112 protein-coding genes, 1 tRNA gene and 1 pseudogene (1 of these 114 running past the window's edge) are annotated in these 114,272 nt (G+C 55.5%); 50 read left to right on the forward strand and 64 right to left on the reverse strand.

Annotated elements, in window-relative coordinates; genetic code table 11:
- From ENH71_RS13060 to gabT, 7 genes and pseudogenes are all read left to right on the forward strand, one after another.
- Positions 1-138, forward strand: a pseudogene (locus ENH71_RS13060) (IS3 family transposase); the annotation flags it as partial.
- A gap of 1,147 nt (positions 139-1,285) precedes the next feature.
- Positions 1,286-1,753, forward strand: coding sequence for an STAS domain-containing protein (locus ENH71_RS13065; RefSeq protein ID WP_294137869.1), 468 nt, complete (start codon positions 1,286-1,288; stop codon positions 1,751-1,753).
- 104 nt (positions 1,754-1,857) lie between these two features.
- Positions 1,858-2,223 (forward strand): STAS domain-containing protein, encoded by a 366-nt coding sequence (locus ENH71_RS16175; RefSeq protein ID WP_414704922.1) that lies wholly within the window; start codon positions 1,858-1,860, stop codon positions 2,221-2,223.
- Between the two features lie 3 nt (positions 2,224-2,226).
- Positions 2,227-2,616, forward strand: a complete 390-nt coding sequence (locus ENH71_RS13070; protein ID WP_294137872.1) for an ATP-binding protein — start codon at positions 2,227-2,229, stop codon at positions 2,614-2,616.
- Positions 2,613-3,212: a SpoIIE family protein phosphatase gene (locus tag ENH71_RS13075; protein ID WP_294137875.1), complete on the forward strand. Its 600-nt coding sequence runs from the start codon at positions 2,613-2,615 to the stop codon at positions 3,210-3,212. Before ENH71_RS13070 ends, ENH71_RS13075 begins: the two co-directional genes overlap by 4 nt.
- Complete coding sequence (locus tag ENH71_RS13080) at positions 3,209-4,312, forward strand: GGDEF domain-containing protein (protein ID WP_294137878.1); 1,104 nt, start codon at positions 3,209-3,211, stop codon at positions 4,310-4,312. The genes ENH71_RS13075 and ENH71_RS13080 overlap by 4 nt, the downstream gene beginning before the upstream one ends.
- Positions 4,313-4,924: 612 nt before the next feature.
- Positions 4,925-6,202, forward strand: coding sequence for a 4-aminobutyrate--2-oxoglutarate transaminase (gene gabT / locus ENH71_RS13090; RefSeq protein WP_294137881.1), 1,278 nt, complete (start codon positions 4,925-4,927; stop codon positions 6,200-6,202).
- Between the two features lie 337 nt (positions 6,203-6,539).
- Here the strand turns inward: gabT and ENH71_RS13095 are convergent, their stop codons facing one another.
- From ENH71_RS13095 to ENH71_RS13120, 5 genes are all read right to left on the reverse strand, one after another.
- Positions 6,540-8,321, reverse strand: coding sequence for an adenylate/guanylate cyclase domain-containing protein (locus tag ENH71_RS13095; RefSeq protein WP_294137884.1), 1,782 nt, complete (start codon positions 8,319-8,321; stop codon positions 6,540-6,542).
- 89 nt (positions 8,322-8,410) lie between these two features.
- Positions 8,411-9,097 (reverse strand): tetratricopeptide repeat protein, encoded by a 687-nt coding sequence (locus tag ENH71_RS13100; protein WP_294137885.1) that lies wholly within the window; start codon positions 9,095-9,097, stop codon positions 8,411-8,413.
- Positions 9,098-9,191: 94 nt separating this feature from the next.
- Positions 9,192-10,475, reverse strand: a complete 1,284-nt coding sequence (gene traF, locus ENH71_RS13105; RefSeq protein ID WP_294137886.1) for a conjugal transfer protein TraF — start codon at positions 10,473-10,475, stop codon at positions 9,192-9,194.
- An 865-nt stretch (positions 10,476-11,340) separates the two neighbouring features.
- On the reverse strand, positions 11,341-12,012 hold the full coding sequence (locus ENH71_RS13110) for an OmpW/AlkL family protein (protein WP_294137888.1): 672 nt from the start codon (positions 12,010-12,012) through the stop codon (positions 11,341-11,343).
- 922 nt (positions 12,013-12,934) lie between these two features.
- On the reverse strand, positions 12,935-13,735 hold the full coding sequence (locus ENH71_RS13120) for a LuxR C-terminal-related transcriptional regulator (protein ID WP_294137890.1): 801 nt from the start codon (positions 13,733-13,735) through the stop codon (positions 12,935-12,937).
- A gap of 466 nt (positions 13,736-14,201) precedes the next feature.
- Between ENH71_RS13120 and ENH71_RS13125 the strand changes: the two genes are divergently transcribed.
- Positions 14,202-16,061, forward strand: a complete 1,860-nt coding sequence (locus ENH71_RS13125; protein ID WP_294137893.1) for a toxin-antitoxin system YwqK family antitoxin — start codon at positions 14,202-14,204, stop codon at positions 16,059-16,061.
- A gap of 399 nt (positions 16,062-16,460) precedes the next feature.
- Complete coding sequence (locus ENH71_RS13130; RefSeq protein ID WP_294135462.1) at positions 16,461-18,659, forward strand: LamG domain-containing protein; 2,199 nt, start codon at positions 16,461-16,463, stop codon at positions 18,657-18,659.
- Positions 18,660-19,283: 624 nt separating this feature from the next.
- Here the strand turns inward: ENH71_RS13130 and ENH71_RS13135 are convergent.
- Positions 19,284-19,360, reverse strand: a tRNA-Ile gene (locus ENH71_RS13135).
- 160 nt (positions 19,361-19,520) lie between these two features.
- Here ENH71_RS13135 and ENH71_RS13140 point away from each other — a divergent pair.
- The gene (locus ENH71_RS13140) at positions 19,521-19,955 is read left to right on the forward strand and encodes a c-type cytochrome (protein ID WP_294135464.1); all 435 of its coding nucleotides are present in this window, start codon (positions 19,521-19,523) and stop codon (positions 19,953-19,955) included.
- Between the two features lie 3 nt (positions 19,956-19,958).
- Here ENH71_RS13140 and ENH71_RS13145 read toward each other — a convergent pair whose 3' ends face one another.
- Together ENH71_RS13145 and ENH71_RS13150 are read right to left on the reverse strand one after the other, a co-directional pair.
- Complete coding sequence (locus ENH71_RS13145; RefSeq protein WP_294135467.1) at positions 19,959-21,428, reverse strand: CehA/McbA family metallohydrolase domain-containing protein; 1,470 nt, start codon at positions 21,426-21,428, stop codon at positions 19,959-19,961.
- Positions 21,429-21,493: 65 nt separating this feature from the next.
- Positions 21,494-23,047 (reverse strand): alanine/glycine:cation symporter family protein, encoded by a 1,554-nt coding sequence (locus ENH71_RS13150; protein ID WP_294135469.1) that lies wholly within the window; start codon positions 23,045-23,047, stop codon positions 21,494-21,496.
- 373 nt (positions 23,048-23,420) lie between these two features.
- Between ENH71_RS13150 and ENH71_RS13155 the strand changes: the two genes are divergently transcribed.
- On the forward strand, positions 23,421-26,384 hold the full coding sequence (locus tag ENH71_RS13155; RefSeq protein ID WP_294135471.1) for a TonB-dependent receptor domain-containing protein: 2,964 nt from the start codon (positions 23,421-23,423) through the stop codon (positions 26,382-26,384).
- An 85-nt stretch (positions 26,385-26,469) separates the two neighbouring features.
- On the opposite strand, the gene rpoD is transcribed toward ENH71_RS13155, so the two are convergent.
- From rpoD to rpsU, 4 genes are all read right to left on the reverse strand, one after another.
- Positions 26,470-28,329 carry an RNA polymerase sigma factor RpoD gene (gene rpoD, locus ENH71_RS13160; protein ID WP_294135473.1) on the reverse strand — a complete coding sequence of 620 codons (1,860 nt, stop codon included), beginning with the start codon at positions 28,327-28,329 and terminating at the stop codon, positions 26,470-26,472.
- 89 nt (positions 28,330-28,418) lie between these two features.
- Positions 28,419-30,287, reverse strand: coding sequence for a DNA primase (gene dnaG, locus ENH71_RS13165; protein ID WP_294135475.1), 1,869 nt, complete (start codon positions 30,285-30,287; stop codon positions 28,419-28,421).
- A gap of 110 nt (positions 30,288-30,397) precedes the next feature.
- Positions 30,398-30,856, reverse strand: coding sequence for a GatB/YqeY domain-containing protein (locus tag ENH71_RS13170; RefSeq protein WP_294135477.1), 459 nt, complete (start codon positions 30,854-30,856; stop codon positions 30,398-30,400).
- Between the two features lie 67 nt (positions 30,857-30,923).
- Positions 30,924-31,139: a 30S ribosomal protein S21 gene (gene rpsU / locus ENH71_RS13175; RefSeq protein ID WP_070117807.1), complete on the reverse strand. Its 216-nt coding sequence runs from the start codon at positions 31,137-31,139 to the stop codon at positions 30,924-30,926.
- Positions 31,140-31,366: 227 nt separating this feature from the next.
- Here rpsU and tsaD point away from each other — a divergent pair, with 227 nt between their 5' ends.
- From tsaD to folK, 3 genes are read left to right on the forward strand one after another with little or no spacing between them, the layout of a single operon-like run.
- The gene (gene tsaD / locus ENH71_RS13180) at positions 31,367-32,413 is read left to right on the forward strand and encodes a tRNA (adenosine(37)-N6)-threonylcarbamoyltransferase complex transferase subunit TsaD (protein ID WP_294135480.1); all 1,047 of its coding nucleotides are present in this window, start codon (positions 31,367-31,369) and stop codon (positions 32,411-32,413) included.
- Positions 32,414-32,415: 2 nt separating this feature from the next.
- Positions 32,416-32,790 (forward strand): dihydroneopterin aldolase, encoded by a 375-nt coding sequence (gene folB / locus ENH71_RS13185; RefSeq protein ID WP_294135483.1) that lies wholly within the window; start codon positions 32,416-32,418, stop codon positions 32,788-32,790.
- Positions 32,791-32,828: 38 nt separating this feature from the next.
- Positions 32,829-33,350, forward strand: a complete 522-nt coding sequence (gene folK, locus ENH71_RS13190; RefSeq protein ID WP_294135485.1) for a 2-amino-4-hydroxy-6-hydroxymethyldihydropteridine diphosphokinase — start codon at positions 32,829-32,831, stop codon at positions 33,348-33,350.
- 62 nt (positions 33,351-33,412) lie between these two features.
- Here folK and ENH71_RS13195 read toward each other — a convergent pair whose 3' ends face one another.
- The 9 genes from ENH71_RS13195 to lptD all read right to left on the reverse strand — a co-directional run bounded on the left by ENH71_RS13195 (position 33,413) and on the right by lptD (position 44,028).
- Positions 33,413-34,834 (reverse strand): xanthine permease, encoded by a 1,422-nt coding sequence (locus ENH71_RS13195; RefSeq protein WP_294135487.1) that lies wholly within the window; start codon positions 34,832-34,834, stop codon positions 33,413-33,415.
- Between the two features lie 160 nt (positions 34,835-34,994).
- The gene (locus tag ENH71_RS13200) at positions 34,995-35,762 is read right to left on the reverse strand and encodes a pteridine reductase (protein ID WP_294135489.1); all 768 of its coding nucleotides are present in this window, start codon (positions 35,760-35,762) and stop codon (positions 34,995-34,997) included.
- On the reverse strand, positions 35,759-37,072 hold the full coding sequence (locus ENH71_RS13205) for a multifunctional CCA addition/repair protein (RefSeq protein WP_294135490.1): 1,314 nt from the start codon (positions 37,070-37,072) through the stop codon (positions 35,759-35,761). The genes ENH71_RS13200 and ENH71_RS13205 overlap by 4 nt, the downstream gene beginning before the upstream one ends.
- A gap of 13 nt (positions 37,073-37,085) precedes the next feature.
- Positions 37,086-37,910: a symmetrical bis(5'-nucleosyl)-tetraphosphatase gene (locus tag ENH71_RS13210; RefSeq protein ID WP_294135492.1), complete on the reverse strand. Its 825-nt coding sequence runs from the start codon at positions 37,908-37,910 to the stop codon at positions 37,086-37,088.
- A complete protein-coding gene (apaG, locus tag ENH71_RS13215; RefSeq protein ID WP_294135495.1) occupies positions 37,910-38,308 on the reverse strand; it encodes a Co2+/Mg2+ efflux facilitator ApaG/CorD in 399 nt (132 codons plus the stop codon). Before apaG ends, ENH71_RS13210 begins: the two co-directional genes overlap by 1 nt.
- 3 nt (positions 38,309-38,311) lie before the next feature.
- A complete protein-coding gene (rsmA, locus tag ENH71_RS13220) occupies positions 38,312-39,142 on the reverse strand; it encodes a 16S rRNA (adenine(1518)-N(6)/adenine(1519)-N(6))-dimethyltransferase RsmA (protein WP_294135497.1) in 831 nt (276 codons plus the stop codon).
- 38 nt (positions 39,143-39,180) lie between these two features.
- Entirely contained in the window at positions 39,181-40,188 is a 1,008-nt protein-coding gene (gene pdxA / locus ENH71_RS13225; RefSeq protein ID WP_294135499.1) for a 4-hydroxythreonine-4-phosphate dehydrogenase PdxA, read from the reverse strand.
- 41 nt (positions 40,189-40,229) lie between these two features.
- Positions 40,230-41,564 carry a peptidylprolyl isomerase gene (locus ENH71_RS13230; protein ID WP_294135501.1) on the reverse strand — a complete coding sequence of 445 codons (1,335 nt, stop codon included), beginning with the start codon at positions 41,562-41,564 and terminating at the stop codon, positions 40,230-40,232.
- Positions 41,557-44,028: an LPS-assembly protein LptD gene (gene lptD / locus ENH71_RS13235; RefSeq protein WP_294135503.1), complete on the reverse strand. Its 2,472-nt coding sequence runs from the start codon at positions 44,026-44,028 to the stop codon at positions 41,557-41,559. Before lptD ends, ENH71_RS13230 begins: the two co-directional genes overlap by 8 nt.
- A gap of 258 nt (positions 44,029-44,286) precedes the next feature.
- On the opposite strand from lptD, the gene ENH71_RS13240 reads away from it, so the two are divergent.
- From ENH71_RS13240 to trpE, 4 genes are all read left to right on the forward strand, one after another.
- The gene (locus ENH71_RS13240) at positions 44,287-45,393 is read left to right on the forward strand and encodes an aminoglycoside phosphotransferase family protein (protein ID WP_294135505.1); all 1,107 of its coding nucleotides are present in this window, start codon (positions 44,287-44,289) and stop codon (positions 45,391-45,393) included.
- On the forward strand, positions 45,390-46,061 hold the full coding sequence (murU, locus tag ENH71_RS13245) for an N-acetylmuramate alpha-1-phosphate uridylyltransferase MurU (RefSeq protein ID WP_294135507.1): 672 nt from the start codon (positions 45,390-45,392) through the stop codon (positions 46,059-46,061). Before ENH71_RS13240 ends, murU begins: the two co-directional genes overlap by 4 nt.
- A 153-nt stretch (positions 46,062-46,214) precedes the next feature.
- Positions 46,215-46,886 carry a ribulose-phosphate 3-epimerase gene (rpe, locus tag ENH71_RS13250; protein ID WP_294135510.1) on the forward strand — a complete coding sequence of 224 codons (672 nt, stop codon included), beginning with the start codon at positions 46,215-46,217 and terminating at the stop codon, positions 46,884-46,886.
- Positions 46,887-46,910: 24 nt separating this feature from the next.
- Positions 46,911-48,398: an anthranilate synthase component I gene (gene trpE, locus ENH71_RS13255; RefSeq protein ID WP_294135514.1), complete on the forward strand. Its 1,488-nt coding sequence runs from the start codon at positions 46,911-46,913 to the stop codon at positions 48,396-48,398.
- Between the two features lie 245 nt (positions 48,399-48,643).
- Here the strand turns inward: trpE and ENH71_RS13260 are convergent, their stop codons facing one another.
- A complete protein-coding gene (locus ENH71_RS13260) occupies positions 48,644-49,810 on the reverse strand; it encodes an acyl-CoA dehydrogenase family protein (RefSeq protein WP_294135512.1) in 1,167 nt (388 codons plus the stop codon).
- A 95-nt stretch (positions 49,811-49,905) separates the two neighbouring features.
- Here ENH71_RS13260 and ENH71_RS13265 point away from each other — a divergent pair, with 95 nt between their 5' ends.
- Positions 49,906-50,775 (forward strand): DMT family transporter, encoded by an 870-nt coding sequence (locus ENH71_RS13265; protein WP_294137896.1) that lies wholly within the window; start codon positions 49,906-49,908, stop codon positions 50,773-50,775.
- Positions 50,776-50,936: 161 nt separating this feature from the next.
- Here ENH71_RS13265 and ENH71_RS13270 read toward each other — a convergent pair whose 3' ends face one another.
- The 24 genes from ENH71_RS13270 to ENH71_RS13385 all read right to left on the reverse strand — a co-directional run bounded on the left by ENH71_RS13270 (position 50,937) and on the right by ENH71_RS13385 (position 75,868).
- Complete coding sequence (locus ENH71_RS13270) at positions 50,937-51,527, reverse strand: hypothetical protein (protein WP_294134035.1); 591 nt, start codon at positions 51,525-51,527, stop codon at positions 50,937-50,939.
- Complete coding sequence (locus ENH71_RS13275) at positions 51,524-54,529, reverse strand: LamG-like jellyroll fold domain-containing protein (RefSeq protein ID WP_294134040.1); 3,006 nt, start codon at positions 54,527-54,529, stop codon at positions 51,524-51,526. The genes ENH71_RS13270 and ENH71_RS13275 overlap by 4 nt, the downstream gene beginning before the upstream one ends.
- 1 nt (position 54,530) lies before the next feature.
- Positions 54,531-55,388, reverse strand: a complete 858-nt coding sequence (locus ENH71_RS13280) for a hypothetical protein (RefSeq protein ID WP_294134043.1) — start codon at positions 55,386-55,388, stop codon at positions 54,531-54,533.
- On the reverse strand, positions 55,379-56,836 hold the full coding sequence (locus ENH71_RS13285) for a hypothetical protein (protein WP_294134045.1): 1,458 nt from the start codon (positions 56,834-56,836) through the stop codon (positions 55,379-55,381). Before ENH71_RS13285 ends, ENH71_RS13280 begins: the two co-directional genes overlap by 10 nt.
- Positions 56,833-62,025: a tape measure protein gene (locus tag ENH71_RS13290; protein WP_294134047.1), complete on the reverse strand. Its 5,193-nt coding sequence runs from the start codon at positions 62,023-62,025 to the stop codon at positions 56,833-56,835. Before ENH71_RS13290 ends, ENH71_RS13285 begins: the two co-directional genes overlap by 4 nt.
- The gene (locus ENH71_RS13295; protein ID WP_294134049.1) at positions 62,022-62,303 is read right to left on the reverse strand and encodes a DUF1799 domain-containing protein; all 282 of its coding nucleotides are present in this window, start codon (positions 62,301-62,303) and stop codon (positions 62,022-62,024) included. The genes ENH71_RS13290 and ENH71_RS13295 overlap by 4 nt, the downstream gene beginning before the upstream one ends.
- A 61-nt stretch (positions 62,304-62,364) precedes the next feature.
- Complete coding sequence (locus ENH71_RS13300) at positions 62,365-62,709, reverse strand: hypothetical protein (RefSeq protein ID WP_294134052.1); 345 nt, start codon at positions 62,707-62,709, stop codon at positions 62,365-62,367.
- A gap of 115 nt (positions 62,710-62,824) precedes the next feature.
- Complete coding sequence (locus ENH71_RS13305) at positions 62,825-63,772, reverse strand: phage tail tube protein (protein ID WP_294134054.1); 948 nt, start codon at positions 63,770-63,772, stop codon at positions 62,825-62,827.
- A 6-nt stretch (positions 63,773-63,778) separates the two neighbouring features.
- Positions 63,779-64,183: a hypothetical protein gene (locus tag ENH71_RS13310; RefSeq protein ID WP_294134056.1), complete on the reverse strand. Its 405-nt coding sequence runs from the start codon at positions 64,181-64,183 to the stop codon at positions 63,779-63,781.
- A gap of 24 nt (positions 64,184-64,207) precedes the next feature.
- On the reverse strand, positions 64,208-64,672 hold the full coding sequence (locus ENH71_RS13315; RefSeq protein ID WP_294134057.1) for a hypothetical protein: 465 nt from the start codon (positions 64,670-64,672) through the stop codon (positions 64,208-64,210).
- Positions 64,665-65,174, reverse strand: coding sequence for a hypothetical protein (locus tag ENH71_RS13320; RefSeq protein ID WP_294134060.1), 510 nt, complete (start codon positions 65,172-65,174; stop codon positions 64,665-64,667). Before ENH71_RS13320 ends, ENH71_RS13315 begins: the two co-directional genes overlap by 8 nt.
- Positions 65,171-65,821, reverse strand: a complete 651-nt coding sequence (locus ENH71_RS13325; protein ID WP_294134063.1) for a hypothetical protein — start codon at positions 65,819-65,821, stop codon at positions 65,171-65,173. Before ENH71_RS13325 ends, ENH71_RS13320 begins: the two co-directional genes overlap by 4 nt.
- A 14-nt stretch (positions 65,822-65,835) precedes the next feature.
- Positions 65,836-68,079: a phage major capsid protein gene (locus ENH71_RS13330; protein ID WP_294134068.1), complete on the reverse strand. Its 2,244-nt coding sequence runs from the start codon at positions 68,077-68,079 to the stop codon at positions 65,836-65,838.
- Positions 68,079-68,558 carry a hypothetical protein gene (locus ENH71_RS13335; RefSeq protein WP_294134072.1) on the reverse strand — a complete coding sequence of 160 codons (480 nt, stop codon included), beginning with the start codon at positions 68,556-68,558 and terminating at the stop codon, positions 68,079-68,081. The genes ENH71_RS13330 and ENH71_RS13335 overlap by 1 nt, the downstream gene beginning before the upstream one ends.
- An 89-nt stretch (positions 68,559-68,647) precedes the next feature.
- Complete coding sequence (locus ENH71_RS13340) at positions 68,648-69,487, reverse strand: putative phage head morphogenesis protein (protein WP_294134074.1); 840 nt, start codon at positions 69,485-69,487, stop codon at positions 68,648-68,650.
- A complete protein-coding gene (locus tag ENH71_RS13345) occupies positions 69,484-70,890 on the reverse strand; it encodes a hypothetical protein (RefSeq protein ID WP_294134077.1) in 1,407 nt (468 codons plus the stop codon). The genes ENH71_RS13340 and ENH71_RS13345 overlap by 4 nt, the downstream gene beginning before the upstream one ends.
- 122 nt (positions 70,891-71,012) lie before the next feature.
- Positions 71,013-72,596, reverse strand: a complete 1,584-nt coding sequence (locus ENH71_RS13350) for a terminase large subunit domain-containing protein (RefSeq protein WP_294134079.1) — start codon at positions 72,594-72,596, stop codon at positions 71,013-71,015.
- Complete coding sequence (locus ENH71_RS13355; RefSeq protein WP_294134082.1) at positions 72,589-73,152, reverse strand: phage protein Gp27 family protein; 564 nt, start codon at positions 73,150-73,152, stop codon at positions 72,589-72,591. Before ENH71_RS13355 ends, ENH71_RS13350 begins: the two co-directional genes overlap by 8 nt.
- Positions 73,152-73,463, reverse strand: a complete 312-nt coding sequence (locus tag ENH71_RS13360; protein ID WP_294134085.1) for a hypothetical protein — start codon at positions 73,461-73,463, stop codon at positions 73,152-73,154. The genes ENH71_RS13355 and ENH71_RS13360 overlap by 1 nt, the downstream gene beginning before the upstream one ends.
- A complete protein-coding gene (locus ENH71_RS13365; RefSeq protein ID WP_294134087.1) occupies positions 73,450-73,890 on the reverse strand; it encodes a hypothetical protein in 441 nt (146 codons plus the stop codon). Before ENH71_RS13365 ends, ENH71_RS13360 begins: the two co-directional genes overlap by 14 nt.
- Positions 73,890-74,300, reverse strand: a complete 411-nt coding sequence (locus tag ENH71_RS13370; RefSeq protein ID WP_294134091.1) for a 3TM-type holin — start codon at positions 74,298-74,300, stop codon at positions 73,890-73,892. Before ENH71_RS13370 ends, ENH71_RS13365 begins: the two co-directional genes overlap by 1 nt.
- Positions 74,297-74,839: a glycoside hydrolase family 108 protein gene (locus tag ENH71_RS13375; RefSeq protein WP_294134093.1), complete on the reverse strand. Its 543-nt coding sequence runs from the start codon at positions 74,837-74,839 to the stop codon at positions 74,297-74,299. Before ENH71_RS13375 ends, ENH71_RS13370 begins: the two co-directional genes overlap by 4 nt.
- Before the next feature lie 92 nt (positions 74,840-74,931).
- The gene (locus ENH71_RS13380) at positions 74,932-75,279 is read right to left on the reverse strand and encodes a hypothetical protein (protein WP_294134096.1); all 348 of its coding nucleotides are present in this window, start codon (positions 75,277-75,279) and stop codon (positions 74,932-74,934) included.
- Positions 75,280-75,346: 67 nt separating this feature from the next.
- Positions 75,347-75,868 (reverse strand): helix-turn-helix domain-containing protein, encoded by a 522-nt coding sequence (locus ENH71_RS13385; RefSeq protein ID WP_294134100.1) that lies wholly within the window; start codon positions 75,866-75,868, stop codon positions 75,347-75,349.
- A 104-nt stretch (positions 75,869-75,972) separates the two neighbouring features.
- Here ENH71_RS13385 and ENH71_RS13390 point away from each other — a divergent pair, with 104 nt between their 5' ends.
- The 15 genes from ENH71_RS13390 (at position 75,973) to ENH71_RS13460 (ending at position 85,183) form a co-directional block, all read left to right on the forward strand.
- The gene (locus tag ENH71_RS13390) at positions 75,973-76,257 is read left to right on the forward strand and encodes an XRE family transcriptional regulator (protein WP_294134103.1); all 285 of its coding nucleotides are present in this window, start codon (positions 75,973-75,975) and stop codon (positions 76,255-76,257) included.
- 358 nt (positions 76,258-76,615) lie between these two features.
- On the forward strand, positions 76,616-77,101 hold the full coding sequence (locus ENH71_RS13395) for a hypothetical protein (RefSeq protein WP_294134105.1): 486 nt from the start codon (positions 76,616-76,618) through the stop codon (positions 77,099-77,101).
- Positions 77,102-77,176: 75 nt separating this feature from the next.
- Positions 77,177-77,545: an HTH domain-containing protein gene (locus tag ENH71_RS13400; RefSeq protein WP_294134113.1), complete on the forward strand. Its 369-nt coding sequence runs from the start codon at positions 77,177-77,179 to the stop codon at positions 77,543-77,545.
- Positions 77,546-77,555: 10 nt separating this feature from the next.
- Positions 77,556-78,515 (forward strand): DUF3102 domain-containing protein, encoded by a 960-nt coding sequence (locus ENH71_RS13405; RefSeq protein ID WP_294134116.1) that lies wholly within the window; start codon positions 77,556-77,558, stop codon positions 78,513-78,515.
- Between the two features lie 4 nt (positions 78,516-78,519).
- Entirely contained in the window at positions 78,520-80,292 is a 1,773-nt protein-coding gene (locus ENH71_RS13410) for an integrase (protein WP_294134118.1), read from the forward strand.
- Positions 80,293-80,322: 30 nt separating this feature from the next.
- Positions 80,323-81,546 carry an ExeA family protein gene (locus tag ENH71_RS13415; RefSeq protein ID WP_294134120.1) on the forward strand — a complete coding sequence of 408 codons (1,224 nt, stop codon included), beginning with the start codon at positions 80,323-80,325 and terminating at the stop codon, positions 81,544-81,546.
- Between the two features lie 2 nt (positions 81,547-81,548).
- Positions 81,549-82,082, forward strand: coding sequence for a hypothetical protein (locus tag ENH71_RS13420; RefSeq protein ID WP_294134122.1), 534 nt, complete (start codon positions 81,549-81,551; stop codon positions 82,080-82,082).
- 27 nt (positions 82,083-82,109) lie between these two features.
- Positions 82,110-82,724 (forward strand): DUF3164 family protein, encoded by a 615-nt coding sequence (locus ENH71_RS13425; RefSeq protein ID WP_317622389.1) that lies wholly within the window; start codon positions 82,110-82,112, stop codon positions 82,722-82,724.
- 20 nt (positions 82,725-82,744) lie between these two features.
- On the forward strand, positions 82,745-83,362 hold the full coding sequence (locus tag ENH71_RS13430) for a helix-turn-helix domain-containing protein (RefSeq protein ID WP_349768637.1): 618 nt from the start codon (positions 82,745-82,747) through the stop codon (positions 83,360-83,362).
- A 19-nt stretch (positions 83,363-83,381) separates the two neighbouring features.
- The gene (locus ENH71_RS13435) at positions 83,382-83,597 is read left to right on the forward strand and encodes a hypothetical protein (RefSeq protein ID WP_294134139.1); all 216 of its coding nucleotides are present in this window, start codon (positions 83,382-83,384) and stop codon (positions 83,595-83,597) included.
- The gene (locus ENH71_RS13440) at positions 83,590-83,736 is read left to right on the forward strand and encodes a hypothetical protein (protein ID WP_294134144.1); all 147 of its coding nucleotides are present in this window, start codon (positions 83,590-83,592) and stop codon (positions 83,734-83,736) included. The genes ENH71_RS13435 and ENH71_RS13440 overlap by 8 nt, the downstream gene beginning before the upstream one ends.
- Positions 83,733-84,062: a hypothetical protein gene (locus tag ENH71_RS13445; protein ID WP_294134147.1), complete on the forward strand. Its 330-nt coding sequence runs from the start codon at positions 83,733-83,735 to the stop codon at positions 84,060-84,062. The genes ENH71_RS13440 and ENH71_RS13445 overlap by 4 nt, the downstream gene beginning before the upstream one ends.
- Positions 84,059-84,337: a hypothetical protein gene (locus tag ENH71_RS13450; RefSeq protein WP_294134149.1), complete on the forward strand. Its 279-nt coding sequence runs from the start codon at positions 84,059-84,061 to the stop codon at positions 84,335-84,337. The genes ENH71_RS13445 and ENH71_RS13450 overlap by 4 nt, the downstream gene beginning before the upstream one ends.
- Positions 84,321-84,818, forward strand: coding sequence for a regulatory protein GemA (locus tag ENH71_RS13455; RefSeq protein ID WP_294134151.1), 498 nt, complete (start codon positions 84,321-84,323; stop codon positions 84,816-84,818). The genes ENH71_RS13450 and ENH71_RS13455 overlap by 17 nt, the downstream gene beginning before the upstream one ends.
- A gap of 14 nt (positions 84,819-84,832) precedes the next feature.
- Positions 84,833-85,183, forward strand: coding sequence for a Mor transcription activator family protein (locus ENH71_RS13460; RefSeq protein WP_294134153.1), 351 nt, complete (start codon positions 84,833-84,835; stop codon positions 85,181-85,183).
- A gap of 13 nt (positions 85,184-85,196) precedes the next feature.
- Here the strand turns inward: ENH71_RS13460 and ENH71_RS13465 are convergent, their stop codons facing one another.
- Positions 85,197-86,126, reverse strand: coding sequence for a hypothetical protein (locus tag ENH71_RS13465; RefSeq protein WP_294134155.1), 930 nt, complete (start codon positions 86,124-86,126; stop codon positions 85,197-85,199).
- A 261-nt stretch (positions 86,127-86,387) separates the two neighbouring features.
- On the opposite strand from ENH71_RS13465, the gene ENH71_RS13470 reads away from it, so the two are divergent.
- The 3 genes from ENH71_RS13470 to lipA all read left to right on the forward strand — a co-directional run bounded on the left by ENH71_RS13470 (position 86,388) and on the right by lipA (position 89,939).
- The gene (locus tag ENH71_RS13470) at positions 86,388-86,882 is read left to right on the forward strand and encodes a hypothetical protein (protein WP_294134159.1); all 495 of its coding nucleotides are present in this window, start codon (positions 86,388-86,390) and stop codon (positions 86,880-86,882) included.
- Positions 86,883-87,172: 290 nt separating this feature from the next.
- Entirely contained in the window at positions 87,173-88,126 is a 954-nt protein-coding gene (locus tag ENH71_RS13475; RefSeq protein ID WP_294134162.1) for a RexA family antiphage protein, read from the forward strand.
- A 760-nt stretch (positions 88,127-88,886) separates the two neighbouring features.
- The gene (gene lipA, locus ENH71_RS13480) at positions 88,887-89,939 is read left to right on the forward strand and encodes a lipoyl synthase (RefSeq protein WP_294134165.1); all 1,053 of its coding nucleotides are present in this window, start codon (positions 88,887-88,889) and stop codon (positions 89,937-89,939) included.
- 85 nt (positions 89,940-90,024) lie between these two features.
- Here the strand turns inward: lipA and ENH71_RS13485 are convergent, their stop codons facing one another.
- The gene (locus ENH71_RS13485; RefSeq protein WP_294134169.1) at positions 90,025-91,128 is read right to left on the reverse strand and encodes a GGDEF domain-containing protein; all 1,104 of its coding nucleotides are present in this window, start codon (positions 91,126-91,128) and stop codon (positions 90,025-90,027) included.
- Between the two features lie 184 nt (positions 91,129-91,312).
- On the opposite strand from ENH71_RS13485, the gene ENH71_RS13490 reads away from it, so the two are divergent.
- The gene (locus ENH71_RS13490; protein WP_294134172.1) at positions 91,313-92,206 is read left to right on the forward strand and encodes an alpha/beta hydrolase; all 894 of its coding nucleotides are present in this window, start codon (positions 91,313-91,315) and stop codon (positions 92,204-92,206) included.
- 21 nt (positions 92,207-92,227) lie between these two features.
- Positions 92,228-93,475: a kynureninase gene (gene kynU / locus ENH71_RS13495; RefSeq protein WP_294134176.1), complete on the forward strand. Its 1,248-nt coding sequence runs from the start codon at positions 92,228-92,230 to the stop codon at positions 93,473-93,475.
- A gap of 2 nt (positions 93,476-93,477) precedes the next feature.
- Here the strand turns inward: kynU and ENH71_RS13500 are convergent, their stop codons facing one another.
- Positions 93,478-94,239 carry a hypothetical protein gene (locus ENH71_RS13500; protein WP_294134180.1) on the reverse strand — a complete coding sequence of 254 codons (762 nt, stop codon included), beginning with the start codon at positions 94,237-94,239 and terminating at the stop codon, positions 93,478-93,480.
- 242 nt (positions 94,240-94,481) lie between these two features.
- Here ENH71_RS13500 and ENH71_RS13505 point away from each other — a divergent pair, with 242 nt between their 5' ends.
- Positions 94,482-95,126 carry a response regulator transcription factor gene (locus tag ENH71_RS13505; RefSeq protein ID WP_294134182.1) on the forward strand — a complete coding sequence of 215 codons (645 nt, stop codon included), beginning with the start codon at positions 94,482-94,484 and terminating at the stop codon, positions 95,124-95,126.
- Between the two features lie 21 nt (positions 95,127-95,147).
- Here the strand turns inward: ENH71_RS13505 and ENH71_RS13510 are convergent, their stop codons facing one another.
- Positions 95,148-96,668 carry a cryptochrome/photolyase family protein gene (locus tag ENH71_RS13510; RefSeq protein WP_294134183.1) on the reverse strand — a complete coding sequence of 507 codons (1,521 nt, stop codon included), beginning with the start codon at positions 96,666-96,668 and terminating at the stop codon, positions 95,148-95,150.
- A gap of 148 nt (positions 96,669-96,816) precedes the next feature.
- Between ENH71_RS13510 and ENH71_RS13515 the strand changes: the two genes are divergently transcribed.
- From ENH71_RS13515 to ENH71_RS13525, 3 genes are read left to right on the forward strand one after another with little or no spacing between them, the layout of a single operon-like run.
- A complete protein-coding gene (locus tag ENH71_RS13515; protein ID WP_294134185.1) occupies positions 96,817-97,239 on the forward strand; it encodes an MAPEG family protein in 423 nt (140 codons plus the stop codon).
- Positions 97,240-97,273: 34 nt separating this feature from the next.
- Positions 97,274-98,110 carry an ion transporter gene (locus ENH71_RS13520; protein WP_294134188.1) on the forward strand — a complete coding sequence of 279 codons (837 nt, stop codon included), beginning with the start codon at positions 97,274-97,276 and terminating at the stop codon, positions 98,108-98,110.
- On the forward strand, positions 98,103-99,080 hold the full coding sequence (locus tag ENH71_RS13525; RefSeq protein WP_294134190.1) for a radical SAM protein: 978 nt from the start codon (positions 98,103-98,105) through the stop codon (positions 99,078-99,080). The genes ENH71_RS13520 and ENH71_RS13525 overlap by 8 nt, the downstream gene beginning before the upstream one ends.
- Before the next feature lie 134 nt (positions 99,081-99,214).
- Here the strand turns inward: ENH71_RS13525 and ENH71_RS13530 are convergent, their stop codons facing one another.
- Entirely contained in the window at positions 99,215-100,000 is a 786-nt protein-coding gene (locus ENH71_RS13530; RefSeq protein WP_294134192.1) for a helix-turn-helix domain-containing protein, read from the reverse strand.
- Positions 100,001-100,164: 164 nt separating this feature from the next.
- On the opposite strand from ENH71_RS13530, the gene ENH71_RS13535 reads away from it, so the two are divergent.
- Complete coding sequence (locus ENH71_RS13535) at positions 100,165-100,575, forward strand: hypothetical protein (protein WP_294134194.1); 411 nt, start codon at positions 100,165-100,167, stop codon at positions 100,573-100,575.
- An 11-nt stretch (positions 100,576-100,586) separates the two neighbouring features.
- On the opposite strand, the gene ENH71_RS13540 is transcribed toward ENH71_RS13535, so the two are convergent.
- From ENH71_RS13540 to ENH71_RS13555, 4 genes are read right to left on the reverse strand one after another with little or no spacing between them, the layout of a single operon-like run.
- A complete protein-coding gene (locus tag ENH71_RS13540; RefSeq protein ID WP_294134197.1) occupies positions 100,587-101,099 on the reverse strand; it encodes an RNA methyltransferase in 513 nt (170 codons plus the stop codon).
- A 33-nt stretch (positions 101,100-101,132) separates the two neighbouring features.
- A complete protein-coding gene (locus ENH71_RS13545) occupies positions 101,133-101,954 on the reverse strand; it encodes a crotonase/enoyl-CoA hydratase family protein (RefSeq protein WP_294134199.1) in 822 nt (273 codons plus the stop codon).
- 18 nt (positions 101,955-101,972) lie between these two features.
- Positions 101,973-102,602 carry a class I SAM-dependent DNA methyltransferase gene (locus tag ENH71_RS13550; RefSeq protein WP_294134203.1) on the reverse strand — a complete coding sequence of 210 codons (630 nt, stop codon included), beginning with the start codon at positions 102,600-102,602 and terminating at the stop codon, positions 101,973-101,975.
- A 48-nt stretch (positions 102,603-102,650) separates the two neighbouring features.
- Complete coding sequence (locus ENH71_RS13555; protein ID WP_294134205.1) at positions 102,651-103,232, reverse strand: ferritin-like domain-containing protein; 582 nt, start codon at positions 103,230-103,232, stop codon at positions 102,651-102,653.
- A 183-nt stretch (positions 103,233-103,415) separates the two neighbouring features.
- Between ENH71_RS13555 and ENH71_RS13560 the strand changes: the two genes are divergently transcribed.
- Positions 103,416-104,192 (forward strand): SDR family NAD(P)-dependent oxidoreductase, encoded by a 777-nt coding sequence (locus ENH71_RS13560; RefSeq protein WP_294134208.1) that lies wholly within the window; start codon positions 103,416-103,418, stop codon positions 104,190-104,192.
- Positions 104,193-104,212: 20 nt separating this feature from the next.
- On the opposite strand, the gene ENH71_RS13565 is transcribed toward ENH71_RS13560, so the two are convergent.
- Positions 104,213-104,698 carry a hypothetical protein gene (locus ENH71_RS13565; protein ID WP_294134210.1) on the reverse strand — a complete coding sequence of 162 codons (486 nt, stop codon included), beginning with the start codon at positions 104,696-104,698 and terminating at the stop codon, positions 104,213-104,215.
- A gap of 201 nt (positions 104,699-104,899) precedes the next feature.
- On the opposite strand from ENH71_RS13565, the gene ENH71_RS13570 reads away from it, so the two are divergent.
- The 4 genes from ENH71_RS13570 to ENH71_RS13585 all read left to right on the forward strand — a co-directional run bounded on the left by ENH71_RS13570 (position 104,900) and on the right by ENH71_RS13585 (position 108,180).
- On the forward strand, positions 104,900-105,478 hold the full coding sequence (locus ENH71_RS13570; protein WP_294134213.1) for an anthranilate synthase component II: 579 nt from the start codon (positions 104,900-104,902) through the stop codon (positions 105,476-105,478).
- Positions 105,479-105,505: 27 nt separating this feature from the next.
- Positions 105,506-106,537 (forward strand): anthranilate phosphoribosyltransferase, encoded by a 1,032-nt coding sequence (gene trpD, locus ENH71_RS13575; RefSeq protein ID WP_294134216.1) that lies wholly within the window; start codon positions 105,506-105,508, stop codon positions 106,535-106,537.
- Positions 106,538-106,586: 49 nt separating this feature from the next.
- The gene (gene trpC, locus ENH71_RS13580) at positions 106,587-107,384 is read left to right on the forward strand and encodes an indole-3-glycerol phosphate synthase TrpC (RefSeq protein ID WP_294134219.1); all 798 of its coding nucleotides are present in this window, start codon (positions 106,587-106,589) and stop codon (positions 107,382-107,384) included.
- Positions 107,385-107,463: 79 nt separating this feature from the next.
- The gene (locus tag ENH71_RS13585) at positions 107,464-108,180 is read left to right on the forward strand and encodes a hypothetical protein (RefSeq protein ID WP_294134222.1); all 717 of its coding nucleotides are present in this window, start codon (positions 107,464-107,466) and stop codon (positions 108,178-108,180) included.
- On the opposite strand, the gene crp is transcribed toward ENH71_RS13585, so the two are convergent.
- A complete protein-coding gene (crp, locus tag ENH71_RS13590) occupies positions 108,177-108,812 on the reverse strand; it encodes a cAMP-activated global transcriptional regulator CRP (RefSeq protein ID WP_294134224.1) in 636 nt (211 codons plus the stop codon). The genes ENH71_RS13585 and crp overlap by 4 nt on opposite strands.
- Positions 108,813-108,947: 135 nt before the next feature.
- On the opposite strand from crp, the gene ENH71_RS13595 reads away from it, so the two are divergent.
- Positions 108,948-109,367 carry an OsmC family protein gene (locus tag ENH71_RS13595; RefSeq protein ID WP_294134228.1) on the forward strand — a complete coding sequence of 140 codons (420 nt, stop codon included), beginning with the start codon at positions 108,948-108,950 and terminating at the stop codon, positions 109,365-109,367.
- Here the strand turns inward: ENH71_RS13595 and ENH71_RS13600 are convergent, their stop codons facing one another.
- From ENH71_RS13600 to hslU, 7 genes are all read right to left on the reverse strand, one after another.
- Complete coding sequence (locus ENH71_RS13600) at positions 109,368-110,210, reverse strand: HvfC/BufC family peptide modification chaperone (protein WP_294134230.1); 843 nt, start codon at positions 110,208-110,210, stop codon at positions 109,368-109,370.
- Positions 110,207-111,058 carry an MNIO family bufferin maturase gene (gene bufB, locus ENH71_RS13605; protein WP_294134233.1) on the reverse strand — a complete coding sequence of 284 codons (852 nt, stop codon included), beginning with the start codon at positions 111,056-111,058 and terminating at the stop codon, positions 110,207-110,209. Before bufB ends, ENH71_RS13600 begins: the two co-directional genes overlap by 4 nt.
- Positions 111,059-111,084: 26 nt before the next feature.
- Entirely contained in the window at positions 111,085-111,606 is a 522-nt protein-coding gene (locus ENH71_RS13610; protein WP_294134236.1) for a hypothetical protein, read from the reverse strand.
- Between the two features lie 186 nt (positions 111,607-111,792).
- Positions 111,793-112,422 (reverse strand): ubiquinone biosynthesis accessory factor UbiJ, encoded by a 630-nt coding sequence (locus ENH71_RS13615; protein ID WP_294134239.1) that lies wholly within the window; start codon positions 112,420-112,422, stop codon positions 111,793-111,795.
- A gap of 14 nt (positions 112,423-112,436) precedes the next feature.
- A complete protein-coding gene (gene ubiE / locus ENH71_RS13620) occupies positions 112,437-113,207 on the reverse strand; it encodes a bifunctional demethylmenaquinone methyltransferase/2-methoxy-6-polyprenyl-1,4-benzoquinol methylase UbiE (RefSeq protein ID WP_294134242.1) in 771 nt (256 codons plus the stop codon).
- Between the two features lie 5 nt (positions 113,208-113,212).
- The gene (locus tag ENH71_RS13625; RefSeq protein ID WP_317622390.1) at positions 113,213-113,665 is read right to left on the reverse strand and encodes a gamma-butyrobetaine hydroxylase family protein; all 453 of its coding nucleotides are present in this window, start codon (positions 113,663-113,665) and stop codon (positions 113,213-113,215) included.
- Positions 113,662-114,272: the 3' portion of an ATP-dependent protease ATPase subunit HslU gene (hslU, locus tag ENH71_RS13630; RefSeq protein WP_294134245.1), read on the reverse strand. Its footprint extends 733 nt past the window's final position; only the last 611 of its 1,344 coding nucleotides appear in the window; the start codon falls outside the window, past its right edge; it ends in the stop codon at positions 113,662-113,664. Before hslU ends, ENH71_RS13625 begins: the two co-directional genes overlap by 4 nt.

A 114,272-nucleotide genomic window follows, 5' to 3' on the forward strand; every position in this document is an offset into this window, starting at 1 on the left:
TACCGTACATTAGATATAGCCAAAGCAGATATATTTAATTACATTGAGCGCTTTCACAATCCTCGGATGCGGCGAAGACTAGCGAAGAGTGATTTGGAGTTCTCAGCCTTTTTAGAACCGTCCGTGGAAACGGGGTAGAACCCTATACGTTGAAGCGACAACTATCATCCCGATCCTGATTTACAACGAATGTTATACCGCCAGCCTCCCCTGTTGTGAGCTTGATATGTCTGACCAGTTTGCTCGTAACTGTCTCAAGGTCTGACTCAGGGACAGCAATATATCCTTCGAAAACTACCTTACTCAATGTTCAATCCGTGCTGAAGCGCGACACTTGTATCGTGCGTCAGCACGATTATTCGGCTTTCCTGCACGACATCTCATTAGAATTATTCATCAAATGCCATCGGTGACTAACTGAAATACAACGACGCCTAACGCTTCAGGCACGCTCTGGCGCTGATCAGCGCGTGCACGCCTGGCTATATATTCGAGCAAGCACACATAGTAGGGTGTACATTTATAACAGCAATTTAGCAAAAGCAATGGCCTGCACGGTCCAGTGCGTGTGTCAGGATGGCTGATTCGGGAGATGCTGTCAGCGACAATGCCGGGTAACGGATACATAGTTCGTTGCGTATGCCGGGCAAAGATCCTCAGCTCGGATGTTGGTTCAATGAAAAATAAGGCATTTAGTACGGAAGGGAATTTGGTGCGGCCACCTGGGCTCAAACCTGGGGAAAACGGGTGATGAGAAAGAGCAGATCGGCGTAGATCGGTACATTAAGCTGGAAAAAGTAAAAAGTGATTGAATATCGAACCAAATGATTTTACCGAAACCGACCGTATACCGAGCCTTGATTCCCCGAGCCCGCCAAGTTGAAGAACGGACATGGAGTTGCGGTCTCGTTATCGTCTCTCAAGTCTATACGCGCCGTGATTGGCTATAAGACGTAGGATACTTGCCGGAGACCGTTAATCAGGCTAGTGTCTAAAGGTTAGCTTTATAAACCAGACGGGCATGATTTTCATGCATGTAAGATACGGATTATAAAGTAAATATTTTTCAATGGCGTCGATTTGGCCCAGAGTAAGTCAATTAAGCCACTGGACCGGTAGCGCTCAACCCGGAAAGCTGCAGCGAGTTGAATGCAATAAACTGCCTGCTTGAACACGGTCATTTGGACAGCAGGGTTGAGAATTGCTGATGATAAAAATACCATCGGCATTTTGGCAGGCATTACAAGCGAGGCGATGAAAGCGATCGTTCGAACAGATTGAGTCAATGGGAAAAATAATGAATATGTCCGCGAAGGGGGCAATGATGACAGAAAGCTATACTATGTCAGAGGAAGAAAATGCAGCCCGCATACCAGTGTCCGAGCTCTGGGAGGGTGTTCTCCTGCTTTCACTCAACGGTATTGTCGATTCGGCACAGTCCCAGCATGTGATGGACGTTGTGCTCAATAAAATCGCTGAAACCCGGGCCCGGATCTTCATTCTGGATATTCGTGCCGTGGTTGCGATGGACACAGCTGTGGCCAATCACTTAATCAAGATTACCCAGGCGGCATCATTACTTGGGTGCGAGTGCGTCATATCCGGAATTTCCCCCGCGGTAGCTCAATCGCTGGTGCAGTTGGGTATTTCGCTGGACGATGTCGTTACCCGGGTTACCATCAGCGATGCGCTAAGCTATGCCTTTGATCGACTTGCGTTGCAGGTTGTTTCGCGCGGCAATAACATACCCTGATGGCGACTAAGCTTTCGACAGACGAGGAATTAACCGCGGGCGTACCTAGTAGCGGGGCGTCGCAGCCAGAATTACAGCATGTCAGAACTCTCAGCCGTTATGCCATGCATATCACGAATGACTGTCTTGTTGTGACATTGCCCACCGATCTGGATTCGGAGGTGACCAGAGAACTTAGCGCGCTTCTGAATCTTGTCGATCGCCATAGGCATCGTGGACTCGTTATAGATCTGTCGCTTATGGACATCTTGCCGTCAAAGCTGGCGAGCCTGCTGGAGCAGTTGTCGCGGGCGTCCAGTCTGTTAAACGCGCCGACCGTCATCTGCGGCATAAAGCCGGGCCTTGCTTCAGCGTTGGCTCTGCTTGGTATCAGGTTTGACGGTGTGCGAAAAGCCAGAAATATGGATCACGCCCTCGCCGAGCTCACTCAATTACGGTCGGCAAATGTTGCTGTACGTAGCGGATATTAGCGTATGGTCGAATTTGTGGTAACTGATGGCCGCGATGTTAAGAACGTCGTGGAGGGTGCGCAAGCTATGCTTCGAGAAGTGCCGTTTGGTCGAGCCGAGCGCTTTCTGGTCGCTACCGCCGTCAGCGAACTCGCCCGTAACCTCGTTGTTCACGCGGGCGGCGGGGTTGTGCGCCTGAGTGTGCTTGAGGAGCAGGACCGCCGTGGCTTTGAGGTTGTCACCGAGGATGAGGGGCCCGGTATTGCCGACTGGCCCCTTGCACTGACCGAAGGGTATAGCACGGCGAACTCGCTGGGGCTCGGTCTACCGGGGGTGCAACGCATCATGGACGAACTGGATTTTGACGAAAATCGCTTAGTGGGAACGCGGATTGTCGCGAGGAAGTGGGTATGAGCCGGTTACGCCTCGATACTGGCATCGCCACTCGACCGATCCCGAGCGAGTTGAGCCAGGCATGCGGCGATATCGGACTTGTTCGGCTGACCGGCAGTGGTTTGTTTGCCGCCATGATTGACGGACTTGGCCATGGCCCGCTGGCGCAGGCCGTGGCAAGTGAGGCCCGCGACTACCTGATTCAATGCGATCCGGACAGTACCCTGGACTCAATCATGTCGTCGCTTCGACAGCAATTGCGTGGCGGCAGAGGTTGCGTAGCAGCCCTTTGCCGCGTCGATGCACTGGAAGGTTGTTTCGAGTTTTGTGGACTTGGCAACATTACCACGCGTATCGTCGGCACATCATTTAAAACATTTGTTCCTCAGGATGGCATCATCGGTCAGGTCGCGCCTGCGCCAATTGTCCAGCGCCAGTTACTGGCAGCTGATAGCGTTGTCGTGATGCATAGTGATGGCATCTCCTCACATATCGGCAATGTTGGTCTCGAGCGACTTTTGCAGGGTGATCCGCAGTTAGCAGCAGAACGACTGGTAGAGACCTTCGGACGCGACTCCGACGACGCTGGCTGTGTTGTGATCAGGATTAAAGCATGAATGAACTTCTGGAGCTTCCGTTAGAAACGGATGAGGATTGTGTCGCCGTCGGCAAACGGATTCACAGGCTGGCACTGGATATCGGCTTCTCCGATGCTGCGGCTATCCGCGCAGGGCTTTCGACCTGTGAAATTGCCACGAGGCTCAGTGCGGACGCCCGCCGCGCCCGTATCCATGTTGGATTTCAGCCCTCTGAAACTGGTTTCTACCTCGCCATTTTTCTCCCCGGTGAGCTGAAGCCATCGGAGCGGGAGCTTGCGAATGTGATGTTCGACCGTGTCGTTGACCTGACGTCTGCAGAGTCAATCAGCGGCAGCATGATACTTCAGGAAGTGCCAGACAAGGGATTCATGCCTACTGAATCTTTTATGGAGAGGCAGCGTGCGCGAAGCTCGGAGCTGTCGCGCTCCGAGCTTTTATCCGAGTTGAGTGATCGTAATGCGGAACTCAGGTCGCTGTTGGTCGAGCTGCGCACCCGTGCAGAGGATGACCGCCGACGTGAACAGGCTGCGTCTGCACGGGAATACCGAAAGAATCTGGAGCTGAGCAGCGCCTACGCGGAGTTGAATGAACTGCGCGAGAAGGATCGTCAGCTCGCTAATTTCGATATTCTTACAGGGTTACCCTCGCGTGTATTGTTCAACGACCGCCTTGCCCAGGCCCTCGCTCATGCTGGTCGCGACAAGACCAGAGTCGCACTATGCTTTATGGATCTGGACCGATTTAAGGCGGTGAATGATAACGGTGGGCATAGTGCCGGTGATCGCGTATTGGCAATGGTTGCCGATAGGTTGAGTGAGGGTCGCCGGAGCTCCGACACGATTGCACGAATCGGCGGCGATGAGTTCACTCTGATCCTCCCCGATATTTCAGATATTGAAGCCGCAAAAAATATCGCCCGGTCCATAATAGATTCTATCGCGCAGCCATTTATGGTCGAAGGTAGCTGTTACGGAATTGGTATCAGCATTGGCGTCGCGTTTTTTCCGGACGACGCTGTCGAGATAGAGGCATTAATCCGATGTGCTGACACGGCCTTGTATTCCGTGAAGGCAGCAGGACGTAACGATGTACGCTGCTATGCGGAAATAAGCGATTAAACCATAATTGAACTAGTATGCGAGATCAAGTGCAGGCACTGGTAAGTTAACTCCTTATCTGCAAGAATCCGTCATATGACTCAATAAAAATTCTACAATCGCCACCGTATCCCGCCTGAAATCATGCAATATGCTGTCTGGCTCTACCATCGATTCAGCCTTAGCCATCGAAATATTGAAGATCTAATCGCTCACGTGGTTTTGAGGTCAGGGCCAGTCAGTCACTGGCTAAGAAGGGTTCTACGCCGACTGTACAAACACAACAGGGAAGAGGGCCCGGGGCCCATAGCAATGATATTGGGTTTGAACGCGCGCGTCATGCGCACCCAGGCAACGGATGCATAGTCCGTTACTCAGGCCGGTCATGTTTCCGCCAATAGGATGAAAAGGCATTGAAAAAAAAGGAAATATTGAGAAAATTGCCTGGAACAGTGCTGAGGCAACCTGGGCTCGAGCCAAGGGCAAACGGACTATGACTCTTCTCTGAAGCGTTCGCAAAATCGAAGTAGAACCAGACAATTCTGAAAGTTCTGTTGAATCGATTTGTTTAACGGTACTTTGGTGCATAGAATCCATTATGAGTCTTTTAATTTATCCAATGGAGTATGAAAAGTGAGCAATCAAGAATTACAGGCGCTAAAAGAACGTTACGTTGCAGCTGGTGCGGCAAGTCCAAATGAACAATTCGCCGACCATGCACTTAATGCAGAGATTTGGGACGCTGATGGCAAGCGCATGATCGACTTTGCCGGTGGTATTGGTGTTCTAAACATCGGTCATTGCCATCCAAAAGTCGTTGCTGCCGTTAAAGCGCAGCTAGATAAGGTAATGCACACTTGCCAAACCGTTATGCCGTATGAAGGGTATGTGAAACTGGCCCAGAGGCTGGCTGAAGTCGCACCTGTAAAGGGTGATGCGAAGGTGATGCTGGCCAATTCGGGTGCAGAAGCGCTGGAAAATGCGGTTAAGATCGCTCGTGCTGCCACCAATAAGAACAATGTGATCTGCTTTGACGGGGGATATCATGGCCGTACCTTCATGACCATGGCCATGAACGGCAAAGCAGCGCCTTACCAGAATGATTTCGGCCCGATGCCTGGCTCAGTCTATCGCGCGCCTTATCCGGTTCCCTACCATGGTGTCAGCGACGAAGAAGCTCTGCGCGGCCTGAAAATGACAATGAAGTCAGATTCTCCCGCAGGAGACACAGCTGCTATCGTTATTGAGCCTTTGTTGGGTGAAGGTGGGTTTTATTCAGCATCTCCCCAATTCCTTCAGGAAATTAGGAAGATTTGTGATGAAAACGATATTTTGATGATTGTTGACGAAGTACAAAGTGGCTTTGGCAGAACCGGGAAAATGTTCGCTATTGAACACAGTGGCGTTCAGCCAGACATGATGACCATGGCCAAATCAATGGCTGCTGGCATGCCTATCTCAGCAATTGTGGGGACTGATAAAGTGATGGATGCGTCCGGTCCTAATTCGCTAGGTGGAACGTATACGGGCAGCCCAACCGCCTGTGCCGCGGCATTAGCGGTTTTTGATGTCTTTGAGGAAGAAGATATTCTTGGTAAAAGTCAGCGTTTAGGCGAAAAGCTACATGACCGCTTCGTTCAATGGGAAAAACAATTTCTACACGTTGCCAATCCCAGAAATTTGGGTGCCATGGCAGCCTTTGAACTGGTAGAAAGTAAAGAGTCGCGACAACCCAAAGCTGAGATGGCAGCTGCCATTATAAAAAAAGCTCAAGAAAAAGGACTGATATTGCTGGCTTGCGGTCTGTTTGGTAACTCCATTCGTTTTCTCATGCCGATCACAATTGAAGACGAGGTGCTGGAAGAAGGCTTGAATATTGTTGAAGAAAGCCTGAAAGAAGTGGGTGCATGATACGTTGTCATAGGTAATGTAAAACTCACCCGCTAACGACAAAACCTGCGCACCGGGCTATGATTCCGCCGTTTGATTCAGGCAACGAGCGCATAGTCCGTCACTTTTGCCACCAAAAAGCAGCCAAAGTCGTGGTAAGCAGATGAAAAAAAGGAAAATATGGAGGGCCCATCAGGACTCGAGCCAGGGACAGGCGTATTATGAGTCAGATTCTGGCAACGATCGCCAACCACCATCAGCATAAAAACATATAAATACCTCAGTTTTGTGGTTGGGGCTTATGGCGGCGCGCGATTGTTGCTGGAGTAGATGTGCAGATGTGTACAGGTCTGCGAGACTATTTTATCTTGAAGTGCCAGATGCCGTTCCAGTCTGCAGGCGGTGCGTTATTTTCAAATTCCTTGATCCGCGCCATCATGACCAGTGAAGGCCCATCCTCCGGGTGTAGTTCCAGACAACGGGAGAGGTTGTCTCTGGCACGATTCCAATCCCTACTGCGATAGGCGGCAAGCCCGGCTTCGTAGCAACGAAAGAGTTCGGTGAGCTCGGCTTCAACGGTTCCAGCCAGCGCGAACAATTCATAGATTGTTGTCACTTCGTCTTTTCCTGCCACTGCTACGCGGTCAATTTCCCGAAGCTCGAAATGCTCATCGATTCTGGCGCGAGTCCGTTCGTCGATCAGTATTCGGGTGTGATAGTGCTTGTTGAGACTTTCCAGACGCGAGGCCAGGTTCACGGCATCTCCCATGACGGTATAGGATTTGGAGTTCTCGGAACCGATATTACCGGTGAGCACATCACCGGTGGCCAGGCCTACGCGGATGTGGATGTCGGGTAAGCCTTTACGAAAACCAAGAATCTCGGGAAGAGTGGCGTGCAGCTTGCTGAGCTGTTGAAACTGGGCCAGTGCAGCCTGGCAGGCGAGTACAGCGTGGTTTTCTTCCCCCGTGAAGGGTGGCCCCCAAAATGCCATAATTGAGTCGCCGATGTACTTGTCGATGACGCCTTTTTCCTCAAGTATCGGTTCAGTCATGGTGCAGAGGTAGTGATTGATCAGGCGGACCAGACCACCAGGAGTCAGTGATTCAGAAATTTTACTGAACCCCTCAACATCTGAAAAGAACACGGTCATTTCCTGATTGTTGCCACTCAGTTTTGCCTGTTCAATACCTTGGCCAAGCAAGGAGTCAACAATGCGTGGATCAACGTATTTGCCGAACAACTCTTTCACCTGATTTTTAAAACGAAGCTCCTGTGCCATGTGATTAAAGGTAAAAGCCAACTGGCCTACTTCATCGTGGCTGCTGGGAATGACTTCAATGTTGAGATTGCCTTTGCTAATTTCTTCTGACTTGGCTTTGAGGTCGCGCACTGGATTCACCAGCCGGGTTGTAATGCGAGCCGAGATTACGATACCAACCAGAAACACGATAAAAGTGAGTATAAAATTCTGCTGATAGATACCAAGAATCATGGATTCCGCAGCTTCAATCTCCTCGGCCTGGGTACTGTTGAGCTGTTCCAGGCTGAGCAGCATTGCCAGCAGCTCCGCATTGAGGTGATCCGCCTCTACTTGAAGTTGGTCCAGCCTGCCTGCAAATTCCCCGGTATCGGCAGACTCAAGATCGTCGATCAAACCCAGGGCGTGTCGAAAATATTCGCCATGCTCCTTTTCAATATTTTCGAGAAGCAAACCTATTCGGCCAAACTGGATGGCATCGAGGGGGCTCAAAAACTGAGGCTCTGCCAGAGTTTCATCGAGAATGCGACGTGCCACAACAAGCTCTTCCTGCACCAGGGTTTCGAAACGCATGAATTGCTCGCGATCGACGTCAATCATCTCGCGTGCATCTGGGTCGCTGCTCCACAATCGCATCATGCGTTCCAGATAGAGTTCTTCTTCGAGTGAATGCACATCAATGTTTGCAGCGACCTGGGCGAGCGGCAACACCCGATGGGCAAGGTGGGTGACGCGGACCTTGACATCGTTGACTTTGAAGTAGGAGATCACGAAAGAAACACTGGCAGCAATCAGCATCACGGTCACCAATGCTGAGGTGAGCCCGAAAACCTTGACCCATATAGAGCGGAAGCGAGGTGGTGTTTGCGCAGAAGTCATGGTCATCCGGCTTGGTTGCAGTTCGACACTAAGTATACCCTAGTGGAACGCTGGTTTATGCATCAATGCCTAATGTGGTAATTCACGATTCATTCCCTGATAACCTCGAAGCGCTCCAGCTCCCGGCGCGGCTCCTCCCATTCGGGTGCCAGTTCCGATGCTTTGAGGTAGTCGAGATACGCGTTGCGGAGCTGTTCCAGGTTTTCGTGGGCGATACCCCTGTTGAAATGAGCCCTCGCCAGCTCACGTACCGCTCTGGCCTCACTTGCCTGACGTGACTCCGGCGACTCGGCTATTCCTCCGGCGCGCCCCGGCCTGGGCTGAATACCTAGCTCAATGGCACGATCGAAGGCGCTGATGGCCTGCGCCCACTGTTCACGCAGGTTAAAGATATTGCCTAGATTGATGTGAGCGAACGTCAGCGTGTCCTTCAGGTGCACAGCCTCGGTGAAATCGGCCAGGGCATCGTCAAAGTTGGCAGCCGCAAAATGGAGTACACCCCGATTGTTATAACTCTCTGCTCTATTCGCGGCTTCACCACCCTCCTGTATTGCTAGCGTACAGAGCTGCATGGGCGAAATCACTACTCGCGATCCGGTGATCAGAATCCCGGACGCTGATTGCGGGTTGCGCGCGGCCATGGAGCACTGCTCAGCATAACCACCATCAATGATGGTGAGCGGAGAGACAGGCTGCGCGTGTGTTGTAGCGCTGGCCAGCACGGTAGCCATGGCGCTGAAAAGGGTCAATACGCGTATCGGAAACGTTGTTGTCATGACGCCCTCCTGTCTGTGATGTGTCATTAACTTGACCACAATATATCTTGATCGCTTTGTACTGTAATACCCCCTTTTTTGCAACGAAAAGCTCTTAGAAAGTCAGCCCTAAGCGTACACTACCGCCTACGGTATCGTTGGCTCCAGCGATCGCGGCAACATCTATATTGATCATCCCGAATGGGCTAAACCCAAGACCAATGGATGCGGTATCGTCAATCTGCGACTTCATATCGGTTTTGTAACCAAGGCGAAACTGGGCCCAGCCCCAGACATCAAATTGAACTCCGGCGCGTACAAACTGAGAGTCTTCGCCGGTTGCGTAGTTGGCCCGTGCATTGGCGTCAATATCCAGGGCGCCCTGCAACCAACCATTGTTATAACCCAAGCCCAATCGCGCCAGCGGATCAATTGAAACCGTGCGCCCCATCGCCGAAGTGTAGTCGGCGCTAATCAGATCAATCAGGCTAACCGCGCCGCTCCATCGCCCTACAGAATGCACCAGACCCAGATCAATGTTAGTGCCGTTGTCCTGGGTGCGATAATCATCGGCGCTAAAATCGCTTTCATCAAAATTGTCTACATCTACCAGGTAGTCAATCAAGTCCACACGCTGGCCCTTTAAAGAGATGCCGATGAGGGTTGAGCCTTCATTGAGTGTGCTCGACAGGTTCAAGCCCACCTGACTCACCGCCGCACCTGATGCATAGACAGTGCTTTCAATACCCAGAATCTGAGCGTCAACGCTCTGCCCGCCGGTCACGGCCGCGACCGCTGCGAGAATCCGCGGATTACCGGCCCCCCCGCCTTTGTCCTGCAGCCGTTGCTGCGCCGCGGCCAGTACTTCAGCATTTGTGATTCCCGGCTGCTGCGCGATAAGGCCAATAGCAGCCACGTCATCAAAGAACTCAATGTCGGCGCTCGAGACGCCGCTGACAATGCCAACGCTTACATCCGTTGTTGCAAACAGACCCAGAGAAATGGATGGGGTCGGCATAGACAAGTACAGGCTGGCACCGCCATCGATCGTAGCTTGGGTATCAACCAGAGAGCGAAGGGACTGGGAGATAAACTGAGCGTCTTCAACGTTAAATCTACGCGACTCGATCAGGCTCAGGCGATCGGACAAATCGGAGGAAGTATCAACCATGCTGTCCTGATCACTGACCAGGGCGCCCGCATTAAACTGAATGTTGAAGCTTTGATCGTCTTTGAAGTTGGCCAGCGCGGTCGGACTAAGCGCGATACCGGTGACGAAATCGGAATTTGCACTGCCGGCGCCGGACATGCCGTCCGTCTTACCATGAAAATCGCTGGCCTGGGCCGGTGATAAAGTTTGGGAGGCCAGCACGGCCGTTACAAGTAGTCGTTTGATCATAATAAATCCAGTACGGTCGAACTCGGGCGATACCCGGTTGTCATTTGATATAGGTAAAATTGTGGGGGGAAACTACAAGGGCTCTTAACTTACCAGCTTTTTTCAGATTAAGAAGGCTCCAGAAATAGCCTGTTTTAAACCATGAGTTGACTGATTTCCTACAAATTGCCCATAAGCTGGAAACAGTTTTTAGTATCAATAAGAAAAAAGTTCGAATATCGGCTAGCTTCACCAAATTTCTGCCTGCATTTTCATATCGGCCGTTTGTCCAGAGGCTTTACAGCGTTTTGCTCAACCTTGTACTTTTTTTAAAAAGCCACCCGAGTTCTACCACCATTGCACGAGCACAGCTGAAAAGGGCGCCGAGATCCGAGGCAAGGATATTGGGTTTAAGCGCGCGTGCCATGCGAACCCATGCAACGGATGCATAGTCCGTCACTTATACCGGCCAAACGCCGCTGCTGGGATTCTAATGCAATGAAATATAAGGGATTTGAAGCGGGTAAGGGCTAAAAATATGGTGGGCGCACCTTGACTCGAACCAGGGGCAACCGGATTATGAGAACATTTAGCGTACAGGAATATCACATGAATCTAAGAGTGTTGTAGAGTGCTTTTGCCTGGATCTGTACCGAAAAAATATAAGGTACTTGGCGGCAAACTGCTGTTGCAGGAAACGGGGTGAAACCCGGATTGACGCTAACAATTGAGATCGGGATGTCGTAACTCTGGATCACTGTCTGTATGCAGGTCAACCGGGCTTGTCGTTCGTTCACATCCCTTCTACATTTACTGCGTGTGGATTAGAACCCAAGTGCTTAACAAGTTATCCCCGTTGAACTGCATCTGAGATTCACAAACTCAATTAAAATCGGTAGCCTATTGACACCGAATAAACCCAAGGATCGATTTCAATGCTCTGTACATACCCTGCGGCGCCATTAAGATTAAAATCCGCGCTCGTATCGATATCTATCCAACGAACAGCCGCGTTAACAAACCACGTATCGTCAATAATATAGTCAGCGCCGATTTGAGCGGCGAAGCCGAAGGAGTTTTTCAAAGACAAATCCTTGAGCCCAGCGGCGCTATTTTCGGATGTGAATTCATCATTAAAAAACAGGGTGTAATTTAGGCCAGCGCCCACGTAGGGTTGAAAACTGCTATCTATAGTGTTGAAGTAATAGTTTGCTGTGACCGTTGGCGGCAAGTGACCCACGTCCCCTAATTGATTCCCGGTGCCAAGCGGGTCGTTTGTACTAAAATCAATCTGGTGTTTAAACGGCGTGGCCGCAAGAACTTCTATATTAATTCTATCGGTAAAGAAATAAGCAAATGTGAGGCCTAACTGAACATTATTATCAACGCTCACCCCGACACCAAGATCATTTCCCACTACGATATTAGACGAAGATTCATTTGGTATTACCGCAGCCAGTCCTGCGCGGAGAAGTACGTCACCTTTTTCATAGGCGGTGGCGTATTGTGATGCAGTCAGTGAAGCAAGAGTCAGCAAAGTAAAACTGATATTTTTCATAAAAATCTCTCAATGGGTATCATTTAAATCCAGTGAGAGCGTATACAAAGGATCTGCAAAAAACATGAAATTGGCGTTAAAAATAGATTAATAATAGATTAAAAAAAAGAGAGGTGGCCCCGCAGCGAAGGGCGTCAGCACAAGTGAGCTTACGCTTTGTCTGAGGCACACTAATGTCCCGGTATCAGGAGTCAATCATGAGCAGACGACCGAGGTGTTCAAAGGGTACTGACCAGTTAACTCCCAATCTGCCAGACTCTTTGGCATGACTGAATCGAAAGCGTACAAGCGTCAGCGATTCCCGTCTGAAATTATTCGATGGGCCGTCTGGCTCTATCACCGCTTTAGCCTTAGCCATCGAGATATTTAAGATTTACTCTCTCGGCGTGGTATTGAGGGGGTTCTACCCCGACTATACGAACACAGCTGAAAAGGGCGCCGGGATCCGAGGCAAGGATATTGGGTTTGAACGCGCGCGTCATGCGCACCCAGGCAACGGATGCATAGTCCGTCACTCAGACCGGCCAAAAGTCCGCTACTTCGATTCTAATTCAATGAAAAATAAGGAGTTTAATGCGGAGGGGAGGCAAAAATATGGTGGGCCCACCTGGACTCGAACCAGGGACAAACGGATTATGAGTAAGCGTAAACCGGCTGAGTTCGACGCAGTAAGTTAAAGAAAGCTAACAAAAAAAACCTATTTGCATCAGCTCCCATGTCCGAAACCGACCAGAATCCGAGATTTTCGGTTTTCATTGAGCCCGACCGAAACGGCTACGTGTAAGAAGCTGAAGGGGTTATGTCGCACCGAACTCCGAACTTTTTCCGAGGTCTGCCTCTTATCGACTATGTAGAGGGCGGCGGCAGAACAGGGATGTCTCATCGAGCAAGTGGACTAATTTTTAGGTAAGTTCAGCTACGTTCATAGATAGCCTTTTTTGATACAAGTCACCACCAGGTCTACCGAGTTCTTAGCGCCGGCTTTGCGGATCATGTTCTTGCGATGCGTGGCTACTGTCTGGGAGGAGATATTTAATTGTTGCGAAATTTCAGTGGTGGAGTGCCCGTCACCGAGCAATCTTAATACCTCCATTTCCCGTCGGGAAAATTCATTTCCGGCCAGGCTAAATTGATAGGGTCTGAAATTCTCAAATGCAGGCTTCCCGAACACATCAATATCTGTGTAGGAAGGTTCGCCATCAAGGCCGATTAGGGAAAGCTTGTAGTTGTTTGTGGAAGTGATATGGGAAATGTCTGCGTGGGCGCCAAAGACTTTGAGCAGGGCGCCATCGGGGGTGGTTTTCAGCGTCAATGTCTGCAACAGGAAAAGTCGGTAGCTGCCGTCTCGCGTGCGCAACCGCCAGCAATAACAGATTTTGTATTTGACGACTTTCTCTGGCGCGATGCAGTTCTTCAGGAAGAAGGCGACCATGTCCTCGCAGCGAAGAAAAAATTCCATATCTTCTGGATGCAGGCGATCAATGACATCCTGAATAGTTGCATTTTTTGCTTCGATGCCAAGCACGTTCAGTATGGATTCACTGACTCGGTCAAAGGTGAGAGAGGGAGAGTCGATCACGTAATAAAAAAATGGACCTGGACAAAAACAGTGAGCCAGAAGGTTCGATAGATTAGGAAAATCAAGCGAACCTGAATTCCCCCCCCCCAAATAGTTTTTGTGCGACTTCCAGATGTCTAATACGATCTCCTTGTGATTCGACAATTTCCGACTCCCATGTTGCAGGTGGCGGCCGTCATTCAGTCGTCCGCTTCACAGTTATACCTTATGGTAAATTAGCCCATTCTTCAGAAAATTCAGCCGTAGTAGACAATATGAATTATTCTATATCGGTTCATCCAATAAAAATACCCATTTTTGGGGATACATATCTCGCGGCACATTGCTCTAGCATGGCTCATCTAGTAGAACCTCGCATGTCTGGCTCGCAAATAAAGCAGGCGGCTCACAAGTGAGCACTCTGATAGCTTCGAAATGAGGACGAACAACAATGTTAATACGAGCGGTCGTCGCGATATCCTTCATTTTTCTTACAGCGAGCCCAGGCACGGTCGTGGCGCAGACATACGATGGTCAGTGGCGAGTCTCTGAAACTGTCAACGCTACCGCTTGCGGGGAAGGGACTTCCGTCGACACCTATACGGCAACGGTTACACAGTCTGGGTCCTCGATGTCAGTATCAGCTAGCGGAATAATCCGCAGTGGTACAATTAGTGGTAACAAATTGAGTTACTCAGTGAGTTACCCAGAGGACGGAGGCACACTTACCGGGTCAGGAACCATCACATTCGATGGCGCGGCTGCCTACGGAAGCAGCAATTGGAGTTGGACTGGCGGCAGCTTGACCTGTGTGGGTACTAGCAGTATTAGTGCCGCGCTACTTAGCTCGCCGACACCGACACCGCAGCCTATCGGAACTGCCCCTGCGCTCACCTATCTGCTGACAGGCACCAAGATAGACCTTAGTTGGAGCGCAACATCGGCTGCACAAAGCTATACGCTTTTCTACGCTCCATACCCGGCCATGTCGCCTATTTACTCGCTGGAGCTGGGTCAAGCGCTTTTACTGTCTGAGCGGTTATCTGTTAGTGACGCTTTCTACATCGCCATACAGGCAAACCTAGAAGGTGGCGGGACGCTGCTTTCGAACATAGAGAGCTTTCATATTACCGGTGTGGACGTTGTCGAAATAAGCGATCCCAAGTCCGATATTTCGGCGATTATCTATGGTGAGAATGGCAACAGTTTAGTGACCTTGAATAGCAGCTCCACGTCAGAAGCTGTACTGAACTTCAAAGACGGAAAACAGGGAGTGATGCTCGGTGATATAAATGGCCGATTGCTTGAACTACGTGTAGAAGGTTTTACTGCGAAACTAAGTTATGGGCTGGGTACGAAGCAGATAACCATCACCGCCCCGGACGGCTCAACGAGCATGTTGTCCACTTCCTCCTTGAGCCAGGCAGCATCCTGTTCCAGGCCCAGTGAGTGTAGTACCGCTGCAGGCATCGTATCGAACCTGGAAAGCGATGAAGTCAGTGTATTTGAACGGCTTGTAGACGACGCAATCGATACCTTTCGGAATATATCCACCGTGCCATTTTGCGCGCAACCTGTTGGCGCTCCAGTCTGCAACACGGTAGAAACCTATGCAGAGCGTGCGGATACTTTAAGGGAGCGCCTGACCAATCGGGTTCAGACAAACATCAGCCGGATTGGTAATGCATTAACCTGTACAGTTTCCACGGACAAGTGCAGTGAGACGGCTGCAAAGGAAGCGCCGAAGATTCTACGGCAGCTGAACAACAATACGAGCATTACGCCCCCTACAGCAGGATTCAATATCGGCGCAGAGAAGGCCACTCCGAAAGATGCCTGGAAAGAGTATTTGGGTGACGGCAGCTTTACGATGGTTGAACTGCCATGCTCTGAGGATGTGTTTGCTAGCATGAGGCCGGAGTGTGGGGGGGATGATGTCAACTCTCCAACGGGGTCCGGTAGCGGTGACGGTTCGGTCGCACCCGAAAGTCCCAACATCGACGCAAGTTTCGACAACGTGATTGCAAGATGCGTAGACACTCCTGCTGACATTGGGTGCTTCAATGCAGAGGATTTTCCAATCGGGGTCCATAAGCACTTTAGCAACGTGAATACCAATCGCTATCTCAGTATTGAAGATCACTATAGTGGATATACGCTCAAGCGCACGAGGTACTATGCAAGCGGGGCAGTAAGCTATACATCGAGCTCCGTTTATATTGAAAATGAATACGGAACTCTATACTGGGCTGAAGATGGTGAATCAAAGTCATATTATGAAGATGGCACACTAAAGCTAATTCAGAACTTCAAGCGGGGTGCTTTAGATGGTATATCAAACCATTACAGAGAGAATGGCGTAATACGCACCAGCAGCACCTATAAAGATGGTAAGTTGGATGGCGCTCTGAATACCTACGATTCGAACGGAAAGCTAATTAATACCAGTATTTTTTCAAATGGTGTAAAAATTAGTAGTACGAATTTTTAACGAATTTGGAGAAAATATAAGTATTGGTATTCTTGCAGAAAATTGCGTAGCTGCGGCGCTCAGGTCGGATGAGACGCAATCCGCGGCATTGGATGCGGCCGCTGGCGAAGCGGACTGATGCATAGTATTGACTGTCTGCAGCTCGGTAATTATGTGAATATACTGGAGCTTAAGGCCTATATGTTTTTGACTAATATGAATATAAAGATTGTCCAAGACCTTTTTATTCGATTTCTTACACCCGCAGTAATTTGTTTCTATCTACTCGTATTTGGCCCGAAAAGATACATAAGGGGTACTACTGAGACGGTGATATTACCAGTGTGTAATTCGTATTCTAAAACCAAGTCGAATGTTATAGTGCATGCAATAGCATCCCCAAGTTAATTAGGAACCTTTATGTTTCGATACCTCTGCAAGGCCAACTTTCTAGTGCTTTTACTGGGATTCAGTAACTTAATAGCGACAACACCGTCGTTAGCGCAAGAAGCCTATTTAATTGGCGCACGATTGACTCTGCCCACCGTTGACGTAGACGGCCAATACTACAGAGCAGAATTGGACATAGTTCCGGACACTGAACCCGTAGAGCTTGTCTTAACCAGCGGATTAGTTCTGGCAACAGCTGCACCGTCAAATCCCGCCACTTTTTCCAACAACACTCTTAATATTCCCTTCCTTTCCTTTGGAGGGACTGACTATAAATTGGGGCTAGAGCTAGTGAATCCATCCCCAATGCGATTCAGACTTAGCAGCGCAACACCCATTGTGAGCGACAATATTAGTAACCCGGCAAGCATTGATGAAGCGATGCTGTCATTTAATGATTTCGAAAATGGCCTCTTTGGCTCTGTAGATGCATCACCAGGCTGGAAACTAGAGTCGAATATTGATGGCAATAGCTATTACTGTAACGCGCCCGGCAACACTTACAGCTCGTTCCGAGTGGGTGATAGCAGCTGGAGTAACTACGCGTTTGAAGCGCGGGTAAGACGCAATAGCAACAATGCAGATGGCTACCTTGAACTCTATGCGCGCTTCGACAATTCAAATGGCAATGGTTACCGAGCTGCACTAACTAAGGACTATGCCTTTCTTTCTTACGCGTCTCCCAGCAAAAACTGGCCGGGCAAAAGCGTCGATGCTGGAGTCGATCAATGGGTTACCCTCCGAGTTGAGCTGGTAGGTACTAATGTAAAATTCTTTGTTAATGGGCAACTGGTCTCGGAAACGACGGACTCAAGTATTGCAAATGGTGTAGTGGGCGTTGGCGCAAACCCAAACACTTCGATCTGTATTGACGACTTGAAGGTCTGGGCTATTGACGAAAAAGGGCCCGTTGATCGAGATGTGCTAGGCGCACCGGACCCTTTTAATACAGCTTTGAAATACGCAGGTGCGTGTACATTTTGTTTCATGAGCGAAGACCCGCTATCCCCGGTCGCAAATGGTCAGGGTGGTTACAGACCTAATGACAGCGATACGCGCGAACAAATAGTAATAGATCAGACATTCTCTGTTCCAGCGGGCCAGGAGGTAATTTGGGACAACAAGATTGTCTGGGTAAGGCCTACCCAGCGCGGCAATATCAATGTATTTGGTAAACTTACGATAGAGAACTCTCTACTGCTGTGGGAGCAGAACCAACACCAACAGACTCGACTTATCGTGAAAGACGGCGGATCGCTCTCCGTTGCGAGTTCCTATGCCTTTACTACAAACCCATTTCTTCTAAATTGGGACTACGAAAGTGGATCAACAATTTATTATGACAAAATGGTAAGCAATCACTGGACAGCCCTTTCTGGCTCCGTAAACTACACCTCCAAGAACTACTCGTCTGCCAGGCTCACAATTTTCGAAAATGTGCATAATGCAAACATTCAGATCTCGAATGCTCATCATGTTTGGCTAGAGGTCTTTCCACCTGCCGGTAATCATACGATCGTATTCCCAGATAAAAAACCCGTATGGGCCAACTGGCATCTTAATGGACTTTGGCCCGCAACAACTGTGGCGATTGAAGAAAGCTACATCTATGATAGGGATATTAGTCTTACTGCAGACGTGCACGCTACAATTGCTGACACCCCTAGCGGATTCAGCGTCGGCTGGGCGGTCAATAGCAATGACGCACAAACACGGTCCTGCGAAATACGCGGGCTGGGTGACCCAAACAATAACGACGGTAAGCTTTATACTAAGAAGAGCTGGGATGTAAGTTGCAATAATTCTTCTTTGACTGTTATTAATTCAAAGGTCCAACGTGCGTGGCCAAATCCGTACGGTAACGTAACGCTGCGCGTCTACGATTCCAACCTCGTAGATCCGCGCAATTTTGGAAATCCCGGTGGTTCGCCCACAACATTCGAGGTTTATAACTCCAGAGTAGAAAACCTGGCAGCTTACCAAGGCGGAAGGGTTTATGCGGAGAATGTTAAAATTGGCACAGATATCGAGGTCAAAGACAATGGTACTCGCGTCTATGGCTACAATGTAGCCCGTAGTGAGGGGACAGGTCCTGTCACGGTGATTCAGGCGGGAGGGGGACTTTATATAGAGCTTTCGGAACCGGGAGCGCCGTGGGCGACGCCCTAGACTTATTAAGTAAAAGTGCGATGTTCAACAAACGCCGGACAAAATAACGCATTTTAGTGCTCCATAACGTTTTGAACTTCGTACTTTTAATCGATTTGGCCGGAGGCAAGGTCAATAGGTACCAGGGCGGGAAACATATAGTGCACTGATGAAGCCAGTATTAGAGAAACTGACCGGAGACGACATGATCGCTCAGGCCGCATACCCCGCCATGTCAGGGCCGTGCTGGCTGGAAGTCTTTTTAATCAACGTCTTGCTGGCTTGTGTCAGACACGAAAGATTATTCGGCATTTAGTCAGGGCAAATCCCTAAGTTTGTCCAAAGCGGGCAAATTACGGTAGCAATTACAATATTGCAGAAATTGCCGGAAATAGTGGTGGGCCCACCTGGACTCGAACCAGGTGTAATGCCCCCATTACCCGAAGCAGCTATCAGGAGAATCTAAGTGCTGCCATCAGCAATCGTCGAGGTTGAGCGGGTGGGGTAGGGTCAAGGCCGGAAGTAGCGGACTATATCCTTAAGTGACGGATGCATAGTCCGTCACTTATACCGGCCAAAAGTCCGCTACTCGGAAGCTAATTCAATGAAATACAAGGGATTTATTGCAGAAATTGCCGGAAATAGTGGTGGGCCCACCTGGACTCGAACCAGGGACAAACGGATTATGAGTCCGCTACTCTAACCAACTGAGTTATAGGCCCGCGCAGTACAACCGAAGGCGGATTATAAGGTTCTGTCGGGCAGGTTGCCAGCCCCAACCTCGTTTGCAGGGCAAGATTTTTTCACCCTTTTGTTTTCCTGAGTGAAGTCCGACAGCCCGATTTTGACGTATAATGGCCGCTCACCAATTCAGGAGTTGTCATGAAAAATCTTGTCCTGCCAGTTTTAGCCCTTGTTTTTGCCGTAGTCATTTTTGATATCGCTTATTCCGAGCTGGACATAAAGTCCCGTCCGAGTGTGCATACGTGTTCCGGTGAGTGTTATCAGGACTATGTTGCGGCTAACGGCACCATTGTCGATCAGCAGCGCGCGGCGGCGGAAGCAGCTGCGTTGGCCAGTCCGGCCGAGCTGGGCCGTCAAGCCTATGCCAGCTGCCAGGCGTGCCATGGTGCCGGTGGTGAAGGTGGTATTGGGCCGCAGTTGCAGGGCCGTGATGCGGCATTTATCACCCAGGCGTTGACCGCCTACAAGAACGGCGAAACCCGTGGCGCCCGCAGTAACATCATGTGGCCATCGGCCGAGTCGCTGTCCGCGCGCGATATCGAGAACCTGGCTGCCTTTGTCGAGACTCTGTAAGCCTCAATCTTCGACATGAAACCTGATCGGGTTTGCGTAAAACCACAGGTCTGACCAGGGATCTTCACCGCGCGGATCGAGCTCCGGCTCGAGTTGCGCGGTGTTGGTTCCACGCACCCGGATGTAGTGATCTGCGGGCAGAGAGTCGAAGTGGTAGCTAACTTCGCGATAGTCACCTGCAATTGTCCAGTCTGCTTCCGTAAAACGTGCCACCACTTCGGTATGTTCGTGTGTGTCAGTTGCCGGGTCGCTGACATGTCCGTGCATCTCCCCTGCGATCAGATCGATTCGCGTCACAGCTGGGTTGTCGCCGTGATGGTTGTCACTGTCCGGATCCAGAAAACGGATGGTGATGGTCACCGCCTGGCCGGCCGGCACCGACAATGTGCCGCCGATATGTGCCTGCTCGCCTGCAGACTCCGCTGTGACATACAGTTCGCTGATGAGATCGCCGGTGGTGACAAAAACACGACCGCCGCGAATGCCATCCAGAATATCCTCGTGACTCTTTTCCGCCCAAACGTAGGTTTTGGAGTATTCCCCCGGCCAGAAATCCGAGCCGCCTTCGCTGTAATGCACATGTGAGTCTGAGTTGGCAGTGATCCACCAGTTGCGACCTTCGCTGAGCATGGAGTCCCAGAATCCGCCGACGATGGCGGTGAGCTGGTCGAAGCCGCCCATGGTCGGGTGGTTGCCGTAGCCGCCACGGGCGCCATTGCGGTCAATGGTCCCGCCCGGATGCAGCGCTGCAGCCTGATGGCCGGGCGCGCCTTCCATGCCAATGGCGATTCCCGGGGCGAGGTCATTCCAGCTGCGTAACTCATGCGGTGTGGTCAGTCCATATTGCCGCACGGCGGGTGCGGAGCGCGAGGGGTGGTGGGCAATGATCACCGGTTTTTCGGGAAATTCCTTCATGAACCGCAGCGCTTCCAGCATCCTCGGTTCGGTGTCCCAGGTCGGGTCGGCGGGCCAGGGTTCGCGTTTGTTAAAGCTGGACTCAATGCTGTGCAGGCGATCGGCCTCATCGTGCGTGTGCGGCATGATCAGGCTGGAGTGGTCAGCGCCGGGGGTGTCAAACTCCATGCCGTAGAATTGAATGACGTCTGGCACGACCAGGCGCGACTGTTGCAGCTCCGGGTAGGCCTGTTGCAGATTTACCTGGCTGTGATTGGGCCCGCCATGATCGGTGGTGACCATCCAGCCCAATCCGTAGTAGCGGGCCATCAGGGCGTTCATCGGTGTAGGGTAGATGGCGTCGCCGCCCAGAATGGCGGCCGGTGGATTCTGCTCACGGTCCCAGCCGGTGCTGAAGCGGCTGTGGATATGATGGTCGCCCGCAATCCACTGCCGTTCGCTGTCCTGCTGACTCTTACTCTGACTCTGCGCATGAGCAAGCGTTGCGCCTGCTATCACCGAGCTGCATAGCAATGAGTGGAAAATAAAGGCGGCCAGGGGACGGCGGTGATGGTACATGAGGTCAGCCTCTTCGATGATTAACGATTGAGTGCCTAGCCTGGCAGAAATTTGTGAAACTAATATTACCGCAGGTGCTTCTGGTTCTCATGTGTCCAGTGTTCAGTCTCTATACCGATATCGGCGGAAATAAATTTACCACCGTTGGTCGCCCGGTAGTGTGCCAGTGCCTTGTACACCAGCGGGGCGCCCAGCAGCAGAATGGGGATGTTCAGGTACACCATGATGATATTGGTGAGGTCGGTAATGGTCCACAGGTTACCCAGCTCAAGTCCGGCCAGCACCGTCAGGGCGCCAAAGGGCACAAATACCAGTGAGCCCAGTACCCGCACGCCCAGAATGAAGGTGGTGGAGCGGGAGATGAAATTGGCCGAGATCTCGGCAAAGGAGATCATGCCCAGCAGGGTGGTAAAAGCGAACAGCGCGTAGCACGCGGCCAGGATAATGATCACAGCCTGCGCAATAAACGCGGGTACCAGCGCTTCCACCGACGTGAGATAGGTGCCGATGCGTGAGGCGCTGTCCGAGGCCCATTCCGCGCTGCTGGCCGAGCCGGTCCATAAATGTGCAAGCACCACAATAAATCCGGTGAGGGTGCAGATAATAAGGGTGTCAAAGAACACCCCCAGGCTTTGCACAAACCCCTGTTCGCACGGGTGGTCGTTGTCGGCCGCCGCCGCGGCCATGGTAATAGTCCCCTGGCCGGCTTCGTTGGACATCAGGCCGCGTTTCACCCCTTCAGCCAGCGCCACCCCCATGGCGCCTCCGAACAATGCGTCAGGAGAAAACGCGCCCACCAGCACCGCCGAGAAAAAGCTTGGAATCAGTGGCAGGTTGATCAGTACGATCAACAGCGAAATGAGGCAGAACACAGTTGCCTTGATTGGCACCAGCACGTTGGTGTACGCCGTTACCCGCCGGATGCCGCCCAGAATCAGCCAGGCACAGCTGGCCACCATCACCATGGCAATGCCGTAATAAAGGGTCGACTGGCGATCGGAGACGGTGCCCGTGGCGGTGTCCGCGATCATACCGATAGCGGTAAACACGTTAAAGGTTTGCACTGGCACATTGAATAGAGCGTAGATCATGAAGGCGACACTGAGCACAATGCCTACGATACGTTTGTTGCCTACTATGCGCCGACCATAAAACGGCATGCCGCCAACGTACTCGTTGTCTTTCTTTTCCTTGAACAGTTGTGCCAGTACCGATTCCATAAACGCGGTCGCCATGCCAAACAGGGCTGCCACCCACATCCAGAAAAGGGCGCCGGGGCCGCCGACGGTAATGGCGCCGGTGACACCAACAATATTGCCCGGGCCGGCGCGCATGGCCAGGCCTAGCAGAAACGACGCCAGCGCACTGATGCCGGTCCGGTCACTGCGCTTGCGCAACATGATCGGGATCGCTCGGGTAAAGCTCAGGGTCTGTACAAACCCGGTTTTGACAGTAAAAACAATACCCATGCCGAGCAGAATGATCACGGCCAGTGACAATTGGCCGAGCAGGGGGATTGACCGGTAAGTGGCAAACTGCGTTGGAAAGTCCCAGACAGCATTGGAGACCGGGGCGATAAACCCGAACAGATTATTAACCGACTCAAATAATTCCTGCACCCATTCCTCCGCTTGTTCCCATAGGTTTCGATGTTGCCTGGTAATGGGCTCAATCTATCACGGTATTTCGTTCAGGTTAACCGCCGAAGCAACTGATTGACTTGGGTTTAAGTTCTGAGCTAATCTCTCGCGGCAGCGAAGTAGAGATTTGTCGTATCTCATTTTTTGTGCAGTAGCGAAATCAGAATAAAAATGTGTATTTTGGTGACGTTTCATGAAATTGGCTATGTAAAGTCTGACTGGTAGTTCAATAAACGAGCTTTTCGCTGGGTTACGTTTGAACGCAGTAAAGATAAAAATAATATTAATATAGTCAATGCACTTAGTCTTTTATTGACAATAATAATTAAGTCTATAAAAGAAAGGGGAAATCATGAAACTCAAGAAATCCATCGTTCAGATGGGTTTGGCGGCTTCCGTTATGCTGCCATTACCTATGATTGCTGTTGCTCAACAGGGCTCAGCAGCTGATATCGAAGAAGTTGTTGTAACTGGCTCCCGAATCCGACGGGACAGTTTCGATTCATCGTCACCGGTCACCGTGGTTGATTCAGCAGCAATCGAAGCCAATGCCACGCCTAACCTGGGCGAAGTACTAGCCAACCAGACATTCAACTACGGCACTGATGTGCAAACCAATGGCTACGCTGCACGTGGTCAGGGCGGGGTGACATCATCAGCCAACCTGCGTGGTCTGGGTGCTGGCGCAACGCTGAACCTGGTCGACGGTCAGCGCACTAACAATAGCAACCTGAATGCGACTATTCCACAGATAGCAATTTCGCGTATCGATATTCTGAAAGACGGTGCGTCGGCTCTGTATGGTTCTGATGCGGTCGCAGGTGTGGTCAACATTATCACCAATAAAGGTTACGAGGGCACAGATATCAATCTGTTCCATCAGGAAGACCGTGGTGGTGACCTGGTCGAGAAGCAGTATGAACTGATTACAGGCGCCGCGACTGACAACGGTCACTTTGCACTGGCGCTGTCCTACTCTACACGCAGCACCTTGAAGCAGACCGACCGACCGGAGTTTCTGCGCAATGGTTTTCAGCGCTCGGGTACCGGTAATCCGGGGACCTACGCAGTGCCAACCCGTAATGCCCAGGGTCAGTTGACAGGCACTTCTGCGCGCACAGCTGATCCGGGTTGTGGCGTTGATAATGGCTCCGGCACCGATGTCGGCATACCCGGCAACTATGCCAGCGGCCAATTGCTTGGCACCACGTGTAACTTCCATTTCGGCGAATTCTGGGACTTCATAAGTGCTCAGGACAAGATGAGCCTGTGGACCAACTATGAGCATCGTTTCAATGACAACCTGACCAATGATTTTAATATCAATGCGTCACGTCTGGAAACGTTCACACGCGGTTCACCGCAGAACCCCGGTGGTCGTATTCCCGAGCTGCCACTTATTGCCGGCGAGCATCCGGGCAACCCCTACCGTGCCATGGCTAACCGTGGCAACGGCATGGAGCCGCTCTTTGCCCAGGCTGGCCCGGATGGCAACCCCCTGCGGAATGCCAATGGCGTTGTTCAGTTGGCGGCTAACCCGTTCGACTCGGCTTCAGGCATCCCCTTTAATGAAGATGTACGTATAACCGAGCTGCGGATCAATGCGTTCAAGCTACAGACACAACCGACTGCAGTGCTGGACGGCGATGGTGCCTTCCCGCAGGGCGTGGACCGGTTTGATATCCGACTGGCCGACACCTTGACCTATGAAGTGCCTAACTCAAGCTGGGCGGTATCGTTGGCCGGTATCTATCAGTTTGGTCAGGATGACGCGTTGGAGAAGAACTCAAGTCAGCTGGCGCTGATCCAGGGCATCAACGGCACGCTGGTGGCAGATCCTTCGTCACCGCAGACCACTGCGTATTACAACCCGTTTGCCAGCTCGGTTTTCAACTGTACTGATCGCGTTTGTGCCAATACCGGTACGCCGCAGTATGCCAACTCCCTGGCTGTGGTGGACGCGATCACAATTGCTGGTCTGACGCAGACAGAGAGCACATTTAGATCGGTGGAGCTGGCAGCCACCGGTGAGGTGTTTGAGATCCCGACCGGTATGATTCTGGGTGCCTTTGGTATCGAGTATCGCAAGGATGAAGTGGACGTTGATTTTGATGCGGCACGCAACCAGTGTGATTATCACCAGGGCGGCTGTGCCTTCGACTACACGGCTGAGCAGGATGTTAATTCGGCCTTCTTTGAATTGGCGGTACCACTGACGACCAACCGACTGGGTGAGGCCGAGTTCCAGATTGCCGGTCGCTTTACGGATTACGGCGGTTCTATTGGTGACTCATTCGACCCGAAAGTGGCTTTGCTGTGGCAGCCGTTGGACATGCTGTCGCTGCGCGGTTCCTGGAGTTCGGCGTTTATTGCGCCGGGTCTGGCGGACCTGTATTCACCGCAGACCTGCGCCCTGCAGAACGCCGGCGATCCGTTTGACAACTCAAACGCGTTCCGTGTGGCCTGTAACGAAGGCAACCTGAACCTGACGCCGGAAACGGCCGATGTGTTTAACGTGGGTGCTTCGTTAAGCCTGCTGGAAGGGGCGCTGTCCATTGGTGTTGATTACGCGGAATACGACTTTAAAGACCGTATTTCCAGCACCACGCTTAACCAGGTTGTGAACCTGGACTATGCTGCGTTTCTGGCGTCCGGCGGTGATCCTGCCAGTCAGGTCAGCAAGCTGGCGTGGTTCAATGGCCCTAACTCGGATCCAAACATCAACCGTGATGTTGATGGTGTCATGAGTCGTGTGATTGTCTCTCGTCTGAACGCGCAGACCATGAAGCACCGGGCATTGGACCTGTATGCCCGTTACGACCTGGACCTGGGTGGTTTCGGCAGCATGGTATTCAATCTCGACGGTACTCAGGCGCTGGAATATTCCTATGACCTGGGCCTGGGCATTCCTGCCGGTGATGGTGTCGGCAGTCAGAATGAGTCCATCGCAGAAGTGCCCCCGATGCCTGAGTTCCGTGTCAATGCAACCATGAACTGGAGCCTGGGTAATCACAGCGCATTGCTGCGAGCTCGTTGGATCGATGGTTTCGACTACTCGTTTAACTCAGGTGCTTTGCTGGCGGGTCAGATTGCCATCAATGGACGTTCTGCTGCAGCCAGCATGACCTATATTGATGCCAATTACGCGTACACCTTTGACAGTCTGCTGGGCGATCGTGCCACGCGCTTTGAAGTCGGTGCACGTAACCTGGGTGACCGGTTCCCGACACCTTTCTTCAACCTGGGCGGTATAGAAACATTCGTTCACGATATTCGTGGCCGTATGATGTACATCCGCATCAACCAGGAGATCTAAACGCTCCGCATAAAAAAGGGGGACGGAGCAAATGCTCCGTCCCCCTTTTTTATGCGCTCTTTTTAAGGGCGCTGGATACAGTTGATTACTCGTCCAGGAAGCTGCGCAAATGATCCGAGCGGGTCGGGTGACGCAGTTTACGCAAGGCTTTGGCCTCTATCTGACGGATGCGCTCTCGCGTCACGTCAAACTGCTTGCCTACTTCTTCCAGTGTGTGGTCGGTATTCATGTCGATACCAAAACGCATGCGCAGTACCTTGGCTTCGCGTGCGGTCAGGCTGTTCAGCACTTCCCGGGTGGCTTCGCGCAGGCCTTCTTCAATGGACGAATCCACCGGAGATTCCACTGTTGAGTCTTCGATAAAATCACCCAGGTGCGAATCTTCATCGTCGCCGATCGGCGTTTCCATGGAGATTGGCTCTTTGGCGATCTTCAGTACTCGCCGCACTTTATCCTCGGTCATCTCCATGCGCTCGCCCAGCTCTTCCGGGGTGGGCTCACGTCCTTTTTCGTGCACCATCTGACGGCTGATTCGGTTCAGCTTGTTGATGGTCTCGATCATGTGCACCGGGATACGGATGGTACGTGCCTGGTCAGCAATCGAGCGGGTAATGGCCTGTCGGATCCACCAGGTGGCATAGGTCGAGAACTTGTAACCACGGCGGTACTCGAACTTGTCGACGGCTTTCATCAGGCCGATGTTGCCTTCCTGAATCAGGTCGAGGAACTGCAGGCCGCGGTTGGTGTACTTTTTGGCTATCGAAATCACCAGGCGCAGGTTGGCTTCGACCATCTCTTTCTTGGCGCGTCGTGACTTGGCTTCGCCGATGGACATACCGCGGTTGATCTCTTTGATCTCGGCTACGGTCAGGCCACTCTCTTCCTGCATGGCCTGCAGCTTGCGCTGGCTGCGACGTACGTCGTCAGTAACGTCTTTGAGGCGGGCAACCCAGGGTTCCTTGCCTTTGGCAAACTGGTTTATCCACTTCTCATCAACTTCGCTGCCCGGGAAGGTGGTAACGAAAGTCTTGCGCGGCATGCCTGCGGTGCGCACACAAACGGCCATGATGGCGCGCTCATGGCGACGAACACGGAACAGGGCGGCGCGGGCCTGGTTTACCAGCACTTCAAACAGTTTGGGCGTGACCTTGAAGGTTTTGAACATGTCGCCCAGTGTGTCCAGCTCGGCCAGCGATTTCTTGTGAGTGCGGCCATGCTTGCTGATCAGTTTCTCGGTAAGCTCATACTGGGTGCGCAGGTCACTGAAACGCAGGCGTGCCTCTTCCGGATCGGGACCGGAGGTAGTCTCTTCATCGTCAGCACCATCGATAACGGAATCGTCGTCATCATCGTTGTTGCTGGTATCCGAGCTGGTGTCAGCTGCATCCTGACTGCCGGCGGCGGGCAGTTCGGGGTCGTCGACCTCCAGGTAGCCGGTGATAACATCGGTCAGGCGTCGCTCTTCCGCAGTGACCTGATCATATTCGTTCAGCACATAGGCCACGGTACCGGGGAAGCTGGCCATGGACTTCATCAGCTCGCGCAGACCTTCTTCAATGCGTTTGGCGATAACAATCTCGCCCTCGCGCGTCAGCAGTTCCACGGTGCCCATTTCGCGCATGTACATGCGCACCGGGTCGGTAGTCCGGCCGGCTTCGTTTTCGACGGCGGCCAGCGCAGCCGCAGCTTCGGCCGCGGCCAGCTCGTCGGTGCCGCTTTCGTCGCCATCGTTCAGCAACAAGGTATCGGCATCAGGTGCGGTTTCAAACACCTTGATGCCCATATCATTGATCATCTGGATGATGTCTTCGACCTGATCCGGGTCCGAAATGGATTCGGGCAGGTGATCGTTGACTTCGGCGTAGGTCAGGTAACCTTGCTCTTTGCCTTTGGCAATAAGGGCTTTAAGGCCGGACTGGGGTGAACTCAGGCGCGAATCAGACATAGCTTCCCATTCGGTTTAGAAATAACCGCTTCGAAAATAAAAATCAGCCGGGCATTATAGCCCTTGTGCTGGATGGTTTCCAGTGACAGTCAGTCACCGGGGGCCTCGTTTTTTACCGACCGCAAACGTGGTTTAAGCTGTTCCAGCAGCTGGCGACGCTGCTGGTACTTATCGGCCTCTTGCCGCAATTGGCGAAGGACGAAGCGGAATTCCTCGGCCTGGCCCGCTGCCGGGGTGATTCTTTCGTTTTTTAACAACTGTGTCAGGCGCTTGCCCGGCGGCGTTCCGTAACAATGGCCCAATAATGCGTAAGTAGTAATATCGGGGTCAGATTGTGCAAATTCAAGTAGCTCAAGCAATAAATCCACGTCCGGGTCCTGTAAATCGCGTAACGCGCTCAGGTCACCTTCAATGGTGGCTGCCAGTACAGGCTGGTGCAGCAGCAATTCAATGGCAATCAGCCCGGCCGGTTTATTGACCCGTTTGCCCCGCGCAGTCGGTTCGGCAGCGGCCTGGGGCGGCCGCTGGCGTCCCTGTCTGGCGGTTGTGGTCGCCGGTGCGGCAGGTGGCTCATCCCAGTCGGGCGGTGTGTCCGGCTGCTGGCCGGACTCCGGTGCTGCTGGCGCCGCGGCCGGCGTCTGTTGCAGCAGTCTGTCGATGGTATCGCGCTGACTGCCGGTAATCTGTGCCAGTTGATCCAGCATGAGCTGCTGAAAAAGGCCGCGCGGCAGAAGTTTGATCAGCGGTATACATTGGCTGAACAGGCGCGCTTTGCCGTCCATCGAGGTCGCATCAATGTCTTCCTGCATATGCTCAAAAAAATAGCTGGACAGCGAATTGGCCTTGTTCATCCGGCCCAGAAAGCCGTCTGCGCCTTCTTTGCGCACCAGTGTGTCGGGGTCTTCGCCTTCGGGCAGAAACAGAAAGCGGATCTGGCGACCATCCTCCATCACTGGCAATGAAGCCTGCAGTGCTCGCCATGCGGCGGTGCGTCCGGCGTTATCGCCGTCAAAGCAGAAGATAACCTCGGGTACCAGGCGGAACAGTTTCTCCAGGTGACTGGTGTTGGTGGCAGTGCCCAGCGTTGCCACGGCAAAGCTGATGCCATGTTGCGCCAGCGCCACCACATCCATGTAGCCCTCCACAATGACAAAGCGTTCAGGCTTTTTGGCTGCCTTGCGGGCCTCGTACAGGCCGTAGAGCTCGCGTCCCTTGTGATAAACGGGCGTTTCCGGCGAGTTCAGGTATTTGGGTTTGTCATCGCCAAGCACCCGGCCGCCAAATGCAATCACCCGGCCCCGGCTATCCCGGATGGGGAACATGATGCGGTCACGGAAGCGGTCGTAATGGGTATCCTGGCCTTCCTGTCGTCGTTCGGCATCGCGCGCAATGATCAGGCCCGCCTTTTCCTGCAGTGGGCGCTTGATCTTGTATTCGTCCAGGTGGCTGAGCAGATTGTCCCAGCCGGGTGGCGCCAGCCCAATGGCAAAGCGTTTGGCGACTTCGCCGGTCAGCCCGCGTGATTTCAGGTAGGCCACCGCCTTGACGCGAGACGGGTGCTGGCGCAATTGTTTCTGGTAGTACAGGTTGGCCTGTTCCAGTGAAGTCAGCAGTTCGTTGTTCTCGCTGCTGCGCTGCTGACCTGCCGGCGAGCGTTCTTCGCGCGGCACCGTGAGGCCGCAATCGGCGGCCAGCGTCTCCACCGCTTCCGGGAACTCTTTGTGATCAAAATTCATCACAAAGCCCAGTGCGTTACCGGCAGCGCCACAGCCAAAGCAGTAGTAGAACTGTTTTTCCGGTTCTACGCTGAATGACGGCGTTTTTTCCTGATGGAAGGGACAGCAGGCGGAGTAGTTTTTGCCGGTTTTGCGCAGTTTGACGCGTTTATCAATGACATCAACGATGTCGACCCGGCTGAGCAGGTCGTCGATAAAATTCTGCGGAATCAGACCAGCCATGGACGGTAAACCCGGTGATAAAAGGTGGTCGACTTAGTTTAGCAAATCGCTGTAGCAAAGAAACGCGGTGCGGCAGCAGGAGGGCTGCCGCCGTATTCACCGATTGGGAGTCAGGCCTGGCCGAGCTTTTTCTTGATCAGCTGGCCTACCGCGCCCATGTCAGCGCGACCGGCCATTTGCGGTTTAACGGCGGCCATTACCTTACCCATGTCCTGCACGCTGCTGGCGCCAGTGTCGGTCAGCGCCTGAGTGACGATGGTGTCAATCTCGGCGTCAGACAACGGCTGCGGCATGAAGGTCTGCAGCACGTCAATTTCAGCCTGTTCGATGTCGGCCAGATCTTTGCGACTGGCACTTTCATACTGGCGAATCGACTCCCGTCGCTGCTTGATCATCTTTTCCAGGATGTTCAGCACACGGGCGTCGTCGGGCTCGATGCGTTCATCGACCTCGATGCGCTTCACTTCCGACAATGCCAGGCGCACGGTGCCCAGGCGAGCCTTGTCTTTCGCTCTCATGGCATCTTTCATCGCCTCAGTTAACTGAAGCTTCAGTGCGCTATCGGCCATAGGGGTATCCAGGGTCAGCGGAAACGGGTTCGGCAGAGTCCAGTATCAGATCGGCAATCGTCAGCAATCAGTAGAAGCGCTTGGTCTTCTTGTTGTCGCGTGACAGCTTTTTCAGGTGGCGCTTTACGGCAGCCGCTGCTTTGCGCTTACGGGCAGCAGTAGGCTTCTCGTAAAATTCCTTGCGACGGACTTCGGCGAGAACGCCGGCTTTTTCGCAGGATCGCTTGAAACGGCGCAGAGCCACATCAAACGGCTCGTTCTCTTTCAGTTTTACCATTGGCATAGTGCAGAGTCACCTTTGCATTCAATTTAAAAGGGCGCACATGTTAATGCGGTCTGTGAAAAAATGCAAAAGCTAAATTGCCTGAAGCGGTCAAATACTGGCTAAACACTGGGGGCTGCCGTATTATTCACGTCTTTTTCGCGTCAGGTGAGCCAATTGCGCTTCCTGGGTCGGTTTTGCGGCTGGCGGGCATGAAACACCAAAAATACCAGAGGCAATGCAAGCATATGATGGTTTTGGGCTTGGAAACATCCTGTGATGAGACCGGGATAGCGATCTACGACAGCGAGCGGGGCTTGTTGGGTGATGCGCTATACAGTCAGGTGGATATGCACGCTGTGTATGGTGGCGTGATCCCTGAGCTGGCGTCGCGTGACCATATCCGCAAGACCCTGCCGATGATCCGGCAGTTGCTGGCCGACAAAAACATAGCCGCAACATCCATTGATGGCATCGCCTACACGGCCGGACCGGGTCTTATTGGTGCGCTGCTGGTCGGGGCTGCGCTCGGGCGTTCACTGGCCATGGCCTGGAATGTGCCTGCGGTCGGCGTGCACCACATGGAAGGGCACTTGCTGGCGCCGATGCTGGAGGCAAATCCGCCCGAATTCCCCTTTGTTGCCCTGCTGGTATCCGGCGGCCACACACAACTGGTCGCTGTCAAAGGCATTGGTGAATATACCTTGCTTGGCGAGTCGCTGGATGATGCCGCCGGTGAGGCATTCGATAAAGTGGCCAAGATGCTGGGGCTGAATTACCCGGGCGGGCCCCGTGTGGCAGCGCTGGCGACACAGGGGACACCGGGGCGCTTTGTATTTCCGCGACCCATGACTAACCGGCCGGGGCTGGACTTCAGCTTCAGTGGTTTAAAAACATTTGTGCGCAACACGCTGGCTGATCTGGAGGGCGCGCCAGAGGGTATCAGTGAACAGGACAAGGCGGACGTGGCATTGGCGTTTGAAGAGGCAGTGGTGCAAACGCTGGTGATCAAATGCCGACGTGCGTTGCAAGACTCAGGCCTGAGACGCCTGATCATCGCCGGTGGTGTCAGTGCCAACACCCGCCTGCGCGCAGGGCTTGAGGCCATGGTGCAGGCGCAGCGCAGTCAGTTGTTTTACGCTCAGCCGCGCTTCTGTACCGATAATGGAGCCATGATTGCGTATGCCGGTTGTCAGCGTCTGTTGGCCGGTCAGCGCGAAGGGCTTGCTATCAATGCGCGTCCACGTTGGCCAATGGACACCTTGCCGTCATTAAAGAGTTTATCCGGGGTCTGATTATGGATATTGTTTACATCAAAGAGCTGGAAATCCAAACCGTAATAGGTATCTACGACTGGGAGCGGGAAATCCGGCAAACTGTCAGTATCGACCTGGACATGGCCACCGATATCCGGCCGGCCGCCGCAGCGGAAGACATTGCCAAAACGCTCGACTATAAGGCCGTGTCCAAGCGCCTGATTGGGTTTATTGAAGAAGCCGAGTTTCTGTTGATCGAGACCATGGCCGAACAGATCGCAGCCATTGTGCTGTCCGAGTTTCCCGTCAGCTGGCTACGCCTGCGCCTGGGCAAACCGGGCGCGGTCACCGGCGCGCGTGATGTCGGCGTGATCATCGAGCGTGGCGAGCGACCAGACCGACTGCCACTGATTTGACGTTGCAGGAAAACCCGCTACAACATCTGGATAGTGTAATGCCATTATTAACATTGAGCCTGGGCAGCAACCGGCAGGCGGATCATCATATCCGCACTGCGCTGGACGCGCTGCAGGCACGTTTCGGAGCCATGACAACGTCCTCTGTATTTGAAAGCAAGGCGGTGGGTTTTGACGGCAGTAATTTTCTTAATATGGTCGTCGCAGTTGATACAGAAAGCGCCCTGGGCGAGGTGAGTGCTTACATTAAAGCGCTGGAAGATGAGCATGGCAGGGCCAGGGGTGGCGCACGTTTCAGTCCGCGTACCCTGGATATCGATATTCTGACTTACGGTGACTGTGTGGGCGATTGCGATGGAATCGTTTTGCCGCGGCCGGAAATTACCGAGAATGCCTACGTGCTGTGGCCGATGTCACAGGTGTGTGGTGATTGGCGCGATCCCCATTCAGGACAGTCTTATGCGACCCTGTGGCGGCAGTATGACAAGTCCCGGCAGTCGTTGTGGCCAATTGATTTTGACTGGCAGGGGCGCCGGATCTCCAGCGCCTGTTCGATTTAGCCTTCGCTTACACCGGGCTGACGTCGGACGATCCGTCAGGCGTTAGCCCGGTGTTACCACTGTCAACTATCCTTGGCCGCTGCGGCTTCCTCGGCGGCACTGGCGTCGGCGGCGTCCTCCGCTTTCTTTTTGGCTGTAAACACCTGTGGCCCCACCACTACCAGGATGGTCGCCAGACCTGCCAGCAAACCAGTCCATGGGTCAAACAGGGAGAAGGCGATGGCTGTCAGTACCATGGCACCGCGTTCAGTGCTGTCGGTCACTGTGGTCAGTGCCAGGGTGGCACAGGCAAAACCGGTCAACAGCAGTGTCACTGCCAAAGCAATGGGCAACAGTGGTTGCAGCATGGTCACGATGGGCAGCACGATGAACAATACCGGGAAGCCATAGACATAGTAGGCAGAAATACCATCGAAGATGGAATCCATTTTGTCCTTGCCAGTGACCCAGCGCTTGAGCACGATGACCTGGATCCCGGTCCACAATACACCCTGGGTCCCGAAGAAGGGCGCTATCACCGCCATTGCCGCATTACGGATACCGGTAGCCATGTGTGCGCGGCTGCTGTTCAAATCAAGCTTTTCGTCGGGTCGCATTGACGCCGCATTCTTGATCATTTCGTCGCCGGTCACCACATCACCAAAAAACAGGATGTAGGTGATAAAGGCCAGTGGCACAGCATTCAGGAACATGGTGGCATCAGGCCAGCCAATCGACATGGGTGATGCCTTCTCCCACATGCTGGCGGCGTGCGTGGGCACGTCAAGCAGGCCGGACTGGATGTTGAACTGCATTTCGCCCGTGATCAGGCCAACCACACCGGCAACCAGAAATGCCGGCAGCAAGCCGAGCCCGGCAATCCTGGCCAGTATTGGCATCTTGGCAGCCTGACGCTGGAAAGGTTTGGAGAAGGTCAGGAACATACACAGAGCCAGCGCCGAGATGGCTGCAATCGGCGTCGAGTTAAGAGCGCTGGCAGCATCGTTCTGGTCAAAAATACGCAGGAATGCAGCCACCGCGGCGCCCAGAATGATGCCACCCTTGAGCACATTGGGCACCCAGGCAACCAGTTTGGCCCCCAGCCCGGTGACACCCAGAAAAATGAGCAGCGCCGCAAAATTAAGCGATAGCGCTGTCATCAGCTGGAACTGCTCCTCCGGCGTATTGCCGCCGCCCAGCACAAAGGCAAAGATGAACGGTAGTGCCGGAGTCAGCCAGCCCGGTGCCATCGGGTCACCGAATATCATCCAACCGGCGGAAATCAGCATGGTGTGGAACATGGCCATGGTGACGGCTTCTTCGAAGCTGAGGCCAAAGGAGGCGGTCATAACTGGCACCAGGGCCAGGCCGGTGGCGCCGGCGACGCAGATACCCTGCAGAAACTCGGGCAATGCAAAGCGCATGTGAACAAACGGTATGCGGAATACGAAGGGGCCCCACTTGATACCTGGCTGGATCTCTCCCTCTCGGCGTTTTGGCAGCATAATCTGAGTCTCTGTTATTTTATAGGTGTTATTGAAGGACCTCCGAATCTTAACCAACTAGGCAGGGCAGGGCAAAGGCTATTCGTCGTTATTTTGAATGCATTCATCATTTTCGTGACGGGGACGCTGGCAAGGGCTGGAGGAAGACTACGGGGGAGAGTCAGCCCAGAGCCCGGCCACCATCAACGCGAATGTTCTGCCCTGTGATGTACGTGGCATCTCGCGCCAGAAACAGCACCGTGCGGGCGATATCTGCGGGTGTGCCCAGGCGGCCTAACGGAATGCCGGAAATTATGCCGGCCTGTTCTGCGTCCTGCGCGGCAGAGGCCTGAGTGTGTTCCGGCCACAGGATGGCGCCAGGTGACACAGCGTTGACACGGACCCGGGGTGCCAGTTCACGCGCGAGCGACCTGGTCATCGCGCCCAGCGCCGCTTTGGCCATGGTGTAGGCGGAAAACTCGGCCATGCCGCGACTAACGTTGATATCGGTGAGGTTGATGATACTGCCCGCTGTGGTTGAGAGCGCGGGCGCCAATTGTTGTGCCAGGAAAAGCCCGGCGCGGGCATTGCTGTTCATCAGGTCCAGCCACTGGACCTGGGTCAGTGACGGCAACGGCGTCGGGTAGAAGCTGCTGGCGTTGTTGACCAGAACATCAAGACGCTGGTGACAGGACAGCACGGCGTCGCCCAATCCTGACAAGGCGTGCTCATCAGTGAGGTCTGCTGAGACGACGGAGGTGCTGCCGGCGCGGATCTCATTGAGTTGCAGCGCCAGCGCATCCGCATCTGTTCGGGAGCGGTGGCAGTGAATGACAACGCGATAGCCGGCCTGATGGAAGGTGCGGGCGATCTCGGCCCCAATGCGCCTGGCGGCACCGGTGATGAAGACAACAGCCTGCCCGTCGGTCGGATCCGTATGTTCTGTCATGGGGCAGCTCTGAGTCTGGTCAGGGTGTCTTTGATACGGCCAAGGCGTGCCTGGTGCAGCATGTTGCGGATTTTTTCGCCGGCCTCAGGGCCAGGTGGCACCGGTTTGTGTGCCAGCAGCGTGGGTACGTCGATTTCGTCAGCGGCAACAAAACACTGCCAGAGCAGATTTGCCTGCGGATACGCCTGAGCTTCCAGGCCGGTGCGGCCCCGGGCATCGGCTTCGCACACCTGCAGGAACTTTTGCAATCGCTGCGGACGGCGGAAGGCATCCAGGCCTTCCAGCGTTTTCAGCACGGTGGCGGGTTTGAGTACCTGCATCTGGTGGCAGTGGGTGTGATACTGACTGCTCAGCCGGGCCAGGTCGGCGCAGTCTGTGGGGACCCGCAGGCGTTGGCAGACGTCGGCGATGAGTTGCACCCCTTTGTGTTCGTGGGCAATGTGCTGCGGCCAATCTTCTGCTGAGGTCAGTCCTTTGCCGACATCGTGCATCAGCGCTGCGAATCGCACTGCCAGGTCATTGCTCAGCCGACATGCCTGTTGCAGGCTCATCAGGGTATGAATGCCGGTATCGATTTCCGGGTGCCATTGCTCTGGTTGTGGCACGCCGAACAGGCGGTCAACCTCGGGCAACAGTGTGGCCAGTGCGCCGCATTCATGCAGCACGGTAATAAATACCTGTGCCTGGTTTTCCTGCAAGGCCTTGTCAAATTCGCGCCACACGCGCTCCGCGACCAGATCTTTCAGTTCGCCGCTGCTGCTCATGGTATGCATCAAGGCCCGGGTCTCGTCGGCGATGGTGAAACCCTGGTCGGCAAAGCGCGCGGCGAAGCGGGCCACGCGCAGCACGCGCAGGGGATCTTCGGCGAAGGCGGCAGAAACATGGCGCAACACCCGGTTTTGCAAGTCCCTGACGCCGCCCCAGGGGTCTATCAGGTTGCCGTCGGTGTCCTGTGCAATGGCGTTGATGGTCAGGTCACGGCGTTGCAGGTCTTCTTCCAGCGTCACGTCGGGCGTGGCGTATACGGTGAATCCTTTGTACCCGGTGCCCGACTTCCGTTCGGTCCTGGCCAGCGCGTACTCTTCCTTGGTTCTGGGGTGGAGGAATACCGGAAAGTCCTTACCCACAGGCGTAAACCCGTTACCGAGCATGGCCTCAGGGGTGGCGCCCACCACGACCCAGTCCCGATCCGAACCCTCAATACCCAGCAATGCGTCGCGCACGGCGCCGCCTACCAGATAGGTGGCGAAGGCGCCCTGCGCTGCAGAGCCGGCATTGAAAGAATCAGTGTCTGCCCGATGGGTTGTCATGCGTCAGAGTTTATCAGACGCTGAACAGTTTGTGGTCTTCCAGGCGCATCATGGTCAGTTCCCGCCCCCAGACACAGCCGGTGTCCAGCGCATACACGCGGTCGCGCTGAGTGACGCCTTGCAGGGCTGCCCAGTGGCCAAACAGGATGCTGGTTTTACTGTTGGTAATTTTTTCGAACTCGAACCAGGGCCGGAAACCTTCGGGTGCTTCATTGACCCCTTCCTTGATCTGCAGGTCGAGTTTGCCGCGGGCATCACAAAAACGCATACGGGTGAGATAATTGGTGATCATGCGCAGGCGTTTGCGGCCGGTCAGCGAGTCCTTCCAGCGAGCGGGTTTGTCGCCGTACATCTTGTTCAGGAACTTGCGGAAGTCCGGTCCCCTGAGTGCGGTTTCAACCTCGCCGGCCAGTGCCAGTGCCGTATCCAGATCCCACAGTGGGGGGATGCCGGCATGTACCATCAGGTAGTTGTGGATGCCATGCGTGCCCAGCACGCTGTCATAGTGCGCCAGCGGCTTGTGTCGCAGCCAGTCGGCCAGTTCGCCACAGTCAGGCGCTGCCAGCAATTCGTCCAGTGTGTGCCGGCCGTTTATGGTGTCGGGTGTACACTGATAATAAAGCGCCAGGAAATGCAGGTCATGATTGCCCAGTACGACGGTGGCAGAATCGCCTATGTCACGCAGGTAGCGTAATGTGTCCAGGGATTTGGGGCCGCGGTTGATGAGGTCACCGACGCACCAGAGTTCATCTGCGCCGGGCTGAAAGGCCACCGCCTTGAGGAGTTTGCGCAGGGGTTTGTAGCAACCCTGGATGTCGCCTATTGCATACGTCGCCATCAGTGTACCGAGTGAGGTCGTGAGAGCAGGAAAGCAGGTATGTCTGCGTCAAACTGGCTACCGTCCGGCTTTGCCATTTTGTAACTGCCCTGCATGGTACCAAATTCTGTGGTGAGCACGGCGCCACTGGTGTAAACAAATTTCTGCCCCGGCTGGATCAGCGGTTGCAGCCCGACAACACCCTCGCCGCGAACGTCCTCTACCTGGTTATTGTCATCGGTGATCACCCAGTGGCGTGATAACAGCTTGACGGCCTCGGGGCCGCGGTTCTCAATACCGATAGTGTAGGCAAACGCATAGCGGTCATTTTCCGGGTCAGATTGCTCGCTCAGGTATTGTGTCTGCACGGAAATATCGATGTCGTGGTCGGCTTCGCCCCGGATATCGGTGGTGGCCATCGATTACTGCTCCTGTGATGCGGCGCTCAGTGTGTTGCTCAGATTGACGTAGTCGGCCAGGCTCAGGTTCTCCGGGCGCAGGCTGAGATCCACCGGCAAATCCTCCGGCTGGAACTCTGATATCAGCGTTTTCAGGCAATTTCTCAAGGTCTTTCGGCGTTGGGAAAAAGCAGTACGTACCACATCCTGAAGCATAGTAGTGTCGGTCGCAACGAGTTTTTGCTGTCGATGCGGCGTCAGACGCACAATGGCGGAGGTGACTTTTGGCTGGGGATGAAACGCGCCGGGTGGCACATCAAAAAGGTGATCCACCTGGCAGTAATACTGGGCCATGATACCGAGACGACCATATTGATCATCGCCCACCTGTGCGGCCAGGCGTTGCACCACTTCCAGCTGCAACATGAATGTCATCTCGTGAATCAGTGACTGGTACTTGAGCAGGTGGAAAATACACGGTGTGGAAATATTGTAAGGCAGGTTGCCAACAATACTCAGGCTGCGTGGCTCTGTGGTCAGGCTGTTCAGATCAAATTTCAGCACATCGGCCTGGTGCAGGCTGAACGTACCGACGTCGGCGAATCGTGATTGCAGCCAGGCAGAGAGATCGCGATCCAGCTCAATGGCATCCAGCCGCGCGCCACTGGCCAGCAGCGGGGTGGTGATGGCACCCTGACCCGGCCCGATTTCCACGATGTGTTCACCAGCCTTGGGGTCGATGGCGGCAACAATGCGGCGGATGATATTGCTGTCCTGCAGAAAATTCTGCCCGAAGCGTTTGCGGGCTCTGTGTTCTGGCAGGGCAATGGATTTGCCAACATTGTATTGCGACATAGAGGATCTCTTGGCCTTTCTCGAAGCCATCAGGTGAATCAGTGGTCGGGCGCTTGCTGTCGTCGTCTGGCCATCAGGCAGGCTGTTTCGATGGCGCTGAGCAGGCTGCCGCCGTCGGCTTTGCCCGTTGCAGCCAGGTCCAGCGCGGTGCCATGGTCGACCGAGGTGCGGATGATTGGCAGGCCCAGTGTGATGTTGCTGGCGCGGCCAAACCCTTTGTATTTCAATACCGGTAGTCCCTGATCGTGATACATGGCCAGCACTGCGTCGCATTGCGACAGGTATTTTTCCGTGAACAGGGTGTCTGCAGGCAACGGTCCGATTAAATGCATGCCCTTGCTGCGCATGTCGTGCAGAACCGGCTCAATGATGTCGATCTCTTCCCGTCCCAGGTGGCCGCCTTCGCCCGCATGCGGATTCAGGCCACAGACCAGTATGCGGGGGTTGGTGATGCCGAATTTGTCGCGCAGGTCCTGATGCAGAATGCCAATAACACGCCGCAACAAGGGCGCCGTGATGGCATCGGCGACAGCGCGCAAGGGCAGATGAGTGGTAGCCAGTGCCACCCGCAATCCCGGCGTTGCCAGCATCATGACGGTCTGATCAACGTGGCAAAACTCGGCAAGAAATTCTGTGTGTCCGGAAAAGGCAATGCCGGCATCGTTGATGATGCCTTTGTGCACAGGTGCTGTCACCATGGCTTGCACGTCGCCGTTGACGCAGGCTTGGGCGGCACTGCGCAGTGTCTGCAGCACGTAAGCGGCATTGGCAGTGTCCAGTTTGCCGGCGATACTGGGTGACGCCAGCGGTACGGGCAGCACGTTGATGTGTGAGTTGGCGCGTTTGCAGGAATTGCCCGGCTGCCAGATCGAGGTGACCAATGGCAGGCCAAGTGCCAGCGCGCGCTGTGCCAGCAGGTCAGGGTCCGCAACCGCGACCAGTTCACAATCTACCGGCAGCCGGCTGGCGTCCTGTACCAGTTGCACCAGTAGGTCCGGACCGATTCCGGCGGGTTCGCCGGGCGTAACAGCCAATTGCAATGCCATAAGGGTGTGCCGATTGCGTCAGGGTCTTTGCTGCAACAATGTCAGTTGATAATCTTGACGTAAGCTTCGTCACGAATTTCGAGCATCCAGTTTTCCAGCTCGACATCGAACTTGCGGTTGCGCAGAGCGTTGGTTGCTTGTTGGCGACGATATTCGCGGCTCAGGTCCTGTTCCCGCCGACCGGTAACCTCGGCGACATGCCAGCCGAAACTGGTTCGGAAAGGTTCGCTCAGCTCGCCGATCTCCAGGTCACGCACGACTTCCTCAAACTCGGGCGGCATGCCGCCATCACTGACCCAGCCCAGGTCGCCGCCGGCAACGACCGATTGCGTGTCGTCTGACAGTTGACGGGCAACGATATTGAAATCCTCACCGCCGCTGATGCGCTCATAAACTTCCTGCGCCAAACGCCGTGCCTGCTCTTCGGTGCGAATTTCATTGGGGGCGATCAATACATGGCGGGCTTCGGTCTGGTTAACCAGCCGGTTGGAGTCGCCGCGCACGTCGCTCAGCTTGATCAGGTGGAAACCATTGGAGCTGCGAATCGGGTCGGATACCTCACCGGTACTCATGTCCGGCACGATGCTGGCGAACAGTGTTGGCAGGCGATCGGCTTTGCGCCATCCCAGCTCGCCACCACTGACGGCAAAACCCTGAGTAGCATTCTGCTGTGCCTGCATTCGCACATCAGCAAAATCCTCACCGTCGCGAACGCGCGCCAGCAGATCCATGGCAAAGGCTTCTTTGGCACGCTCGATTTCGGCACTGTCGGTTGCCAGTACCGGAATCAGGATCTGGTCGACCAGGTAGTCCGGCGCCATGGCTTCACGTCCGGTTCCCGAGTTCAGATAGTTCTCGATCTCCTGATCCGTGATATTGATACGTCGGTTCACCATGCCGCGCTGAACTTCATTCACGGCCAGCTCCTTGCGGATGCGCTCGCGTGTAGTCAGGTAAACACCCTGCGACTCCAGTGCATTTACATACTGTTCAAAGGTCATGTTGTTCTGGTTGGCCATGTCGGTCATGACGCGGTTCAGGGTGTCATCGTCAAAACGGATACCGACCCGCTCGGCCAGTTGCAGCTGCAGGTTTTCAATAATCAGGTTTTCCATCACCTGCTCACGCAACTGTGCGGGAGGCGGCAGTTGCAGATCCATCTCCTGCGCGCGCTGCAAAATCTCCTGCAAGCGTTCATCGTATTCACTTTGCAGAATAACGCCCTCATCAACCAGCGCAATTACGCGATCGAGTACCTGGCGCTCGGCCGCACCAGCAAGGCCGGCACCCGCTCCCGCAAGCAGCACCAACGTGGCAGCGGCGCACAGGCTGACTGCTTTGCAGCCCGATAAAAATTGCCGGGTAAACTTATTCATTAACGTCTTGCTCCTTAAAGCCGGGGATGCTGTTTCTGAGCAGGTTGCCCAGGCCACCGCCGGTCAGATCGCCCAGACCGTGCAGTGACAGTTGAAAGAAGATGCCCCGGTTCTGCCTGGTGTTCTGTTCAAAAAACTCGTAATCGTTGACCCAGTCGCGGGCGATGAGGCGCATGGTTGCGCAACAGTTACTGTATTCGACCCCGCCAAAGGTTTCAAGGTTCCTGCTATTGCTGTGATCGTAGTTCCATCGACCGAGCAGACGCCAGTTATCGTTCAGCGGCCATACTGCGGACAGGTCGGTCTGCTTGATGCGGGCGTCCAGCAGCGGGGGGGCATCAAGGAAAACATCGGTGCGCTCGCGGTAGCGGAAGGCCGCATTAAACAGGGCGTCATTGGCGGCCTGATACTGCACGGCCAGGCTGCCTTCATCGATATTGCTGTTTTCCTGGTCCCATTGCAGATCGGCCATCAGGCGCAGTCCTTCGCGCGGCTGAATCTCGGTTTCCAGCACCAGTGCTGAGCGCTCGGTGTCCAGAGGTTGCAGCAACAACCAGTTCTGCAACGGACTGTTCAGCGAGACCTGCCTGTCCTCAAAATAGAAAATCTGGCCGGCGCTGAAGCGGGCGCGCTCGATGCCGTTGCTGCCGATAAAGCGGCTGGTCAGGGCCGCGCTGATCTGGTTGGCATCGCCGACCCGGTCGGGGCCGCTGAAGCGGTCATCACGGAACAGCTGGTTGAAGTTGAAATTCAGTTGCGCGGTGTCGAATGTCGGGATGGCCTGCTGCTCGGCATACTCGCTATAAAGGTAATACAGTCGTGGTTCCAGCGTTTGTGTCATGTTGTCGCTGGCGATGCTGACCGGGCGCTCGAATACCAGGCCGCTGTCCAGACTGAATACGCCGATGCCCCGATCAGGCGTGTCATCGGTGCCATTGGCCTGGTCATCCAGCTGCCAGCTGGCATAACGGTAGCGCGCTGTCGGCACCACAAACCAGCCTGGACGGCGCACCGGCAGGCTGATGTAAGGCTCGGCGACAAAGCGTTCGCCGGTGACCAGGGCGCCGCGATTTATCTGGTCGTCCGACAGCAAGGAGGCAGTCAGAGAGCGATCAAAGCGAACGTGACTGGAGTTGAATCCATAGCGCAGACGGTCGGCAGCCCGGTAATCGCCTCGCAGGCTGAGCTCGGGCAAGCGGTCGAAAGGTTTGTTGATATCGATAGAGGCAATGTAACTGTCTATGATTTCAATGCGTTGCACGCGGGCATCGGCCCGCAGTGACTCATTCTGCCAGCTCAGTACACCTTCCTTGTTCAGGTGTGTGCGACTTTCCAGATTGAAGTCGCTGCTGCCCAGGTCGCGGAAATAATCGGCATCGCTGACCGCATTGTAGTCGATATAGGTCCGCCAGTTCTCGCCCAACAGGCCTTCATGCTGCACCCCGGTGAACCAGCGTTTCTCCCGTGGTGGTGTGTCGCTGCCCGGTTCATCGGCGCGCGCCGGATCAAAGGTGCGGTCTTGGGGCAGCAAGGCCAGGTTAACGGTGTTCATGGACCATGCCGCCAGATAACGCAGTTCGGCGCTGAGCATGGCGCCGCGTTTGGTGATGATGCGCGGTGTCAGGGTGGCGTCGTAGTGCGGGGCCAGATTCAGATAATACGGCACCGCCAGATCAAGGCCGCCTTCACTGCTGTTACTCAGCGAGGGCGGCAGAATGCCCGAGACCCGCTGGTCGCTGATGGGAAACTGCAGGGTATAGGGGTAATAAAATACCGGCACATCACGTATGCGCAGCGTGACATCGTTGGCGTAGCCGACTCCGCGCGCATTATCCAGACGCAGCCCTTTGGCTTGCATTACCCAGAATGGGTCCATGGGTTCACAGCGGCTGAATTCGCCGTTCTCCAGCGTCAACATGCCACTGTCGCTGTTGTAGCTGAGCTGAGTCGCTGAACCATGAATCTGGCTGTCATGAATGACGTAGGAGGCGCGTTCAACTTCGTTGACGCCATTGTTCTGGTCAATTTTTGCGCCCTTGCCCGTGACCAGAAAGCCCGGTTCGCGAAACACGACATCGCCCTGCAGCGTCAGTATGTTGGTGGTTTCGTCCAGGTGCATGCCCTGATCTGCGCTCAGCGTGCGGTAGCCCTGCTGGACGCTGACCCGGCCGTCCACATAGAGTTGGCTGGGTTCGGGTTGGCGCACCGGGTCTGGTGTTTCGATTTCGGTGGGGGACAGATCGGGATCCTGATCGGCGAATTCGCCGTTCAGTGTTGGCTCCACGAACATGCCACAGCAGGCTGCGGGCATCTGCTCCTGCTGCTCTGCGCTAAGAGTTGCGCGCGTTTGCCAGTCTGTCAGAATGCCGGTGTCTTCTTGGGCGACGGCGGTCAGGGGCTGGGTCAGCGGCAACGTCAGGGCAACCAGTAGTGTGTTTGCCAGCGCAGACTTTATTTTCCGCATAGCTCTGACGGAAAGCGTTTTGAGCTTTGACGGGACCGCCCTGATGCACAAGGCTGATGAAATTGTCTGCTGTGGCATTGGTGCGGGCGATCCGTGACAATAGAATATGGGTCAGGCGAGTTGGTGACAGTACGCGTAAACAGCGCCCGCATGATAATTCATTGAAGTTTTTATATAAAGCCAAACCCGGTAAACGCGGGCGGCGACCGGGCAGAACACATGACAAGTCCGGGCGGGCAGCACATATGAGCAGCACACATGAATAGCGCAGAAGCACGACAGCAGCAGTTACAGGATTGGGCGCAGGGCGCCATACGGCGACAGTTTGGCGTTGATCCGGGTGTGGTGAAGGCAGAGGCCCTGGGAGGAGATGCCAGCTTTCGTCGGTATTTTCGTTTCCGCCCCGGGTTGGCGCATCAGTCGGCAGCGCTGCCGGCGAGCCTGATGTTGGTCGATGCGCCGCCGGCTCAGGAGAACAATCCCGCCTTTGTGCGCGCCGCTGATGAGTTCGCAGCGGCCGGTTTGCGGACTCCTGACATCCATGCCCATGACCTGGACCAGGGATTTATGGTGCTGGAAGATTTCGGCGACCAGCTCATGCTGCCCTGCCTGCAACAGGCGCAGACTGCCAATGACAGTGACCGCGTCAATGTTTTGTATCATCACGCCATGGCGTCGCTGTTGTCGTTGCAGGCGCATCCGGCGCCGTCGGCGCTGCCCCCATATGATCAGGCGCTGCTGCGCCGCGAACTGAGCCTGTTTGACGAATGGTTCTGCGAACGCATGCTGGGTATGCATCTCGGCGCCGATGAACGCGTCTTGCTGGCGACAACCTGGCAATTGCTGGAAGCTTCTGCGCTGGCGCAGCCGCAGGCTCGCGTGCATCGTGACTATCATTCACGCAACCTGATGCTGCTGCCGGGCGATGACGGCAGGCTGGACGAAAACCAGGCGCCGGGCGTGATTGATTTTCAGGACGCGGTGATTGGCCCGGTGACTTACGATCTGGTGTCGTTGCTGAGAGACTGTTACATCGTCTGGCCGCAATCGGATGTCGAACGCTGGGCTCTTGCCTATCATGAGCAGGCGCAGGCGCGGGGAATTGTACCGGCGACCCACTCGAGATCAGATTTCATGCGCGATTTTGATCTGATGGGGCTGCAGCGACACATCAAGGTATTGGGCATTTTTTGCCGCCTGGCATTGCGCGACAACAAGCAGCGTTATTTGCTCGATCTGCCCGTGGTGATGGCGTATGTAAGTAATGTGGCGGCCCGGCACCCGTCCATGGAGCCGTTTCTGACCTGGTTCCGGGCAGGTCCGATGCCCAAGATGCAGGCCAGACTGACGGAGCTGTCGTCATGAAGGCGATGATTCTGGCAGCAGGCCTTGGCAAACGCATGTTGCCGCTGACCGAAACACTGCCCAAGCCTCTGTTGCGCGCCGGTGGGCGAAGTCTGATCGAATGGCAGATACGACGCCTGCGGCAAGCGGGTGTGACTGATATCGTGATCAATCATCATCATCTGGGCGAGCAGATTGAAGCAGCGCTGAGCGATGGCAGCGAACTTGGCGTCCACATCCGGTATTCGCCGGAGCCGGACCGGCTGGAGACCGCCGGTGGCATTATCCGGGCGTTGCCCATGCTGGGTGATGACAGTTTTATTATCGTTAACGGCGATGTCTGGACCGATTTTGATTTTGCCACCCTGAGGCCGCTAAATCCGGAGCAGGCGCTGGCGCATCTGGTCATGGTGCCCAATACGGCGCATCACCCCGAAGGTGATTACTGCCTGAATGATGCCGGCCGGGTGCGGGACAGCGGCGCGCCGAGACTGACTTACAGCGGCATCAGCGTGCTGCATCGGACCCTGTTTGACGGTTACCCGGCGCAGTATCAGCCGTTGGCTCCGCTTTTGGTGAATGCCATGCGGGCCAACCGGGTCAGCGGTGAGCGCCACGACGGCGACTGGCAAGACATAGGCACTCCGGAAAAGTTGCTGGCGCTGGATGCGCAATTGCAGCCGGGCTGAACCGCTGCCGGGCCGAATCAAGGACAGGAGAGAAGGCAAGAAAGCCACGCAATTTGTGTTAATAGACGTTAAAATGCGGCATTTGCGACGGCTACAGTCGTGGCAGTGATGTCAGCGCCACGTGAACAGCCAATTAATTTCAGGACCTTGACCATGAAAGACTTTCTTATCGCACCGTCCATTCTGTCAGCCGATTTTGCCCGTCTGGGTGAAGAAGTGGACGCAGTGCTGGCTGCCGGCGCCGATGTGGTGCACTTCGATGTCATGGATAACCATTATGTGCCGAACCTGACAATCGGCCCGATGGTGTGCAAGGCGCTGCGCACATACGGTGTCACCGCGCCGATTGATGTTCACCTGATGGTCAGTCCGGTTGATCAGATGATTCAGGATTTTGCCAAAGCAGGCGCCACGTATATCAGTTTTCACCCGGAGGCGTCATTGCACATCGATCGCTCCCTGCAACTGATTCGTGACGCCGGCTGCAAGTCCGGTCTGGTTTTGAACCCCGGCACCCGTCTGGATTGTCTGGAGTATGTCCTGGACAAGGTCGACCTGATCCTGGTGATGTCGGTCAATCCCGGCTTTGGCGGGCAGAAGTTTATCCCTTCGGCCCTGAAAAAATTACAACAGGCCCGACGTCTGATTGATGACAGCGGACTCGATATCCGGCTGGAAGTCGATGGCGGCGTCACGGTGGATAATATCGGTGAGATAGCCAAAGCGGGCGCAGACATGTTTGTTGCCGGCTCGGCGATATTCAACAGTGACAGCTACGAGAAGACAATTTCAAAAATGCGTCAGCAGTTGCAGACTGTTGCCTGAGCGCAGGGGAAAAGCATGACTCGCATGAGCGCCGAACAATTCCAGCAACTCGCCGCTGACGGCTATAACCTGATTCCGGTGGTGCGTGAAGTGCTGGCCGATTTTGAAACACCGCTCAGTACCTACACCAAGCTTGCCGATGGTGTGCACACCTATCTGTTTGAGTCCGTTCAGGGCGGTGAAAAATGGGGCCGTTACTCCATCATCGGGCTGCCGTGCAGCACGGTTCTGCGCGTTGTCGGTAATCAGATCAGTGTGGAAAAAAATGGTGATGTGATTGAAAGCCATGAATCGGATGACCCTTTTGTGTTTGTGGAAGCATTCAATGCGCGTTACAGGGTTGCCGAGATTGATGGCGTGCCTCGTTTCAGTGGCGGTCTGGTAGGTTATTTCTCCTATGACTCGGTGCGTTATGTTGAGCCGTCTCTGGGGGCGGCGCCGGGCAGCGATGAAATCAACACGCCGGATATACTGCTGATGGTGTCTGAAGAAGTGGTGGTGTTTGACAATTTGCGCGGCACCATCGCCATCGTTTGCAATACCGATCCGTCCATGCCGGATGCCTGGGCAAACGCACAGGCGCGACTGGACAGCATCGAAGCAACGCTGGCAAAACCTCTGGCATTGCCGCCGGCGGATCTGCCGGGGACGTCGGCAAGCCAGAGTCAGGAGCAGGATTTCAGGTCCAGTTTTGACCAGGCGCCGTTTGAAAAGTCAGTCAACAGGATAAAGGATTACATTCTGGCCGGCGACGTCATGCAGGTGGTGCTGGCGCAGCGTATGTCCGTGCCTTTCAGGGGCGAGCCGATTCATGCCTACCGTGCACTGCGTTACCTCAATCCATCTCCCTATATGGTGTTCTTCAATATGGGAGATCACCATATCGTCAGTGCGTCGCCGGAGATACTGGCGCGTGTTGAAGACGGGCTGATCACGGTAAGGCCGTTGGCCGGTACCCGCAAGCGCGGACACACAGAAGAGGAAGACCTGGCACTGGAGCAGGAGCTGCTGGCCGATGCCAAGGAAATTGCCGAGCACCTGATGCTGATCGATCTGAGCCGCAACGATTCCGGCCGGGTGTCAAAAACCGGTTCGGTGACGGTGCCGAAAAAGATGTTTGTTGAGCGTTATTCGCATGTCATGCACATTGCGTCAATCGTGGAAAGCGAGATGCGTGAAGACAAAACCGCGCTGGATGTGCTGAAAGCGACGTTGCCGGTGGGTACGTTGAGTGGTGCGCCGAAGGTGCGGGCGATGGAGATCATTGATGAGCTGGAGCCGGTGAAGCGTGGCGTGTACGGCGGTGCCATGGGGTACATTGGCTGGGGCGGCAACATGGATATGGCGATTGCGATTCGCACGGCAGTGATCAAGAACTCGACCCTGTATGTGCAGGCGGGCGCGGGTGTAGTGGCTGATTCGGTGCCGCAGCTGGAGTGGGAGGAGACACTGAACAAGGCGCGGGCGATTTTCCGCGCGGTTGAGTTGGCGGAGCGCGGACTGAGACTTTAATGTGTGCCGCTGGAGCTGAGGCCGGCGGGGTGAGCGTGCAGCTCTCCGAGGAGCCACTGCAGAGCCGCCGGGGCGGGGGTGCAGCTTGAGGAGCGTATGCGACCCTTGGACGGTCGCATCCGAGCCCCCATGGATGGGTTCACGGACGTCTCCTCAAGAAGCACCCCCGTGCCGGTGGCGTGACAACTAGTACCTTCCCGAAAGCAGCCACCCTCACCCCGGCGGCATTCCACTGACTGTTTCAATCAGTAAGAACGAGGTTGATCGAGGACTTTTTCGGCGATGAAGTTCTTGATCATCTCCTGGCTCACCGGCGCGATGCGCGGAATCAGCACTTCGCGGAACAATCTCTCGACATCATATTCTTTCGCGTAACCCATGCCCCCATGCGTCAGCACGGCGCGCTCACAGGCGCGGAAGGCGGCTTCGGCGGCCAGGTACTTGGCCGCGTTGGCTTCAATGCCGCAGGCCTGGCCGGCGTCGTACAGGCTGGCCGCCTTGCAGGTCATCAGCCAGGCCGCTTCCAGTTCCATCCAGCACTCGGCAAGGGGGTGCGCGATGGCCTGGTTTTTTCCGATCGGACGATCAAAAACAATGCGTTCACGGGCATAGTTTGCCGCTTTCTCAAGTGCGATCTGACCGATACCAACGGCTTCTGCAGCGACGAGTATGCGCTCAGGGTTGAGCCCGTGCAGCAGGCAGCGCCAGCCGTCGCCTTCCTCGCCGATGCGGTTTGTCACCGGCACCTCCAGGTTGTCGATGAACAGGGCGTTGGAGTCGACAGCCGCGCGGCCCATCTTGGGGATGCGGCGAACTTCGATGCGGTTGCGATCCAGCGGCGTGTAGAACAGAGTCAGGCCATCTGTCGGTTTTTTGCATTCGGCCAGAGGCGTGGTGCGGGTAATCAGCAAAATGTGAGTGGCGGTCTGGGCGGTGGTGGTCCACATTTTGCGACCGTTAATGATGTAGTGATCACCGCTGCGTTTGGCGCGGGTTTCCAGCGCGGTGGTGTTAAGGCCGGCATCCGGCTCGGTAACACCGAAGCAGGTGCGTTCGGTGCCGGCAATCAACGGTGGCAGGAAGCGCTGCTTCTGCTCATCGCTGCCGAATACGACGATCGGATGCGGCCCAAACAGGTTCATGTGGATGGCCGAGGCGCCGCTCATGCCTGCGCCGGAACGGGTGATGCGATGCGCCATCAGTGCGGCTTCGGTGATACCCAGACCGGCACCGCCGTACGCTTCCGGCATGGCAATGCCCAGCCAGCCGGCTTTGGTGATGGCGCTGACGAATTCTTCGGGGAAACGTGCATCGGCATCGCAGTCGCGCCAGTATTTGGCGTCGAAGCGGGCGCAAAGTTGGGAGACGGCCTCGGCGATCTCACGTTGATTGTCAGTCAGGTTAAAATTCACTGTGCTGTTTCTCCCGCTTGTTTTTAGTATGATTCTTTCCCGTATATAACCCTTGCCCCATCATAGTATGAATTCAACAGCAATTGGACGATTTAATGCCAGCAGGAAGTATTACAAAAGCCATCGTTTTACTGGTCATTGGTAACGCGCTGGCAGTGGGGTCCGATGTCTTCGTCAAAGTGATGGGTGAAGACGTACCCATTTTCCAGTTCATTTTTTTGCGCAGTCTGTTGTCCTTGCTGGTGCTGTTGCCGCTGTACCGTCGCTTCGACCTGGTCACCCCCTTCGATGGACTGTATGTGCACGCTTTCCGTTCTCTGGCTGGCATGGCGGGCATCTTCTGTATGGTGGTGGCGTTGACCTCATTGCCGCTGGCGACCGCGAACGCAGTGTTTTATGTCGCGCCGATACTGGTGATGTTGCTGGCGGTGGTGATCTTCCGGGAGAAACTGACGGTGTTGAGTGTATTTGCCGTGTTCAGTGGTTTTGCCGGTATCGTGGTCATTCTGCGACCGGTGGAATTTAACTGGGGGGCACTGGCGGCACTGGGTGGAGCGCTGGCGCTGGCTATCAACGCGGTCATGGTGCGCATGTTACCCACGCAGCAGTCGACCCTGCACCGGTTGTTCCTGAGTTACCTGCTGGTGCTGCCGGTGGCCGCGGTTCTTTTCATTTGGGAGGGGCTGGCGCTGGAGCCGCGGGTTGTTGTGGGTGCGGTCGGGTCGGGCGTGCTTATTCTGGGCTATAGCATCACGGTGTTGTTGGCGTACCGGGATGTGGATGCGAATCAGGTGACCAGTGCGGAGTATACGGGGCTGATCTGGGCGGTGGCGATTGGCTGGGTGTGGTTTGCCGAGGTACCGGATCTTTGGTTTGTGGTGGGCAGTCTGATGATTGTGGTGCCGCTGGTGTGGCTGGGGCTGGATCAGCGGCGGCGTGCGTTGCGCTACCGGTTGCCGGAGTAATGTCTGTGTAGCAGCACTCCACTTGTAAGGTCGCCGGGGTGTGTGTGGCCCTTCCGGCGCCACTGCTGATGCCGCTCGCGATAACTTCCTCGATAAAACACGATAACCTGGATATCTGGCCAGTTACATCAGGTGAAACAATATTAACACAGAGGTAACTTTTAAAGAGCTCGTTCTGCCGCCAGAGTCAAAACTTCACCACTGGCATCATCAATCACCGCCTGGGCATCAGCCAAATCAGCCAGCGCCTGCGTCAGTGCCGGGTTAGTGATTGTTACGGGGTCACCACTTTCATCCACCGATTCAATGGTAGTGGCTAGCGGTTCAACCGCTGTCACTGGCGGCACATACGTCTGAGTGACCTCGCCTGTCTCCGGATCAGTTTCTTCCGGTACCTCAGCAACCGCATCACGCCCGTCGATCATCAATTCCAGCTCTGCTTTTCGGCGTACTGCGTGCTCGTAGGCAATCGTGGTAATCAGGAGCTCGTTCTTCACCTCGTCAGCCAATCGCCTTTGGTAGCAGGTCTGCTTATCGCTGATGAAGTCAGACAGCAGCACATCGTTCTGCGCATACTGCGGGAATGTTTCTGGGTCCAGACTCGGCTTGATCTGCATAAAGTCACGCAGGTTGTCCTGCACTTCCTTGCGCCACTTCTTCTGCAATTCCCGGTCCCAGCGCCGCTGGAGTTCCTGTGGTGTAAACGTCACTGAACCCATCAAATCTACATGACTATCAGCAAAAGTAATCATTCCCAACCCTCCGTCTCGAATACCACTTCGACCGTGTTACCGTCAGCCGGATCAACTGCTATCTCCGTCCAGTAGCCGAATCCATCGTATTTGAGCACCCAATCTTTCGATGCCCCTAGATGCAAGAACTCTCGCTCGTCATATACAGCAATTGGCGTCGCGCCCCGGGCTGCTGCCATCTCCGCGGGGTTCGCGGGGTCGGGGAATTGGTTCCGCTCACCCGTAGCGTCACCGGTGTATTGAATAGAGAACCGTTTGACAGTCCTCCTCAGCTCACCCTCACGCAGATTCCGCGCCGGCACAGACACCTTCAGCCCGGTACTGCCACCCACCACAATCTCACCGCGCTCACCAACGCCGACGGTTGCGATAGTACCAACCGTTGACGCCTGACTGCTGATACGTGCTGTGTTGGTGGATCGGTAGACAGTCGAGCTGGTTGCGCTCAGTGTCTGACCTGATCGGGTGATAAAGTCTGCTGCTACTGCTGCGGCAGGTTGAGTGGCATTGCCGTTGTCGATCATGGCTTTCATTGTGCGGCACCAGTGCTTTGCCTGATCCTCTGACCATGCGGTGCCGGTTTGAGGTGTGAAAGCCGCTATTGATCCGGCGCACGGTAATGTGTTATTGATTCTCACCCCAACCTTAATAGCAGATTCGGCGAACGCGGCCGGTGTGTATGAGCCTGTGCCGACTACCTGACCATCAACCATGAGCGAAACGCTTCCGGTCGCAGTATGAATAAGTACGGCGAAGTGCCATTTATCGTCCGCATATGAACCAGCCGAGGTCACAGCTGAGCTGGCGCCGGTGTAAAATGAAATAACTCCGGAGCTGGCAACATACAAGTAACGCTCTTCCTGCGACACATTAAAATCACCCGCACCTATCAACGCAGTATCAGACCCCGCCGCCACCTTGAATACCACAGGCCAAGTAAACGCCACGCCACTTACATTCAGCGCAGCATTTGAACTGCTCAGATAGTTTGTGGCACTGAAACCACTGTACGCAGCAATAGCACCGGGCAGGGAGTTGATGGCTGTGCGGGCGAGGGAGCCAACTACGGCAAAGTTGTTGGAGTTGCCGGAGCGGTCTGCTGTGACTTCTTTCAGTGACACGCTTGAGCTGGCAAACGAGTCTCCCGCTTCAGTGCTGTTCGCATAGAAGTAGATATATACTGTTGTGGTTAGAGCAATGAACGAAACTTCAAACAACTGGTCTGTGACTGATAACGTTTGTGTTGCGCTTTCACCCATACCAACGACACTTGTTGAAACGACAGCCACATAGCCAACTCGCGCTATTCCCAAAGGCTGTCGGTAGTTAGCACTTAACTTATACGTCTTACCAACTGTCAAGCCTGTGAATGGCCCGCCTGTGTTAGACCTAATAACGCATCCTGCTGTTGCCCCCGCAATTCGTTCCCACACAAGCTCGCCGCCCGTTACAGCTATGTTTTGAGCGTTACCCACAGATAGCCAATTACTTGCTGTGTCTGTACTGAAGTCAGGATTTGCAGCAAGCTCAGTATCAGCAATCGCCCCCGTAGTCGTATCACACATCACAGCAGCAGTACCCGCGCCGTCGATATAGGGGCCGGTGTTGAAGTTGCTGCCGATTTTTTGGATCAGGGATTTGGTGGGTTCGTTGGGGTTGGGGCGTAGGAGGTCTATGCCGGTGGAATATGTGATGGCCAGTTCATCCCCCGTTGTAAACACCCTCATAGTGTCATCATTGGCTGAAAAGCCGGGAGTGGTGACTATGCTATAGCCAGTACCATTGAAGCCGCCCACTAACTCGTCAACGGGACCAAAATCATACAGAGTGCGATTAGATACGAAGCGGAATCCGTATAATCGGTTTTCAAGGAAGCCGACAAACGTAAAATTATTGACGAGACCGCCGCTAAGAATCGTACCATCAGGCTTAATAACAAATGCCCCGCTACCTGACGCCCCTGCAACATACCCTATCGGCTCACCACTGACAGGATCAATAGGGGCATCATCGGCGATGCAGGTGGCTAGGGCGTTGACGTTGCTACTGGGTAAAACTTCTGTTGTAGAAATGGTCTTGTAGCTTGACGCCTGATTTCCAAACACTAATGGTGACGCCCATTTCCACTTTGCAGTGGCGTTTAATGCTGTTGCTGTGCCATTAGCGAAATCAAGGAAAAACGCACCGGTGGCGACGCTATCATTTGGGCCTGCCGCCCGCAACTTACTGAACATTAACGTACTGCCATGCATGGCAATAGAGTTAATGGGGTAGGCGCCGCCGCCAGTAATGAATGTGTCACCCCAATTGTTGTTGATGCTGCTCGGTGTATCGAACTCTCCCCACAATGGGCTCCCAGCAACCGTAGCATCATGGATTAACAATCGCTGTCCTGCCCCAGTACCGATGGCAGCAATCACAACTTCAGCCGGAAAATCCACCTGCCCCGCTGCATAAATCCGGGTCGATGCCGGCGTGCCAGTAGCAGTAATCTTCTCCCAGAACTTTGTCGCGATATTATAGAAATACTCACCCACCAGCCCGCCTGCTGATACCGCTGCTGCTACGGTCGAATACTGGCCCTTGGCTGGCGTGTTCTGGCCTACCAGCACTGAAGGCTTTGTCGGGTCGTACCATGACAGCCCGCGTCCACGGGTGCGCCATGAACCGATATTGCTGACGTAGATGGCCTTTTGCACTGAGGCGTAGTTGAACTGCGCTTCGATGGCAGCTATGGCGTCGTTGCTGACGATCTGAGCGGCTTCTTGGGCCTTGGCTGCTGCCGAGGCTGCGAATGTACTAGCCAATTCAAGATTAGTAGCAGTCAGATCCATGATGTTCTGCGAGGTCTGCTCGACCGAGAACTCCACCTCAGCCACATAAGTAGCCAACGTGGTGAAATTGGCACTCAGCTGCTGCCACTTTTCAATATAGCCGGTGCCGTCATCGTAAGGGTTGTCGTCTTTGTCAAACTCAATAGCGGTAAAAGTGGGCACTGGCATATCAGTTCTCCTGGAAATTGATGCTGATGGTGAATCGCCGGGCGTTCACGTTTCGCAGGGCAGAACGTGATTTCACGATGCACATCATTGAATGATCGCGCTCAAGCTTGCCGCCGCGCTCGGGAAACAGGCTGACGAAGATCTCGTTGTACATGGAGGTATTGCGGACAAAGTCCGCCCAGGTGCTGCGCTCTGAGTCGAGCACCCTGGGCAATTGGATGTTGATCAGACGTCTAATCACGCCCGGATCCGATCGGCCGCTGCCGCCCGCTGTGAGCTCGTGGGTGCTGGTGTCCAGGTAGTCCAGTTCGTAGCCGAACTGAAAATTGCGCTGTGGCGATATCGCCTGGCCAAACACCAGTCGATTGAAATCAATGTAGCCATCGGGATTGCCCTCGCTGATCACCACGATCTCGCCGGACTGGGCGGCCACAGAGCCAAACCAGGTGACGCTGTACACCCGATCCCAGTCGTCAAACGCGGTGGCGGTAAAGTTGTCGATGCCCCAGTTCACCTCACCGGCCGTCTTGGGTACGAGCGCTTCAAGGAACTCCGTTTCAAAAAGGGATCCCGTTTTCTCAGGTCCGGACCACAGCCGCACTTTCCACTTATCACCCACCCGTAGGTTGTGGCCATCAAGCACTACGGCCGAGATGCGCTTACGTGCCGGCAGCTCAAAGCCGATGGTGACGCCGTCTTCATCGATGGCCGTGCTGCGAAACGACAGGGTGCGATTGCTGTTCTGGACATTCTCGATCGGCATGGTCGCGATGTTGTCGAGCTCAGGCGTGGCAGTCAGCGTGGCCACGCGCGCCAGATTCTCTGTGATCACCCGTATCTGTGAATTTGCTATCGCCACAACGTCAACCTCGCTCGTCCATCGGTGAAAACGCTGTCTGTGTCATAGACAACGCAGTTGATGCCGGCATCGAAACCGTAGCGATCGGCAATCAGTTTGACCGTGCTACCCAGGGCATACTGGTAAAGCACCGCATACACCTGCAGGTCGAACTTGTAGCGCTCAACCGCGTGCAGGGCCATGAGTTGAGCCAGGCGCTCTGCAGCGTCGGCCTCAAGCGTCAGTGTGGTGCCGATCAGCTCGGGCTCAGTGGCCAGCGGATGAACGCCGGTGACCGCGTTGGCATCCTCGACAATCGAATACTCGCGGCCTAGGGTGGCGCGCTCAGTGGCGGTGACCAGCGTGTCCAGGGACTCCTGCACGGTCCAGTTGCGCCGATACCCAAGACGGCCGCGCTTCCAAGGCAGCTCAGTGGCGCTGGCCACCAGCGTATCCATGCGGTAGTCATCCGGGCTTATGGTGATGCCGGCACTCTCGGTCGGATCTGCCAATAACACGACGGTGATCGCGCCAGCTTCGGTGCGCGAGAGCTTGGCGCCGATCGACTCCAGGATCATATCGATCGCCTGGCGCGCCGTAGTCGAGCCATTGATATACAGGTTGTGCTGCCAGGTGATTTCAGTGTCCAGCGCGGTAAACGCTGAGGCATCGTAAAACTCTGCCGGCAGATCGGTGCGCTCGGTGATGATGTGATCGATGATCTCGCCAGCTTTGAGCAGCGGGGCCCCGCTGATCTTCGCGCCAGTGCAGTCCACCGTGATGTTGCCCACCGGTGCGCCGGCCAGCGTGATCGTGCCGGCCGCCAGATCCGCTGTATGCGACACAGGACCCTTGCCGTTGTCTTTCACCAGGTCAACGCTATCGATCGCGATATCGCTCACCTGGTAGACGTGGGTGGCACCATCAAGCAGCACCGGTGAGACGTTAAAACACTCGCCATAGCAGATTGGCAGGTAGTCGCCGGCATTGGGCCCAGAGGCCACGGTCGAGCCTTGCACCGGCTGGTCAAGGAAGTCTTCTGGCTCGCGCATCTTGAACAGCAGCTCATCGATGCCCCGGCCGTACCGGGTTTTGATCACGCCAATAAACACCAGGCGAAAATCTGCATACTCCCAGGAGGGATCACCGTAGAGCAGGCGCACCTTGCGGCCGTCCCACTTGTACTGGGTCAACCAGTGGTCACGCTCGCCAGCGGTGTTGTCGATGATCAGCTCACCGCGCGCCGGCCGGCCGGAACCGAGCGTACGCCTGGCGCTGGGCACTCCTTTCAGATAGTCGGGGTACGGGCGATGCTCAACCCCGTCAGACCAGTTTGTGTTGTAACCTCGATCACTGATATACGCCGTGCCCACACTTTCGGTGACCGTGTCGTAATAGTCCATTTCGGCCAGCAGCACCTTGGGCGCTTGCGATCGTAACCAGGCCAGATACTGAGCATCGCTTATCATGCTGCGCGCTCCTCCATTTCCCTGGTCAACCGATCCACGCTCTCGGAGATCTCCCGAGCGGCCCCTGCAAACGCCTGACGCTGCTCTGAAGACACATCGCGGTTCTGGTCAACCAGTTCAGCCAGTAGCGCTGTCTGTGCCTCCACGGCCTTCACGAATCGCTGCACGTCCGCTGAGCTGCCAGCACCTGTGACCCGGTCAACGATCGCATCACGCAGCTTGCTCGCACGCGGGCGGTCAAAGATGATTTCCTCTTTATGGATCGCAGCAAACTGATCACTGTCGACCCGGTCGGTACCGACCGCAAATGAGGCATAACCGTACTTGGCCGCCAGCGCGAGGATCTCCGCCTGGCTGTAGCCGCTGGCCTGAGCCAGTTGTCCGGATCCAACACCGTTGGCGATCGCCGCATTGTAAATCGCACCTACCGCCTCGGCTTCGGTCGCGGCCGACCCATTCAGAGCCGCTACGGTTGCTGCGATCTCTGCATTACTCAGACTTGTGTTAACCACGCTTTGGTAGTCAGACACGCTGCCCAGACCGTTCTGGCCCAGGTATTGGTTAGCGGCGTTGGTGGCCACCGGGTTCTTCGCAATCTGATCGGCAATCAGTTGGACCGCTGTGCCTTGAGCCAGCATTGCCTGGATCATCGCGCCCATCGCATCAGCCAGCGACTGAATGTTATCGCCCAGCATGTTCGGGTGTTCAGACAGCGCGGTCACCGCTTCAATCGCGGCCGCAATACCACCATCACTCAGGTCGCTGAGTTTTGGCATCAGGCCCAGCGCGTTGACGATGTCCTGGGAGAGCAGGCCGAAGTTCGCGCCCTGCTGCAGGATGGCCAGCATGCCGTCGCCGATCAGGCCCTGCAGTTCAAGCGCGATCTCGGCCGGCAGGTTGGCAAACAGCACTTTCAGATTCACCAGTTCACCGACGATCTGCTCGCCCATCAACTGCTCAATCCGGATCATCTCAGCCTGCAGCTCGCGAAGCTCAGCCACATAGGTGGCCGCAAACTCGCCGGCCGCAAATTCACCTGGTGATTGCGCCTGGCCCAGCAGCGCGCTGATCTCCTGCAGCTTGGCCAAGTTGGCATTGAATGCGGCCACACCACTTTCAGAGCTGGCCAGGGCAGTCTGATTCAACCGGGCAAAGGCGTCGAAGTAGCCTGTGGCTTCCTGAGCAGCGCCGAGATCTCCGGAGATGGCACGCTGATACACATCATCAAACTGCTGCTGCGCCAGTGTCAGACGGTCTGCCACCGACAGGGGGGACAGGTCACCGGTCATCAGCTGATTGATGTAATCATCAATGCGCTTGGCGGTATCGAGCTGCTGCTGGTAGTGGTTCATCTTCTCTTCGTGCAACTGCTGCTCAAGTTTCAGCTGCTCGTTGTAGTTGGCCAGGATCTCCTGGCGCAGCGCATCCACGCTTTCCAGCTGCTCATCCAGGGGACCGGTGCGAAGGCGCGATCGCAAATCCACTGCGCCGTTGCCGGTGAGTTTGAATATGTCATTGTGGATATCGCCGGCAACACGCGCGGCCTGGGTGCGCAGGAACCGGTACTCATCCACCAGATCACTGGCCGCTTCGATCTGCTCGGCCATGGCCTGGGCTCGCACGTCGGCCAGCTCTTTCTCCTGCTCTATCAGCAGCGCCAGTGCGTTGCCGGCCTGTACCAACTCCAGCACGTTGACCGCATCCAGGCTCTGCTTGACTGAGTCAAAATATTCGCGGAATTGAGCGACGCTGGTGAAGTCATCCAGGCTCAGGTTCAGCGCGTCAAACTGCTCTGTGACGGCGCTACGCAAACGCGTAGTGACGTTGGTCAGCACATCAGACTGATCGGCGATCGACTGGCTGAATGCGCCTGTGGTGGCGGCAAGGTTCTCGATGCCACCAGCGGCCTCGGCCAGCTGCTGGGCAAACTCGAAAGTGACATCACCCAGGATATCCAACTGACCCGACTGCACCAGTGAGTCCAGCGCCAGCACTTCCTGGAACTGCGCGAGGATCTCGTCAGCAGATCCGGTGGCCGCTCGCAGCGCCTGGGTCACGCCATCGCTCAGACCCTCAATGTGGTTGATCAGCTGCTTGCTGAAGCTGCCAAACAGCGCGTCCAGGGCTTCCTCAGAATCGGCATCCTCACCAGCGCGCATGCCAAAGAAACTGCCCTGGCTGTAGCCGTAATCAGCCGAGGTGCCAGAGAGCGTCGCCCGGCTCATGTCAATCGAGCCACCGGCCGCACGCGTCAGCTGCGTGATGAACGCATCAATCTCAGCCGCCTTGGCTGTGATCGCATCGGTCGCTTCCTGGTCACCGCGCCGGTTGATCTTGTTCACCTGCAGGCCGCTGGCAAAGGTCTCAGTGCCAGTGTAGTAGCTACCGCGTACCGAGTCGCGATTGGTGTCAAAACCCACGCTCATGCGCTTGTAACCATCACCGCCGAACATCGCATCCAGGGCGCCACCGGCCATTGCGCCCAGGAAGGTGCCCACACCTGGGATCACCGAGCCGAGCACCGCACCGGCCATGGCGCCGTAGTTGCTCTGCGCTTGTTTACCAAACACAGCCTCACCAACGGCCGTGCCGATCGCGCTGCCCGCGATGCCGGCGAAGAGGTTTGCACTCAGGTTCTTCAGGCCAAAGTTGAATGACTTGGCGCCCTCGCTGATCAGCTGGCCACCTTCGTAAACCGCTGCTGAGTTCTGCACGAGTGAGGCGTTCAGCACGCTGGAGACGCCACCGCCGACCAGCGCTGCCAGCTGGCCATAGTTGACTGAACCACCACTGGCAGGATCGCCTGGGGCTGCGCCTGGCGCGGCCGGGGTAAAGACACTACGCAGCGAGTTGGCCATGTCCATGCTGGCCACACTGGCCATCGTGCGGCGCATGATCGCCACAATCGACTCACCCAGGGTCTCCAGGTTGAACTTGCCTTTTTCAAGGATCTGGTCGAAGTAGTCGGTCCAGCTTCGCTGCAGATCCTCCAGCATGTTCTCGGTTGCCCGCTGATAGTCCTGCTGCCGCTGCGCGGTAGCATCAATGGTCACCTGTTCGTCCTGCATCTCGATGATCAGCGCGCGGATGGCATCGCCCTGCAGGGCAATCTGCTCAGCCGACAAACCCCGGATCCGGTTTGCATACTCCTGCTCAACCGCTGACAGGCGCATCACCCGCAGCTCTTCCTCCATCTGATCAACCAGCAGCGCGCCAGGGTTTAACGCCTCATACTGCTCCTGGGCAAGCGCGGCCACCGCGATGTGATAGTTCTCCAGGGAAAGCAGGTCCTGATCACGCGCCTGGCTCAGCAGCAGCAATTGAGTTTCATACTCGACAACTGCGTTCTGCATGGGCGCGTACTGGTCGATCAGTTTGTTCATCTCCTGCAGGGTTTTCTCGCGCGCCTTGGCCGCATCTTCCTCGGCTTTGGTCACACCGGTCAGCTCGCGCACTTCCTCGCGGTAGGCTTCGTTCAACGCGGTGATCGCACGCTCTTTGCGGCTGGCCTCTTCAGTGCTGGAGGCTTCGATGGCGCTCAGCGCAGCCAGGTTGGATGTGTACTCGGCGGTCAGTGCCTCCAGCGGCAGGTACTTGTCCAGGAGGTCCTGTTGGATTTTGGACAGAGCCGTGGCCGCAGCCGTTTCTGCATCCAAATCATTGGCAATCGCTCCGGGCCGAGCCTGTGCCAATGCATTAAGATTCCGTGCGCCGGCGTCCAGCTGCTGATTTAGAGAATCCATCTCGTCGGTGTATTGCTGCAGAGCTTGGTAGTCAGCATCTGATGGTGACATGCCCCAGGCCATTAAAGGATTCGACTTCGCTTCGGGCTCAACTAAACCTTCTTTGAGTTTTGACAGTTCAGCCATTTCAGCCTGGGCTGCTGAGATTTGTTGATCAATTTGCGCTACGGTTAGCGCCTCATACGAAGCGGCAAGATCGTCGATTTCGCCTCTCAATGCTGCAGCGTCAGCGGCAGCGGTCTGCCCATTTCTGCTAAATGCATACAGCGCTGTTGCCGCTAGAACAACCACACCCAAAGGTCCGCCCAGAAACGCCATCGCGCCTCGCAGGCCAATCATTGCCAGGGTAGTTGCCCGCGCCAACGTCATTGTCGCGAGGAACCGCAGTTCCAGCATTGTCAGAGCGCCGCTGGCTGTGTAGCTGGCCGCAGTTGTTGCGTACAGCCATGCGGCCAGCTTCACGCCTGCCAACGCCGTCAACATGAAAACCAAGTCACCGGTCAGCTCAATGAGCGATGGAATCAGCGGTGTGATCGTTTTAAGGGTTGCCTCATAGAGGCGCATCGAATTACCGATAGCGGAATCAATTGGCACTTCCAGGGCTGCCACGAGATTGGTGTGGGCAGTGGCAATCCGATTTGAAATCGATGAGATGTTTTCGTAAGTGCGGGCAGCAGCCCCCTCGTATTCTTCCAGTGCACCGATCAAAGTGTTCTTGAAAAAAGCAGAGGTGACCTTCCCATCGAGAACCATATTTCGGAAGCCACCACCGACCAGCCCGGCCGCAGCATCCATGTGATTCAGCAGCCCAGGCATAGGCTCCATGACCTGCATTAATTCTGCGGCGTGCACGATCGGCTGGCTGATCGCCTGGGACAAGCCGTAATACACTAAGCCCAGTTGCTCGTTATTGACCTTGAGAGCAGCGCTGGCGTCAGAAAGACCTTCAAGCAGCTGGCGGCTCTCTGACATCGTGACCAGGTTAGCGCCTTCCAGGGCCATCAGCCGCGCGTAGCTCTCTGACAATGTGTTCAGGTTGCGGCTATAGTCCTCCGCCACATCAATCAGATATTCCTGCGTTTCTGCATATGCACTTGACGATCCGGACATGCCCTGGATCATGGTGCGCACATCCTGGAAGGCGGCTAACTCTTGCTTTAAAAAACCACCGATCTTCAAAACGCCGTAGCCAGCCAGAACTGACTTCAGGCTTATGAACTGTTCCCTAAGAGATTTGGTTTCGGTGTTGAGCTTCCGGGTGCTATCTGCAGCACCCTTGGCTTCGTTGGAATGTTTCTTGATGCCGTCGGCACCCTTGGCGCCGGCAGCACCGGATTGTTGCAGCTCATCATTGAGCTTGGCGATATCAGCAGCCGCAATCTTGACTTCACCGGTGAGGCCGGATCGATCTGCTTTTAGCTTTATGGTGGCTGTGTATTCGCTCATTTTCCATCACGCTGATTAAGGGTGTGCACGGTGTGGTGGGCCAGAATCTTGAACCGCTGCCAGGTCTGCGGAGTCACTTCAATGCCGCTTCGATCGATGTCAACGTCCACGGCAGCAAAATTAAACCCGAACACATGTCCGTTTTCAGAGATCGTGAACTGGCCATACACGCTCAGGTAAAGCTGAATGGCATCCCAGTTCTCGGGCATCACTTCGAAGGGTTCGGGCTCAACCTCCTGGTCCAGCAGCTGCTCCAGTTCATCCTCGCTGGCCCCCATCTCCCGCATTTCCTCCAGGTCGGCCTCGCTAAAGCGCGGGACCGGATCCTGGTGGTAATAATCAACGGCGGCCGCGAGCTCCTCGCTTACGAAAGTTGCCGCTTTTGAGTGTCTCCATGTACTCAACAGCGCAGGCCGACACGCAGCTGGCATCGTTCAGCACCAGGTCAATAGCATCCTGGCCTCTGACTACTTCACCTTCTGAGCCCTCAACCGGGATATCACCGACGGCTTGAATGACGCGCTTACACAGCCCGGCATCATTTTCGTTTTCCACCAGGTCGGAGAATTCATCCTGGCTCAGCTGGACAAAGGTGACATCCAGATCGCCCAGGGATTCATCGCCCAGGAACACGGATACTTTTTTCTTGAAGGTGTTGGTTGATCGCTTTTTGAACGTGGCCATGATGGCTCTCTCCTGCATTAAGTTTATGGTTGGTCTTTCATCTTCGGCTCGGCCCGGCCAGCGGTACTGCTTAATCCACTGGCCGGGGCTGGCTCTCTTCTCACGGGGTTGTGCATTAGCTGACGATAATGAGTTCTTCGTCGTTACCGGCCGTGTCAGCGCCGGCCAGCATGTTCAGGTTGGCTTTGATGCCCACTTTGCCGCCCAGCACTGTCGTGTAGTCAGGCTGGATCAGCTGAGTGTTGGGGTTCTCAAAGCGCACGTGGTTGCCGTCACCGGCGTCGGTACCGGCATGCTCCAGAATCAGCGCACCCTGGGTACCATTCTTGGCAGTGGTGAACCAATCTTTGGTGCCGATCGCCGGCGCCAGGAAGGTGATGTCACCACCAGGCTCGCGGTCATTTACATCGATGCCTTCGTAGCCTGGGACGTCGATATACTCAACCGCGTTGTTGTTGCCATACATGTGGCTGATTAAAGCCAGTGAGACGCCATGCAGCGAGGCAGTGGTGTATTCATTGCCGACCGGCACCGGACGCTGGTAGCCGGTGAAATCAGGATTGATGACTGTCTTGGCCACCGGTGCATTCCACAGACCCTTGAGCTTGTACTGGAAGTACGGACGCTTTTTGGCGTCGAAGTGCCGGGTGACGTCACCGCGTACACCGGTCATCGGGTGACGGGTACCGCCCACGTTGATAAACAGCGTCGCGCTGTCACCGTCTGCGCTGATCAGGCTGTAACGCACATCGACCAGCTCATCGATAGTCACTGCATAGCCACAGATTTTGTGGAAGAAACCCCACTCGGGCTCGGTACCGGCCGTGCCAGCACCGCAGATGGACATCTTGAATTCCAATGACACATTGGTGCCCACGTGGAATATCTCAGAGCTGCCCCATGCGTTCTGTGCTGTCTCATCGCGCTCGGTCTCACCGTCCAGCGCTTTGAGCACGACATCGAACGTCTTGAACACATCGGCTGCCAAGGTCGGCGCTGCTAACACGCCATAGGTCTCTTCCTTTTTGCCGTAGATTGTCATTTCCGCTGAACGTTGAAACATGATTGCTTACCCTCTTTGGTTGAAGAGCTGCCACGCCTGATCGCGATCAGCTTCAGTGATTTGGAATCCCAGGACGGCTTCAATAGCTGCCACCTTGGGTCCTTTGTTCTTGGTCATAATCTCGTCGTCTGCCAGATCCAGAGACGCGATCGCATCGACGATGTCACCGGCCCGTGCGCGCTCAGCCAGTTCAGCAGCCGAAACTGGTGCATCGACCGAATCGTTCAGTGCTTGGTTCTCAGCTTGCTTCGGTGCGAACGGCTCCGGGTTGTATGTCGCACTGCCTACTGCGTGCGCCAGGCCATCCTGGCTGACGTAGTGCACCCCGGCAGTCACCGGGCGCTCCATGCCCTTGCCTTTAAGCTCCAGGCTGTGCACGCGCACCTTGTTCTGTTTGGTCGGTTTGCTCATGGTCATGTCCTCACGTAAAAATCGTTATGCTGATTCAGAGTGCTCGCTGATCAGCCTCAGCTTGGCGTAGTGCACCAGGAACCCTGCAAACATCGCTGGTTGACTGGTCAACAGTCGCAGGCCGGCCTGTTCATCGGTGACGATCGTGTCAACGGTCCCGCCCAGGGTCTGATCCGCATCAAACGCCGCATCCATGGCGTCGAGCAGGGCATCAAATCCAACCTCGCTGTCTTCGTCTTCCTGGAAGGCGCGGAAGTAGTGCAGCTCCCAGGTGGAAAACACCACAAACGTGTGGCCAGCATCGGGCGACTCTTTGCGCCGGCCAACCCGGCGAACAAACCCACCGGCAATCATGGCGCCAGTGACATAAAATTCTTTCAACTTGCTCGTTGTCTTGCTGTACTTCTCGCGGTCGTGAAACAGGCCGGCCCCGGCAACGCTGTTGACGACAGAGGCGATCGCGGTGCGAATCTGGGCGCTGTTACTCACCTTGTGTCATCTCCTGGATGATCTGCGGGATCGCGGCCCTGAGCATCTCTTCCACCTGCGCCTCGTTTGCCGCCAGGGCATCACGAAACATGAACTTGCCCTCGGTGCCATCGCGGGCGATGGTGCGGCTGATGGCAAAGGCGACACTGCGCGCTTCCTGCCCCTCCAGCCCCAGCTTGTATTCAACCCATTCCTGGAGCGGGCGGATCGGAACAAAGTGCGGTTTGGTACCCATCTCGATTGGTACCGTGTGCGCCGCGCTGCCGACCACCAAGCCGATCACCTCACCACTGATACCGGAGGCAACCGGTGGTACCGCAGCTATCCCACCGCGCAGACCCGATGAGCCGCCCCGGCCCTCCGGTGCCCGCTCGATCGTTTCGCGCTCCAGGAGCATCACTGCCTCGGTCATCTGACGGGTCAGGTGCCGCTGCGTAATCTCCGGTTCGCTCGCCCACAGCTGTGCAAGCTGTGGCAGATTGGTTTCGAGTAAGATCCTCATCGGTTTCGCATCCCAGTTCGACTGGGTGATGGGATCCTTGCAACTGCGCTGGCAGCATTAGTGCTGGTTGGCTTGCCAAACTTGCTCTCGTAGCGAGCACGATAATCACGAGCACGAGCAGCAAAAGTGCGACCTTTATCGTTGTGCTGTACCGAGTCGGCCTGAACACTGACGTCCGAATCGTGGCCATACAGCGCCGCCACCTGGTCACAAAGGATTGCTGCGCCCAGGCAAGCCAGCGCCTCACAATCATCTTCATCGAAAGTGAGTGGGGCGGTATGGCTTGCTGTGTAGCAAACACGCACAAGCTCACCGACACCAACAACACCAGCAAGCAGACGAAGCTCAACATCAGAGTCAGGAAGGTCGTAGACATAAAAATAATCCTCAGTTACATAGCTTGGCGGGTTGCGACCGATCGGCGCTTCAATGGTAAGAATCGAGCTGCGCTTGTTGGTCCACTGGTCAGGCGTTTGCAGAACCATCGCCTCGCCAACTTCCACATCCTGTGTCAGCTGGCGGGGGCGGTCCGCGTTGTAGCGATTGATGACCAGCGCCAGTGCCGTCGAGACATCTCCGGGAGAGAGTCGGCTGTCGTCGTCGCGCACCAGGCTGGTCATCAAACTCTTAAAGGCTTCCGTTTCCATCAGGTAGCTCGCGTTTAGGCGTCAGCAACTACATGCTTGCGCATGTTCTTGTGGCTGCTGGCTTTGCCGCCATAGATGTGGCGGATCTTGTAAGTCACCATGTCGTTGGTGAACATCGAGCCGGCCGTCGGCGTGTCCTGGATGAACATCTCGGGCTCCTGACGGCCATCCATGAAACCCACTTCAATGGTTGGATGCTCGGCAGGATCACCGATCAAGGCCCAGTCGCTGACGTCGGTCCAGTACGGTACCGGGCGAATCATCGGCATGGATGATTGGGCAAAGTCCGGGTCCAGGTTGGTATCGCGGCGGAAGGCTTCAAACGCTGCCTCCTCCAGATCTGCCGGGATCAGCAGAATCTTGGGCGCCAGGCCCAGCGGCTCGTCGGTGTCGTGGTCAGCCTGTTTCATCATCGCCAGGCGTGCGACCAGGTAGGCCGCTTTGCTGAACGCAGCGGTGCCCAGGTTGCCGTGATCGGCGTGGAAAATCGCCTTGGTATCAGCCATCACCGGGTTGGTGCGGATGATGTCCAGGACAAACTTGTTCAGCGTGCGCTTGGCTGCAGTTGTCACAGATTGCGGGATCCGCATGACAAAACCGACATCGTCGTTCTTGATCATCTCCAGGGAGACTGCAACGATACCGCCGCGCTTGACCGGGCTGTATTTCTCAGCCTTCTCAGTGGGCTGATCCAGGCCAACGTAAGCTGCCTTCTCGGCAACCACAGGCAGATCACCAAAGCCGCCGAACATGACGTTGTTGCGCTCACGGAAATCATTGAGCGGTACGATGTCGCTGACAATCTGACGCCACAGCTCGTGCTGCAGGTTCTGGTTGTACATGGTCAGCACGCGCCGGTTAACCGCATCACCGAGCATGATCGGGAATGATGTGGTATCCAGGGCCTCACGGAAACGGCAGTTGCGCAGCTGCCCGGTGACGCGGGTGTCACCGGTGGCCGCCAGATAACATTCCTTTAGGCTGATCACTTCGTTGTCGTCGCGATCCAGCAGCTTGTCGAGCATCTCTTCCATGCCCTTAACTCCCACGGTGCCATCACCGCCACCCAGGCCGCGTACGGTGCCTGACTCAGTGAAGCTGGCCAGGTACTCGCGCTCTGCACTGATCGCTTCTTTGAACTTTTCGGTTGTCAGGGCGGGATCGGTTTCCAGCTGCTTGATCAGCTTGTCCTGCGCCTTCTCGGGCAGGTTGGAGGTGCGGACCGCTTCGCGCATGGCGGTGCGGGTTTCCAGAACCTTCAGTTCCGCGCGGGTGATCGGTGCCTCGTCGCCAGTCTTCGCAGGCGCCTGTACCGGCTCAGGCTTGGTGGCTTCTTTGAAGGCCGTGAACACGGCATCTTCATCATTTTCGTCCAGGCCTTGTGGCAAAGAGCCGTTGTTGGCCTTGCGGATCGCTTCGAGCATGCGCTGCTTCATGGCATCGTCCTCATCGTTGGTATTTGAGGCAACCGCCTCGATCAGATTAATAAGCTCTCCGCCAGCGCCGGCTTCGACGATCAGGTCAACGGAGTGGATTTTGGTAAATCGGGTAGCTTCCATGATGCGGCCCACGCGCTTGGCGGTACCCTCGACATCAATGGAAAAGCCAAACAGGTGATTCATGTTGCGCTCTACTGCCTCGCGCAATTTGCCAGCAACCACCGCTTCGGAATCGAAGACATCCAGCACTGCCTGGATCTCGCCTTCGTCGGGCGTAGCGCCTTCAACAAACTTGGCATCGCGCAGCCCGCCGATCAGGTTGCGCACATCCTTGCCTTTGCCGCCCAGGTGCTCGTCGTCTGATTTGATGAACACACGGGTGCCATTAAAAAGCGGCGCCGCTTCACGCAGCACAGCCACTGGATAGCCTTTGTTGTTGGCAGAGGTGCCGGCGCGGATCACGCGGATCAGGAACGATCTGGATTTTTCCACATCGCCCACGGCTTCAATCAGCGCCACTGATTCGCGCATGGATGCGCCAACGGGGGTGAACTCGCGCACCACTTCAGAGGGGTCGCCAATGGTGACAGTGTTGTCCTGGGCGATCGTGTAGGGATACGCGTAGAAGCGGCCGGCCAGACGTGCGACGGCGCGATCGGGATAGATGGCTTCCAGGTCAATCCAGCATTCGGACTTGCCCAGCTGCACTTTGACTTTCTCATGCAATGCGCTGCGCACCAGTTCGATGGTGTCACGCATCTCGCTGGCCGCTTCGCGCATCGCTACCGCGCCGACTATACCTTCTGCAGGGATAAACATTACTGTGCAGCCTTCGCTTTGGCAGCGGCTTTCTCAGCTGCCTTGGCGGCAGCGGCAGCGGCTTGCGCTTTGCGCTCATCGGGGGTGGAGTTGTACTTGCGGCCGGAGGTGGTGACGACAATGAAGCGGCCGTTGCCCAACGCGTTGAAGTCCAGGACCTCTGCTACCTCGACACCTGCGAACTTCGCAGCGGCAGCAACTGTGGCGGCGGGCTTGTCATCGGAACCAGGTGACGCAGGCTTGTTGCCGGCATTGTTGTTGCCAGCAGGTTTGGCGGTAGTCGCATTGGCCTTGGTCGCCTTATTGGGTTTGCCAGCTTTAGCAGACTTCGCGGCCTTGGCAGTGGTGGCAGCAGCTGAGTTTTCAGAAGCGCCGGTCGTGTCGGCAGGCGGGGTTTGCGTGCTGGACGTCGATGTACCGGCAGATGAAGCATCTGCTTTTTGGGTAGGATCGCCGTTCTTTTCTTCGTCGTTGGGCATGGGTGCAACTCTCCGAATCAAAATGATTTATGGACAGTTGCAGCGTACTTGAGGGGGGTGGAGTAAGACTTTTAACCTAAGTTAGTAAATTATGTTACTGCGCGTTTGCCCGGTGCGGACATCTGCCAGCTCTTCATATAGGGCAGCGACATACAGCCGCAGTTGATGACTTCACCGATCGGCGCCTTGGGATCATGCGGGTGCATCATCTCAATGCCACCGATGATAAACGGCTTGTCCAGATCTTGCACCTGTCCATCAGCATAAGTGTGAGTTTCGCGCGGATCTTTGCGTGCGCTGCGGCGCCATTGCTTTTGCATACCAGGCAACACTGTTGCAGCAGAGCGTTTGCGCAAATCACTGGCAATCGAGTTGGCTCGGCTGATCTCGGTGCGCAGAATGCCCAGGGCGCGAGAGCGATCACCTTCATCCAGGATATTGGTAATCACCGTGATCGCCATGTCGGCCGGCTGCACGCCCATCATCACCATACCCAGCTGTGTGTCGATCTTGTCAGCCATGATGCGGGTGACGCCGTCGATCTTGCGTGTGGTCACATGCTGCAGCGCGGCCAGCTGACGTGTATCAATGGCCGGCGCCACCCCGGCGATGGTCAGGCCAGCAGCCTGCAGCGGCCGGTCAGTGAGCAGCTCACCCAGCGACCAGGCATTGCTTAACGCTGATTGCGCGGCCGCAGCTGACTGACTGGAGACCTGGTTCAGGATGACCTTGATCTGCGACTCCAGCTCACCGAGCAGCCACAGGTTGTAATCGGTCGGCGAGATGCGCAGCAGGAACTTGATCTGCTCACGTGCTTCGTTGAGGATCCGGTTGATCATCAGCAGCGTGGCAGCGCTGAGTTCTTCAAACTCAGTGACGACTGCCTTACGCTCCTGGTTGAATGCCTTGCGGCGTTCGCGATCGTTCATCCACCAACACCCACATCCAGATCAACATCGGCGTCATCGGTTTTCTGCGTGGCGATCATCGCCTCGACTTCCTTGAGCAGCTGCCCCGGCTCTTTGTCCACACCCAAGCGCCTGGCCGTAGCCACGATGATCTCGATCGCCACCTCACGGGTCATCAGCCTGGCGTTCATCGCCGCGACACACGCGCCCACCACCTGCTGCATGGCAGAGGCGTATTTCGTGGTATCTCGCTGCACCATCTCGGGCAGCTCACAGGTCACCCAGAACGCGCGATCGGACGGGTCAATCGTTCTGTTATTGAACTGGGCCCACATGGAGATCACAAAGGTGCCGATCACCTCCAGCATGTACTTGAGCCGGCGCTGACGCGCGGCCAGTATCTTGAAAGTCGGCTCATCCATCTCACCGGCCGTGCTGCGGTTCACATCACCACCACCACCGAACCAGTGCTCCGGGATTGTTGCACCACCCAGAACATGGTTGCGAAACAGCCGCGCCGACTGGCTCGTGTCGGCTGCGTTCATCTCCGGCACCAGTGCAGTCCATTCCTCTGACTCGTTGTGTACCCGAACGCCACCAGATTGCGGCACCTGGATGTTCTTTGCCTTGGCCTTGATATCCTCCTCGTTGGCGCCCTTGATCAATACGTCCCACATGAAGGCACGCAAGCCCTGGTTGCGATCCAGCTCCCCAAACAGGAACTGATCATAGGCATCCAGCCAATCCATTTGCGGCAGCAGATCGGATCGGCCACGGGCGCCCGATGCCAGCCCCCGGATGCGGAAGTAAAAACACTCACCATCGGTGAACGTCTTGCGCTTGCGCCTGGCGCGCGCACCGAACACAGACTCATCGGCGTTGATGATCACTTTGAAGCGTCGGTAATTGCCCTTGCCATCCTTCTTGGTTTTGATGCCGATCGGCTGACGCTTGTTGTCCGGGTCGGTGATCACATCGTCAATCTCAGCCGGATCCAGATAACCCAGGCGCACATGACCGTTCATCTGGTTCACAAACACCGGATAACACTGCTCACCGAACAGCGCGAGCTCGCGGGCGAACTCCTCCAGGGACAGATCCATGTTGTTGATGGGGTCATACCAGAATTTCTCGATGATTGCCTGGGCTTCATCATCGGGCACCTTCAGCCGGACGCCATCACTGAGCATGAACGCCAGGGGCAGCTCAATAATGCGATCGGCGATCAGGTTGGACTCCCACAGAAACTTTGCCAGCTTCTGCATCCGGTCCTGTTTCATCGGCTCCAGGTCGCGATCGTTATTACCGGTCAGCGGGCGCCATTGTTCCTCATCCGGATCAATGCTGCTGCCGGCCGCTTCAATGAACTTTTCAGTGCCTGACTCAGCGGCCTGAGCGGTTTTTGTATCTGTCTTGGTAGCCATGGTCATAATCTCTGGTCAGTTGCGTTCATGAATCGATCCGCGAGCGTTGCGCGATTTCTCTGGCGTCATAGCGCCGGCACCGGGGAAAACGCCGTAGGCGAGCTCTCAGGGCCTCGGGCAAATCAGCGGAACATTGTGGTACGGCGGCGGTTTTCCATCCGCGATGGCAGCAGTCGATCAAGTGATGCTTCGATGTTCGCGCCAGCTGCTGGTTCTGTTTCTTCTAGGGCTGCTGCCCAGGCGAGCAAACCACCGATAGCAGAGTCACCGTGTCGGTACATGCCATCGCTGCCGCGATCGCGGCCATCACTCATGCGCGGACTGCCCTGGTGCAGCACAACCCGGCGATGGTCAGCAATAACATCCTCGCTCTTGGGTACCAGAATGGTTTTGTCCTCGTAAGCCGATCTGTATTTGGGGAAATACTCGCTGTACCACTTCGGGGTGGCCATCACGCAATCGATGCGCTGCTCGCCGTACTCCTGCAGTGCTGCTTCAGCATGTGACTGGCCGTTGCCCCTGGCATCAAACTTAGCGTGGTGAAACAGCGGCAGGCGGTCGATGATGAAAAACATGATGAGGCGCTGCACATCAAATGGGATTTTGCGCAGCTCCAGCATGAACGCCGTACGCCAGCGCCTCACTCCATTGGACTGCATGATCCAGAGAACCGACAGGTCACCGTCGCGGCCAAAGTCCTGTCCGTACACCGAACGCTGATGCGTGGGCATGTTGTCGATCACCGGCTGCAGGACATCACGGCACCACTGCTCAGCCTGTTCAATACGTCTGTCGTCTGTAACCCATTCAGCGGGTTTGGTGAAACGCAGCACCGGGATAGTCTGATCCTGGCACTGCTCGATCAACGTCCGCGTGAAATAGGCACCGCTGCCGGCCGAGGGTATACAACCGAGTTCTTCATCAGCGGCCGTGCCATACAGCGCATAGATCTTGTCCCGGAACTCGCGCTCTTTCTCCTGGGTCCAAAGCTCACCCTTGACCAGGCAGATGCGCTGGTAGAATCCCTGAGCCAGCGCCTCATCAAAGGTGACCCTGTGCACCGAGTATTTCAGCTTGCCGGCTTCGATCTCGCGCAGGATCTGATTGAAGGGATTGCCATCACCAAAATGTGTGCTGCAGATATCAACCCGGCCACCCCAGATCAGGAACGCCATGGCCGCATCGATCAGCGCCTGCAGGTCATCATGGAAAGCCGCTTCATCCAGGCGGGCATGGCCTTGGTGACCACGAAGGTTTGACGGCTTGCTGGACAGGGCAACAATCTCATGACCAGATGCCATGCGGATCCGGTAGCGCAGGATGTCTTTGTCTTCGTCATCAATGACAGACTTGTCCAGGGAAACGGAAATCTCTGATGCGACCACCTGGTAAGCTTTGGCAAAACTGGCGCAGTCACCGATGAACTCAGCCGCCATCTCTTTGTTGTAGCCGACGTAGTATTGGTTCATGCCATTACGGTGCGCAGCCTCAAGGGTCGCCTCTGCAGCCAGACAGCCCCAAGTGCCACCAATACGACGGGACTTGACCAGTACCCGCACCGGGCTCATGTCCTGGTGCCAGCGTATCTGATACGGCAATAGAACATCAGGCACTTCGCTGGCGTTAAACTGGCCAACGCGCTCGCGCTGAATGTCATCGACCTGGTCCAGCAGCTCGCGCTGCTGCGCGGCGCTCAGATTAGCCATCGATTTTTATCCCGAGGAATTTGGCGCGCACGCGCTCAAACTGCATATCCGACAACCCGGCCTCAGCCTGGATCTCGCTGATCGCCTCGGCGGTTTTGCGCGCGAGCTCCTCACGCACTTTCTTGGCCCATTGCTTTTGTGGCAGGGACGCCCGGCTGATGTTGCCCAGGGCGCGGAACAGCATGGTGATTTCCTTCACGTTGATCTTCTGGTCCGGATCATCCGCATCGTACTGGTTCATCAGCTGGAAAATCAGATCCTGGGCGAGCGCGACGTTGGCCATGCCCAGGGCATCGCCTTCATCGTCCATGGTCTCATTCAGCAGCTTTGCAGCTGCTGTACTGGAGCGGATTTTCTCAATCCGGTCTTTCAGGGTTTTGCCGTAGATGCCCAGGCCCGACCGGCTGACCGTCAGCTCCAGCTCATGGGCTGCCAGCTTGCCATTGAGCTGCTCGGTCAACTCGTCATAGTTGCCAAAGGCGTTGGCCACAAGCTTGGAGTCAAGCCAGGCTTTCACCTCTGATGGCAGCTGCTGTATTTTGCTGACGGCCGGCATCAGAAATCTTCCGGATGAGCAACACCCAGATGGCGATCGCCAAGGCCGTCCAGGAAGTCAACGCCATCGGCGCTGATCTTCGCCATCCAGCGATCGTCATTGCGAAGCGTGATGATCACCAGGCCACGCTCTGACAGGTAGTCCAGGGAGTTGCGGATGTTAAACTTGGTAAAGCTCAGATCCACATCGCCGCGCAGCACCTGCGCAATCAGGCCATCACCGATTGGCTCTGGCCTGTTCTGGGACAGCGCCTGCAGGATGCGTAATCGACGCAGCCGGTGCCTTTGAGTTTCCATATCATTGAGTCCCATTTGTTGTTCCTCTGCTGCTGACCGCTTTGATCAGATCTTGGATTTCCCGGTTGAAGTCTTTGCGTAGCTCATCCACCTTGCGCTCAAGGTTGAGCGCATGCTCCAACCAATCATCTCGTTTGATGTACTCGCCAGCCACCTGCTCGCGGAACTCCTGCAGGCGTTTGTCGACATCGGAGATGCGCGCCTCCATCCGCTCTCGCGCTGTGGAAAACTCGCCTTTGTTCTCGCGCACCTGGCCAGCCAGCTGGCTCACCAGGTTCTGCAGGTTGTCATTCACCGTGCCCCAATACTCTTTTTGGCTTTTCGCCTCTTGCGCTTTCCTGCTCTCTTCGCGCATGAAAATCCATTTCAGAGCGCCGCCCATCCCAGCGATCATAAACAGGATGATCGGCACCGTAATTTTCAGGATGTCTACCAGCTCCATTACTTAGTTTCCTTTGTGAAGAGGCCTTTAACGTGTGGTGCAATTTTCTCGCCGCTTCGCCCGACCACGTAACCGCCGATGCCGATCTTCAGTAGGTCCCATGCCTCGTCAGAAAGCCGGAACGCCAGGAAGCCAAAGGAGTCGCATACCACCAGGACCAGGAAGGTGAGCATGGCGATCGGGCGCCAGGATCTTTGCAGCCAGCTTTCACCCTGGGCCTCGGCCATGATCACTTTGGCCTGTGACTCCAGGATCTTCGCCTCGTACTCCAGCACCTGGCCTGTAACGGTGTTCTGCAGATTCAGCATCTGCGCTCGAAGCTCCAGACGCTCACCATCGCTGGTGTGCATTTTGTCGATCAGCGAGGTGACCGGCGTGATGGCATCTGCCAGGAATGAGAGGATCTTCATGAGTAAGCCCTGTTTTTCCAGCCGTTGTGAAAGACGCCCTGGGTAGGATCGGCAGCGATGATCAGCCGGTAATGTCCATAGGCTTCTGAGCGCATGGCAGCCAGCGGGTTGAGCTGATCACGGATATCGTTGATGGCGGCGAAGGTTTTGGAGCCCAGCAGGCCATCTTCAAGCACCGGTTTATTGCAAGCACGCAGCGCCCGTTGGATGATCTTCACGGCAGGTTTAGAGCGCATGTTGACCAACAGGTCAAAGGCTTTGATGGCCACCAGATCATGATTGATCTCGTCGAGCCGGTAGTAGTCCCAGAAGTGTTTGCGATACAAGCGGGCGACTTCACCAGGTGTCAGGGCGGTGATGTCTGCTTCGGTCACGTGGCCGTCGCCATCGATGTCGCCGTCCAGGTCGGGCAGACCTTTCAGAAAGCGCAGCGATATCCCATAGTCAGTCACGCCACCCCGGTCAGCCTTATGGTCAACCAGACGGCCCTCTTTTTTCAGGGTCTGCTGCAGTGCTGCGAGAAACGCGTTGGCGCTCATGGGTAGAATCACTCCTATGTTGGAGTGATCCTAATCGCGCGGGGCGGGAGGAGGCTTTTAACCTAAGTTAGTAAATGGGGATAAAGCACAAATCAGAAGGTGCCCGCACGGAGCTTTACGTATGTTTTATTGTCGGACGACGCTAGAAACTTACGTCCATCGACGATTTTACCTATAAACGTGACTTCCTTTTTACGACCACCAAGTAGCAGGCCAGCCAAGAGTCCCACTGGACCCAAAGCCAGCGCACCAGCGGCACCCCATCCAACTGTCCCTGCCGCTTTCTTGACTGTCTCTTCAGTGGCGATCTCGAATTCAATATCACTGATTTTGATTTCTTCGGGCCAAAATTCACCATCCACTGGGAAGAGTATTTTCTCGTCTTTCACGCGAGCGGCGCCAAGTACGAATGGCCCGGCGATAACCTTGATATTGCTCATTAGCGGTCTCATCGATGCGGGCTCACGGCGAAAAGCGCCCAATTAAATGTGGATTGCTCTCTCGTGCTCAGTCTTCTATTTCTACCATGATCAACGCATCAAGCACAGACCTTACTGTATCGACGCTTGGCGCAGTGCGGCTGTTGGACAGCGTTTTATTTTGATAAATGATCGACACGGCCTTAGAAAACACCTTTGGCGGCAACGTCTCGTAGTCTTTGTTGTCTAGTATCACAGCCCAGATACCCTGCACAATTTTGTTCATCAGGTCCATATCGAGGTCTTTGCTGGTGGTGAGCGCGTATTTTGCACCATCCTCAGCAATATTAAGCAAGCTGCTTTCCGCTGTATCGATCTCATGCAGATTCTCGCTCCTGACCCCGGTTACGATGTATTGCACATCCGCACCTAGCCGTGCAATTCGCGCCAAATAATCTGCCGAAGGCGAACCGTTTCCCAGCTCGTACCTCGACTGCGAGTTCCTCGCCACGGCTCCTTGAGCCGCAAATTCAGGCTGCAGATAGCCTAGCCGTTCTCTTTCTTCCTTAATTCGGCCTGCTATTTCTACAATTAACGTGATATTTTTCATTTTAATATTGACTATTCTACAGTTTTGTAGAATAGTCACCTTGTAAGTTTACTTTTATTACCCTGCTGCGAATCAGGGAAATTACAAAACAGGAGTATAGCACCATGAATACCGAGCGTATTCGAGAACTGCTTGGACAGCACGGCTATAGCTTGTCCCGCATAGCCAAGCTGCTCGATGTTCAACCATCCTATGTGTCCCTTGTAGTGGCGCGGAAGCGCAGAAACCACCGTGTAGCGATTGCCATTGCTACTGCCATTGAACGACCAGTCGACAGTGTCTTCCCCGACGTTCCGCTTTATCATGGCCCTCTTACAACTGCCGAGCAGCGTGATGCCGAGCTGGCCAGGCGCCTTCAATCTCAAGGCGTTATTCGGCGGTCCGCATAATGCAAGGCGCTGCAATCTGCCGCCGCCAATCGACTGACAGCTCCAGAGCAGTGAGCGGCACACCGTCTGTAAAAATCAGCTCCAGCAACACCTCAGCTGATCGATCCAGGGCCCTCTCACGGACAGATGGAGGCATCATTGCGCTTATCGCCTGTGTCAACTGCCCGATAATCAAAGCCTGGTTAAGTGCCAGAGTCTCCAACCTTTCTAACCTCTTCAAGTTCGCCATTTCGCTCTCCGTCTTCGTTACCAAATGCGTCGCTCCGACGCTTTTGAGACAAGCCTATAGCCGGCCGTTCGCGGCGGATAGAGCGCAAAACCGCTTTTGTTTAGAACACGCCTCCAGAGGACATTTCTAATGTCGCGAATAAATTGGAACAAGGTCCAACCAACCAGTATTACGCATGCGATGGAGCTGTGTGTGGGCTGTGCCAGGGAAAAAAAGAACCTGTCTGTAGAGCGTATTGCAGAGTTGATGGGCTTGGCTGGCCACCACTCACTGTACAAATGGATGGCCGAGGGACGGATGCCAGCAGTGCTGGTAAGACCCTTTGAGCATGCCTGCGGCGCCAGTTTCGTCAGCCGTTACATGGCTCATTCAGCCCAGTACCTAACGTTGAAAATCCCGAGCGGATCGAAGGCGGACGCCCGCGACATCAATGCCCTTCAATCGAGCCTGACAAGCGCTGTCGGCGCTTTGATCAAATTCCATGATGCCCAATTGTCCCAGGACGACTGTATCGCCGCCCTGACCGGTGCGCTGGAGAACTTGGCATGGCACCGGGCGAATGTGGAAAAAGCCGACACACCTGAGCTGAGTTTATTTGAGGAGGAGATCCAGTGAAGCGTCGATCACAACCGAAGCAATCTAAAAGCCGCAACACCTATGCACCGAAGAAAGCGGCCGGAACCATGATGTATGGACCGCACCCGCACACTCAGCACCAACATCGAATTCGCCAGGGCGCTGGCCAGGAGTCACCACGACATGGCTGAGAACATTCATGAGCGCGTTTGCCAAATGATCACGGCCATGGCTGGCCATGAGGTTCATGGGCTACGCAATTCAGAGCTGGCCGATGCCCTAAACGTCTCTCGCCCAACAATTACCCGCGACCTGGCTTCACTGCAGCGCATTGGCATTGTTGAGCAGATTCCGGGAATGCAGGGCCGGTGGCGGCTCGGCCCCAAGATCATTCAGATATCGCGCGCCCATGCTGAGGGCATGGCGCGGGTTAAATCCGCTGTTGCAGAGATCGAGCAACGCTTTTCACGCAACCCACTTTAGGAGAGACATCATGGCAGCTGACGCAAATGAAAAACGCAAACCAGGGCGACCGAAGGAAACTGCAGCCGCAGAGAAAATCGGCCCTGAATTCGTTACAGAGACCCCGAAGGACATGCAACAGGCCGAAGCTGCCTGGCACGGGGAGCAAATTGAGCATGATCGGAACCTGGTGGTGATAGACAAGCAATACGGCGACAGCTTGCCTTACGACATAACACGCCTGGAGAACGAGACAAGATTCTATTTGGGTCAAAGTGCAGAATCCATGGTACAGGCCGGCAAGAGGCTCGTAGTAATCAAAGAGCACGAAGGCCACGGTCAGTTTTTGTCCTCGCTTCAACGAATCGGGCTGGAACCTCGCACAGCCCAGCTAATGATGAAAGCTTCCATCAAGTTTGGCACGGCAAATGCGAAATCGATTACGCATTTGGGCAGCACAAAGCTTTTTGCACTTCTGACCCAAGATGATGAAGATCTGGAAGCCCTCAGTGATGGTGGCACGGTTGCTGGCCTGAAGCTGGATGATATCGAAAAGATGTCAGTGCGGGAGCTTAAGGCAGCGCTGAGAGCTGAGCGCGAACTGCGCGCAGAGGATGCCGACGTGAAAGAGCGCCTACTGGCAAGCAAGGAGCAAAAGGTCAACCTTCTCGAAAGGGAACTTGATGAGCGAAAGCTGCGAGTCAAGAAGTGGGACGGGGTGGTTTCTGAAATCACTTCTAACGTCACCATCATGGCTGGTGGTGCCATCCAGCAAATAAATCACCTGCGCACACAGATCGAACAAATCCAGGAAGAATCCAAAAAGTTCGATCTCTCAAAACAGGAGATGGAAGCGATCGTCAAACCATTCGCTGATCACATCTCGACTCTGGGCGAATATTTCCGCGAGCTAGAAGCTGAGTTCGGACTCAACCTCTCAGTCTATATGCCAGCGCATGGTGGCAACTTTATTGAGCACTCTGAGGACTAAAGGCATGAACCAGCTAGCCACAGATATCATTCGTCAGCTGGCCATGAGGCTCGACACCGCGCCTCATGGCAGCAAACGTGCTGAGGTTGAACAGGTAGCTGAGGCGCTTGGCTGGTCACCGCACAAGGTCTACGAGCACCTCAAAAAAGTCGGCTGGAGCTCAGGTCGTAAAAAACGCTCTGATGCCGGCACAACGACTGTGAGTGACCAGATGCTAAGTGATCTGGCAGCGGTGGTTGTAACCTCCATCAGAGCCAATGGCAAAGTCATCATGGATGTGCCCAATGCCCGCAGCATGCTGCAGGCGAACGGCCGTGATTTCGAAGTCAGCAACGGCCACTTGAACCGGCTGTTGCGCAAAAGGCAGATGAACGCGCCAGCGCTCAAGCGGGCAACGCCTCACGTTCAAATGAAGTCGCTGCACCCAAACCATGTGCACCAGGTAGACCCCTCGTACTGCGTGCTGTACTACCTGCCTGGTAAAAAAGGGCAGGATGTCCAGCGCTTCGCCAGTGACGATGAGTTCTACAAAAACAAACCTCAGAATATCGAGCGCAACGCCTCACTTCGGGTGTGGCGATATGTGCTGACCGATCACTACTCAGGGACAGTGCTGGTGCGCTACTACCAGAGCGCTGGCGAGACGCAAGCCAACCTGTGGGACTTCCTGTTGTGGTGCTGGGCGAAGATGGCTGGCAGGCCGATGCACGGTGTCCCGACGCTGTTGATTTGGGACAAAGGCAGTGCCAACACGTCCTCTGCGATCAAGAATGCGCTGACGGCGCTGGATGTCAAAGATATCCCTCACAAGGCACACAACGCCCGCGTTAAAGGTCAGGTTGAAGGTGGCAACAACCTGGTGGAGAAGCTCTTTGAGAGCCGTTTGCGATTCCAGCCGGTGCATAGCGTCGATGAGCTTAATGAAGCCGCTGAGCGCTGGTCGACCGCCTTCAACGCAAATGCCATACCGTATTTTGACAGCCGTCTGGCTCGCGATGGGATGGCCCAGCCGCTTGCCCGTTTTGCGCTGTGGCAGACCATCCGTAAAGAGCAACTTCGAATACTGCCCGATATCGCCTTGTGCCGCACTTTGCTGGCCTCAGCGCCGCAGTCACGAGTGGTCAGTCAGGCCATGACAATCAGCTTTAAACACCCGCAGGCTGACAGATCGCTGACCTATGATCTGCGTGGTCTGCCTGCTGTCCACCCTGGTGCAAAAGTGGACGTGTGTCCGCTGGTCTTTGGCGATCGGCAGGTGAAGGTGATTGCTACCGATTACAAGGATGAGAAGCACAGCTTCAGTGTGTCGCCGGTCGAGTTCAATGATCTGTCTGGCTTCCGTGTGGACGCGCCGGTCTGGGGCGAGGAGTTCCAGTCGATGCCGGACAGCGTTCAGGACGCCAATCGCAAAGACGCCATCCGCAATGCTTATCCGGAAAAAACGGATGAGGAAATCGAAAAGCTCAGGCGCAAAAACGTGGCGCCGTTCGGTGGCCTTGATGCGCACAGCCATCTGGGCAACGTGTACAAGCCTTCCTACATGCCGCGCCTGGGCACGGATATCGAACTTCCCAACACCAACACGATGGAAACCAGGCCGCTGTCGATCATCGAAGCCTGCAAACGCATTCGCTCCACCCTGGGCAGATCACTCTCGCCCGAGGAGAACCAGATCATCAGAGACCGGTACCCAAGTGGTGTGCCAGTGGATGAGTACGACCAGCTCGTTGAGCTGATTAATGGACCGCCGGAGGCGAAACTGGCCCTGGTGAAATAACCCGCAACACTGACCATGACGGAGAGAGCAATGGCAGCACCAAACACCGTTACACACATCCCTGGCGCCACCCTGATGCTGAAACGCGTGATGTTTCGCCTCGGTGTTAGCCAGGTCCAACTGCACCGCGTAGTCGGGATCCCGACCAGCACGCTGTGCGAGATCATCAACCACAACAACTGGCCCACCAATCATGACCACCAGATGATTCGCCGAGCCACCGAGGAGCACATGCTCCAATGCGGCGCATTAACGCAGGACATCAAGACGCTGTGGCAGTTCGATGAGGATGACACGCCAGTGACTTACCACGGCCACCTGGTCCGCATGCGTAAAGCTAACCCAGTTGTCGACTCATCGAAAAAAACTGCTTTTATCAACGAAGAATTACCGGAGAACGAGATGCTGAGCCAGAAAGCCAAACAGCTTTTTAAACTGTTCAATGATCCATTTATTGATGATGTGACATGCCCGGATGATGTCTTTATGTCGCCCGATCAGCAGTACGTTCGCGGGGCCATGTACCAGACTGCCAAGCGCGGCGGGTTCATCGCTGTTGTTGGCGAGAGTGGTGCAGGCAAAACCACTTTGCGCCGGGATCTGCTGGACCGGATCAACCGCGAGGATCCGAATATCCGGGTTGTGTTCCCCAGGATTATCGACAAATCGCGCATCAATGCCAGCAGCATCTGTGATGCGATTCTCGCTGACATGGATGTACGGCCCAAGTCGTCGCTGGAAGCAAAAGCCAGGCAGATCGAAGTGCTGCTGTCTGAATCAGCACGGGGCGGCAACGCTCACGTGATCATGATCGAAGAGGCACACGACGTGCCGATCCAGACGCTCAAATTTATGAAGCGGTTTTGGGAGCTGGAGGACGGCTTTAAGAAATTGATCAGTATCATCCTGGTCGGCCAGCCCGAGCTGAAAAACACCCTCAATGAACACATCCATCCGGAGATCCGCGAAGTGTCGCGCCGGTGCGAAATCATCGAGCTGCAGCCGCTCAACGGCAACCTGGAGAAATACCTGGAGCTGAAGTTCAAACGGGTCGGCCGCAGCCTGGCGGACATCTTCGAGAAAGATGCCTTTGATGCCATCCGGGCGCGCCTCAGCGTCCATAGGGGCACGAGTCGGGTGCCAGTCAACATGATGTACCCGCTGATCGTGAACAACTGCGTGACCGCTGCCATGAACTCCTGCGCTGAGCTGGGTATGGCGAAAATCAATGCTGAACTGATCAAGGAATTGTAACCATGCAATCTCTCATGCAATCGCTGACGTTTGCCCAGTGGCTCGATCTGGCGGTGCTGCTGGTAACCGGCCTACTGGTCCTGTTTGGGTTCTGGCTGATGGCCGGGGCCCAGCAGGACGACTCGCAGCCAGACTTGCACTACCTGGCAGAGATAGATGATTTCCGGGGTAATGCGGCGGTCGAGCACTGGGCCAACGTGTTTGTGCTCAACAACGTACCCAGGCGCTTCGGCCTGAGTTTTGCGCAGTTCATGACCAACCCGCGCGGCTACCTGCAGGTGCTGTTCTTCTATCCCGCCAAGGATGTACCAGAAGTGCGGCCGCTGCTGCCGGCACAGGTCGTGGTGTATGAGCGGCTGCTGCGCGAGGAGCTGGAGGCGGAGGAGCTGCAGCAGCTGCAGGACAGAGAACTCGCTGCCCTGGAGAGCCGGTACCAGACGATCAGCAACAGCGGTGGCCGCATCACCAGCTCCATGGCCACCCGCAAGCAGCCTCGCAAGTGGCAGACACGCGGCACCCACCTGAAACACGCCTGACCCCATTTTCTACTGAGGAGCATGACCATGCAAAACGCTATTCCCGAAGGCTACCGCAAAAATGCGCGCGGCGACCTGGTCAAAGAGTCTGGCATCAAACCGATAGACCTGGCGCGCGATGAGTTGACCATGGAGATCGTTGCCAAGGCCAGAAATGTCAGTCAACTGCTGAGCACCGTGAAGGCGTCGATCTACGGCGACATCGAAGCATTCGTCGAGATGTCAGCCGAGCAGTACGGGGTCTCCCTGGGCGGCAAAAAAGGCAATCTGACGCTGCTCTCGTTCGACGGCCGCTACAAAGTGCTACGCGCCAACGCTGACAATATCGTTTTCGATGAGCGTCTTTACGCCGCCAAGGAACTGATTGACGAGTGTCTGCGCGACTGGAGCAAGGACGCCCACCCAGGCCTGATGATGATGGTCAACGATGCTTTCCGCGCTGATCGCAATGGCGAACTTCGCACTGCTCGAGTGCTTGCCCTGCGCCGGCACAACATCGATGACCCACGCTGGAACCGGGCCATGGATGCGATCAGTGATGCCCTGCAGGTGGTCGGCTCGAAGAGTTACATTCGCGTCTATGAGCGGGTCGGTGAGACTGATCAGTACAAGCTGATCCCACTTGATATTGCGGGGGCTTGAGCATGCCAGCGAGCAAAGATATGAATCGTCCTTTACTACCTGTCATCGGACTGCGGCTTGGTTATGAGCGGGATAGGCTCGGGCTCACGCAGGTTCAGCTTGCTGAAGTTGCAGGAGTGAAGATTCGAGCACAGCAAAACTACGAAGGTGGTAAACGCGCTCCTAACGCGGAATACATTCTCAGGCTACACGAGGCGGGTGTCGACATTCTTTTCGTACTGACGGGAAAGCGCACGCCCAAGGCCGCACCGGAGCTGCCACGGCTGCACTCGCACGACAAAACTATAAGCGCTACGACAGCAGAAGCGATTCTGAAGCTGATTATCCCAGGAAAGCAGAAAGATGCCGACTGGTACCCAGGCACCGACATGCCGTTCGTCGTGTCCAACGTGGGCAACGCCCAGGACGGACTCAACATGGTGGTGTTTGTGTGCATCGACGCCTCGCTGCCAGAGCACGTTGTTGCCCGACCAGTGTTCCTGGAAGTGGCGAATGTCCAGCCTCCGGTCATGCTGCCTCGCAGCCGCTTCCGGTTCTCACCAGGTGATGCCGCTGTGGCGGCTATGGGTCTCAAGGATGCGGTCACCCGGGTAATCAAACTGCGCAACCAGCAGCAATCAACGTCACTGGACGCGTAGCGTCCCCAGGAGAGAGATCATGAGTGGCATTTCAACATGTGATAAGCAGGCGATCCTCGTTTCAAGATCGAACGGCATTTGTCTGTTTACTTACCCCAACTCTCGCGAGCTGGCGGACGGTGCGATCAATCGCGCCTGGTCGGAAATGACCGACGCAGAGTGTGCGGCCTGGCTGCGGGCACGGGCTGATGAAGTCGAGGCCGAGACAGCGACTGAAGAGGTGACCCATGGATAACGCAGACCAGCTGGGCAAACAGATCCTCAAGGCCGTCGCCTACCTCATTTTCGTGTTCCCGTTTGTCTGGGTATGGCGAAAGCTGACTGGATCCAAGGCCGGTACCGAGCGGCCGGACGACGATCAGGGGGAATCATGAGCATCGCCCAGGAAATAGCGCTCAAAAATCGTCGCCACGTGGGCTCACCTGGTGTTTCAGCATACGACATCGATGCGTTGGTTTCGGATGCGCGCGATCAATGCATCGGCGAGTGGCACTACGATGACGTCGGTGTCAGCGACTACAGCTTCATTGATGGTAGCACCCTGCAGATCTTCCACGTGGTGGTTACCGCCAGCGATGAATCGGATCCTCAGGGCCCAGCCGAGGAACTGATCGGCATTCAATCTGCACCCAAGAAAGCCATCGGCCGGGTTGGTCTGCTCAAGTCACTCACCAATCTCATCAGAGGTGCCCGCGCATGAGGATCTGCGTCAAAGACAGCAACGGCACCTACAACGCCAAGGTCGACGGCACAGACATCAAAGCCAGCTGCACGGCCAGCCCTGCGCAGGCAGCAGCACGAGCCGCCTGCAAGGCATTCAACCTGGCACATGATGAGGTGGAAGTCGCCATTTCAGGCGGCGATCGTGAGCTGACCTGGTATACAGCAAAACCGACAGGTACCGGTGCCAGGGCTCGGGCAAACATGAGCTTTGAGGAGCTTTTTGACGAGGTGATCTGTGGCAAATCCGCGTAGCGACATCGCCATGATCAAGGTTGCCATCAAGCAGCTGGGCATCGCTGACGATGATGGCAACGAGGCTGCTGGCGTGCTGAGCACATACCGCCAGATGCTGATGTCAGTCACCGGCAAAACCAGCGTCAGCGCCGATGCGATGACCGACCGTGAGCGCGCCAAGGTGCTGCGCCACCTGCGACAGCAGGGCTTCGTACCCAAGAGCACGAAGAAGCGGCCACGGCGCGTTGAGCGGGCACCAGGCATGCTATCCCAGGGAGAGCTGGGACTGATACATGTCCTGTGGCGTGCCCTGGAAGACGCCGGCGAGATCAAGAGCCCAGGCAAAGAATCGTTGTGCGCCTGGGTGGAAAACTTTACCACTCAATTCAATAGTGGTAGAGGATACAGCGCACCTGAGTTCCTGCCGCAGTATGCGGCCGGAAAGGTGATAGAGCAGCTCAAGCAGTGGTGCCGACGCTGCCACATTGAATGGGAATAATGGAGAGTTCCGCGATGTCAGTTCCTGAGATCCAACAGGATGACGACATACTGATCGACTTACATCAGATCGCCGCGAGGCTGATCTGCAGCGACGGCGTGCCGGCCGAGCGTGCAGACGAGCTGGCCGGCCGCATCGCCCAGGAGATCCGATCGGCTTGGGGTGGGCAACAGATATACATCAAGAAAACCGACCTGGTGGAGCTGTCAGCCAGGAATCTGGATATCTACAACGAGTTCAATGGTACCAACCACCACCAGCTGGCCAAAAAGCACGGCCTGGCTGTGCCTGTCATCTACCGCATCATCAAATCCGTGAAGCAGCAGGAGCGCGACAAGCGCCAGCACAAGCTTTTTCAGGAATGAATTGACCGAGACATCAGGAGTCGAGCTGGTTAGTCGTCAGCGAGAGCCTCCTTACCTGGCTTAGATGTTTACGGTATAAGGCATCATCATCACCATCCAGCACCAGTGATATTTGCTCTAAGTTGCCAGGGCTCAAAAATCGCATGCCTATAGCCACAATACCCTCAGCGCGCTCTATCTTCCTTTCAAAACCTTGACACCATTCTGACCAATCCCGCAGACTACGGTGCTCCATGGTATCGATATCCAACTCAAGCAGTTCACGAAATTTGGCCTGAAGGTCGAGCACGAGCAGGTCCCGCAGATCGTTCTTTGAGTATAGAATTTCAATACCGGAGAGGGCCCCAACAACCTCTTCGACAATATGCTCTTCGCTTGCTTTTCCAGCTCCCATCACCGAGGCCGTATCTCTTTCTTCCATGGTTGCCTGTCTGACACGAATGAGCTCGTGCCTCTGATCACGTACCATTTTGGACAACAATTTCGCCACAGCATTTGGGCACCCTTTGCTCGGCGTGATCAGCGCCTGTACATTGCGATAGACCGCTGATCCTCCCTCATTTAGAACTTTGTCTAGCGACTCGCTATGGCGCTCTTCTTGCGAGAGGAATGATCCAACAATCTCCCTGTTGAGTTGAGCAGTCCTATCCCTTTCAAACACCTTGGTAAGCTGGTCGAACTCCACACCGAAATTGATTTTCCCACAGACAGTGCCAATGTTTGTCACAAGTCCCGTCTGAGTCGATACGACGTAACCTTTGTTGTGTGGCGTATGGCAATGGGATAGGCCGCAATGCTGCTTACTTGCAAAGACATACCTACCAATTATGGCCTCCAGAGCGTTATCTGTTGCATTCAGATTGTCAGTAAAGCCTGGTAAGGACTCAATTTCGTCCCACGACTCTACTTCTACAAACCCTCGTTCTGTACTTATCGTGATCATCAAATTACCTCTGTGAGCTGGCTAGCGTTAAGGAAGTGAAATGATGATAGCACCCGTTTAAAAAGGTCGCTGACGAACTTAGAAAATTTAGGTCAAAAAATACCCGGCCGGAGCCGGGTCAATGCTACAGCGTGCTTCCTGCTGGCGAATTTTGCGCTTTCTCTAAGTTTTATAGCAGCTGTGTGCACTTTTTTCTGAACTTTACTTTACGGTCCAATTGGTATGTAGTGCAGACCACATACCACAGTTTGGAGAGAGACGATGGCACGAAATATCCACGATATGGACGAAGATCTAAGTCGCTGGCAGGACAGCTACGCCGGACTCAGAATGGTGTTTCTAACCATTCCCGATACAATCTTAAAAGTGATCCAAAGTGGTAAGAGCAAGATTTCACAGGGTCACGCTTGTGCTTTCAGCGCTGCCGAAGTCACCCCGCAGCCGGAACGCGACGAGTTTAGGTTTCAATTCTTGTCCTGGCACTACTATTTTCAGTTTACCAGCGTTGTTAAGGCCGTCTCAGATGGATATAGCCTTGTCGGTAAAGTGACTGTGATGAAGAAATCCGTCCAGGCCACTGAAGATGAAGTAGGTGTCGATGTCGATGAATTCTATATCGACTCTCAAGGAGGCACTGTTGGCTGGAATGCCGGAAACCGTGACCTCACTGACAATTTCGGCGTTGAGGTGTTTCTTGTGGAGCTGCTACATAAAGAACTTGTCGCTGGCGCAAGAGCCGCAGAGGCCAACGCCTAGCCAGCCAGATGACCATAAGTGGCTGATCTACCTATTGGATTATCCGGAAGTAGGGCACAGAGACGAGCTTGAGCCTGCCTCTGTGCCGGCAGCATGAGCTACGCATTTCCGGATATCAGTCACGCTTGACTGGACTTCGCTATTACCCAAATGGGTAGGTTGGCCAATATTAGTTTCATTCTTGACAACAATATTTCATAATTGCGTTTGACCTTGATGACCTGCAGAGCTGGGACTTGCCCGGTTATATCTGCAGGCATTGCCAATCATAAGAATAACGGAGGCAGTGGGTGAAGCTGAACTATTACGGGTACCTGGTAGAGAGACACTCCGACGAAGAGCAGTTCGTTTTCGACATCAACCCACTCCTCAGCGCTTTTTACGAGCTGGATGCCCCTGAATTTAAGAGCCGATTCCACTATGGAGGTGAAAGCCTCTACCTAATCAGAATCCGTCAGAACGTATATCTGTATCTGATGTCAAAATCCCAAGAGATTATCAAAAAAATCAAAGAGACCGATCTCACGGTCACCGGTATCTTCGATTTGCTCGAAGAGCATGAAAAACTGGGGTTCGCGTCGTATTTGGTAGTTGGGGACGGCTATCTCGGTTTTGCATCGACCGTGCTTGCCCCCAAGGCTGTTTCATTCGGCAAGTTTATTAACGATATTTTCGATTCTCTAGGCCTGGCCGATTACAAGTTCATCATGAGACCATTACTCCATGAAGCGACTGCAGCCGACGTGGTCCAGATGCCGATACATGGCAAAGCAATGATAGAGATCAACAACGCGAACACTATATTTAGGGAACTCCGAGATCTGTTTGGTGGTGATGTACAGGATTTCACTAATGTTGGCAGTATAGAGATTACGTTCAAGCCCCAATCACGAAAGAGTATTGACCCTGCTATCCGTAAAGTTATCGAGAATCTGCCCGCTGACGGGGTTGAACGATTTATGGTTCGAGCGAAAGAAAATGCGGCCGATCATCTGAGTGACATATTTATCACGGGGAAAGGAGCGATCTCCGACATGGTAAAAAAGGGCTCTGATCAAGAAGTATCGGAGAATATTAGGCTAGCAGTCCAAACCAACCAACTGCTTCAAGAAAAAGTCAATGAGCATGTGAATGATGCCAACACCCAACAAGCTACGCCTCAAGCTATTAATGCTTATTTTCATGCTCCTGCCTGGGCCGCTGCTGTGGCTAGGTTACAGGTGCCTGACGACAATTTGGCCTAATATTGCATTGGGGCTGAGTGCAGAATCCAACTCCATAGCAGGCATTATTGCAGGCTTCTCCTTCACAATGCTCGGCTTTCTGGCTGCCGTGATTACGATCTTGTTTTCGGTATCAGGCAGCAAGTCGTATCAGCGGTACAGGAATGCTGGCAATTTGGAAGTGTTCTTTTTTATCTATTACCTGACTTTGGTATGTCTGGTGGTCACCGCTGGACTATCATTGGTAGCCCTTTCCTCGCTGTCGGAGCCTTGGGGAATAAAGGTTTTGTTGGGCTCTTTTGCAAACAACATTTTCCAGGTATTCGTGATCACGGTGATTATCTGTAATTTGGCAAGTAAGGGAGCGCCTAGAAACCCAGCGTCGCCGGCCTCCTAAGTAAAATAATTCGCTTTCATACCTGCTGGAACTAGTTTCACCCAGTGCAACTGGATTTCGATATCCTTCGTCCGGTATCATCCCGCTCCATCCCGATTCATCCAGTTATCGTGTTTTAGGCCGGTGGTTTATCTAGTTCGGGTTCACACTGCCGAGTCGTCGGGGTGGGGTGCAGCTTGTGGAGCGTATGCGACCCTTGGACGGTCGCATCCGAGCCCCCCATGGATGGGTTCACGGGCGTCTCCTCAAGCTGCACCCCCACCACCGGCGACGCGACATTCGCCACCACCCGAGACCCGCACCCCCACGGCAGTGCCCTTATGGTGGGGCCGTAAATGCGGTATCATGGCCGAATTGGTTTTTTGATCACAGGATCAGGTTCAGATGAGTCAGCAGCAACGCCCGCCTTCCATTCCCAGTGGCAGCAAATTCCGCAGCGAGCAGGGCTTCACCGCGATCAAGGATGGCGTGAAGAAATCGTCCGGTGCCGTGGAGCAGGCTGTGCCCGTGACGCGCAAGCCCAAGTGGCTGCGCGCACGCATGCCGGGTGGTGAGCGTTTTGAAGCAGTGAAGGCCAACGTGCGTGAGAACCGTCTGAGTACCGTTTGTGAAGAGTCGCATTGCCCGAATATTGGCGAGTGCTGGAATAACGGGACTGCCACCATCATGGTCATGGGCTCGGTGTGCACACGCGCCTGCAAGTTTTGCGCAGTGGATACCGGCAACCCCGGCGGCTGGCTGGATGTGGACGAGCCTGAGCATGTGGCCAAATCAGTTGAGCTGATGGGGCTGCGGTATATCGTGCTGACCTCGGTGGACCGGGATGATCTGGACGATGGCGGCGCGGCGCATTACGCGGCCTGCGTGGCAGCCATCAAGGCGCGCACCCCGCAGGTGACGGTTGAGGCGCTGACGCCTGACTTCAGTGGCGACACGGAGGCAGTGGCCCGTGTCGTGGAGTCGGGGTTGGAAGTGTTTGCCCAGAACGTGGAAACCGTCAGGCGACTGACTCATCCGGTACGCGACCCGCGCGCGGGTTACCAGAAAACGCTGGATGTGTTGGCCTTTGCCAAGCAGCACCGTCCCAACGTGCTCACCAAAACCAGTCTGATGTTGGGGCTGGGTGAAACCGAAGAAGAAATTTTGCAGACCATGGATGATTTGCGTGCCATAGGGGTGGATATTCTGACTCTGGGGCAGTACCTGCAGCCGACGCGGAATCACCTGAAGGTGGAGCGGTTTGTCAGTCCGGAAGAATTTAACCGGTATCGGGAGCTGGGGCTGGCGAAGGGTTTTATGGAAGTGGCTGCCGGCCCGCTGGTGCGTTCCAGCTATCGGGCTGACCGGGTATTCGAGAAGAACAATCTGGGTATTCCGTTGCCGGCGCTGCCCGAGCTTGCGGTAGATGATAATCTCATTCCGCTGAAGGCTGTTTAACCTCGCTCAGGGCTGCTTCACCTCGCTCAGGGCTGCTTCACCTCGCTCAGGGCTGTTTAACCTCGCTCACGGCTGTTTAAATCCTTTAAGTCCGCTCCGGAATGTCACTGACAATAATCTGGTTGCGGCCGTTTTCCTTGGCGATGTACAGTGCCTCATCGGCGCGTTTCAGCGTGGTCTCAATGCGTTCGCCGGGCTGGTAAATCGCCAGCCCCTGGGACACGGTGATGCGTTCGCCATCGGGCAGTTCGGGGAATGCCAGGCTGGCAACACAGTCCTGGATTCTTTCAGCCGTGCGCTGCGCCGCCTCCAGCGTGGACTCTGGCAGTATGACAATAAATTCCTCACCGCCAAACCGGCCCAGAAAATCTCCCTGCCGCATGATTTTACGTAACTCATTGCTGATGCGACACAAAATGGCATCGCCGGCATCGTGGCCCCAGGTGTCGTTGATACGTTTAAAATGATCAACGTCGAGCATGCTGACACACAGCTCATGCTCATCTGCCGAACGCCGTTCAACCCGGGCAACCTCCTGTGTCAGCTGGCTCATCAGCGAGCGACGGTTTGGCAGTTGTGTGAGCGGATCACAAGCGGCCAGCTCCGCCAGTTCACGATTCTTTTCCTTCAATTTGAGGCGAATGCTGGCTATGTAGCTACCCAGATAGGCTACGGTGAGTAACACCGAGGCATAAGTGAACACGATAATGAGCTCTACGCGCCAGTCCATGCGCTCGGGAGCAAACAGGTGCAGAGCTGTCAGCAGAGCCAGATAGCTGGTCAGAATGAAAGCCCCAACGGATAACATGCCGCGGCGCGTCAGTACAAATGAACCAAACATCATGCCACTGGTGGCGGCCAACAGAAAGGCTGTTCGCGCTTGCGGGTCGGCAACAAAGAACATAACAAAAACAGCCGGCCAGATCGGTGTGATAATTTGCGCTGCGGTCAGGCTGGGGTCCTTAAAGCGCAGATTGATATTGGATTGGATCAGCGCGACAAAAACGAGGTTCGCCGCCAGGATAAGCAGGAAATAGATCGCTATCGGCAGCCCTGGAATCATGCCAAACAGATAGAGTCCGGCGATAACCAGCCAGGTACTGACCTGTGAGCCAAACCCCCAGGTCATGCGCTTCAGGCGCAGCCTCTGGTCTTTGGCAATCGAGTCAACTGCTTCCTGTTGATCCATTTGATCCCCGTGTTTTTTATCCCGACATTCAAATTCGGGTAATTCATTTTTTTATAAGGCAGTATAGTGTCTTGGCCGCGTCCGAAATTCAAGTACCAAAACAGCGTCGTTCGTGGTATCCAATGATGATGTCAGTATAATACCCGACCGTATATCGGTTATCGTCCACTAACGAGTTTCGTTTATGTCCAAGAGCACCTTTTTGCAGCTGATCAGGCCCGGGCTATGTATTGTTGCCGCTGCTTTGATGTTATCGACCGTGCCAGCCTGTATTGTGGCCGAAGAACTGGTTTATGAACCGGTTAACGGTAATGTCGCCTATAGCGCAGTAGAGTCCTTGCGTTATCGTGAGCCCGATGCCCGTATTGCCTATGGTGACGACGCACTGCAGTTTGGTCTGTTGTGGCTGCCTGCTCTCGCAACCGATGAGACTGAGGGCGACACCAGGCCGCCAGTAGTGGTGTTGATTCATGGTGGCTGCTGGCTCAATGCCTATAATATTGCCCACACGTATGCGTTGAGCACAGCGTTGGCGGACTCAGGTTATGCAGTCTGGTCTCTGGAATACCGCCGCACCGGCGATGCCGGCGGCGGTTGGCCGGGCACCTTCGACGATGTTATGTCCGGTATCGCGCATATAAAAACGCTGGACCGCTTTGCGCTGGATACCGACAGGTTTGTTATTGCCGGACACTCAGCCGGAGGCCATCTTGCGCTGCTCGCCGGTCGCGATAGCCCTGCTGCGACAGCGGTCCTGGGTCTGGCAGCCATTAGCGATATCAAGGCCTACGCCACTGGCAGCAACAGCTGTCAGATAGCAACGCCCCGCTTCATGGGAGGGACGCCGCAAGAACGGCCGGACGCGTATCGCGAAGCGAATCCCCGCGAGCATCTGGCACATCCGACGACGGTGCTGCTTCACGGCAGCTCCGATATTCTGGTCCCCGTGAACCAGGGATTGATGGTCGGTGCCCGTACTCTTTTTGTTGCAGGTGGTGGTCATTTTGATTGGGTGCATCCCGGCACGCGCAGCTTCAGGGTGCTGTTGTCAACATTGCAAAGCGTATTGGCGCAATGAGTCAGGGTCCGGGTACGTACTATGAGCGCTAGCAACATTCGCGACACTTTGGTACAGATGGATCGACAGGATCCTCTGGCGGGCAAATTTTCAGACTTCGAGCTGCCAGCCAGCCAGGTCTATCTGGATGGCAATTCGTTGGGCTGTTTGCCGGTGTCGGCAAAACAGCGCGCTCGCGAGGTCGTCGAGCAGCAATGGGGTCAGGATCTGATCAAGAGCTGGAACCTGCATCAGTGGATCGATCTTCCGCTCAGCGCGGGTGAAAAAATTGCCCGACTTATTGGCGCTGCGCCGGGCCAGACCATCTGTTGTGATTCGATTTCGGTCAACCTGTTTAAACTCCTCAGTGCCGCCTTGATGATGCGGCCGGGGCGGCATGTGGTGGTGTCGCAACAGGGCAATTTCCCGACCGATCTTTACATGGTGCAGGGGCTGGGCAGTCTGTTGGGCGCTGACAAATGTTCCCTGCGTCTGGTCGCAGATGACGGCATAGAGGCGGCTATGACAGGTGATGTAGCCGTGCTGGTATTGTCACATGTGAATTTTCGCAGTGGCGCTTTGTATGACATGAAAGCGCTGACGGCCCAGGCGCATGCCAGGGGCATCCTGGTCATCTGGGATCTGGCGCACAGCGCCGGCGTAGTGCCGGTTGCGCTGGATGCGTGCAAGGTCGATTTTGCCGTTGGCTGTGGTTACAAGTATCTCAACGGTGGCCCGGGTGCTCCTGCATTTCTTTACGTTGCCGAGCGGCATCAGTCGCAAGTCAGACAACCATTGACTGGCTGGATGGGGCATCAGGCGCCTTTTGAATTTGACAATGACTACCGGGCGGCGCCGGGTGTTGCCGGATTTCTCAGTGGCACGCCCCCTGTCGTCTCTCTGAGTATTCTGGATGCGGCGCTGGATGCGTTTGCCGGTGTCGACGTTGCGCAGCTACGGCGGAAGTCGCTGGCGTTGGCCAGCGTGTTTAAGCAGGGCGTCGAGCAGGCGTCGGCGTTGTCCGCTCTGGTACTGATTTCACCCGCGGATGAAACGCTGCGTGGCGCCCAGTTGGCATATCGGCATCCGCATGCCTTTGCTATTTGTCAGGCCTTGATTGCCCATGGCGTGATCGCGGATTTTCGGGCGCCGGACATTCTTCGTGTCGGGTTCAGCCCCCTGTATTTGCGTTTCGTTGATATCGGTCGTAGTGTCGAGGTACTTAATCAAATAATGCTGGATGACGTTTGGCGCGATCCGGTTTACGCGGTCAGGCACAAGGTCACCTGAGCTCAGCCTGGTTCGGCCGAAAACCGACGGCGGTACTTGCGGCTCAGTCTGGCTATGGCTATGCCGCCAATGGCACCTGGCGCGACCCAAAACACCACACCCAGACCGGCAAAGCTGCCACTTTCCAGTAAAGGCTGCAGCAGCCTGGCAGCGCCAAAAACAAAAAACGCGGTATACACGCCAATGCCAGACCCGATAAGGGAGCCCAGGTGCTCTACCCACCACTCCCTGGGGTGAGCCAGTTCGGCCTTGAAGCTGTAACGCAAAAATCCAATGGCCAGCCAGGTTTCCAGTGCGCCAAAAATCAGCATTAGTATATTGCCACTGCTACCGCCAATCACCAGCAATGTCAGGCCCGCGCCCAATAGCGCCAGACACAAGGCGACATGGGCCGGTCTGCGCAGAGCGCGGCGGTCGTCTTTGTGCCGTATCACCAACCAGCCGTGTCGGGTGGTCGCCAGCACGAGTATGCTGAGCGAGAGCAGAAATGTAGCCGAGGCGCGAATGCCGGCGCTGATGGCAGTCTGTGCCTCTGCTGTGGTGGACTGGGCGACCGGATGTGTGACCAGAGGGCGCCATAAATCGAATGAGGCCATTAGCACGCCGGACCAGCCAACCGTGTACATGACAATGGCAAATATCCGACCGAAACGTTTGTGATTGCGAGCGCCTTTTTTGCTGACCACAGGAATCCAGAACATGATCAGCGCGATGACGCCAACAACGATGTGCAGATACAGAGCGGATTGGTGTAACCAATACATGTGTCGGGCCTCTTCAGGTTATTTTTGAGTTTTCACAGACCTGATATTGCGCCGGATAACTGTGCCGCAACAGTGCCAAAAGACATCTTGAGGGGCATGACTTCTGACCTAGGGAACCTCTGAATGCCAGAGTCACCTTATACTTATTCTGAGGTTCCCTGGTGGTCGAATTTATCCTTGTGTCATACTGTGGCAAGACTGTTATTTAGTCAGTGGCGGGTGGGCCGCTGCCGGAGCCCGGAATGAAAATACGTGTCATGTTGGCGGAAGACCAGAACCTGGTGCGTCTTGGCATTTGCAGCCTGCTGGAACTTAGCAGTGCTATCGACGTTGTGGGTCAGGTGGAAGATGGTAGTCAGGTGGTGGACGGTATCAGCCGATTCAAACCTGACGTTCTGCTTATCGATATTCGCATGCCCAAAATGACCGGCATTGATGCGCTGCATGCCATGCGTGATACCGGTTGCATGGTGCCCAGCATCATCCTGACCACTTTTGATGACAGTCAGTTGGTCATGGAGGGCATCGCGGCAGGTGCCAGGGGCTACCTGCTGAAGGATGTGTCGCTGGACAGTCTGGTAGGTGCTATCGAGACCGTGCATGCCGGAGGCACCCTTATGCAGCCGGCGCTGACGGAAAGAATCCTGAAAGGCCTGTCCACCATGGAGCCGCGGTTTGACGACACCATCGCACCGGAGACACTCAGCGACAAGGAAATCGAAGTATTGCGCTTGATGGCGGGAGGGTTCAGCAATCGTGAGATTTCCAATACCATCCACAAATCAGAAGGCACCATCAAGAATCAGGTGTCTTCCATTCTGGAAAAGCTGGGCGTGCGTGACCGCACCCAGGCCGTCTTGCGCGCGATCAACCTGGGTTTGCTGTAACCGGTTTTGCCGGCAGGAGGTTCAGGACAGTGACTTGAACGCTGCCAGGGCAGCTTCGCGTGAGGCCTTCAGGTCTACCACCGGGCTGGGGTAGTTTTCATCCAGACGAACGCCGGCACTGCGTAATACATCTGCGGGGGCGTCAAACGGCGCATGGATATGTTTGTCGGGCAGTGAGGCCAGTTCGGGCACATATTTCCGCAAGTAATCCCCTTCCTTGTCGAATTTCCGACTTTGCAGCACCGGGTTGAATACCCTGAAGTAAGGCGAAGCGTCTGCGCCGCAGCCTGCTATCCATTGCCAGCTGGCGCTGTTGCTGGACAAGTCAGCGTCCACCAGGCAATCCCAGAACCAGGCCTCACCGTCATGCCAATGTAGCAGCAGATTTTTGACCAGATACGAGCCCACCACCATACGCACCCGATTGTGCATGTAACCCGTCTGCCACAACTCGCGCATGCCCGCATCCACCAAGGGCATACCGGTGTTGCCCTGTTGCCAGGCGCGCAGCCGGTCCGCATTTTTTTGCCAGGGGAAATTATTGAAGCGTTTCTGGATGGCGTTGTGAGGCAGGTCTGGGTTGTGATAGAGCAGGGAGTAGGAGAATTCACGCCAGCCGATCTCTGACAGAAAAGTATCCAGATCGTTCTCCAGGCCACCGGCGGTGCCTGCCGATTGTGCTTCGTGCCATACCTGGCGCGGCGAGATCTCGCCAAAATGCAGGTAAGGGGAGAGGCGAGACACCTTGGCCCGGGCCGGGAAATTGCGTCCTTCCTGATAACCTTGCAAGCCGGTGTCGAGGAAGTTTTGCAGCCTCTGCCAGGCGGCCTTTTCGCCGATCTGCCAGCTGGCTGCCATGGTTTTGTCCCAGGGGATCGAGGGTAGCAGGCCCAGTTTGTCGATGCCGGCCTGGCCCAGGCAGTTTTTGAGCCAGGAGGCTCCCTGTTTGGCGGTGGCATCGACAACCGTCTTCTTGAGTTGACGTGGCACCGACAGCGGCGTCCCCGGCGGCTGCGCTTTCAGGCAGCCCCGGCGATAAAAGGGTGTGAACACCCGATAGGGTGTGCCGTCGTCCTTGAGAATACGCCACGGCTCCCACAGCAGCGATCCATTGCTGCTGTAGACAACGGTGCCGTTGTCATTGAGTTGTTTCTTGAGCTGACTGTCGCGCTTGATGCGCCAGGGTTCATAGCAACGGTTCCAGTACACATCGTCAGCCTGCACCGTTTGCACCAGCCGGGGTATCAACGTCAGGGGATCCCCCTGCAGTATCAGCAGATTGCCATTCAGGGAAGCAGACAGAGCGCTCAGGGAGTGGTGTAGCCACCAGCGACTGGCGCCGCCCATGGCCCACTCGCCACTATGCTTGTCATCAAGAATATATACAGGAATGACGGCGCCATTGTTGCAGGCTTCATATAGCGCCGGGTTGTCGGCCAGACGAAGGTCCTGACGAAACCAGACGATGTTGATGCGTGATGATGAAATAACACAATCCTCCGGGGGCCTGATTAGTTGAGTGTTGTACGCTATCGGGCCCATCAAGGATCATCGGGCGGGCAGGGAAAGAGCGACCGGCAAACCGGGCAACAAAATGCCAGCCTAATCTGCTATCTTGTGTTGGATCAACAGTTTGGCCGCAATGCCCGACGTCAAAATCACTTTGCAACAATTAGCGCGGATAATCAATATGGACACTGTTATTTTCTGGTATGCGTTGGCAACGGTCATGTTGTTTCTGAAAATGGTGGCGATCTCGGTTTTTCAGGGCCAGCAACGGTTCAAATTCAAATCCTACAAGGCGCCGGAGGATGCCCGGGCGGTTGGTGTGGCGCCGGCGGCCGATGAGCTCCCGCAAGTACAGCGCGCAGCGCGAGCGTGGCTCAATGATCTGGAAAATATTCCGGCGTTCTGGGCACTGGGGTGGGTTTACATCGTCGTGGACGCATCCCCGCTTGTCGGGCCCTGGCTATTCATGATCTTCACCGGCGCGCGGATCGTTCATACCTGGTGTCATATCAACGCCCTGCAGCCCTGGCGGGCACTGGCGTTCTTCGCCGGACTGCTTATGTTGCTGGTAATGAGCGTGATGATTCTGATGGCCATTTTATGAGCTGCCATTCTATAGGCTGGCTGGGAGGCTGACGATGGCTGGTAGTGAGGTCAGAAGCACGCTGAGACAACGGCTGTATCGTCAGCTCTATGCCGGGGCCTGGGAAGGTGACGGCATGTCACCGGTTAACAGGCTGGTCTGTTTTCTGGTGCTGATTGCCGCCAGCGTCGCGGTGCTCGACACCGAAGTGACTCTGCGTGACCGGTTTGCCGATATATTTTTTGCCATTGAGCTGATTCTGTTTGTTTTCTTTTTGGTCGAATACATCGCCCGTGTCTATGCGTCCGGTGAAGACCCTCAATATCGCGGATTTGTCGGCCGACTGAAATATATTGTCAGTTTTTGGGCTCTGGTAGATCTGTTGGCATTGATTCCGTTCCTGGTGACTCTGGGCGTCAGTGATGCGTTTGTGCTGCGCTTGATGCGCCTGCTCAGGCTACTGCGACTGGCCAGACTGGGGCGCTTCAGCGATGCCATAGACGCCGTGCTTTCAGCAGTGGGTGAGCGGCGTTACGAATTGATGCTGAGTTTGCTGGCGGCTATGTTTCTGTTGGTGGGCTCATCATCGGTGCTGTACCTGGTAGAAGCAGACGCCCAGCCGGAAACATTTGGCAGCATTCCCAGGGCACTGTGGTGGAGTGTGGCGACGCTGACCACGGTTGGCTACGGAGACGTGACGCCAATCACGGCGTTGGGGAAAATCTGTGCTGGTGTCACGGCTATAGCCGGCATTGGCCTGATTGCCATGCCAACGGGTGTTTTGGCCGCCGCCTTCAGCGATGCCTTGCAGCGCAAACGGGCCGGCGCAAAACCAATCCGTGACCTGACGATAGATGAAACACGTGACCAGGAAGAGAAAGATTATGACTAGTACGACCTCTGAGCCGACGCCAACAGCGCGCTCAACAATTCCGGTGGTGAATATTGTTTCACCGCGCTATGAGGACAGCTGGACCCACACCCGGGCCGGGGACCCGCGCGGTTTTATTGATGCCCATCAGCTCAGGGAATTGTGGATTCATACCGGCACCGCCTGCAATCTGTCCTGTCCGTTTTGCCTGGAGGGTTCGAAGCCGGGTGACACACGTATTCCGGCGATGACACTTGACGAACTCAAACCCTTTATCCATGAAGCGGTAGACATGGGAGTCGAACAATTTTCTTTTACCGGCGGTGAGCCTTTTGTCATCCGCGACTTTGTCAATATTCTGGATTACGCCAGCCGACACAAACCATGTTTTGTGTTGACCAATGGCACGCGGGTTTTGATGCAGCGTGGTCATCAGATTTTACCGTTGCTGGATAATCCGTTTCCGGTCAGTTTCCGCATCAGTCTGGATTACCCCGACGTGGCGCGCCATGATGCGGGGCGGGGCGAAGGCAGCTTTGCCGAGTCCTTGCAGGGTATCCGCTGGTTGCATGAGCAGGGCTTCAGGGTGTCGGTGGCGCGGCAGATGGAGGCCGATGAAGACAGTGAAGCAATTGAGACGCAATACCGGGAGGTTTTTCGCCAGCACGGTATTCCGCAAGCGGTCGCCTTCACTGCCTTTCCCGACTTTGGGGTGCCGGGCACTGAGGACGGCAGTCCGGAAGTGACAGAGAACTGCATGGAGAAATACCCGACTACGCAGAGCCGGGAGCATTTTATGTGTACACATACCCGAATGCTGATCAACACAGAGCGGGGCGTGCGGGTTTATGCTTGCACACTGGTGGATGACGATCCGGACTATGACCTGGGGGCCACCCTGGCGGAAAGTATGGAAACGCGCATCATGCTGCGACATCACCGCTGTTTCAGTTGTTACAGGTTTGGCGCCAGTTGCAGCGCTCCGGTTTAGGACAAACACCAGGCACGATGTGGTCAGGGATTATGACGGTAAATAACTGTAACGTTCCGCTGAGTTACAAACCTCGACTTGTTGTGACCTCAGTAATGCTGACCGGGATGCAGCGCCCTGCTGCTGCCTGCGGCTCAACCGATGGCCGTACCTTCGAAGAAACGCCGCGTGGCTTCGTCGGCCGGGAAATAGCTTTCGATCATCAGTTCCTGAAGACCGGCATCCAATGCGGTGCCAAAACTGCTCAGGGTGGAGAACACGTTCAGCGACTGGCCATGTATCTGTAGGTGAGATGTCAGCATCGGGCCCTCCCATGAATCAGGTGACGGTGTCTGCCAGTCCCGCGGCGGATCCATGCTGAGCAGTCTGTCCATCAGTTTCGCCAGACCGGCAGTAGGCTGGGTGCTCAGTTGCAGACGCAGGCGGCGCAATAGCAAAGAGGCCACGGTATCCCAGTTGGTCAGGTAGGGCCGTAGCCCCTGATGATGAAACAGAAGCACCAGCATATTCTCTGATTGAAGCAGGCGTTCCTTAGGCATCAAGGCAAGCATCATGTCCTGCATGGCCTGGTTGCTCATAAGCAGATTCCATTCAATGTCGAGCACAGCTGCCGGGTAGGGGTTGTGTTTATCCAGCATGATTTGCAAGGCTTCGCGCACCGGCAGCATGGCACTGTCATCCAACGACATATCGGAAAACACGGGGGAATAACCAAAGGCGTTCATCAGCCGGTTGCAGTCGCGATGGCTCAGCCCCATTACCTCTGATAATCTGAGCAACATATCCCGGCTGGGCTGGGCACGGCCGGTTTCAATAAAACTGATGTGGCGCGCCGAGACCTCGGCCTGCAGGCCAAGGTCAAGTTGCGACAGGCGTCTGGCGCGCCTTATTTCCGTAAGAACGTGACCGGTTGCTGGCATGGATGCTGTTCCTTCTCAACGAAAACGCTGATTCTTGCGCAATTGTGGCAGCAAAACCATTACTTCCGAGGTAATTGAGTCACATAACTATGGGTTAGATGATGCATCCTGAGCTGACCCGGTCGGGTTGGCATCGACTCAATAATCTATGCAGGAGCTCTGTCATGAAAATTCCGGGATTAACTACAACCTTGCTTGTTAACGTCATCTGTTCCGCCATCGCCGGTACTGTGTTGATCGTATTGCCTGCGACCATGGCTGGCATCATGGGTGATGTGCCAGCCTGGCTTTGCCAACTGGTCGGCGCCGGACTTGTGCTGTTTGCGGTGTGGGTCTACTGGATATACCGGGGGCTGCCCGACGCACGCACCGGGGTCGCCTGGGTGTTTGCCCTGGACATGGTGTGGGTGGTTGGTGTGCCCGTCGTCATGGTTGCGTTCGCCAGTCACCTGACGCTTTGGGGGCATCTGTTGCTGGGCGGTTCGGCGCTGTTGGTGGCGGATTTTGCCTGGCTGGAATGGTACTGGTTCAAGCGTATGCCTGGCACCAGCCAATTAAAAGCGGGAACAGCATAACCGCCGGTTCGTTACTTATTAACGACCAGTCGGTTGTTATTGTCGCGGCTGCGCTTGATCGCCTCTTCGCTGTTGATGTCCTGCGTTGATTTGCACAGCCGGTCATACAGTACCACGTTGACGGATGCCGCCAGATTCATGCAGCCGATAGTTGGCACAAAGACAACATGGTCGGCGGCGTCTATGATCGCCTGCGGTAATGATCCATCTTCGGGGCCAAATAGGTAGATGGCTTGTTCAGGGTGTCGAAACTGCGGCAACAGGGTGGCCCCCTCGGCAAATTCGACACAGACCAGCTGTGTATCGCCGGTCAGGTCAGCCAGCAAGTCCGTGACATGGATCAACGGTATTTTTGACGTGACATTTTTGGTATCGGTCTGATACTTCACTGCGCGCGAAAAGCGTTCGCCCGTGTAGCGCACCGCACTGGCCTGATAACAGCCGGCGGCACGCATGATTGAGCCGACATTTTCAGGACTTTTGGGGTTGTGCAAACCAATGACGATTGTTTGGCCAGGCTTCATGATTGTTTAAATGTGGTTTCGGTTAGCAGCGCATCAGTCATCCCGGAACTCCGGCGAGCGCTTCTCAAAATAGGCCATGACCGCTTCATTCTGATTAGCGGAGCCGATCAGTTGGTGGATTTCCTCGCGCTCGGCGGCGAATTGTTCGGCAGCCTCAGCCCTGAGTTTACGCGTCAGCAGTCGTTTGGCGGCGCGCACAGCGTCAGGGCTGCGGCTGGCAATCTCGGTGGCCAGGGTTTGCGCCGCCACCAGTGGATCTTCGGATAATTGGGTAACCAGCCCCAATGCGTGACCCTCGTCTGCTTTCAGAATTTTTGCAGTGTAAACCAGCTTTCGCGCAACGTCCGGCCGAACCAGGTGCGACAGCATCAGGGTGCCGGTCATGTCCGGAATCAGGCCCCAGAAAACTTCGCGCACGGACAACTGCGTATCGGGGTGGGCAATTCGAATGTCAGCACATAGCGCTATCTGCATGCCGCCGCCCAGTGCGTGGCCCTGCAGGGCGGCAATCACCGGCACCGGAATTTCCTGCCAGACCCAGCACACCTGTTGAGCCAGGTGAGTGATGGCATCGTCGCCGACCATGGTGCCGATAGTGGAGGTTTTGCCATCCCGCTGTGACATGCCTTTGAACGATCCGAAGTCCAGCCCCGCACAAAAGGATTCGCCGGCGCCGGACAGCACCACCGCGCGTAGGCCCGGCAAAGTCTTGAGTGCTTCCCCGGCGGCAGCGAGTGATGTGAACAGTGCATCGTCCAGCGCATTGCGCTTGTCCGCCCGGTTCAGACGTACATCGGCAATGCCCCCGTGCACGTTGACGGTGACCCGGTTGTCTGTGATTCCCTGAATATCCATGGCGTCTCCCGGGTGCGTTCAGCGCATTCTTGCGTAAATGAAAATATCGATTGTATCGGGCTCGCCGTCGTTACTGACGGTTTTGCGATCCAGATCAATCACCTCGAATCCGGTTGCTTCGAGAGTTTCGATGACAAGTTCCGGGTCATGATAATAGGTGCAGACCCAGTCTACGTCATTCCGGGTTTGCAGTCCCGATGCAGTATAGTCACCCGCCATGAAGCTGATATAAAAAACCCCGTCAGCATTCAGTCTGTTTCGTGCGTCAGAGATGAAGGCCCTGACTTCTCTCCGGCTCAGGTAGGGGAAACAAAAGCCGGCGACTATTGCGTCATAGTGTTGGTGCAGCGTAGAGATCTTCCTGCAGTCCATCACGTCAAAGGTGGCTGCGGGGTTGTTCAGCCGGGCGCGGGCCACCATCTTTGCGGACAAATCAATGCCGTGAAGCTTCCGATCGGGAAACCCCTGCAACAGGAAACTGGCAATGTTGCCGGGACCACAGGCTGCATCCAGAATCACAGCGTCAGCGCTCAGCAGTTCAGACAATAGCCTGTAGGTCTCCACGTAAGGCGCGTGGTTCATGTACCTGCTTTCGTATTCAACAGCGTACTTGTCGAACGTGTTGATGGTTTCTTTGACAGGATCCACGTTATTGTCTCAGTTTCACCGCCGCAGCGGCATCAGAGTTTCAGCGCACTATGCGTCTGCTGGCAGGTCCTGCAGCAGTCCGGCCATGTCATCGGCATGTTCTTCTTCCTGCGCCAGGATATCTTCCAGGATGCGTCGTGACGTGGGGTCCTGGTCTCCCAGGTAGACGATGACTTCCCGGTAGCTATCAATGGCAATACGTTCCGCGATCAGATCCTCTTTGATCATTTCTCTGAGAGTGTCGCCTTCGATGAATTCTGCATGGGAGCGGCTCAACAGCCCCTCGGGTGAAAAATTCGGTTTGCCGCCAAGTTGCACTATGCGCTCGGCCAGCCAGTCGGCATGCTGCTGCTCCTGATTGGCATGCTCCAGAAATTCCGCAGCCGCCACGTTGGCATTGATGCCGTCGGCACGAAAATAATGGCTCTTGTAGCGCAGCGTACAGACGATCTCGGTGGCCAGCGCCTCATTGAGGATCTTGATGACGTTCTCCCTGTTGGCCCTGTAGCCTTCGGTCACAGCGCCATCCTCTATATGTTTGCGCGCACGTTCGCGCAGGGTTTTAACATCGGTCAGAAATGGTTTGTCAGTCACTATAAGCCTCCGTTTACATCTCAAGGGTTCAGGCATTCGTACACCTGTGGTATCCCTCTACTATGGCGCAAGGCGGTCGGTTTTTCCACCCCGTCTGTTTGCCGGCTTCCGTTGCGGAGCCACCCTCAGCCTACAGTCTACATGAACGATTTCTTGCAGATTCTCCGTATTTTCGCGAGGATGGCAGCTCATAGGTATAACAACAATGACAGGCTGGTTATGGATAAGGGTTTATTTGATCTCAGCGGTAAAGTGGCACTCATCACCGGCGGCAATGGCGGTATCGGTCTGGGGTTTGCCATGGGTATTGCCCGACAGGGCGGTGACGTCTGCATCTGGGGACGCAACGAAAACAAGAATCGGCAAGCGGTGGAGCAATTGCAGCCGTTCGGAACGCGTGTGCATGCAATCAACTGTGATGTCGTTGACGAGGCAGTGGTGGAACGCGCGTTTGCTGACACCCTGGCCGAATTTGGACGCGTGGACGCGTGTTTCGCCAATGCCGGTGTCGGTGGCGGCGGGCGCTTTGATGAGCTGACGCTGGCACAGTGGCGTCAGGTGATGTCGGTCAACCTGGACGGGCTGTTTCTAACCTTGCGCGCTGCAGCGCGCCACATGAAGGCGCGTGCAGAAACCGGCGACATCGGAGGGCGACTAATCGGTACATCGTCTATCGGTGCCAAACTGGGCATGGTCGGCGGGGAGGCCTATGCGGGCAGCAAAGGTGCGGTGTTGTCCATCATGAAAGGTCTGGCGGTGGAATATGCGCGCTACGGTGTTACCGCCAATTCGGTTTTGCCGGGCCATATCGAGACCGCGATGACCGCGGAAACCTATAAAGGCGAGAAATTCCGCAATGCCATCATGCCGCGTATTGCGGCGCGTCGCTGGGGAACGCCGGCAGACTTTGAAGGCATTGCGGCCTATCTGATGAGTGACGCCAGTTGTTACCACACCGGCGACAGCTTTGTGATTGATGGTGGTTTTATTATCTGATGCAGCCGCGACGAGCTGGCCTACATCTCCCGCAGTGAGTTGTAGGCCTTGCTCAGCGCAATGCGCTCTTTCTTTTCGCCGGCCTGCAGGTCTGCAAACACGTCGCGTACGTCCGGCACATTGGTGCCCTCGCGCAGCACGGACAACAACTCTTCAATGTAGTCATCGGCACGACTGCCCAGCGCGTAGAAGTCATCGGGGTCCAGGCCAGCGGCAGCCTCGGGTTTCAGTTCCGCTTCAAGCTTGCCCAGGAACTCGTTCGGATCTTCCGGATAGGATTTCTGGAGCATGGTGTTGAGGATGCGATCGGGCGCTGTTTGCTGATAAGAGGTCAGTGTTTCGACCAGGCGCAGTTCCCGTCGCTGCATTTCTTCGGCCAGCAGTTTGGAGTATTGGTTGTCCATCATGGCGGTCAGACGACCATACATATTCGCCAGTTTTTCATGAAATTTGATCAATATTGTCAGCAGATGTGCGACTTTGTCGTAACTGGGTACACGGGGCATTGGGTCTCCTTGTCCTTACTGAGCGGGTTCTGACTGAGACATTCAGCATACCGGTTTCCATCCGGTTCGTCAGCCCAGGCCAGTGTAAAGTCACGATATTGCCATTGAGAGGTTTATGTCTGCGCGGTTTTGGGAGAAAATGCAGCTCCTTCCGCGCCGACTAACGGTGTGGTAGTGGGCATTTCAGGGGATAGCCGCCATATGATCTTGATGATCGACAACTATGACTCATTTACCTACAACATCGTGCAATATCTCGGCGAGTTGGGGGCGGATGTGCAGGTTTATCGCAACGATACCTTGACCCTGGCAGACATCGACGCACTGGCTCCGGCCAAGATCGTGATTTCGCCCGGGCCATGCTCGCCCAGCGAGGCCGGTATCTCCATTGATGTGATCAAACACTTCGCTGGCAATATCCCGATTTTGGGCGTTTGCCTGGGACACCAAAGCATCGGCCAGGCCTTTGGTGGCGATGTGATCCGGGCGCGGCAGGTCATGCACGGCAAGCTGTCGCCGATTTACCACAACAATACCGGTGTGTTCAGCTCGCTGCCCAGCCCGTTCACGGCGACCCGCTATCATTCGCTGGTAGTGGACAGCAAGACTCTGCCCGACTGCCTGGAGGTCACAGCCTGGACACAACTGGCTGATGGCAGCGTGGACGAAATCATGGGTCTGCGGCATAAGACTCTGGACCTCGAAGGCGTGCAATTTCATCCGGAATCCATCCTCAGTGAACATGGCCATCAGTTGCTGAAGAATTTTTTACAGCGCTGACCGGAACAAGACAAAAACAGGTGTTTTATGGATATCAAGCAGGCAATCCGCCATCTCACCCAGCGCCAGGATTTCAGTGCCGAGCAAATGGCGGTATTGATGCGCGAACTCATGACCGGGCAGTGCACCGACGCGCAGGTTGCAGCTGTGCTGGTCGCCCTGCAGATGAAAGGTATTAAAACGCCCGAATTGCTCGGTGCCGTGCGTGTCATGCGCGAACTGGCGACGCCGGTGGCAGTGCCGCCGGACGCACATCTGGTGGATACCTGCGGTACCGGGGGCACCGGCACTGATACTTTCAATATTTCAACCTCGGCAGCGATGGTAGCGGCCTGTGCCGGCGCCAGAGTGGCAAAACATGGTAACCGCAGCGCCACCAGCAAAAGCGGCAGTGCCGATCTGCTGGAGGCGGCCGGGGTCAATCTGGCGATTAGCCCGGAGCAAGTGGCGGCCTGTATTGAAGAGCTGGGCGTCGGCTTCATGTTTGCCCCTGGCCATCACAGTGCGATGAAGCACGTGATCGGCGCGCGCCGGGAGATCGGTGTGCGTACCATATTCAATATGCTGGGGCCGTTGACCAACCCTGCGTCGGCACCGAACCAGGTCATGGGCGTTTTTGATCCGGTCTGGATAGAGCCGGTACTGGATGTTCTGAAAGAGCTGGGTTCGCGCCACGTACTGGTATTGGCGTCAGACGACGGCCTTGATGAAATCAGCGTCTGCGCCGCGACCCAGATCGGGGAGCTGCGGGATGATCACATCGTGCGCTACTCCGTCAGCCCGGCAGACTTTGGCATGGTACAGCGTGACGGCATAGCCATGCTGCAAGTCAGTTCGCCGCAGGAAAGCCTGGCGATGGTGCGGCAAGCCTTGACCTATGAAAACGAGGCGGCTGGCGATATCGTTGCACTGAATGCAGGGGCGGCGATTTATGCCGCCAATCTGGTGGATGATCTGCCGGCGGGTGTGGCCCGCGCGCAGGCGATATTGCGCAGCGGTGAGGCGCTGCACAAATTGCAGGCTCTGGCTGACTTCACGTCCGCGCTGAATGCAGACTGAAGCCGCGATCGTCAACTGTCCCGGAAACGCTTGATCAAGAGATGACATTGTGAATACCAGCACTATTCTGGAAAAAATCCTGGCGCATAAACAGGTTGAGATACAGCGCAACAGCCAGCGCACAAGTCACGCTGTTCTGGAGAAGCAGGCGGTCGCCAGCATGACTGACCGCCGTGGGTTCATCCGGGCATTGCGTGAACGTATGGACGCGCAACAGGCTGCGGTTATCGCCGAGATTAAAAAAGCGTCACCCAGCCAGGGCCTGATCCGGCCGGATTTTGATCCGGTGCTTATCGCGCAGCAGTACGCGGAAGCAGGTGCCACATGTCTTTCTGTGCTGACAGACGAGCAGTTTTTCCAGGGCAGCACCGGATATTTGCAGCAGGCGCGAGCAGCCTGCACGTTGCCGGTGATCCGCAAGGATTTCATTATTGATCCTTATCAGGTCGCCGAGGCGGGTGCCATGGGTGCCGATTGTATTTTGTTGATTGTGGCGGCGCTGAACCCTCCGCGGCTGCGCGATCTGGCGGCATGTGCGCATGATCTTCAGCTGGACGTGCTGGTGGAGGTTCACAACGAAACCGAGCTTGATATCGCCCTGTCTGCCGGGTTTGATCTTATCGGCGTCAATAATCGCAATCTGCATGATTTTCATACCGATCTGGAGACCACGTTCCGTCTGGCCGCCCTGGCCCCTGATGACAAACTCATTGTCACGGAAAGCGGCATTGCCCACGCAGGCGATGTCAAGCGTATGATGTCTCAGGGAATTTACGGATTCCTGATCGGAGAGACTTTCATGCGTGCCGACAACCCGGGCGACAAACTCCGGGAACTGTTCGCCTGACACTAAATTGTTGAGCTCAGCAGCCGATACTGAAAGAAGGTCACCTTTATCCTTCTGAAGGCTTTCGCGCGGGTTGAGCATGCTTGCTTCCTACTTTCTGACAACGCTGTTCCTGTTATGCCTGATGATGGCGGGGTTGCTTATTGCGCAGCAGGCCGGCCAGCGACAGGGGCAGCACGTTAATCGACTGTCCCGCCTGTCAGCGCTGGAGTCACGGCGCAAACAGGTGCATCAGACGGCGCGCGCGCTGCAACAGATGGAAACCGACCCGGAAGTGCTTGCGCTGCTGTTTGGCAGCCTGCTCGAGGATCTGCAGACCATCAAGTCGCTGGACCCGGTACGCTCCGACCTGGACAAGCAGATCAAAGAGGCAGAAGCAGCCAGCAAGCAGAGCGCCGGCGGCGGCAATGCCGGCAGCAGTGCGGCGGTGGCAACAGAAGAAGAGCTGACCATGACGCAGCGCCATATTCAGCGTGCTCTGAAGATTTTTGTGTCGATGTACCAGAGTGACAAGATCAGTGCCAGTCAGTACCAGGCCTGCCGTGACAGACTCCGCACGCTGGGACTGAGGATAGCAGTGAATTCCTGCCTGCTGATGGCACAGCGAGCGGTCGACAGCGAAGATACCATTAAGGCCATGTCGTGCTTCCGTCGTGCGGAAAGCTTTTTGGGCATGAAAGGGTTGCCGGGCACCGAGATTGTCGAGAAAAGGACCTATATCAAAACTGAGCGCGAAAAGCTGATAGCACAATCGGAAGCCGGGCGGGGTTTGTTACTGATGGCGACGGCTGATTAACGGGTGCCGTAGACAACGATGGTCTGACCGCTGACAGCTATCAGTTGCTGTTCTTCCAGCGTCTTTAATACCCGCCCGGCCATTTCGCGTGAACAGTTGACCAGGCGCCCCAGTTCCTGACGGGTGATTTTTATTTGCATGCCGTCCGGGTGCGTCATGGCGTCCGGCTCCCGGCTCAGCTCAATCAGCGTGCGGGCGACGCGACCGGTGACATCGTAGAATGCCAGATCGCCAACTTTGCGAGTGGTGTTGCGCAACCGACTGGCCATTTGCTGACCAATGGTGAACAGAATTTCCGGGTGCATACGGATGTACTGGTTGAATTTTTCGTAGCTGATTTCAGCGATCTCGCACTCGGTCTTGGCACGGCAACTGGCGCTGCGTGCTTTGCGGGTATCAAACAGGCCCATCTCGCCAAAAAAATCGCCCGGGTTGAGATAGGCAACAATAACTTCCTTGCCGTCGTCGTCTTCCAGTACGACAGACACGGTGCCGCGCATGATGTAGTGCAGGGTAGTGGGTTCATCGCCTGCGTAAATCAACGTCTGATTGCGATCGTATTTGCGCAGGTGACTGTAACTCAGGAAATTTTCCAGATCTGCGATGTGCGGGGTGATGGCCATCAATGCCATTAAAGTAGTCTCCTGACCCATAGTCCTGATTCAATCCTACCCCATTGTAAACCGGCTGGCTAACCTTTGGCGATGGTCTGTGGTAATCTTGCGATCCGCGACAGCAGGCGTTGGACGAACGGAAGGAGAGGGTTGATGAAGGCAACAGTGCGTTGGGTAGATAATGCCATGTTTCTGGGTGAGTCCGGCAGTGGGCATACCGTGGTCATGGATGGTCCGGAGGCCAATGGTGGTCGCAATGTCGGCATTCGGCCCATGGAAATGCTGCTGCTTGGCGCCGGTGGTTGCTCCTCATTCGACGTTGTCAGTATTTTGAAAAAATCCCGTCAGCACGTCACCGGATGTGATGCGGAAGTCACGGCGACACGCGTCGACGCAGTGCCCGCCGTTTTCGAATCAATGAACCTGCACTTCCGCATCAGCGGTAAAGATCTCAGCGAAAAACAGGTACAGCGGGCTGTCGAGCTGTCGGCTGAAAAATATTGCTCGGCGACCATCATGCTGGCCAACGGCGGCGTCACGGTCAGCCATAGCTTCGAGATTATTGAGGACTGATCAGGACTGGTTGCGCTGCAGCAGTTCGAGTTCGATGGACTTCAGCAACAGGTTCAGGCTCAGTGTCGGAATATCCTGGTCCGCAAACTGCCGGGCAAGTTCAGAGCAGGTGTCGGCAAAATTGCACCCCTCACGCAGTGCGCTCAGGAAACAGTGCATGTGCGCATTGATGCGCTGAAATTGCATGCGGTGACGCACACGGCGGACGAGATAGAAATTGCCTTGCGCCAGGGCTTGCTGACTTGCCCGCTCGACTCCGAACGGCACTTCGCCGGGCTGTGCTTCGGCATTGGCGAGATATTGCTGCATCGCCGCCCAATACGCTTCCAGATCAAATTCACTTCGCATCAGCGCCCAGTCATCACGTACCTGCCAGTGTGCTGTCGGCCATTGCTCCATGGTCAGTTGTTGCAGATCTGCCAGTGTGTAAACGTCCTGGTCGGCTCGGTCAAACAATGTTATCAGTAAAGTTTCCAGTTCGATGATATCCAGCATCGCCGGCAGCTGGCCAAATTGTGGGTGTTGGCTGGCGAAGGTATGCAGATCGTCACCCAGCAGGCTCATCGGACCCGGCCGCGGTGGGTGACCTTCCAGGTACTCAAGCCACAGGCGGGTATACACCGCATCGCCCAGAGTGTGGTACAAAATGGGGTAAAGTTCTGCGGAAATATTGATCAGGCGCTGATGATAGGCATTGTTGTATATGCCCAGTGCTTCAACCTGGTTAAGCTCGCGATGGGGTGCGAACATGTGCATGATGTCGTCACGACTGTCACGCAGATCCTGGGGTTTGGTGATCCAGTTCCAGAACGCTTGTTGTTCGTCTTCCCAGCGCATGCTCATGCCCGCTGCTGCTGAGCAGACTCTGGCTGATGTGTCGGCCGGACCAGAGCCGCTTGCTGGAGGCGGCGGGCCTGATCGAGTTCCTGCATCAGGTCGGTAAAGGCAGGAATGTGGTCATCGCGTTCCAGCAACGTTGCCACCGCGCCGACATGCTCACAGGCTTGGCTGTAAAGCGTCCAGACCTCGTCGCTGACCGCCTGGTCATGTGTGTCAATAATATGGCTGACATTGTGAGTGTGGCCCGCCAGATGGAACTGTTGCACGCAGTCGGGACGGATTGCCCGGATTTGTGCCAGTGGATCCAGGCCCAGATTGAAACTGCTGACGTAGATGTTATTCACGTCCAGCAGAATGCGGCAGCCGGTATTCTCCACCAACGCATTGATGAAATCGGCTTCACTCATGTCGGATGACTTGAATTGCAAATATACCGACGGGTTCTCCAGCACGATGGTTTGCTGCAGCGTGTCCTGAATCTGGCTGACTTTGCTGCTGACCTGCGCCAGCGTCTGTTTGTTGTAAGCAATGGGCAACAGGTCGTGCGAAGTACGGCCATGCAGCCCGGTCCAGCACAGGTGGTCGGATACCCAGGCGGGCTGGCATTCGTTTATTAGCTGTTTGAGTTGTTGCAGGTAATCAGCGTCGGGCGCTTCGGCCGATCCTATGTTGAAGGACAGGCCGTGCAGAACAACGGGGTAGTGTTCACGCACCTGGCGCAGGATGGCGCGGGGACGGCCGCCGGGCGCCAGGTAATTTTCGGTAATCAATTCAAACCAGTCTACTGCCGGCAGGTTGTCCAGTACATAGTCATAGTGGGGGCTGCGCAGTCCGATACCGAAACCAAGCATAGAGTCCCCCGGGTAGCTGAATTTTGTTACAGCGATGACAGTACCGTACCGCCGAGCTTTTCACACAGTGAGTCGGACAACGCCTTGTCACCAGTGTAAACGCCGACGAAACCAATGCCGTGACAGGTGTTCTGACCGGCGCAACTGGCGTTGGCGTTGCCTTTACAGGCGCTGAGGCCGGCGCAGGTGAACACATCATTACAATAGGCTACGTATACCGCTTCTTCAGCCAGTGCGGTCTCCGGTGTGGCGGTGAGGCTGGCGGCTTCACTGCCTCCCATGACCTGACACATGGCAGCGGAAAAATTGGCATTGCCGGTGCTTACCGCGACAAATCCGACGTCGCCTGAGCTATTGGCGCCTGCGCCCGCCTCATTGCCGAGACCTTTGCAGGCACTCTGGCCGGCAGCATGGACGCTCTGACACAGGCTGATTTTAATCGGCGCATCAGGGTTCTTGCTTTCAACATCGAAGGCCGCCATGCCGGAGCCGGACATCATCAGGGCTGCGGCAGCAGAGGCCAGCGTAAATCCGTCAGTCTTTTTCATGTCAAATTTTCTCCCGGAAACCCGTTGGTCGCATTGCGATCCGAGCCTCCATTATAGGTCAAGCGTGCCTGAATGGTCGCTGAACAGTCGTTACGCGGTGCCGCAACAACATCGGTTGCGATGTTATTACGCTGTGCAGACTTTACCGGATTATCCCACTGTGAGGCGCGAATACAAGCGGATGCGTCAATTTGTCACAAGCTGCTGAAGGTGCTGAATACGGGCATTCAGCCGGTCCACACGCAGGCGCAAGGCATCCAGTTCATCGGTAAAATGCTGTACCTGTTGCCGGGTGGGGGTCAGCCCTGCTTCTTCCTGCACAAAATCGGTGACATTGCGTTTCATCGCGCTGGCCGCGTGTAGCGCCGTGTCACGGCTGTGCTGCCAGCCAGTATCCACTGCCCGGGTACCGATATCGCCAAGCAGGGGCCCGAGCAGGTCCTGCCAGTTAATGTCGAGCTGATTCAGTGCCCGGTGCAGACGCTGGACAAGTTGCACGTCGCCACTCAGTTCGATGTCGGGGTCGTGCAGCGCGGTAGCCTGATCGTCGCTGAGCAGTACCCCGCTCAGGGCGCGATGGCTGCCGGCCAGGCAGGCATCGGGTGTGTCCTGCTGTGCCGACAGCAACATGACCCGGTCGTTGTTGATGAGCAGGCTGACCTGCCAGCGTGGCAGGCTGGTGCAGCGTATGGTGATGATTTTGTCAGCGGCGGCGGCACTCAACGCCCGGATGATATGCGGGTCGCGGGCGATCAACCGGTTGATGGCGAACTCCAGTGGTTGCAGCAGAGCGGTACCGAGCAGAGACAGAGCCATGGGTATGTCAGCCGTTACTTGTAACCGACATGGACAGCACTGATGCCGCCCAGCAAGTTGTGGTATTTGCAGTCGCGAAACCCGGCATCCTGCATCATATCGCGCAGGGTTTCCTGGTCCGGGTGCATGCGAATGGATTCGACCAGGTAACGGTAGCTGTCGGCATCGCCGGTGACAGCTTTGCCCGCCACCGGCCACAATGTGGACCAGGCGTCATAGGCTTTTCCCAGCAGGGGATTGACGGGTTTGGAAAATTCCAGCACCAGGGCCCGGCCACCCGGTTTCAGGGTGGCATACATGGAGCGCAGGGCAGCGTCCTTGTCGGTCACATTACGCAACCCATAAGCGATACAGATGCAGTCGAAGCTTTCGTCAGCAAAAGGCAGCTGCTCGGCGTTCACCTGGGCGATACTGACATTGCCGGTGATGCCCTTGTCGATCAGGCGGTCGCGACCCACCTTGAGCATGGAATCGTTGATATCGGCCAGCACAATATGACCGCTGTCGCCCACCAGTGGTGAAAAGCGCATGGAGAAATCGCCGGTGCCACCGGCCAGGTCCAGCACCGTTTGCCCGGCCCGAACACCGCTCAGTTCAACGGTAAAGCGTTTTATGACCCGGTGCGTGCCCATGGAAATCAGGTCGTTCATGGCATCGTATCGGTTGGCAACCGAGTGGAACACCTGCCCGACACGTTGCGCCTTGTCACGGGTGCTGACGGTTTCGTAGCCGAAATGGGTAGTGTCGTCCTGGTTCGGGTTATCCTGGTGCTGATTGTCGCTCATGGCTGTTATTGTCCGCCGGTATTGCCGGAGTTTCGGGTCGGGTCCACAATCTTAATGGCTTGCGTGCCCGCTGGCAACGCATCACGACTGGCCCCTGCCTGCTGAAGTCGCGTCAGGTACTGCTGCCAGAGTTCCGCCTGACGCGCGCCCAGATCATACAGTGTGTCCCAGCTATAGATGCCGGAGTCATGGCCGTCGTCAAAGCTCAGGCGAATGGCATACTGACCGATAGCCTCGATCGCCGTCATCTTTACATGGCGCTTGCCCGTCTGCAGAACTTCCTGGCCCTTGCCATGGCCTTTGACCTCGGCAGACGGAGAGAACACCCGCAGCAGCTCAGCGGGCAATTCAAAGCGGGTACCGTCACTGTATTGCAGCTCCAGTAGCCCGCTTTTGCGGCGCAGACGAATATCCGTCGGAACCGGCGTACTTCCGGGCAAGGCCTCGGCTGTGGTCACAGGATAAACCGGCTCAGGTCTTCGTCGCGTGCCAGGTCACCCAGCTGTTTCTCGACATACTCGCTGTCGATGGTGAGCGTTTTGTTGTCCCCGACAGACAGGTCGGCGGCGGTGAACGAGACTTCTTCCAGCAACCTTTCCATGACCGTGTGCAGACGACGGGCACCAATATTCTCAGTGCGCTCATTCACTTCCCAGGCGATTTCGGCAATGCGACTGATGCCATCGGCAGTGAAAGTGACAGTCAGGTTTTCGGTCGCCAGCAGTTGTTGGTACTGCTCGGTGAGAGAGGCGTTGGGTTCGGTCAGGATGCGCTCAAAGTCGTTGGCGGTCAGTGCGTCCAGCTCCACTCGAATTGGCAGCCGGCCTTGCAGCTCCGGAATCAGATCTGATGGTTTTGACAAATGAAAGGCGCCAGATGCAATAAAAAGAATATGGTCAGTTTTGACGCTGCCATACTTGGTGGTGACGGTGGAGCCTTCAATCAGCGGCAGCAGGTCACGTTGGACGCCTTCGCGTGATACACCGCTGTTGCCGTTGTCGCCGCGTTGAGTCACCTTGTCGATTTCGTCGAGGAATACGATGCCGGTTTGTTCGGTGACTTCGA

Origin of the sequence: Pseudohongiella sp., assembly GCF_011050365.1 — a bacterium.
GTDB lineage: Bacteria > Pseudomonadota > Gammaproteobacteria > Pseudomonadales > Pseudohongiellaceae > Pseudohongiella.

Coding starts and splice junctions, on each gene's coding strand:
- ENH71_RS13525 (WP_294134190.1), top strand. CDS start 98,103: ATGACTAGTACGACCTCTGAGCCGACGCCAACAGCGCGCTCAACAATT.
- traF (WP_294137886.1), bottom strand. CDS start 10,475: ATGATCAAACGACTACTTGTAACGGCCGTGCTGGCCTCCCAAACTTTA.
- ENH71_RS13205 (WP_294135490.1), bottom strand. CDS start 37,072: ATGACAACCCATCGGGCAGACACTGATTCTTTCAATGCCGGCTCTGCA.
- ENH71_RS13130 (WP_294135462.1), top strand. CDS start 16,461: ATGTTTCGATACCTCTGCAAGGCCAACTTTCTAGTGCTTTTACTGGGA.
- ENH71_RS13505 (WP_294134182.1), top strand. CDS start 94,482: ATGAAAATACGTGTCATGTTGGCGGAAGACCAGAACCTGGTGCGTCTT.
- ENH71_RS13320 (WP_294134060.1), bottom strand. CDS start 65,174: ATGAGGATCTTACTCGAAACCAATCTGCCACAGCTTGCACAGCTGTGG.
- ENH71_RS13435 (WP_294134139.1), top strand. CDS start 83,382: ATGAGTGGCATTTCAACATGTGATAAGCAGGCGATCCTCGTTTCAAGA.
- ENH71_RS13600 (WP_294134230.1), bottom strand. CDS start 110,210: ATGAGCATGCGCTGGGAAGACGAACAACAAGCGTTCTGGAACTGGATC.
- ENH71_RS13400 (WP_294134113.1), top strand. CDS start 77,177: ATGGACCGCACCCGCACACTCAGCACCAACATCGAATTCGCCAGGGCG.
- ENH71_RS13170 (WP_294135477.1), bottom strand. CDS start 30,856: ATGGCCGATAGCGCACTGAAGCTTCAGTTAACTGAGGCGATGAAAGAT.
- ENH71_RS13530 (WP_294134192.1), bottom strand. CDS start 100,000: ATGCCAGCAACCGGTCACGTTCTTACGGAAATAAGGCGCGCCAGACGC.
- ENH71_RS16175 (WP_414704922.1), top strand. CDS start 1,858: ATGCATATCACGAATGACTGTCTTGTTGTGACATTGCCCACCGATCTG.
- crp (WP_294134224.1), bottom strand. CDS start 108,812: ATGGCATTGATGGCCATCACCCCGCACATCGCAGATCTGGAAAATTTC.
- dnaG (WP_294135475.1), bottom strand. CDS start 30,287: ATGGCTGGTCTGATTCCGCAGAATTTTATCGACGACCTGCTCAGCCGG.
- ENH71_RS13335 (WP_294134072.1), bottom strand. CDS start 68,558: ATGCCCAACGACGAAGAAAAGAACGGCGATCCTACCCAAAAAGCAGAT.
- ENH71_RS13360 (WP_294134085.1), bottom strand. CDS start 73,463: ATGGGACTCAATGATATGGAAACTCAAAGGCACCGGCTGCGTCGATTA.
- ENH71_RS13445 (WP_294134147.1), top strand. CDS start 83,733: ATGAGCATCGCCCAGGAAATAGCGCTCAAAAATCGTCGCCACGTGGGC.
- rpsU (WP_070117807.1), bottom strand. CDS start 31,139: ATGCCAATGGTAAAACTGAAAGAGAACGAGCCGTTTGATGTGGCTCTG.
- ENH71_RS13535 (WP_294134194.1), top strand. CDS start 100,165: ATGAAAATTCCGGGATTAACTACAACCTTGCTTGTTAACGTCATCTGT.
- rsmA (WP_294135497.1), bottom strand. CDS start 39,142: ATGTCGCAATACAATGTTGGCAAATCCATTGCCCTGCCAGAACACAGA.
- ENH71_RS13075 (WP_294137875.1), top strand. CDS start 2,613: ATGAGCCGGTTACGCCTCGATACTGGCATCGCCACTCGACCGATCCCG.
- ENH71_RS13370 (WP_294134091.1), bottom strand. CDS start 74,300: ATGAAGATCCTCTCATTCCTGGCAGATGCCATCACGCCGGTCACCTCG.
- ENH71_RS13570 (WP_294134213.1), top strand. CDS start 104,900: ATGATCTTGATGATCGACAACTATGACTCATTTACCTACAACATCGTG.
- ENH71_RS13415 (WP_294134120.1), top strand. CDS start 80,323: ATGGCAGCACCAAACACCGTTACACACATCCCTGGCGCCACCCTGATG.
- ENH71_RS13155 (WP_294135471.1), top strand. CDS start 23,421: ATGAAACTCAAGAAATCCATCGTTCAGATGGGTTTGGCGGCTTCCGTT.
- ENH71_RS13110 (WP_294137888.1), bottom strand. CDS start 12,012: ATGAAAAATATCAGTTTTACTTTGCTGACTCTTGCTTCACTGACTGCA.
- ENH71_RS13240 (WP_294135505.1), top strand. CDS start 44,287: ATGAATAGCGCAGAAGCACGACAGCAGCAGTTACAGGATTGGGCGCAG.
- ENH71_RS13275 (WP_294134040.1), bottom strand. CDS start 54,529: ATGCCAGTGCCCACTTTTACCGCTATTGAGTTTGACAAAGACGACAAC.
- ENH71_RS13430 (WP_349768637.1), top strand. CDS start 82,745: ATGAATCGTCCTTTACTACCTGTCATCGGACTGCGGCTTGGTTATGAG.
- ENH71_RS13345 (WP_294134077.1), bottom strand. CDS start 70,890: ATGGCTACCAAGACAGATACAAAAACCGCTCAGGCCGCTGAGTCAGGC.
- ENH71_RS13200 (WP_294135489.1), bottom strand. CDS start 35,762: ATGACAGAACATACGGATCCGACCGACGGGCAGGCTGTTGTCTTCATC.
- ENH71_RS13610 (WP_294134236.1), bottom strand. CDS start 111,606: ATGAAAAAGACTGACGGATTTACGCTGGCCTCTGCTGCCGCAGCCCTG.
- lipA (WP_294134165.1), top strand. CDS start 88,887: ATGAGTCAGCAGCAACGCCCGCCTTCCATTCCCAGTGGCAGCAAATTC.
- ENH71_RS13285 (WP_294134045.1), bottom strand. CDS start 56,836: ATGATAAGCGATGCTCAGTATCTGGCCTGGTTACGATCGCAAGCGCCC.
- folB (WP_294135483.1), top strand. CDS start 32,416: ATGGATATTGTTTACATCAAAGAGCTGGAAATCCAAACCGTAATAGGT.
- ENH71_RS13230 (WP_294135501.1), bottom strand. CDS start 41,564: ATGAATAAGTTTACCCGGCAATTTTTATCGGGCTGCAAAGCAGTCAGC.
- kynU (WP_294134176.1), top strand. CDS start 92,228: ATGAGCGCTAGCAACATTCGCGACACTTTGGTACAGATGGATCGACAG.
- ENH71_RS13390 (WP_294134103.1), top strand. CDS start 75,973: ATGAATACCGAGCGTATTCGAGAACTGCTTGGACAGCACGGCTATAGC.
- ENH71_RS13395 (WP_294134105.1), top strand. CDS start 76,616: ATGTCGCGAATAAATTGGAACAAGGTCCAACCAACCAGTATTACGCAT.
- ENH71_RS13145 (WP_294135467.1), bottom strand. CDS start 21,428: ATGTACCATCACCGCCGTCCCCTGGCCGCCTTTATTTTCCACTCATTG.
- murU (WP_294135507.1), top strand. CDS start 45,390: ATGAAGGCGATGATTCTGGCAGCAGGCCTTGGCAAACGCATGTTGCCG.
- tsaD (WP_294135480.1), top strand. CDS start 31,367: ATGATGGTTTTGGGCTTGGAAACATCCTGTGATGAGACCGGGATAGCG.
- ENH71_RS13490 (WP_294134172.1), top strand. CDS start 91,313: ATGTCCAAGAGCACCTTTTTGCAGCTGATCAGGCCCGGGCTATGTATT.
- ENH71_RS13140 (WP_294135464.1), top strand. CDS start 19,521: ATGAAAAATCTTGTCCTGCCAGTTTTAGCCCTTGTTTTTGCCGTAGTC.
- ENH71_RS13300 (WP_294134052.1), bottom strand. CDS start 62,709: ATGGCCACGTTCAAAAAGCGATCAACCAACACCTTCAAGAAAAAAGTA.
- ENH71_RS13565 (WP_294134210.1), bottom strand. CDS start 104,698: ATGCCCCGTGTACCCAGTTACGACAAAGTCGCACATCTGCTGACAATA.
- ENH71_RS13325 (WP_294134063.1), bottom strand. CDS start 65,821: ATGGAAACGGAAGCCTTTAAGAGTTTGATGACCAGCCTGGTGCGCGAC.
- ENH71_RS13270 (WP_294134035.1), bottom strand. CDS start 51,527: ATGATTACTTTTGCTGATAGTCATGTAGATTTGATGGGTTCAGTGACG.
- ENH71_RS13450 (WP_294134149.1), top strand. CDS start 84,059: ATGAGGATCTGCGTCAAAGACAGCAACGGCACCTACAACGCCAAGGTC.
- ENH71_RS13210 (WP_294135492.1), bottom strand. CDS start 37,910: ATGGCGACGTATGCAATAGGCGACATCCAGGGTTGCTACAAACCCCTG.
- ENH71_RS13365 (WP_294134087.1), bottom strand. CDS start 73,890: ATGGAGCTGGTAGACATCCTGAAAATTACGGTGCCGATCATCCTGTTT.
- ubiE (WP_294134242.1), bottom strand. CDS start 113,207: ATGAGCGACAATCAGCACCAGGATAACCCGAACCAGGACGACACTACC.
- ENH71_RS13520 (WP_294134188.1), top strand. CDS start 97,274: ATGGCTGGTAGTGAGGTCAGAAGCACGCTGAGACAACGGCTGTATCGT.
- ENH71_RS13515 (WP_294134185.1), top strand. CDS start 96,817: ATGGACACTGTTATTTTCTGGTATGCGTTGGCAACGGTCATGTTGTTT.
- ENH71_RS13555 (WP_294134205.1), bottom strand. CDS start 103,232: ATGCCTGAACCCTTGAGATGTAAACGGAGGCTTATAGTGACTGACAAA.
- folK (WP_294135485.1), top strand. CDS start 32,829: ATGCCATTATTAACATTGAGCCTGGGCAGCAACCGGCAGGCGGATCAT.
- ENH71_RS13305 (WP_294134054.1), bottom strand. CDS start 63,772: ATGTTTCAACGTTCAGCGGAAATGACAATCTACGGCAAAAAGGAAGAG.
- lptD (WP_294135503.1), bottom strand. CDS start 44,028: ATGCGGAAAATAAAGTCTGCGCTGGCAAACACACTACTGGTTGCCCTG.
- ENH71_RS13500 (WP_294134180.1), bottom strand. CDS start 94,239: ATGTATTGGTTACACCAATCCGCTCTGTATCTGCACATCGTTGTTGGC.
- ENH71_RS13465 (WP_294134155.1), bottom strand. CDS start 86,126: ATGATCACGATAAGTACAGAACGAGGGTTTGTAGAAGTAGAGTCGTGG.
- ENH71_RS13265 (WP_294137896.1), top strand. CDS start 49,906: ATGCCAGCAGGAAGTATTACAAAAGCCATCGTTTTACTGGTCATTGGT.
- ENH71_RS13545 (WP_294134199.1), bottom strand. CDS start 101,954: ATGGATATTCAGGGAATCACAGACAACCGGGTCACCGTCAACGTGCAC.
- bufB (WP_294134233.1), bottom strand. CDS start 111,058: ATGCTTGGTTTCGGTATCGGACTGCGCAGCCCCCACTATGACTATGTA.
- ENH71_RS13295 (WP_294134049.1), bottom strand. CDS start 62,303: ATGGGGGCCAGCGAGGATGAACTGGAGCAGCTGCTGGACCAGGAGGTT.
- ENH71_RS13595 (WP_294134228.1), top strand. CDS start 108,948: ATGAAGGCAACAGTGCGTTGGGTAGATAATGCCATGTTTCTGGGTGAG.
- trpD (WP_294134216.1), top strand. CDS start 105,506: ATGGATATCAAGCAGGCAATCCGCCATCTCACCCAGCGCCAGGATTTC.
- ENH71_RS13310 (WP_294134056.1), bottom strand. CDS start 64,183: ATGAGCAAACCGACCAAACAGAACAAGGTGCGCGTGCACAGCCTGGAG.
- ENH71_RS13125 (WP_294137893.1), top strand. CDS start 14,202: ATGTCAGTATCAGCTAGCGGAATAATCCGCAGTGGTACAATTAGTGGT.
- pdxA (WP_294135499.1), bottom strand. CDS start 40,188: ATGGCATTGCAATTGGCTGTTACGCCCGGCGAACCCGCCGGAATCGGT.
- ENH71_RS13095 (WP_294137884.1), bottom strand. CDS start 8,321: ATGACTTCTGCGCAAACACCACCTCGCTTCCGCTCTATATGGGTCAAG.
- ENH71_RS13460 (WP_294134153.1), top strand. CDS start 84,833: ATGTCAGTTCCTGAGATCCAACAGGATGACGACATACTGATCGACTTA.
- ENH71_RS13405 (WP_294134116.1), top strand. CDS start 77,556: ATGGCAGCTGACGCAAATGAAAAACGCAAACCAGGGCGACCGAAGGAA.
- ENH71_RS13615 (WP_294134239.1), bottom strand. CDS start 112,422: ATGGCTCTGTCTCTGCTCGGTACCGCTCTGCTGCAACCACTGGAGTTC.
- ENH71_RS13380 (WP_294134096.1), bottom strand. CDS start 75,279: ATGAGCAATATCAAGGTTATCGCCGGGCCATTCGTACTTGGCGCCGCT.
- ENH71_RS13375 (WP_294134093.1), bottom strand. CDS start 74,839: ATGAGCGCCAACGCGTTTCTCGCAGCACTGCAGCAGACCCTGAAAAAA.
- ENH71_RS13540 (WP_294134197.1), bottom strand. CDS start 101,099: ATGAAGCCTGGCCAAACAATCGTCATTGGTTTGCACAACCCCAAAAGT.
- trpE (WP_294135514.1), top strand. CDS start 46,911: ATGAGCGCCGAACAATTCCAGCAACTCGCCGCTGACGGCTATAACCTG.
- ENH71_RS13470 (WP_294134159.1), top strand. CDS start 86,388: ATGGCACGAAATATCCACGATATGGACGAAGATCTAAGTCGCTGGCAG.
- ENH71_RS13195 (WP_294135487.1), bottom strand. CDS start 34,834: ATGCTGCCAAAACGCCGAGAGGGAGAGATCCAGCCAGGTATCAAGTGG.
- ENH71_RS13585 (WP_294134222.1), top strand. CDS start 107,464: ATGCTTGCTTCCTACTTTCTGACAACGCTGTTCCTGTTATGCCTGATG.
- ENH71_RS13100 (WP_294137885.1), bottom strand. CDS start 9,097: ATGACAACAACGTTTCCGATACGCGTATTGACCCTTTTCAGCGCCATG.
- ENH71_RS13290 (WP_294134047.1), bottom strand. CDS start 62,025: ATGAGCGAATACACAGCCACCATAAAGCTAAAAGCAGATCGATCCGGC.
- apaG (WP_294135495.1), bottom strand. CDS start 38,308: ATGGCCACCACCGATATCCGGGGCGAAGCCGACCACGACATCGATATT.
- ENH71_RS13080 (WP_294137878.1), top strand. CDS start 3,209: ATGAATGAACTTCTGGAGCTTCCGTTAGAAACGGATGAGGATTGTGTC.
- ENH71_RS13340 (WP_294134074.1), bottom strand. CDS start 69,487: ATGAACGATCGCGAACGCCGCAAGGCATTCAACCAGGAGCGTAAGGCA.
- ENH71_RS13425 (WP_317622389.1), top strand. CDS start 82,110: ATGCAAAACGCTATTCCCGAAGGCTACCGCAAAAATGCGCGCGGCGAC.
- ENH71_RS13065 (WP_294137869.1), top strand. CDS start 1,286: ATGGGAAAAATAATGAATATGTCCGCGAAGGGGGCAATGATGACAGAA.
- ENH71_RS13410 (WP_294134118.1), top strand. CDS start 78,520: ATGAACCAGCTAGCCACAGATATCATTCGTCAGCTGGCCATGAGGCTC.
- ENH71_RS13510 (WP_294134183.1), bottom strand. CDS start 96,668: ATGGGCCCGATAGCGTACAACACTCAACTAATCAGGCCCCCGGAGGAT.
- ENH71_RS13385 (WP_294134100.1), bottom strand. CDS start 75,868: ATGAAAAATATCACGTTAATTGTAGAAATAGCAGGCCGAATTAAGGAA.
- ENH71_RS13440 (WP_294134144.1), top strand. CDS start 83,590: ATGGATAACGCAGACCAGCTGGGCAAACAGATCCTCAAGGCCGTCGCC.
- ENH71_RS13070 (WP_294137872.1), top strand. CDS start 2,227: ATGGTCGAATTTGTGGTAACTGATGGCCGCGATGTTAAGAACGTCGTG.
- ENH71_RS13330 (WP_294134068.1), bottom strand. CDS start 68,079: ATGTTTATCCCTGCAGAAGGTATAGTCGGCGCGGTAGCGATGCGCGAA.
- ENH71_RS13350 (WP_294134079.1), bottom strand. CDS start 72,596: ATGGCTAATCTGAGCGCCGCGCAGCAGCGCGAGCTGCTGGACCAGGTC.
- ENH71_RS13560 (WP_294134208.1), top strand. CDS start 103,416: ATGGATAAGGGTTTATTTGATCTCAGCGGTAAAGTGGCACTCATCACC.
- rpoD (WP_294135473.1), bottom strand. CDS start 28,329: ATGTCTGATTCGCGCCTGAGTTCACCCCAGTCCGGCCTTAAAGCCCTT.
- ENH71_RS13485 (WP_294134169.1), bottom strand. CDS start 91,128: ATGGATCAACAGGAAGCAGTTGACTCGATTGCCAAAGACCAGAGGCTG.
- rpe (WP_294135510.1), top strand. CDS start 46,215: ATGAAAGACTTTCTTATCGCACCGTCCATTCTGTCAGCCGATTTTGCC.
- ENH71_RS13420 (WP_294134122.1), top strand. CDS start 81,549: ATGCAATCTCTCATGCAATCGCTGACGTTTGCCCAGTGGCTCGATCTG.
- ENH71_RS13355 (WP_294134082.1), bottom strand. CDS start 73,152: ATGCCGGCCGTCAGCAAAATACAGCAGCTGCCATCAGAGGTGAAAGCC.